Here is a 115,343-nt window from a genome sequence, read left to right on the forward strand (position 1 = left end):
CGACCCCGACCTTGGCAAGGTCGTGCTCTACCAACTGAGCTATTCCCGCGAGGGTGACCCATATATAGAAATAAAATTTGTAGTTATAAAGGGGTGCGGCCCGAAAAAAGTGAAATTTTTTTGAGAGCCACGAAAGAATTTGGTCGCGCCCTCTTCTCTGGTTCTCGTCTAATTCTGTGTATAAAACAAAAGAGCCTAGCTTGACGCTAGGCTCTTTTTTTTTAGAGCGGGAAAAGGGACTCGGACCCTCGACCCCGACCTTGGCAAGGTCGTGCTCTACCAACTGAGCTATTCCCGCGAGGTGACCCAATTATAGAAATAAAAGTTCCAATTGTAAAGGGGATAAGGTGAAAAAAGTTATATTTTTGCGGTAAAAGTTCGTTTATCGTAGTTTTATGTTCGGTATTTATATTCACGTTCCGTTTTGCGCAAAAATTTGCGATTATTGCGACTTCCGCGTGATGCCTGCGAATGCTCGGCTTTTCGAGGAATATGCAGGCTTGTTGGAGCGTGAAATCCGTGCTTTTACGGCGGCGCATCCTGTATCGCATTCGGCATCATCCCAAAACGTTCTTTCGCAAGCGCGAACGCTTTATCTCGGTGGCGGGACGCCTTCGATTTTGCCAAGCGCATGCCTGGAACGGATTTTTGCGGTGCTTGCGTCGTGTGGCGTTCGCGTAGATGCGCTTGACGAAGTTTCGATGGAATTCAACCCGGAATCGTGTACCGAAGAATCTGTGCAAACGGCGCTCTCGTGCGGCGTGCGCCGCTTTAGCCTTGGACTTCAAACGTTTTCGCAAACGCTCTTGGACCGCATTGGCCGCAGGCACACGGTAGAACGCGGCTTTGAAGCTTTGCGTTTGTTAACTTCGCTTCCGCAGGCGAAAGTCTCGGCAGATCTGATGTTTGATTTGCCGGGGCAATCGGTCGATTCTTTCTTAAGTGATGTGGACTGCTTGTCGGATTTTCCGCTTGGGCACTTGAGCTTTTATGGATTGAATGTGGGCGAGAGGACGCTTTTGGGCGGTCGCGTGTCTCGTGGCGAAGAAAAAATTGACGAGAGTTTGTACGAGCCGATGTATCTCGGGAGCGTCGAAATTCTTGAGAAAAAGGGCTTCGCGCGTTATGAGGTCTCGAATTTTGCAAAGCCTGGCGACGAAAGCTTGCATAACATGAACTACTGGAATCGCGGTGAGTACATTGGCTTTGGGCCGGGAGCGCATAGCTATTTTGGCGGTCGCCGTTTCTGCGCTCCGGAAATGTATCCGCGATGGCGCGATTACGTGAATGCGGGTTGCCCTGATGCATCGCTGACTTACGACGATCTTGATAAAGATGACATCCTGACGGAGCGCGTATGGCTCTCACTGCGCCAACGCTCTGGTCTCGACCTGAATGCGCTTGCTGCTGACGGAATTTCTGTTTCGCCGGAAGGCTATGAACAATGGGTCAAGAAAGGTTTCGCAACGCTCGATGGCGGAATCTTAAAACTTGTCGGCCGTGGCTGGATTTTCATGGACAGCGTTGTGACTGATGTGCTGAACGCCTGCCGATAGCGTTTTCCCCATAAAAAGGAGATGCCCCGTCGGAGCGGGGCATGACAAGTTTAATTTTGGCTTTTAACTACTTGTTGATAGCGGCCAAGAATGCGTCCTTCTTTTCTTGCAAGAAGTCCTTACTGTTGTACTTGCGGATGCGGCGGAGAGCCTGGTCGCGCAACTGACGCACACGTTCGTGGGAGATGTTCATGGATTCGCCCACTTCGCGGAGAGTCTGCGGTGCTTCCTGGTTGATGCCGAAAATGCCGGTGATGACTCGGGCTTCACGTTCCGGGAGCTGTTCCATGAGGTCGCGGGCCAAAGCTTCGACGCTCTGGATTTCGGAATCGGCTTCCGGGTTCGATGCGCCACTGTCCGGGAGAACTTCGGCGTAAGTAGCCTTGGAGTCTGCCTTGAGCGGGCTGTCGAACGAAACGCCGCGCTGACCGATCTGAATCAATTCACGGATTTCTTCGTTGATTTCCTTACCGCGGGATTGTTCGTGCAAAGCCTTACGCACGCGGAGGTGCTGGTTTGCCGGCAAGCGGATGAGGTTGCCCTGTTCGTTAATAGCGCGAGTAATGTATGCCTTGATCCACCAAACGCCGTAACTGATGAATTTAAGACCACGGGTATGTTCGAACGATTCAATAGCGCGTACGAGGCCCATTGCGCCTTCACTGACCAAGTCCGGAAGCGGAATCGGGCAGCCACGGTACTGAATGGCGACCTTCAAAACAAAGCGCATGTTTGCGGAAATCAGCTTTTTACGGGCGATTTTGTCGCCTTCTTTAGCTTTCTGGAATAGAATCTGTTCTTCTTCGCGGGAGAGAGGTGCAGTGCGACGAATATCTTCTAGGTATCTTTTGAGAGTAGTATCGGTAGAATCAATATGCATTTTAAAAACCTTGCTCCTATAATATCGCTTTTTTAAAGCAAGTTGCGTGCCAATTGTGTAAAATTTTCCAAATTTTTTACAAAAAGTCCATTAAATGTCGGTTTCGCGGTTTTCGTGGCTCCGAAAGGCCGATATTTCTGTCGTGATTTTGTAAAATTGTCGTAAAAATATAACAAATTTTTCAAAACGTGACAAGTTGGGCGCGGTGATTGGCTCTATCCGAATAAAAAATGTAAAGCCCAATGTTTCATTTTGGAATACGCTTTCCGCATATCTCATATCTGAAACTTTACTGGATCCCCTACGCTTCGCTTCGAGGATGACGAGTGGTTTTCTAGTAACTAGTAACTAGTAACTAATAACTCTACAATCAAATTTTCATATATTATCCCCGTTATGTCTATTAAAGAGCCCGATCAATCCGTATGGAACCGTTTTTGGCAGCGCAAGAACGACATGGACAAGGTCTATCCGTCTTCGCCGTCTATTATAGAAGCTATTAAGAAGAATTTTAAGCTCGAGGGCCTGAAGGTGCTTGAGGTCGGTGCAGGTACCGGCCGCGATAGTGCCGAACTCGCTCGTTTGGGTGCCGATGTCTATGTGCTCGATTTTGCCGACAATAGCTTGAAAATTGTCAATTCGCTCCGCGAGAGTGAAGGTCTCAAGAATTTGCACTTGGTTCGTGGCGATGCTTTCAAGTCCCCGTTCCCGGACAACACTTTTGACTTGGTGTTCCATCAGGGCTTGGCCGAACATTTCAAGGATTCGCTCCCGCTCTTGCAAGAGAACTTCCGCATCGTCAAGCGTGGCGGTTGCTGCCTTTGCGATGTGCCGCAGACTGTCCACCCGTATACGATTATCAAGCATATCTTGATTGCGCTCGACAAGTGGTTTGCCGGTTGGGAAAAGCAGTTCACGATGGGTCAGCTCAAGACGCTTATGCGTGACGCTGGTTTTGAATGTGTTTATGCTTATGGCGACTGGATGCGCCCGAATCTTTACTACCGCATTCTGCGTGAACTCTGCTTTAAGTTCGGTATTGAACTCCCGAAGTATCCGCTCGATGGAACTGCTTACCAGAAGATTAAGGACAAGATTTTGGATAGCCTCCAGTCCGTGCCGGTGATGCACTACACGCAGCTCTGCATCGGCGTGATCGGTCGTAAGCCTTAGGTGATTGCTTGAAAATCCTCGTCGTAAATTACCGGGATCGCATGCATCCGGCTGCCGGCGGCGCCGAAAAGCATTTGCATCGCATTTTCGGAAAGATTGTAGAAATGGGCCACACGGTGGTCCTGTTTACGACGACATTTCCGGGAGCCAAAGAACGCGAAGTTGTCGATGGAATTCAGGTCATCCGCAAGGGTGGCGATTTGATGTTCCAGCTCACGGTGGCGCTGAATCTGAAAAAGCTTGACCGCGAATTCAACTTTGACGTTGTTGTTGAAGATTTGAACAAGTTACCGGTCTTTGCCCACTGGTTCGTCCGCAAGCCGCTCCTGGTGCAGATGCATCACTTGTGGCGGAAGTCGATTTTTGCTGAAGCGATTTTCCCGATTGCGTTTATGGTCTGGTTCTTTGAGCGGATTATTCCGTTCTTTTACCGCACGCAGAATTTTGTAGTGGTGAGTCCGAGTACCAAGAAAGAACTTGCCGAAATTGGCGTGGACGAAAGCCGAATTTCCGTGATTTATAACGGGTCGGAAATGCCTCCGGTTGCCGCGCAGTTCCGTGGCGGTTCTTGCGAATCAAACGAAAATGTGCCGATGCAGGACAATGCGTTGAAAAACGCGCGGGCTCCGTATTTCATCTGGCTTTCGCGTGTGCATCGTTACAAGGGAATTTGGACGGCGCTTGAGGCGTTTGAAATTTTTTCGAAGTCGCATCCCGAAGTCCAGTTGAAAATTGTGGGCGGTGGTCCGCTTTTGAAAAAGCTTCCGGCCTGGATTAAATCGCATGGCCTAGATGGCAAGGTGGAACTGACGGGTTTTGTGCCTGCCGCTCGCAAGTACGAACTGCTTTCGTCTTCGCTTGCGTTGTTGCAGACGAGCTACAAGGAAGGCTGGGGCCTCACGGTGATGGAAGCGGCGCAGCTCTGCAAGACGACGATTGCGTCGGATGTGCCGGGACTCTGCGATAGCGTCCGTGACGGCGAGACGGGGATTTTGTTCCCGTCGGGAGATGCGGCCGCGTGTGCATTGGCAATGGAAAAAATTTATGGCGATGCAGGATTGCGCGCGGCTCTTGGTCAGAATGCAAAACGTTATGCGCTTACGTTCAGCTGGGAAAATTCTGCTCGCGAAACGTTGGAACTGTTGGAACGTACGATCGAAAGGAGCGTACGAAAATGAAGTTGAATCCGAAGCTCAAGTCGGTCATTGTTTTTTGCTTAAAGCTGGTGGTGACGCTCGTTCCCGCTTACTTTGTCTATCGTAACATTGTGAGCGACCCGGAATGGGATGTTGGCGACCTCTATAACTTGTTCAAGAAAAACAGCGTTTTCCCGCTTGTGCTTGCACTCCTTTGTCTCGCGGTTTCGAACTTTACCGCTTGCCTCCAGTGGAAGCTCTTGCTCGAAAAGCAGGGCGTTCGCCTCAAGTACGGTAGGCTCCTCAAACTTTATCACGTGGGACTGTTCTTCAACAACTTCATGCCGGGTAACGTCGGCGGTGACGTCAAGAAGGTTTACGATATCCGCATGCAGGGCGGACAAGATACGGTTGGCGCGGGCTTTACGGCGACGGTGTTTGACCGCTTGTTTGGACTTTTCTTTATCACATTGTTTGCTCTTGGCGTGGGCGCCTTGTTCTTTATTCACGATCCAGAACAGCGTGCGTTCATGTGGCCGTCCGTCTGGATTTTCCTCGGCTTCTGTGTGATGTTTGCAGGGCTTTTGAGCCGTCGCATTGGCCGCTTCTTTTGCCGCATGGCGGGGAAGGTATTGCCCGAGAAATTTGAAACGCGACTCCTCCGCATGTTTGACCGTTTCCAAAAATTCCGCTCCAAGAAACTCTGGATCAACATCATTTGCCTTTCGATGGTCACTCAGTCGCTCCGCATCTTTGTGCATTTTTTCTGTGGCATTGCAGTGGGTGTGAACCTATCGATGTCGTGGTACTTCTATTACATTCCGCTAGTCGCCATTGTGAGTGCGCTCCCGATTTCGATTGGCGGTTTTGGTCCACGTGAATTTTTGGCACAGTCGCTTTTTGCGCGTGCAGGCGTGCCTGGACTTGAATCGGTTGTGATTCAGTTGCTCGCTTATTTTGTAAGTTTGATTTTGAGCTTGTTTGGTGCGGTCGCCTTTTTGGTGGGGCAGAAGCCTGTACCGGCAGAACCCGCAAAGAACGCTCAATAGTTTGCTATATCCGTTTTCTATATCGTTTGCTATATGAATAGGCACTAAAAGGAGTGCCAACACTGAAAGGAGATGCCCGGTCGGTGCCGGGCATGACAATGCGCTTTTACGGGCATGACAAATTTCAGTATGTATTATTATGGATGTAGAAAGTCTTTTGGTCGGACTGAACTCCGACCAACGTGCGGCAGTGCTGCATGATCATGAAAAGAATGGACAACTTTTAATCTTAGCTGGGGCAGGTTCGGGAAAGACTTCGGTCTTGACCAAGCGAATCCAGTACCGGATTATGTCGGGTGTTGAGCCGGAGAAAATCTTGGCGCTCACGTTCACGGCGAAGGCGGCTGCTGAAATGCGGGAACGTGTGCAAAAACTCTTCCCGAATGCGGGGGTGCGGCTCTGCACGTTCCACTCGCTCGCACTGTTTATCCTCAAGTCGAAAGTTCCTGCGGCGTCTTGCCCTGCGTACGAGCTTGTCGGTTTCAAGAAAATGCCGGTCCCAACGGAATCGGCGGACAAGACTTTTATGCAGGAACTCGCGAAAGTCGGCGGTCGAAAATTCCGCTTTTCGCGCGAAGAGCTGTTCTCGGATGCGCATCCCGCGAAGCTCCTCAAAAAACTTGAACCATTGCGTAATCGCATCTTGGAATCGGGTCAAGTCGTTTTTGAAGACCTTATCTATCAGGCGATAAACTTGCTCGAAAATCACGAGTCGGCGCGTGCCTATTTCCAAAATCAATGGACCGAAATACTTGTCGATGAATATCAGGATATCAACCCATCGCAGTATCGGCTTGTCAAAGCGCTGCTGGGTGAGCGCAAGTCACTCTTTGTTGTGGGCGATGATGACCAAGCTATTTACGGATTCCGTGGGGCCGATATCGGGAATATCAACCGTTTCCGCGACGACTTCAAGGAGAGCTCGCTTATCCGCTTGGAATGGAATTATCGCTCAGTCGCGAACATTTTACATTTTTCGAATAGGATTTTTGAAAATAAGCCTATCCACTTGCGGAAGGTCTTGCGGGCTGGCAACATGAATGGCTCGGGCGGCTCGCCGATTTTCAAGGAAAACCGTGAACCCGAAATCTGGGTGAGCGAAGACCCCGTCGAGGAAATGCAGAAAATTATCACGAGTATCAAGTTGCTCCGAGAAAGCTATGACCTCCAATGGAAAAACTTTGCAATCCTCGTGCGCTATAATAGGCAACGCCTATACTACGAAGAAGCGCTTCGCGATGCGCATCTCCCGATTGCGGGAATGGTCGTATCGGAGGCGGGTGAGAGGGAGGGCGAAGTCCTTGAAGACGGAATCCATGTCGAGACGGTCCATGCGTCCAAGGGGCTTCAGTATGCGGTGGTCTATTATGCGGGGATGTCCGAGGGGCTTACGCCGGGTTCGTGCTTGGGCTCACGTAAACAGCGCCAAAAACAGCTCGATGAGGAACGTCGATTGTTTTACGTCGGGGTCACACGGGCTGAATCTTTTTTGGTTTTGCTATATTGCAAACGTAGATATTGGAAAGGGCGCCTGACGAAACTCAAGCGGTCTCGTTTTTTGCCCAGGGAAAATTCAAAAACAGAGTGTAATATGCCAGTGATGTTATTTAGAATATTTGGAGCGGCAAGAATTTTTGCGTTTATGCTCGAATATATTTTCAAGATTGCATTCATGTACATTTTCCGTCGTAAAGACCTAGATCCATGGCTTGAAGAAAAGGTGCAGGTATTTTCCCGCTTCTGCATGAAGGTCTTGCGCGTGGATTTGACGATTGAAGACCAGGCGCAACTTGCGAAAGTGGACTGGACGCGCCCGGTGTTCGTGATGGGTAACCATCGTTCGTACTTGGATATCCCGCTTGCGTTCCTCGCTTTGCAGCGTACTGTTGGCTTTATCGCCAAGACGCAGTTGCAGCGCATCCCGATTCTGAACTTCTGGATGCATAAGCTCGGTTGTGTCTTTATCGACCGTGAAAAGGGCGGTGGCGCCGCGATTATCCAGAAGGCGCTCCAGACGGGCAAAATGCCGAGACTCTTCGTTTTCCCGGAAGGCACCCGCAGCAAGCGCGATGGCATGGTCGCTTTTAAGAGCGGTTGCTTTAGACTTGCCGTCGAGGCGAACGCTATTATATTGCCGATGGTCACAAGAGGTTCTGATCTGCTTTGGGAACACCGCAAGGATTCCAAGTACCACCCAGTCAATATCAAGATTCTCGAACCGATAGATACGGTCGAATTCAAGAAGACTCACGGCGGCGATGATATGGACCCGCGCCATGAACTGCTCCCGTATGTCCGCAGCAAGATGGAAGAAGCTTATGATCGGCGTCTTTGATTCTGGTTTTGGCGGGCTCACGATCTTGCAGAAGCTCCGCCACACGCTCCCGCAGTACGATTACCTGTATCTGGGGGATAATGCCCGTGCGCCGTATGGCTCCCGCAGTTTCGAGACGATTTACCGCTATACGCTCCAGTCCGTGCGCGAACTTTTCCACCGCGGATGTCCGCTGGTGATTCTCGCGTGCAACACGGCATCGGCAAAGGCGCTCCGCAGCATCCAGCAGCAGGTGCTCCCGGTCGAATTCCCGGACCGTCGCGTTTTGGGCATTGTCCGCCCGACCGCCGAAGAGATCGGTAACTTCTCGAAGACGGGGCATATTGGCATTTTTGCTACCGCAGGGACGGTCTCTTCGAACAGCTACGTTCTTGAAATCAGCCACTTTTTCCCGAACTTGAAGGTGACTCAGCACGCCTGCCCGATGTGGGTGCCGCTTGTGGAATACGGCGAACGCGGAACCGAGGGCGCCCGATTCTTCGTGAAAAAGGACGTGGACCAGCTGCTTGCGGCTGACCCTGAAATCGATACAGTTTTACTGGCATGCACGCATTACCCGCTCCTCGAATCTGAAATTCGGGCCGCACTTCCACCGCATGTCCGCTTGGTGGTCCAGGGCGATATCGTCGCTGACAAGACTTTGGACTACCTCAGGCGCCATGTGGACATGGAAAATCGGCTTTCGAAGGGTGGCTCTGTGCATTATTTGACGACCGATACCGCAGAATTCTTCAAAAAAGGCGCTTTTCGCTTTGGAATGGAGAATATTTCGGCGGAGTCGTTGACTTTTTAATAAGTAAATTGTATTTTGATAATTGTTACTGACGAACCGTACTCGGTCCGCTTGTATTCGTTTTAATTTTCGAACTTTAAACTATTTGAGTGGATTTATAAAATGCCTAAAACACAGATCAATCTCGAAGGTTGGCAAGACTACCGTGGCAACATGGCAGGTAGCCTGCTTTATGTCGAAACTAGCCATCAGTCCGAAATGCCTGTCCGCGACCAGCTGAATGAAAATGAAAAGGGTTTTCTTTATGAACCGAACTATGAAACCAGCACCTATGGTCTGATGAGCTGCTACAATGTGAAGGCAATCAACACGATTGTGAAGAGCAAGAGCCGTTACATTTTGTTTGGCACCCGCTACGAAGGCTTGAGCGATTCTGAAATGCGCAACAAGTACCTCATCATGGGTTATATGCGTATCGACAAGATTAAGGACGTGCGCACCCGTCACGTGCAGCGCTACATGGCAAACCCGGAAATGGAAGAACCGGAATGCATGCAGATGGAACACAACTGGGCAGTCTACGGTCCGATGCGTTTTGTCTCTCTCGACGATTCTTTCGTTGTGACCGATGAAATCCTCAAGGAATGGGGCTACAAGGGCCATGCATCCCGCCAGCTCAAGACCGTGTTCTCCAAGGAACACCTCGAAAAGATTCTCGCTCACCTGGATTCCAAGCAGGATATGATTGACGAGTATATCGCTACCGTCGATGAATACAAGGAAGCTCTCGCTGAAGAATAATTCTTCGAAAGCGAAGTCTAAAGGTCCCCGCCTCGGCGGGGCTTTTTTATTTCTTTCTAGCGAGGAGCACGACCGCCCCTTGCGTGACCTGGAACAGCAGCGGAATGTAACCCAAAATAGATGCCGCCAGAACCGTATCTGCAGGAATTCCGAGGAGCCCGGTAAAGAGGCTGACGTTCACGCCTTCGCGTACGCCGATTCCGTTGATGGAAATGGGGAGCATGGTGATGGTGACGGTGATGGTCGTAAATACGGTTACGACATCCAGGCCGATATCGATCCCGACCGCCTTCAAGAATGCAAAATGCATGATGATGGATAGGACCTGCAGCCAAATGGAATCGACAATGGAAAGCATAAAGGCTTTTTTGTGGGAACGGTAAATGCTGAAGGCGTTCTGTAGCTTTTCAAGGAAGGGGTATCGCTGTGCAATTCCTTGTGGTAACTTGATCTTGTCGAGGAAAAGTCCACCGACGATTATAACGATGGAGGCAAGCGCAAATAGACAGACGGCGCCTGTGTATATGAGCGGAATCTCATAGCGGGAGGCCACGAACGGGAGGGCGACAAAGAAGCAGAGAAACATCGCCAAAAGTCCCATCAGTCGTGAAATGACGATGGCTGCAACCGAGTTTGCCATGTTTCCGAATCGCTTGCCGAAGGCGACCGTCTTGACTGCATCGCCGCCGAATCCGCCCGGGAGCAGGTTGTTGAAGAAATAGCCGAGTGCGATGTAGGCGTAGAACGAGCGAAACTTGATTTTTTTCCCTTCGTCGAGCAGGAGTCCGCGCCAGCGGTTTGCCTGGATGCACATGCTCAAAAATGTGGTCACGAGAGTGACGAGTATCCACGGCAAAGCTTCGTGCGTCCAGTGTTGACTCACTTCGTGGAACGGAATGTTCATGAAGATATAGGTAAGACCGCCACAGCTGACAGAAACCTTTAGGAGGTTCCAGAGGTAACGAGAAAGTTTTGAGGGCGACTTGTTCATGATATCTTCGGTTTCGTTAAATGAGGCTCTCGTAAATGGCACGTTGTTCGTTCGCTATCGATTCCCAATGGAATTTGGAGGCGTGTTTCTTGGCATTTTGCGATAGCGCCTGAATCCTGTCGGGGTTACTCAGCAGGTCTTTGATGGCGTTTGCGAGATTTTGCGGGTTGCTTTCGATTAAAACGCCTGTTTCGTTGTCTTGGACCGCTTCTCTTAGGCCTTCAATGTCGGATGCTATCACGGGGATGCCCTCGGCGGCAGCCTCGATAGCGGTGATACCCCAGCCTTCGAAGCGGCTTGGCATACAGACAATGCGGCATTCGCTGAGTCGCGCAAATCGTTTTTCGTCGAGCCTTCCCGTGATTTCGATAGAATCTTCAAGTTCGAGCTTTGCAATCAACTTATTGAGAGTTTGTTCGTCCTTCCCGCCACCGATTAATAGCGCCTTGAATGGGAAATTTTCGCTTTTGAGAATCGAAAGCGCCTGAACCAGTGTATCAAGTCCTTTTTGGTTGATTTCGATTCTTCCGATGAACCCGATTTTTTCGGCTTTAGGCTGTGTTTCGTAAGAAAAGACGGATTCATCGATGCCGTTGTAGATGACGGTGACGTTTGCGGTCGGGTTCAGCTCCAGAATGTGCTTTTTTAGCGCTTCGCTCACGACGATGAAGTTCTTTCGGTGCTTGAGGTAGTGACGTTCCATCAAGAAGGGGATAATTCCAAAAATTCCCAATTTCTTGAAGCTTTGACGGCCTAGGTAATTATGCACTAGCGATACCATTGGGCCTTTCCAGAACAACCTCGGAAAGATGATATTGAAGATGGATATGTCTTCGACGAGCAAATCAATCTTGTTTGTTTTCTTAAGCTTGCGGACGATAAAGCCTGCTTTGAGTGAAAACAAAAGTCTGCTGAACAGATAACGTTTGCTACAGGATGTGTAATGGTATTGGATCTGGTCCTCTCCACTGTTTTGGTTACAGTTGGGGAATCCTCCCGACACATAGTGAATCGAGTCCCCTTTTTTAGCGAAAAAAGAATAAACGGCTTTCGCTCTTAGTGCCGCGCCGCCGCCTAACCAGGGATTCTGTGGATGGTCGTAGATGAGGTGTATCAGTTCCATTTGTAGATAAAGAATAAAAAAATTACACGGTATTCAATGGGGGCAAAACGAATGTTTTTGCAGGGCAATCGTATCACGTATGTATCATCAATTGGGATATTGTATCATAATGTATCAAAAAGGCTTTTGTAAACGAAAATATACAAACTTTCGTGTATGAAAAAAATGCCAACAAATGAATTATTTGATATCTTCATTTATGTAAACATTCTTGTTCTTTTTTGCAGGAGTTATCATGAGTAACAAAATGGTCAAATGGATTTCTGGTTCCCTGGTAGCCATGGGTGCCTTGATTGCTGGCTGTTCTGAATCGAATACGTCAGAACCTCTTTCTGTTGAGTCTGATGGAACCTATTTGAAAAATGATAGCAAGCAGATTTGGGCTCGAATTAATGCAACTGGTAGCATCGCAACTTACTTCGATTCCCTTTCAAAGGAGGGGGGAGTCCCGACTATTGGTGTTTCTTCACGCTCTAGTGTTCGTTGCGATGCTCCCGCTCTTAAAATGGATGAAAACACACGTTACCTTGATGAACTGGAATCACTTTTTGACGAGGGGGAACAAGTCGAAGGTGTTTGCGGTAAAGCTCTCAAGCTGAAAGCTGGTCAGGTAGCTCCGCTCGGCGTGAATTTGATTGATTCTTTGAGTGTTGGAACGGTCGAATTCTGGTTCCGTCCGAATGAGGACTTCTTTGACAAGAATGCGAGAACGCTTCTTGGTAACGATGGCGCTAGAATCCATTTCTTCTACAAGGATGGAAACCTTTATTTCCAGAAAAACCATCATGACCAGCACTTCTATGCTTATGGCGAGGCTCAACTTAAGCGCGATGACTGGAACCTGATTGCAGGCCAGTGGGGCGATGGTTACATGAGCCTTTGGTTGAATGGTAAATTGGTTGCAAAGATCAAGCACGATAAGGGGTATGTGCCTGCTTTGCGTGGTGTTCCGTTCGAAAACCTGGTTGTAATCGGTTACAAGTCCAGCTGCTGCATGGAAGGCCCAGGACAGTATGAATCTTTGATGACTTCCGGTTCTTATGACCAGGTGAAGATTTCTAATATTCCGCGTTACCAGATTAGCGATACCGCTGAGGTGAAGCAGGATTCTTTGGCTGCCGATACGGTTCCTGAAATCGAGCCCTTTGTCCCTAACACGAAGTGGATTGTTGATTATGAATTTAACAATCCGAAGAATGTTGGTCAGGACTTTTCTGGGAACGGCTATCATGCCATTGTCGATGAAGGTAGCGTTTCCTCGGATTCGGGTTTAGCCTATTTCAACGGAAAGTCCGGACTTACGCTTGCTGAAGGCAAGGATATTAAGCTTGGCGATTTTGTAGTCGAAGCTCGTGTTTACCCGGAATCTGTTTCTGGATATAGAAATATCATTGTAACTGAACCTCCAGGACATGGTCCTGATGGCTGGATTCTCCGCATTGAAAACGGAAGCCTGAAGTTCTTTGTTCGCGATGCTGACTGGTTAAAAGTGAATCGGAACGCTGATTGGCAGGAAGTGAGTGTTGGTGGTATCAAAGCCAATCAGTGGCTCAATATCCGAGTGGAATGCACTTCTAAGTCTGTAGCCCTCTTCTTGAACGATACTCTCAAGTTGGAAAAGGAAATTGCCGGAAATTATGATGGCTTGCTTTACCCGTGGGGCATTGGTTACGATGCTGTGGAACAGAGCTACCATAGTAGGTACTTCTTGGGTGCCATCGACTATATCCGCGTGGGTAGAATCCTGGGCGAGGATGTTCCGGTTGATACCATTGTTCCGGTTGACACAATTGCACCTGTAGATACTACCATTGTTCCGGTTGATACAATTGCACCTGTAGATACTACCATTGTTCCAGTTGATACAATTGTGATTATAGATACGGTTGCTCAGGATTTGAATCGCAAGTGCTCTGAAAATGCACTTGTCAAGGACGACAAGACCCTTTACTTTGATGAATTCGAATCGGAATACAAAGAAGGCACTTTGGTTGATGGCGTCTGCGGCAAGGCTATTTCCTTGACGGATGGCGAAGACATCAAGACTGAAATTGAACTCTCTACAAAAATTCCGGTAGGTACGGCTGAATTCTGGTTCCGTCCGGGTGAGAATTTCGACATGGAAACGCCCCGTACGCTTCTTGGCAATGATGGTTCCAGACTCCATTTCTTTGTGAAGGATGGCGAGCTTATTTTCCAGAAGAATCTTCCGGATGTACATCATTTTGTCAAGGCTGCTGTAACGCTCAAGAACGATTGGAACTTGATTGCCGGTCAGTGGGGGGATGGCTATATAAGCCTTTGGCTGAATGGCGAAAAGGTCGCAAGCGTGAAGCACTCCGCAGGCTATGTACCGTCCACTCGTCCGATTGTAGACGAAAATCTCGTGGTGGTTGGTTACAAGTCCAGCTGCTGCATGGAAGGTGCCGGTCAGAGAAAGAGCATGACGACTGATGGAGCTTTTGACCAGCTCAGAATCTCTTCTGTGTTGCGTTACGGTGTTGATCAGGAATCGGCTGATGCGGAGAAATAAGATTTAAAAGTTCGCTTTTAAAAACAGAAGGAGATAGACGCAACGGAATTAATAATTTCGTTGCGTTTTTTATTTTGACGAATAAGTATATTTGCAGTCATGGCGTTCGTTCATTTACAGACTCATTCCGAATTTTCGATTTTGCAGGCTTCGGCCCGACTTGATGATATTTTGGCGGCTGCCGCAGCAGAAAACGCACCTGCTGTTGCTTTGACGGACCATGGTGCCATGTTTGGTATTCTTGAAATCCAGACGCGTGGCAAGGAACTGAACAAAAAGCGCAAGGAGCAGGGGCTCCCGCCAGTCAAGACGGTTTATGGCTGCCACATTTACGTGGACACACCGAGTGCTAGCCAGAAAGATCCGACTACATTTGAACGATTGACGCTCCTCGTCGAGAACGAAAAGGGCTATTACAATCTGCTCCGCATTGTGAGTTACCGCTACGAAGACGGGGAGCGCTGGGCAGAAATTCCGTCCGTGCCGCTCGAGACGATTAACGAATTTAAGGAAGGCATTATCGCCATTGCTGGCGATTATTTTAGCCGTTACGGCCAGAATGTGGCTTCGGGCAGGGATTCTCTTGCGCTCGAGTACATGGACCGCCTGAACGAGATTTTTGACCACGACCACCTGTACATCTCGGTTTGCGATAACGGGATTCCGCAGCAAAAGCACGTGAACGAATTCAACGTGGAGCTTGCGAAAAAGTACGGTCGTGAAGTCGTTGCTGTGGGCGATGTTCATTACATCAAGCCCGAAGACGCTACATCGCACAAGATTCTGCGCTGCATCTCGCTCAAGGTCACGCTGAACGGTTTTGAAGACAAGCGCTTCCCGACGGAAAAGTTCTATTTCCGTACCGAAAAGGAAATGGTGGAGCTGTTTGGGCATATCCCGGGCGCTATCGAGAATACGGTCAAAATTGCCGAGCGCTGTAACTTTACCGTGAAAACCGGTATCGGTGATGAGTTCTGGCCGCGATTCAAGATTCCTGATGAATTCCTCGCTTCTGAGGAATACCAGAACATCAAGGCCATCATGAAGGCGGAATACGATGCGGAATATCCGGTCGTCCGTGAACGTGAACTCAAGGGCGTTATCAAGGACCGCAAAAAGAAGGTCAAGGCAAATTACTGTGCCGAAAAAGGCATTGCCGAAGATGCGTTGACCGATGCGGACAATGCTGAAATCGACCGCCTCTCGCAGCCGGAATTCTTTGATGCAGACGACAACAAGGCGTGGGAAAAGAACATCCACCGTTGGTGCAAACCGGGGGGCGATGCCGATATCTACATCACGCATCTTTGCAATGAACGCTTAAAGTGGCGATTCCCTGACGAAGATTTTAAGTTCCCGGCTCACGAGACGAACGTGGGCAAGCGCATGTACAAGGAGCTTAACTGTATCCGCAACATGAACGTCGCAGGCTACTTGCTCATTGTGTGGGACTTCATTAACTGGTCTCGTGAACATGGCATTCCCGTGGGCCCGGGGCGTGGATCTGCTGCTGGTTCCCTGGTCACTTACATCATCGGTATTACCGACATTGACCCCTTGACGTTCGACCTCCTTTTTGAACGATTCCTGAACCCGGAACGTGTGTCCATGCCGGATATCGATACGGACTTTGCTGACCGTGACCGCGGCCGCGTGATCCAGTACGTGACGGACAAATACGGCAAGGAGTGCGTGGGCCAGATTATTACCTACGGTATGCTCAAGTCGAAGGCGGTGATTACGGACGTCGCGCGCGTGCTCGGAATTCCGCCTGCCGAAGCGAAGTCCATTACTAAACTCTTCCCGCAGCGTACGTTGAACTTTAGCCTAAAGCAGGCCTGGACGGGTAAGGACAAGAAGGGTAACAACCTCGAAGATGGTTACAGCCCGGAACCGTTGCAGGCGATGATTGGCAGCCGCGCGAGCTACCAGAACCTTTGGGATGTCGCGAAGCGACTTGAAGATTTGCCGCGCCAGACGGGCGTGCATGCTTGCGGCGTGGTGATTACGCCGACTCCGATTTACAACCTTGCTCCTCTGTACCGAGCCGCTCCGGAAGATACGCCGGTGGTGATGTACGATAAGCACTACGCCGAAGACATCGGACTTTTGAAGATGGACTTCCTTGGGCTTATCAACTTGTCCATCATTCAGGATACGGTGAAGATGGTCGAACAGAACCGCAACATCAAGCTTGTGATGAACAAGATTCCGATTGATGACAAGGCGACGTTCGAACTTTTGGGCAAGGGCCTTACGACGACGGTGTTCCAGTTTGAATCTCCGGGTATGCAGAAGTACCTGCGCGAACTGAAGCCGACCCGAATCTTTGACCTTATCGCTATGAACGCCCTGTACCGACCGGGGCCGATTGACCAGATTCCGCACTTCATTGCCCGTAAGAACGGCAAGGAAGAGATTGACTGTTACCATCCGGACTTGGAACAGGTGCTTGGCGAAACGTACGGCGTTATCGTGTATCAGGAACAGGTGATGAAGCTCGCCCAGATTCTGGGTGGCTACTCGCTGGGTGGCGCTGACAACATCCGCCGTATCATGGCTAAGAAGATGCCGGAAAAGATGGCGAAGCTCGAACCGGAATTCTTCCAGAAGTGCTTGGATAAGGGTTACGACAAGGCCATGATCCAGAAGGTCTGGGACGCCGTGCTTCCGTTCTGCGGATACGCATTTAACAAGAGCCATGCTGCTGCTTATGCTTACGTGGCTTACCAGACGGCGTACCTCAAGACGCATTACGGCCCGGAATACATGGCGGCTTCCATGACTTCCAAGATGGGTAAGACCGAAGATACGGTGACCATCATTTTGGAATGCAAACGCCTTGGAATCCCGGTCTTGTCGCCGAACATCAACACGTCTTTGGGAGTGTTCTCGGCGAACACGAAGGGCCAGATTCTTTACGGTCTAGCGGGTATCCGCAACGTGGGTATTGCTGTTGTCGAAGACGTGGTCGCGGAACGCGAACGTCGCGGCATCTACAAGGACATCTTTGACTTCTGCAAGCGCGTGACGGAATACCAGGCGGCCCAGCCTGAAAAACGCCCGCCGCTCAATAAGAAGGTCTTGGAATGCTTGATTATGGCGGGCGCCTTGGACGATTTACCGGGTAGTCGTGCCGTGCAGGTGGCTACCGTGGACCGCGCTTTGGAAGTTGCTATGCGCAGCCAGGAAGACAAGGCCAAGGGCCAGGTTTCGCTGTTTGACTTGGGTGGCCCTGCTGCCATGCCGAACACTGCTGAAGTCTTGGAAGAAGCTGAAGAATGGACGGCGATGGAAATGCTCAACAAGGAACGCAGCGTGCTTGGCTTGTTCCTCTCTGGGCATCCGCTTGATGAATTCCGCCCGGAATTACAGGGCTTTACGAGCTGCTCGCTCTCGGAAGACGAAATCACCCGCTATGTGGGCGATACGGTCGTTGTGGGCGGCGTCGTTATCCGCATGCGCTCTATCGAAACAAAGCGTGGCGATACGATTGGCTCTGGCGCTATTCAGGATTTCCAGGGTGAAATCGAAATGTTCTTCAAGAAGGATGTCTGGGAACGTTTGCGCGATACGGTTTCTGTTGATGACCGCGTGCTTGTGAAGGGCGTCTTGGAACAGCAGCGCGACCGCGATGGCTACCAGATTATTGTCGAAGAAGTGATTCAGCTCGACCGCGTGCGTTGCGATATGGTGGATTACATTCATGCGAATTTCACCGTTGGCATGCTTACAGACGAGTTCTTGGACAAGCTTGAAGTCGAAATGAAGGCCAATTTGGCCGATGAATATTGCCATGGGTGCCAAATGGTGTTCCATTTGGAGGCAGATTCCGGATTTGAACATGTCGTTGTTCTAAAAAAATATAAAGTTGTATATACTCAGGAATTGTTGCAGTGGCTTAAAACAGATTTAGGCGCTCTGAAGGTTTGGGTATCGAATCGTGCAAAACGTTAACGAAGAAAATTCTCCTTATATCCTCTTCTGTGCAGGAGAGGATTCCGGCGACATGATTGGCGCCGAGATGGTATCGACTGCCGTGCAGCAGGGCTTTAAGGTTATTGGCCTTGGCGGTCCGTTGATGCAGGAGAAAGGGCTCCAGCCCTTGTGGGACTACAACGAACTCCCGGTTTCGGGTGTGGGCGATGTGGTGCCGAAGTATTTCTCGTTAAAGAACGTTTTTGAAGTCTTGAGCGATGCCGCAGAATCTAGGAAATGCCTTGGCATTGTGGCAATTGACTATCCTGGGTTTAATATGAAGCTTGCACGCCTTGCGAAAAAGTGGGGCAAGCCCATGCTTTATGTGGCGCCTCCGCAGGTCTGGGCGTGGAAATCCAAGCGGGCAAGCCTCTTTAAGCAAGCTAACAATATCCGTTTGGCGGTGTTCTTTGATATCGAAGCGAAGGCCTACCAGCAGATGGGGGTCGAAACGGTTCGTATCAAGCATCCGATTGCAGGCTGGGTTTATGACCAGGTTGAACCGCGGTCTGATATGTTGCTTTTGCCGGGAAGCCGCCGTGATAGCGCCTTACGCAATTTGCCGTCTTTTGTAAAGGTCGCCGAAAGGTATCGCAACACGTGGGCAGAACGCAATTCGGGACCGCTCCCGGATGTGATTGTCGTTGCTTCGCGTGAACATTTGGAAGTGCCTCTTTTGGTCGCGCTCGAAAAGCTTTATGATGGGCATTTGCCGAGCTGGCTGAAGGTTGTTGTCGCGCCAAAGGTTATTAGCGAACGCTTGAATTTCTATTCGGCATATTCGGCTGCGCTCACGTCGTTTGGAACGAGTACGCTTGAAATGGCCTGTGTCGGGATTCCGTTTGCGGCTTGTACGATGCCGGATTTCCTCACGTATGCAATGGGCAAGTTGATGGTCAAGTCCGAATTTCTGTCGCTTCCGAATGCGATTTTTGGCTGCGGCGTGACTCCGGAATTTATCATTCGCCATAAGCTGAACGACCGCATGGCCGATGCTATTGTCGATGCACTTTTCCAGCAAGATATTGGATCTGCAGACGAAATAGCCTTGCGTCTCCGCAAGGCTCTGGATGTCGGTAAGACTTCTAGCGAACTAGTGTCTGAATTTCTTGCTCAGTTCCTCAAGCGTTAAGCGCATGAGCGTCGGGCTCCCGAACGGGGACTTGAGCGGATCCTGCGTAATCATCAACTGGCCGACGAGTGCCGTGATTTCTTCGGGCTTGAGCTTGTCGCCTGCCTGGTAAGCATTTGTCTTTGCCCAGGATTTCGCAATCGCTTCCTGGAACTTGACCATGTCATTCTTGGTGTCGTTTTCGTCGACATCGTTCAAGAAGTCGTGAACCGCTTTGGCGGCACGCGAAAGCGGGAGTGCGCTTGGAATCGAGCGGATCTGGTAAGTATCTCCGCCAAACGGCTCGACAAAGAATCCGAGCTTGCGCAATTGCTCATCGACGTTTCGGAAGATTTCTTTCTCTTGCTTGGAAAGGTCGATGAGTTCCGGGAACAAGAGCTCCTGGCTATCTTGCATGATGTTGTTCTGCAGCGATTCCATGGCCTGTTCAAAGAGCACTCGCGTGTGGGCGGCGTGCTGGTCGATAATCAAGAGACCGTTGGAATCTTCACCTGCTATATACGTGTTTGCAATCTGGAAGAACGAGGGCGGCGCCCACGGCGTCTCGGGAGGCGGTGCGGGCTTGCTGTGATCGGGTTCTAGCGAAATAATCTTGCCGTATTCAGGGAGCGAAAAGAGATCCTGAACATCGTCGCTTACGTCGTATTTGGACTTCTTGTCCGAAAGCGTGTTTGCTGGTTTTGCCGGTTGAGCGAATGGCTTGCTTGCAAAACTTGGCTGCTGGGTTTGCGCCGCGTATGGCTTTGCCTGCTGGAACGGATTTTCCCATGGCAAGTCGTTTTGCTGCTGTGCCGGCATCTCGAAAGTTCCCGGCATCTCGGACTTTACGGCCGGAGCTGCTGCAGGTGCCGGGCCTCCCATAAATTCATCGCTCAAGTCGATGATGGGGGAGTGCGCTTCCAAATCCTTAGTAAATGTATCGCGGATAGCGTGTGTGACGACGAGGAACACCAGGTTCCCGTTCGCGAAACGGACTTCACGCTTGGCCGGGTGCACGTTGATGTCGAATTCCATGTCCGGCATGTCCAAGAACAGTACCGTTACGGGCTTGCACTGTGCTCCATACGGCTCGTACGCTTGCGAAACAGCCTTGCTTACCATCTTGTTTTCGATGGGGCGGTTCCTCATGAAAAGGAACTGGTGGTTGCGCTTGCCGTTCGTTTCGGTCGTGGGCGAGATATAGCCTGTCACATGGACGCCTGCTTCGGTGTAATCAACGGGGAGCAGACCCTTGGCGACCTTGGAGCCGATGGCTTCGGCGATGCGGCTGCGGAGTTCTCCGGGAACGCCAGTGAAGACCGTCCTATCGCCAACTTTATAGTCAAAACGGATTTCCGGGTGCGAAATGGCGGTCTTTAATACGATGTCTAAAATGCGGGAGCACTCAGACGTTTCACTGCCGAGGAACGTGCGGCGCACGGGCGTGTTGTAGAACAAATCTTCAACGAGAAACGTGGTGCCACGGCTTGCCTGGATATCTTCTTTTTCGATAACTTCGCCTCCCTTCACGACGATACGGCCACTTTCGCCTTCTTGCGTGGCACTCGTGATGGTCAGCTTCGAAACGGCTGCGATGGAGGCGACTGCTTCACCGCGGAAACCATTTGTATGGAGGTGGAATAAGTCGTCTGCGTTTGTTAGTTTGGATGTAGTATGACGGAGGTAGCACAGATCCAAATCGGCGGCTCCCATGCCCTTACCGTTGTCTGTGACCTGGATTTTTTTCTTTCCACCTTGTTCAATCTGGACTTGAATTCGGGTTGCTCCGGCGTCGATTGCGTTCTCTATAAGTTCCTTGACAGCCGATGCAGGGCGCTCAATGACCTCGCCAGCAGCAATTTTATTGATGATTTCATCGGATAAAAGGTGAATTTCAGCCATTTTCGCTTTTATATGTAGCTCTTTGTATATACTTTTTAATATTTGATTGCTATATTATAAATATAGCTAATGAATTTTTATGAACAAGTGAGGTGAGTGAAATGGTTTCAAATCTATTCCTTCAGCTAGCACACATTGAATTACTGATGTCTTACCCGGTCAAGGACATTTTGACCTTGGTCAAACGAGATTCACGATTCAACGTGAAACTCCTAAATGATTTGTACTTCGAAGACTCGTACGTAGATGAAAGCGCTTACCGTTTCATAATGGACAACATCGTCGCGTGGTTGTACGAACGCGGTGAAAATCCTGATGAATTCATCGAACGCATCGTGAAGCGTTGCGCTGCTTTTGAAGCAGTTCCTGCTCGTAGCGTTCTCCGCTCCTACTTGCCGTTCGTCTCTTCGTTCTACTCTGCTGAAGATGCTCGCGAACTCTGCTTGGAAATCATTCCGAAACGTTACCCGTTCCTTACGAAGGCAAGCATCCTCCGTAACGACGTTATTGATGGCAACCGCAGGGTGGACTTCACGTTCCAGTTCGAGACTCCGGGGGTGCTCGCCGCGAACCCGATGCGCTGGATCCGTAGCATGATCAACATCGGACCGCTTCTCTTGAACACGCCTGCATACGAACACATTAGCTACCTCGCCACGCAGACCTCGTTTATTGAAGCTCTTGAAAATAGAGTCCCTGCCGAAATGAAGGAAGACGGCGGCATCTATATCAAGGGTGAACTCGTTGGCCGTCATGCCACGTTTGAAGACTGCATCAAGGAACACAACCTCGAATGGAAGAACGACGTCGAAAAGAGCATTGGCTGCGTCCGTTCTCTGACCAACATCCGCGACCCGAAGACCGGCGCGCTCCTCATCGAAAAGGATTGCTACTACGGTGCTCCGGCTTACATTCTCGAGTTTAATTTCAAGGCTAACGTGAACGCTTCCGAACCGTTCCTCAAGCTCATGAGCTCTGTCGTGAAGCAGGAATTCGAAGCATGGGCTCCGATCCAGAAGGCTCACGAACAGCTCCTCGATGCCATGAACGATTCTGTCACGATCGTGTACTACAAGAGCGATGACTCGATCTCCGTGAACAGCAAACACCTCATGCGTAACGTTCCGGCTCGAATCCTGCGCAACTTGCTCCGCGAATACACTGTGACCGGCCGTGAAGAATACGAGAACCGCGAATTCAAGCGCGATCCGGCTATTTGCATGGACCCGCTTCGCCCGAACTTCGAGAGCAGGTTGAACCGCGTCATTGCCCATATCAATGGCTCTGACGATCCGGAACATCCGAGTGAAGGTGTGAAGAAGTACTTCGAAATCGAACGTCACCGCCGTGGTGGTTTCCGCTTTGTTCCGAAGTGCAAAATCATCTTCAGGGAAGAGTAAAATTACTTTGTTCTTGCCGTTTTGCAGGTGATTGTAAAGCGAAATTTATGATTGGTAGTAAAAGGTAAGAACGGTAAATTTTATTAAGTGAAGAAATAAGAAAAACGGAAGAATCGGACCCTTATCAATTTGGTATATTTAGAGTGTTGAGAATGGTTGGAAAGGTAAATCCTGAAACGACTTTATCATTGCTCCCCTCCTGATAGGTTCAAGGTTCTGGAAACCGCTCAATATTTTCTCCTTCTTAGGAAAGGGCTCTTTTAGAGCCCTTTCTCTTTTTTTTGCACTTTCATCCTGGCGCAAGCGCCAACCTTACGGCTCAGCCATGACCATACAAGTATGGTCGCGGCACTCGCCTTTTAAGGTTGTGGCCGACGCTCTATTCTCACAACGTAAGACCTTTAAATTATTGGTTTGATATCTTTCTCGCTATTTATGGATTAAAGCTGTTGTGAATTTTATGAAATAAAAAAGACGATGTAAATACATCGTCTTTTTGAATCTTTTGCAGATTTGTATTAGCAACGGCTTAAGGCCATTGGCTAATGTTTGCACATTAGCGGCGTCTTGCAGCCATTTCCTTCGTGAGGATGTCCATGACGGCACCGATTTCGGCAGGGGCCTTGAACACCGGGTTTGCGTACTTGCTGGCGATGTTTTCGAGCTTCTGTTCGTGGTAGCCGACCTTGAATTCCGTGAACTTGAGGCCGTGTGCCGTGCTGATGACGACGACGTTTTCGTCCTTTGCGATCTTGCCTGCGGCGACGAGCTTTTCGAGAGCGCCGAGAGCGACACCCGTGTGCGGGCAGCAGTAGAGACCGATGCGGTCGCCGCGGTGTGCTGCGTTGGCGAGTTCTTCTTCAGAGACGCTTACGACCATGCCGTTGGTCTTCTGGATGGCGCGAACGGCCTTCGGATAGCTGACCGGGTTACCGATCTGGATGGCAGATGCGAGTGTCTTCTTGGCCTGAACCGGCACGAGCTTGTCGAAGCCGCGTTCGTATGCCTGGTAGAACGGGTTTGCGTTTTCGGCCTGAGCGACGATGATGCGCGGGATGCGGTCGATGAGGCCCATAGCCTTGCAGTCTTCGAAGCCCTTGGCAAGAGCGCTCACGTTACCGAGGTTACCGCCCGGGATAATCACGGTGTCAGGCACCGTCCAGCCGAGTTCCTGGCAGATTTCCGGAGAAATCGTCTTCTGGCCTTCGACGCGGAGGCTGTTCATGGAGTTGGCGAGGTAAATGCGGTTGTCCTTCGTGACTTCCTGAACGATCTTCATGCAACCGTCAAAGTCGGTGTCGAGAGCGAGCACGATGCTGCCGTTAGAAATCGGCTGGATGAGCTGTGCGGTGCTGGTTTTGCCGGCCGGGAGGAACACGATGGAAGGAATGCCAGCCTTAGCGCAGTAGGCGCTGAGGGCTGCAGAAGTATCACCGGTAGAAGCGCAAGCGACGGCGTCAATCGGGTGAATGCCCTTCTTGATGATGTGATTCACCTGGCTTACGAGAACGGTCATGCCGAGGTCCTTGAAAGAACCCGTGTGGGAGTTACCGCAAAGCTTCACCTTGAGGCTTCCGATGCCGAGTTCCTTGGCGAGCGGGGCTGCGTCAAAAAGCGGGCTCCAGCCTTCGCGCATGGTGACGATGTCTTCAACCGGAATATCCGGGAGCACCATTTCGCGCTTGCTCCAAATACCACTCATGTCTTCGGGCTTAAAGCTCATGCGGCGTTCGGCAAAGAGCTTCTTCCATTCTTCCGGGCTGCGGCTGGCGAGTGCTGCGCGGTCGTGTTCGACTTCGAGCAGGCTACCGTCCACCTTGCTGCGGTAAATGACGTCGGTCAGCGGGTAGGTATCGTCGCCGTTGATGTTTCTAAAATGAGCGTTAAACTGAGACATAATTTCCTCTTGAATTTTACGAGGCAAATATAGCAATTTAAAATTTAGTGACTCGTTGCATCAAGACTTAACTAGATTCTTCACGGCTAACGCCGTTCAGAATGACGGTGCTAAGCTCAGTCGCTGTTCAGAATGACGGTGCTAAGCTCAGTCGCCGTTCAGAATGACGGTACTAAGCTCAGTCGCTGTTCAGAATGACATCGCTAAGCTCAGCCTACGTCTGGTTGCTTTCTACATCCGCCACCATCTAATTTGCTATATTATGGGCGATTTTGTTACAAGTAAAAAAACTCGGAGTCCTGAGTGAACAAGAAAAAATTTATTCTGTTGCCGTTTTTGGCGCTTTTTCTGTCGTCGTGCCTGTTTGATACGGATGACGATGGCCTGTCTAGCTGGCTTTCTGACCAGGGAATGCCCGGCAGTTATAAGGTTCAGACGGTATCAATCAATGACTTGAACCCTATTTCGGCCGATGTTTTTATGGACACTCTTCCGAAGAACGCCCGGTCTCGTGGTATTCTTGGGGCAACTTCAGGCTTGTCGCACGATGTCGTTTTGGATTTTGGGCTGGATAGCGTATTCTTGGCCAGATTGAGTTCTGCAAAGTCGCCGAAGTCCTATTTGAAGCTCCAGCTTGTGGATTCGTACTATATGTCGGACTACCTGCCGTCTGACATTTTACCGATTGAAGAAGATGTGAAGTTTGATGTAAGCTGGATAATTTCTGAAAAGCTCAGTTCCAGCAATCTCAATAAAATCACTTCGATTACGGATTCTGCCTGGTTCCATGATCTTGAAACCTGGCGCCCGCAGAAGTCGGCCGAAACGACATATTCTGTTTCCATCGGCAAGAAGGATACGGTCGTAAAAGGGAAGACGCAGACTGTTCTGGTGGACTCCATTCTGAAGATTGAAATGCCGAAGGCTCTTGTGGAAGATCTCCGCAAGAATTCTGGCAACCGTCGTTTGCAGTTGCGCCTTTCTGCTCCGAATGCAGAACACATCTACCGATTCTACGGTCCGGGAAACGATTTGGTCTATCCGCGTTTCCGTATGGAACTTAATAACGAAAATGGGGATTACGTAGAGTATAAGTCGGTTCACGCGTCCTCAATTTCCTCGAATCGCGAAGATTGCTCGGACTGCCTTATTCTGCATAGCGGCATCTACGATTCTCTAGTCGTGGAGTTCCCGTCTAAGCCTATCATGAAGGCCTTGTCTGAATTTTATGGCGATGAATTCCCCTACAGCGATGAAGATGTCCGCCAGGCGGTAATCATGGCTCAGGTGACGTTCTACAAGGATGATTCTAAGGGCTCTCAGGAATTGAACTATCCGATTATTGTGGCTACGGCTTCGTTTGAGGATAGCGCCGATGTCTCTGTCCGCCGTGTAGAAAGCTACAAGTTGGATAAAGATCGCATTGCAAAAAGTGGCCACCCGAACACGGTGTTTGATGGTCGTGACTCCATCTCGTTGCAGGTGACAAGCGGCATGCGCGATTTCTTGAACCGCGCTCATGACGGTCGTACGTTTAAAATGATGATGCGCCTTGATCATTCGATCTTGCTGGATAAGGATACGCTTTTTTATGATCGATCCAGCACCGATGGCGATACGCTTAAACTTTCTAATGGCGAAACGGTCAAGATTTCTAAAGGCGGGTCTATTTACGTGACGTTCCCGTATTTTGACTATGCCCGTTATGATTTTACCTCTATCAAGGATAAGCCTGCTACGCTTAAGTTGTGGCTTGCTTCCAAGCGTGGGGAGGAATAATGAAAAAGTTAATTAGTGCTTTGCTTTGTGCTTCGAGTTTTTCCTTTGCATCGATGATCGGTCTTGAAGCTTTGGGCCAGGAACAGATTGCTGGCGGTTCTGCTGCCATGGCTGGTCGCGGTTTTGCGGGTAATGCAAAGACGGGCGATGCCGAAGGTATTTCTTTGGTGAACCCGGCTCGTCAGGCTTTTGATACGAAGGTCTCTTTGAATATCAACTTCTTGCTTGATATTTCTACTGCAGATCGCTCTAATTCGCATTTCACAAAGTCCAACGTTTCGATTCCTTCGATGAATTTGTCATTCCCGATGGGTGACTTTGGAACGTTCGGTGTTTCTCTGTGGCAGCATTATTCTGCAACGATGCGTGAAGACGTCGAAAACGAAGAAGAACAGGTGAAGGCTGAAATTGAGTACCAGAGCAGTATCTACGAACTGGTGCCGACTTATGCGATTAGGCTTCCGTTCTTCCGTGCGATTTCTTTGGGCGCCTCTGCTCATTTTGTAATGGGCAGTTTTACTCGTAACCTTACGCTTGGTCCGGATAACAGCGCTATTAGTTCGGAAGACTCCTGGGCTACAACGAGCTCTGATGTTTCGGATTATGTGAAGGGCGACTGGGAAATCAAGAACCACCCGGCATATTATTCTATTGCGGCTCAATACCGCGGTCGTATGGCTTCGTATTTCTTCTCGTTTACGACTCCCTATACGCTGTCGAATGAGCTTGTGTACAATACGCAGTTTAGCGAACTGGACACGCTTGCTCCGACTAAGCACACTCGCGAAATCAAGGTGCCTGCAATGCTTGCGACAGGTGTCAATTACCGCTTTAACAAGCGCCACAATGTGATGGCTGATATTGCTTGGCGCGCATGGAATAAGGACATCGAAAATGCAGCAGGTAGCTGGGATTTGTCCAAGGTGACCAAGACGCAGAACGATTTTAATATTTCTGTCGGTTACCAGCGCGATGGTAGTGATATTTTCTACGATTCGTACTGGAAACGCATTACTTATAGAGCCGGTGCTTGGTTCAAGAACTGGTATGTTCAAGATGTTTCTGAAATTGGTGGATCCATCGGTGCTGGTTTCCCGCTTGGTAGAAAGGGAACTATGCTGGATTTGGCCATTCAGGGGGGCGTTCGCCTGACGGACGATGACCGCAACTGGAGTGAATCCTATATTGGTATACGTCTCGGTTTGCTCGGTGTCGGAAGTTGGGGTAAAACCCGTGGTCAATAAGATTCAACAGAAGGAGATCGAAATGGCTACTAAGAAGAATGAAGAGAAAGTAAAGAAGACCGCCGCTAAGAAGACGGCTTCGACAAAAGTTTCTGAAAAGAAGACTGTAGCCAAGAAGGCTACAGCAGAAAAGACGCAGGCTGCTACAAAGAAAGCTCCTGCCGAAAAGAAGGTTGTCGCCAAGAAGCCTAGCGCAACGATTGAAAAGGTTGCTGCTAAGGCTGCTCCGGCAAAGAAGACTGTGAAGGCGAAGGCTGAAAAGGCCGAAAAACCGGCTGCAAAGACTGCAACGAAGACCGCAAAGGTTTCTGCAAAGACGGAAAAGTCTGTTGCCGCTGCTAAGAAGGTCGTGAAGGCTGCAACGAAGGCCAAGAAGGTCGAAGTTGAAGTTGTAGAAACTCCGAAGGCTAAGGTTGCAAAATCTGCTGCTCCGGAAGCTTTGCCGCAATCCTTTGATGCCGAATACCTCGTGCTCATGCAAAAGGATCCGAACTGGATGCAAGCCTTCTGGGAAGTTTCCGAAGAACGCATCAAGGCTGCCAAGAAGGGCAAGGGCAAGCTTGTGCTTCGTCTGTTCGACATCTCGAACGACTTGACCGTGAAGCGCAACAAGAAGCTCAAGTTCCACGATATCGAAGTTCCGGCAGACGCCCGTAGCTGGTATGTGGAAAACAGGGCTACTCAGAACTGCGCTGCAGCTCTTGGCGTTGTTGCCGCAGGCGAGTTTGAACCGCTCGTCGAAGCTGGCCCGATGCAGACGTTCACGCTCGAAGGTTCCGAAGTGAATACGGACAACGTATTTGTCCGCGCTTCCCTCGGCGGGGCAACTCTCGGTGGCTTTGGCAGCTCGGGACTTTCTTCGATGTCTGCAAAGAACTGGCTTGAATCGCTTTCGAGCTCTTCGGGCTCCATGTTCTCTGGCGCACTTTCTAGTGCCGCTCTCAAGAGCAACAAGCTTGAACTCCCGAAGGATTCCGTGAACTACGGCAAGGACTTCTTCTTGTGGGTGAAGACCCGCTTGATTGTCTACGGTGGCACGCGTCCGGATGCGCACTTGCAGGTGCGTGGCGAACCGTTCCCGCTCAACCCGGATGGCACCTTCAGCTTTGAAGAAGACCTCCCGGACGTGACGAAGATTATCCCTGTCTTTGCGACCGATAAGGATGGCGATTTCCCGACGACAATCGTCCCGATCGTGGTGAAGCGCACGGAATAATGGCGAAGCCTGGTCGTGTACATCTTTTGCTTCACGCACATTTACCTTTTGTGCGTGAACCCTCTTTTGACCGGTTCTTGGAAGAGAACTGGTTTTTTGAGGCTATGGCGGAGACGTATTTGCCCATCATCCAGATGCTCAACCGTCTGGAAGAAAAGGGCGTGCCAGGCACTCTCAATTTTAGCGTTTCATCGGTGCTTTTAGCGATGCTAACGGATAAGCTTTTGCTTACCCGTTTTTCGGCGCATTTGCACAAACAGCTTGAACTGATTGAACGCGAAAAAGTCCGCTTCCAGGGCAATTCCGAGCTTATGGAAGTGGTGGATTTTTATTACCGCAGGCAGCTTGCGCTCATCAATACCTGGGAGCGCGATTGCGGTTGTGAAATTGTACCTGCGTTAAAGCGCTTGGAGCAGATTGGAAAAATCAACTTGCTCACGTGCGTGGGGACGCACCCGTTTTTGCCTGCGTACCAGAACGATGTCGAAGCGATCCGCTTGCAGCTGAAGATTACAGTCCGTGCATTCGAAGATGCTTTTGGCAAAAAGCCTCGTGGATTGTGGCTTCCGGAATGTGGCTATTTTGAAGGCTTGGATGCGATTCTTGCAGAATATGGATTCAAGTATTTCTTCCTGGAAACGCATGGCGTGCTCTTGGCAAAGCCTGCGCCAAAGTATGGCGTGTTCTCGCCGGTCAAGACTCCGGCAGGGCTTTATTGCATGGGCCGAGAACAGAGCAGTTCCATGGAAGTCTGGAGCCGCAAAACGGGTTACCCGGGGCATCCGGAATATCGCGAGTTCTTTAAGGACATTGCTCACGAACGCGAAAGCGAATATCTAGGCGATTACTTCTTGGCGGCGGGCGCACATATCGAAACGGGCCTCAAGTATTACCGCATCACGGGAAGCGAAGACAAGAAGATTTATCGCCCGTGGAATGCGCTACGTCTTGTGGAAGACCACGCGCGACTTTTTGTCGCCAATCGCGAAGCGACTGTGTCGAGCTTGCTTCCGAACATGGATGGCAATAAGGTCTCGATCCTTTGTCCGTACGATGCGGAACTTTTTGGACACTGGTGGTTCGAAGGTCCGCTGTTCATCGAGAAAATGTTTGAACGCGCGGCAAGCTCGAGCGTGGTCGAGATGGCTTCTCTTGAAGATTCGATTCGCGAGCCTGCGGATAAAGACGTTCACAAGCCGATATTCTCGTCTTGGGGCGAGGGCGGCTTTGGTGAAGTCTGGATGAACGATGAAGTCGCTTTCCAGTACCCGATGTTCTTTAGAATGCGTAAGATGATGGACGATTTGAAGTTGCGCATTTCTAAAGTAGCAGGGAAGGCTTCTGGAAGTGCTGTTGGGAATGCGTGCGGTTCAAAGGCTGCGATGGCGAAGCGCTTTTTGGCACAGATGGCGCGCGAACTCGTGTTGTTCCAGGCTTCGGACTGGGCGTTCATGATTCATAACAATTCAGCGGCGGATTACGCACGCATCCGTTTGAACGGACATTATGAAAATGTCTGTGCGCTTTATAAAGAAGCGGTGAAGGCTAATCCCGACACGAAATTGCTCAAAAAGCTAGAACAAAAGAATAATTTGTTCCCATTCATAGGTGAATGCCTATAATAATTCTAACGTTTGCTTAAAAACAAGAAATAACTGGGTCCTTCGTCGCTTTGCTCCTCAGGATGACTGGCTGAGGATGACTTCTTCCTCCTTCCTACCGTCTACTGTCTACTTCCTACTAGTAAATCACCATAAAGCTGGTGGTTTTGCCTTTATTCCCGACGCGGAAACGATAAATACCCGGAGCCATCATCGATTTGACTTGGTCTTCTTGCATGCAGAATGATGTTCCGTCGTATTTTTGTTGAGTGATTAAATCACCGCGCCTGTTGCGGATTTCAATGAATTTTTTGTCGCGGGGGAGTGGTGCAAAGCAGAGCGAACCTTCGCGCCACGGAACAGGGAATGCATGTGGCGATGCGTCTTTGCTTGTAATGGGGATGTTTTCGGAAACACCGAAACGGCTGAAAACCCAAATCGTAGAATCGCTTGTCGACAAGATTGAAACAAGGCTGTCGAGTGACTTGGTGCTTTTAATGGTGTGAACGGTCGCTTCGCCTTTGCTAAATGAGATAATGGATGCTTTGCCGAGATAATCTGTAAAGTTGGGCTCTGTGTAATTGTTGGGTGAACGGTAAAATTTAAATGCAAGGCTTTCAATTTCTGGCGTGATGGAATCTTCGCTAAGTACGTTTGCACTGGGCCAAAGCTCTTGATCGCTTGTTATCCAGTCTTTTTTGGGGATAAACTGGCTGCGTTCTCCAGAAAAAGAAAGATCAACAGAATAATCGTGGAATATGCTGTCTGCATTTAACTTGATTTTTTGCAGTGAAGATTCTAGTTGTGCTTCAAAAGGCTTGTCTGGATTTCTGGAGAAATTTTCCCAAATGGACTTGTCGATATTCTTAGAAACTTTGTTGTAAAGATAAAGGAAAAATGTAGAAACGCCATATATCTTGTGATTGTTGATTTGGTTTATCTGGGACAGGGGAACGCCCATGTCGTTGAAGAATGATGGCAGGTATGAGAAATAATCGTCAACTTCTGGATTGGTTACTTCTTCGTAGCCTGTAGCGGATGCTTCGAACCAGAATATGTTATTTGAAGAAACTGTATTGAGGTATTGTAACTGTACGGCGTGATAGAATTCATGGAATGATGTTAGACGGATTCCTTTAGCCCATTCATCGGTATAGGAGTAGTTATGGGTTTTGTTAAGAAGAGGAATGGTGCTTTTGGCGTAGTAGCAAGTGTCGCCGTCGGCAATTATTTTTTCACTATTGGTTCCATGTGACGATCCGTAATAGAAGTCATTTTCCATGAAAATCTGAGTTGCTGTATTCTCTTCTTGTTGAATGGTTAAACCATAGCAAGATGCACAGGAATACTCGCCATAGGGATCTCGAACTTGTTCGATATCAATGATTTCAATGGGGTATAGACCGTCTTTAACTTCTTGTTGAAAATGGTGCGTTGTGCTTGGTCCTTTGGGGGCGCACATTTGTAGCTTGCTTACATAAAATTCCCATGCGGCTTCCATGCTTTCGGCTGTAGTTTCGGCAAAAGCTTTAGTTGTTGCATGAGGACCAGACAACACGTAGAATACTTGAATATGAGGTGTTTTGATGGTATAGACCGAGTCGTAGTATTGCTCGTAGCTGCATCTTCCACTGTTGTAGTTCGACAGGGAATAAACCTTTTGTTTGTGCTTGGTGCGGTTCTTAAGGATGTTCCATGTCCCGCATGTGCCATTGTAGGCGTGCGCAAAACAAATTGAAGCGATGATAACAAAAGTCAAGAGGCGCATTTTATAAAACTCCTGCGTCTTTGAGAATTCTTTTTGCCTTTTCGGTAATCTCGGTTGGAATCGTCAGCGGCTTTTGATGCTGCGGCTTGACGCGTGCATCGATAAGCAAGGGCGCCTTGCATTTCCAGTGCTTGTTCTCGACAACTTCATCGAGACCGTAAATATCTTGGGCGGGGTCAGAACGCGTAAACGTGAGCCAGAGGAAATCGCTCAAGATGTTGGTTGCGTTTGCGCCGTTGCCGGCATTTCGGGCGCCTTCGTCGATGATGGAAATCCAGGGATAATTCTCACGGAATTCCCAGTGGGCGAGGGCCTCTTTGAGCTCGCGGAATGTCTCGTTGCCGTTCTCGAGATGCGCCGGGCCTTCGATGAATGTTGGGCCTTCGATCATGAGCACGCCGGGCATCACGATGGTTGCGTTCTTGAATCCTTGCGGGAGTGCAAGCGCTTTTAAATCATTCGGATCGTTGCGGAGTTCGCGAATCTTTGTGCCGGCAGCGGCAATCACGACTTTGGAACCGTGGTTGAGGCTTGTGCCAGTGTAGTCGAGCGTGTCGATGGTCGTCGCGGTCTGGAAATGCAAATCGCGGTCGAAGTGGACACGTTCGAGAACGTGTCCGAAGAACGCAGGGACGTTGTTTACATCGAGGCCCGCGGCTGTTTCATTTGCGATGGCATTCGCGTCAGTAGAAATGCCCGCGGCGTCTTCTTTTGCTGCGATAAGTAAATACTTTGTTAAACTTGCCTGGTTGAATCCGAGCAGCGCATTTGCCGTCTTTAAAAGTTCCATCGGCTCGCGTTCTTCGGGGCTCACGTATGGCCGGAATGCTTCTGAACCGAGCGCTAGGCAAAGCGGGTGTACGCCTGCATCATCGACCGCGTGAATCCCGTAAACGCCCGGGAGCGAAGCGGGGACCATCGGCTTTGTGATTTCATGAATGAACTTGCCAAAGAGCGTATCTTCTTGGGGCGGGCGGCCGACGACCGTGAACGGGAAAATCGCATTCTTTTTGCAAAGCACTTTTTGGACTCTCATACAAGGAAAATCGTGTTTGCCGGAATAATAACCGATGTGGTCCCCAAATGGGCCTTCGGGCTTTAAACCGGGTTCGAGTTCTCCTAAAATACAAAAGTCGGCATCGCTAGAGACAAGGTAACCGTCATGTTCAAAGTAACGGAAACGATGGTTGCCGAGCATGCCTGCGAACAAGAGTTCCGAGAGGTTCTCGGGCATGGGCATCACGGCGGCAAATGTGTGCGATGGAGGCCCGCCAATGAAAATGCTCACCTTGAGCGGGCGACCTTCTTCGAGAGCTTTTTGGTGGTGCCTTGCGATGTCGCGCTTGATCTGGTAATGCAATCCGCATTCTTCGTTCGGAATGTATTCATTTCCCGAAATCTGGATGCGGTACATGCCTACGTTCGTCTGCATGATGCTTGCATTTTCACTCGGGCGTGTGGCGACTTGCGGGAGCGTGATGAACGCTCCGCCGTCTAGCGGCCAGCTGACCAGCTGAGGCAAGTCGCTGAGGCTGCATTCTTCGAAGTCCTTGATGCTACCGGAGCGTTTGGGCAGGGATCTTATCCCGGCGCGCATGGCGCGCAGCAGTTTAGCAGGCGTGGCATGCTTGAAAAATTCGACCGGATTTGCCTTGAAGTTTACAGCTGTTTTCGTCTGCTCAAAGCCTTCACGGAACAGAAAATTGAATCTTTCGTCACTTCCGAAAATGTTACAGGCGGCGCGGAACTTGCTTCCCTTGACATGTTCAAAAAGGAGCGCTGGGCCACCCTGCCTAAAATTTTCCCTCGCGATTTCGGCCATTTCCAAATGCGGATCGACTTCGGCGTGAATACGTTTGAGCATTCCCGCTTTTTCCAAATCCAGCAGGGCCTGTTCGAGGGACTTGTACATGATGTTATCCGGCGGTTGCGGACTGATCCAACGCTTCGAAAGCCTGCGTCTTCTTCTTTGCTTCTACAATAGCGATTTGTTCGCGAGCCATTTCTCTAGCCTTCATGGCGTAAACCAAGCTAGCGCTGTTCATGACAATCGCGAATGTGTCTTCTGCAAAATCCTTGCATCCCTGGAAGGTGAGGTTATCAAAGCAGGTCGTCATGCCTTTAACGGAATCAAACGTGTGTGTTGCCGTAAAGCCACGGAAAGGACCTTCGCCAAGGCGCACGGCGATTTCAACAACGTTGCTCGTCTTGCCCGGCGTGACCGCTCCAATGATGCCAGTCCAACTTAATTTTCTGAAACCCGCCATAATGGTGTAGCGGATAAACTCGCCAGATTCAATAGTCTTGGGCAATGTGTAGTAAAGTACGGCGTTCGTTCCGATGGGGAGAGACATCGGCGCATAGCGCAAGATATCGAGCGTCTCCGAAAGTGTGCCGTATTGCCAAGAAGTTTGACTGAATTGAACCATATGTCCGATAATTTAGAAAAAAGAAATCAAAATTGGGTGCAAATTTCTAAATTTCAGTTGATTTTTTGATATGTGAAGGAGTGTTCTATGGTGAAGTTCCTGTATATTCTGGTGAGCAAAGAGAGTGATATCTATTACGAACAAACGCTTGTCTCTATCTTGTCGCTTCGCCATTACAATCCTGATGCGTTCGTAACACTCCTTGTCGATGATAAGACTGATGCTAATTTGATGGGCTTTAGGGCCGAAATCAAGACCCTGGTCAACGAATATAAAGTTGTCTCCTTTGACGATAAAATTTCGGGACTTGCGCGTTCGAGGCTTCTCAAGACGAACATGCGCAACCTGCTTGAAGGGGATTTCCTTTATATTGACGGCGATACGGCTATTGCCGATAAGCTTGATTTGAAGGTCGATGATAATTGCGATGTCGGAGCTATTGCCGACTTGCATGCCCGTGAAAACGACAAGTACCACGTCAAGCACAAGAAAAACAACAAGAATAAAAATATTCTTGGCTTTACGCTCAACTTGGGCGACCTGTTTTTTAACGGCGGGATTATTTTTGCCCGCGATAACGATAATGCCAAGAGGTTCTTTGACAAGTGGCATGAACTTTACCAGTATTGCAACACCAAGGGCATTTTTACCGACCAGATTTCGTTTAACGAGACGAACCGTCTGCTTGGATTCCCGATGAAGGAACTCCCTGGTGAATGGAACTGCCAGGTGCGCGAGGCTTACAACCATCTATATCGCGTCAAGATTATTTACCCGATGCTCTGTAATGCAAAGATCATCCATTTCTTTGGTTCGGGTATTGACGGCAAAAAGGAACCGCACCCGCTTATGAAAAAGGACTTCTTCGAAAAAATCAAGGCGGAACAGAAGGTTTCTGAAGAATCGTTGCAGATTATCTACAATGCAAAGACGGCTTTCTTTGGGGCGCCATCGGTGCTGAATCCGGAAATCCGATTCCCGCTGTTTTTCATCTATAGGCAATTCCCGTTGATTTGCAAGTTGCTTAAATTGGTTCATATCTTCTAGAGTGGTTTATCGATGGATTCTATTCAGAATGACCAGAAGTTTTTGCTGAAAAGTACGGCGTTTAACCTTATTGGAACTTGTCTCAAAGTGGTGGGGCCGGTGCTTACGATTGTGGTGGCGCGCGTATTTGGCAAGGAAATTTTCGGTATTTATGTTTCGACCCAGTTGTTTATTTTGACGCTTTGCCGCATTGCTGTTCTTGGACTTGACAAGGGTTTGCATCGCCATCTGCCGCAAAACAAAGTTCACAACCGTGCGCCTTACGAAGGAATTGCCGAATCTCTGTGGGTGACCGTTTCGATTGCTCTTGGCTTTTCGCTTGTTATCTGGATCGGGTCGTTTTTCAACTTGCAGCGGGTTTCGTCTGGGCTTGCGATGCTTTCGTCGCTTGAGATTTCGCTTTTTGCGATGTCCATCATTCCTTACACCATGATTTCCCTTTTTGCAGGGGCATCTGAAGGGAATCGCCATCCGCAGTACAAGATTTTTATCAATGACTTTGCCATTACGGCGCTTGCTCCGGTGATTGCCTTGCTTTTGCATTACACGGGCGTTACAGACAAGTATGCGCTCCCGATTGGCTTCTTTATCTCGAATATGCTTGGCATGTCGACTTATCTGGTTCTCATGAATAAGCAGTTCCCGACAATCCAGTGGTTTATTCGCAAAAAAATTCCTGCGGAACTTTTGAATTTCTCCTTGCCGCTCGGATTTTCTGAAGTGGTGGCGGCGTTCTTGATTCGCGTGGACTTGTGGATGGTTCTTGCGCTGATTGGCCCTGAAGCGGCTGGCGTCTATGCGGTGATGGTGACGATTTCGAATGGACTAAAGACGATCCGTCAGAGCTATGGACCGATTTTGCAGCCCGTGGTTGCAGGGATGTCTACCGACAGGCTCGATACAGACTTGAAGCCGGTATTTTCGTATTGCGTTTCGATGACGACGTTGATCCAGCTTGGCATTGGATTTTTTATAGTGCTGTTCCCGGAGCAGACGATGATGATTGCTGGCAAATCGTTTGTGTCTAAGGAAAATCCGGCGGCGGTTCTTGGCATCCTCATTATCGGTAACTTGCTCGATGGTTTCTGGGGCTTGTCCGGTTCTGTTATCAATGGCCTTGGGAAAAGCAAGTTCATGCTGATGATGAATATTGTTTCTTTGGCGTTGTCGCTCTTGCTGAACAGAATCTGCATCCCGATTTTTGGAATTGCCGGTGCTGCAATCTCTACGGTGGCATACCAGATTATGCAGTGCATCTGGATGAACCTTTACCTGAAAAAGATGGGCTATTGGCCGTATCGAAAGGATTTGTGGATTCAGGGCATCTGGATTGTATCGCTAATTACTTGCGATTACATCTTGAATTTTGTCTATGATCCGCCTATGGTGACAAAGATTATTGCTGCTGTCATTATTGCAGGGCTTATTCTTCTCACGTTCTGGAAGCAGGGCCTCGCCGGACAGAAGTACGGCAAAAAGTCGAAGTAGTGAGCCTACTTCGAGTAGGCCTCGGCGAATTCTCGGAGCGTTGTCCCGGTGTACCCGAGTGAATGGGCGCGTGCAAAAACGGCTTCGATGACTTCGTAGAGCTTTTCGATGGACGCTTCGTCCTTGAAGCTTGGGCTTCCGCCGGGCATCATTTCCGATGAGTGCAGCATGAACATCAGGTACTGATTTTCGTGCGAAACCCTGTCGATAAGCTTGAACAGAGGCTTCTTTTGTAAATGGCAGTCTGGGCGCAGCCACTGCTTGCGTCCCAAGAAGAATTTCTTGATTTCGCGACCGACAGAAGGCTTTGCAAATGAGGGTTCGCAAGTGAAAGTCCTCATCGGACGGATGGTCATGGGAACTTCTAGGATGTCCTCGAAAATGTAATAGGGCTTTTGGGGGCATTGGGAATAGTCGTTCCCCATTTTGCCGGTTGATCCTGGTTTGTGCGACCAGTCAATGTGCGGCGTGACGGAACAGTCGACTTTGTAGCCGAATTTGTGCAAAAGCCTAAAGTAGTCCTCGTTCGTCGTCCAGCGTCCACTGCGGTGCGATACTGGTGCGCGTCCGAAATTCTTTTCGAGAGTTTCGGTCATGGTGGCAATTTTTTTCTCCATGACATCGACCGGGTATTCAATGAGGTAATCGCGTTCGCGCACGCTGCGGTTGAGTGGGCTTTCAGGGGGCGTGTTCCAGGCGTGCAGATGCATCCCGATTTCGCAAAGTCCCTTGTCTTGCTTTTCGCGCATGTATTCTACAAAATGCGGATCTTCGGCCATCTCGTAGTTGGTGAGCCAAACAGGCTTAAATCCGTATTTTTCGCTGAGCTCTTGAAAGCGGGGGAGAAACTTGATGTTCTCCGTTTTGATCGGGGCGTCGTAATCCCACTGGTTGTCCGCTTCGGTATCAATCGTGATGATAAAGGCTTTGTTCAAGTTCATTTTGCAATCCTTTCGAGAGCCGAATTTTGGTACAGCGCTTCAAGATCCTTAACGATTTTCTTCATGTTCCAGTTCTCGATGCCGTGATACTCGGGCGTCAATTGCGGTGCGGAATGAATGGCTTTTGCCCATGCAGCTGCATCTGCGTCGGGAGGCATTCGCAAAACGAGATTCGAGAATACGGTATCTGCAGGGACATTGCTTGAGGCAATGGAGTAAATGCCCATGGTTTGGGATTCTACGAGGACGATGCCGAGGCCTTCCCACAGGGAGGGGAGCAAGAACACGTCCATCGCTTTTAAAATTCTCGGAATGTCGTTTCGCGGATCGAGAATGGTGACGTTTTCCTTAAGACCGTATTCTTCGATTTTCTTTTCGATGGCGGGGCGAAGCGGCCCTTGTCCGACCAGGAGCAAGTGCGCATTGTCTCTGAGCTCGCTTAACTTTTTGAAACTTTCGATAATCAGGTCGTGGTTCTTGACGGGGACAAAACGCCCGACATGCCCGACAACGAATTTTGAATTTGGAATACCGAGACTGTTGCGGATGCTTTCCTTGGTTTCGCTAATTTTGAACTTGTCGAAATTAACGCCATTGTTGAAAACGAGCGTGTCGTTGACGTGGAATAGCTCGTTCAGTTCTTGACGCATCCCGTCGTGCAAGGCGATTAATTGCATATGCTTTTTTTCGACCAAGTATGTGCAGGCCTTAAAATCGTTTTGCGCGATTGCGGTCTTGTTGTTCCAATAGGCCGATGGCTGCGAATGTACGGTGTGCAGTATTTTGCAGTCTGTCCCGTCCACTGCAAATTTGATAATCTCGTTGCAGCGCAAGTGCGTGTGGATGATATCTGGCTTTTCTTTGTGGAATATGTGACGGAGAATGTACTTGTCTAAACCGCTCTTATGGAAATACCGGCGGACAATGTAATGCTTGCAGAGCTTTTTTAGGTGCAGGTAATCGCTCATGTAAATGACGCGAACACCTGCAGAAGAGAGTATGGCTTCGTACGGAGTTCCTTTTCGATCGTGGCAGACAATCGTCATGTCGATTTGTTGCCTGTCAATCAAGAGGGCGTAGTTCATGACGATTGTTTCTGCTCCGCCCGGATCAAGACTGTCGATGTAATGAAGTACTTTTGTCTTTTTCATAAAAAGGAAATCTGTTTTAAGCCAATGTCTCCTATCTTTCTAAATCTACATATTGTTTGGTGCGTTCCATCAGTTTTGTATTGATAAATTCTTCTGGAAAGCGTTCGCAGAGTGTTTTCCCCTGACTGAAAAGGTTTGTTCCGAAGCCAAGGCGGTCATCTTTGATGGTGCAGCCGATGGATGCAAGAATTGTCGGGAACATGTCCATGGACGAAAAAGCCCTGTTCTTGATTCGGTTCGAATAATCGTTGTTGACCGGCTTTGCGTTTATAAAGACATCAAGCCAACGGCGCGGATTCCCGGAAATGTTGGTGAGGTCGGTCTTTTTTTCTTTGAGGGCGAGGTATTCGTTGCTGCCGAAAAAGTTTGTCTTTTCGGTTGCCATAAAGAGGTGGTCGCCCATGATTGCTACTGTCGTTTCTTCGAACCAAGGTTGCTGTTTCATCCAGTCGATAAAGTCCATCAAAAGGATGTCGGCGCAGTTGATGGATTGCTTCATCGGATATTGGTCCGGCTTTCCGCAGTTGTCGTATTGAAGCCCGGTTGGCATGTGCGTGTCGATGGTCAGCATGCCGAACATGAACGGCTGGGAACCTTTGCCCAGACTGTCAAGTTCCATCTTGGCAAGGCGGTAGAGTTCAAGGTCTTCTAAGCCCCAGAACTTGAAGTAATCTTCTGGAATATAGTTGTTTTGCTTGTACCATGCAATATCATGGATCTCTACATTCCCGTGCGTTTCGAGGAGCAAGTCGCGCCCGGCAAATTTTTTATCGCTACCAAAAACGTAAAGTTGCTTGTATCCGTTTGCTGCAAGGATGTCGGTCAATGTGACTGCTTTCGGCAAGAATGTGGTGCGGCGGGAATGGTTTTCGTCACCAATCAAGTTGAATGGTAAACCGGCAAACTTAGCCGTCATCGCGGCGATGGTCCAGCTAGTACCCGAAAGGTCTAATCCTCCGCCCAACTTGTCTGTGTTCGAAAAGTTGATGTTCTCTTCACCAAGTCGGGTCAGGTTGGGGATCAGGTTGTTGTCGAAAAGTCCGCCTTTTTCTTTGTCGGCAAAAGAGCTTTCCATGGATTCAAGCAAGATGATGACTAAATTCCGCTTTTTCTCCGGAAATACAATTTTGCTTGTGTCGGGGGCAATGTATTCGGTACGGTAAAATTCAGAATCGATAGGATCAGCGTAAAGCTTTTTGATGGCCTTGCTGTAGTCGTAAATGTGAAGGTCGTGGTATGTATCAGAAAGCGAACTGATGAGGATTATCAATCCGAAAACGAGGAAAAAGCGGTTGGAATGAACCCTGAACGGAAGTCTAGAGACAACGTAAAAGTGTTTTGTCTTTTTTTGATACAGGAGAACAAGAAAGAAAAATACTAGTGTTAGCCCGAGTGCATAGGCGAGGGCTGCAAAAATGTCGTAATAGATACCTCTGTCGATGGCTCCGTTGATATTCGTGAGGCCTGCAATAACCATTTCAGGATCATCAATGGGGAAACGCTCCAGGGAAAATCTTTTGAGGAATAGAATGGCGAGGCCGATGAAATAGAGTGATGTGCCTGCAAGAAGAGAACCGAATTTTCGATCGCTTTTAGATGCTGCAGCGACAGGGAGAGACCTCAAAGCACCAAGGAGGAACAGCGCGACAAGTAAACCGACAAGCAGGTAGATGGACTGATTGATAAAGTACTTGGCACAAAGGAAAAGAACTATTCCAGAAAATAGTAGAACTATGATGGAGTGGAATAGAAAGAAATGGTGCTTTTTGCGCATGATGAAAACGTATTTTGGGTTATTTATCCGGTAATATAGCTATTTTTTGGTATATTTTACCTATGACCAAATATCTTTTTGTGTTGACAAGTTCCCCGAAGGACTTTTTCTGCGAGCAGACGCTCGTGGCAATTGCTTCGTTGCGTGTCCATAATCCGAATGCGTTCGTGACGCTTTTGACGGATGATAAAACTGCTGAAACTTTGACGGGATCGCGTGCGGTCTTGAAGGACGCTGTCGATGAACTCAAGGTACTCACGCTTGATGAAAAGTTCACGCCGATGTTGCGCTCCCGTTACCTCAAGACGGTGATGCGCAATGTGGTCGATGGCGACTTCTTGTACATGGATTCGGACATCGCGATTGTTGATGATTTGACGATTCCGGACGAATGGCGCGGTGGCATTTATGCCGTGCTCGATTTCCATACGAACTTGTCAAAGGCGATTAACCGCAAGAAAATTTTGAACAACGCAAAGATGATGGGCTTTTCGCCGATTCTGAACGACGAAATTTTTAACGGGGGCGTGATGTTTGCCGCCGATACGCCGGAAGCCCGCGAGTTCTTCAAAACTTGGCACGAACTTTGGCTTTACTGCGTTTCCAAGAACTTCCCGTACGATATGGCAAGCCTTGCTGAAACCAATTACAAGTTCGGTTATATCACGAAAAAGATGGATGGCGGCTGGAACTGCCAGCTTGCTTATGGCAACCGCTTCTTGCCGACGGCGAAAGTGTTGCACTTCTTTGGCTCGCGCATTATCGATACGCGAGGCCGCAAGGTGCCGGAATCGATGAACATCTTTTTGCCGAAGATTTTGCGCAAGGACTTTTATACGAACTTGAAGAACCTCCCCGTGACGGTGAATGCGGACAAGTCCATTCACATCAACGAGTATTACGATGATGTGATTGCGCATGCGAAGGATGAATTCATGTACCAGACGAACAAGGTGGGTGCTGCGGGTGCTTACATCATCCGCTCTTACGCGTTTGCAAAATCGCTCGCTTGGCTGTACAAGAAAATGCCATTCCTTGTGAAGCCTTTGGAAATCCTGGGCAAGCTTTTCTAGGGGGCGTTTTATGAATTTGCTTTTTAATCTCGTGGCTGTGCAGCCGATTCACAGTGCAAAGTTTCACGGTGGCGGCAGCTATGGCGAAGTGATTTTCTGGGCGCTTGTGAAACGTAGCGCAAAGTTCAGTTGCGTTTACGATAGCCGCAAATACTTGTCGCCGGATATTCTCGAAGCATGCGAAAAGTGCAATATTCCGCTCTTTGACATTGCCGAAAAGATGCCGCAGCAGATTATCGACGAAAATGCGATTGATGCGTTCTACACGCCGCTTTATTCGCTCGAAGGCAAATGGCAAATTCAGGTGAAGCGTTTTGTGTTCACGTGGCATGGCGTGCGCGCTCTTGAAATGCAGTACAGCTGGCAAGGCGTTGGCTTTGCAAAAAAGCTTGCACAAAAGCTCGAAGCGCTTGTGCGTTACCGCGACTGTTGGAAAAAGTATTTCTATGCGCCCAAGTACCGCGATTTGGCGGCCCGCATTGCCGACGGCCGTGCCGAATGCATTACCGTGAGCGAACATAGCCGAGCTTCTATCAAGTCCTTCTTCCCGGAGCTTTTGGACAAGGAAATCCCGGTTTTCTATAGCCCGATGCTGGATTACGAACCGGAAGGATTCTTGCCGCCGGGTGTGAAATCGAAAAAGTTCTTTTTGCTCACGAGCGGTGCCCGCTGGGAAAAGAACAATCTGCGTGCGGTCAAGGCGTTCGATGAACTCGTGACGATGATGCGCTCGACAAATCACTTGTTCGACATGAAGCTCGTGATTACGGGTGCAACGAACGTAAAGGTTTACCGCAAGCACATTCGCAACAAGGATGCGTTTGTGTTTCTCGGTTACGTGGAATCTAAGGAACTCGAATTCTTGCACAAGAACGCGTATGCGTTTATTTTCCCGAGCTTGAACGAAGGCTTTGGCTATCCACCGGTGCAGTCGATGCGTTATGGCGTGCCTGTGGCGGCAAGCGGTACGACGTCTGTGCCCGAAGTCTGCGAAAATGCATCACTTTATTTTGACCCGTATTCCGTCAGCGAAATCAAGAATCGCATGATTCAATTGCTGGATCCGGATATCTATGCGATGTATGCTTCTCGTGCTTTGAAACGTTATGCTGAAGTGCATAAACGCCAGCAAGAAGACCTCGAAAAAGCAGTTTCGTTTGTCCTTGGTGAATGATTAATGGGGCGTAAACCCTTACGCTTGTCACCCCGGATTTATTCTCTTTGACCACTTAGAGCTTTAGCTCTTACGTGGTCATGATCCGCGAATGGGGACGGGGTCGGCATATCTTTTGTGTGAACACTCTTGTTTGAACAGTTTCTTTTTTTATAATTTGTAATTATGATAAAGAAAATCTGTTTCTTGGTTGTTGCGTTTGCGTGTGCAGCTTGTGCAATCATTATCAAACTTCCTGATCGTACTTGTATCGAGGGTGGCACGGATCATTTCTATATCAATGGCGAACAATGCCGTATTTTAACTCATCCGCTAAATGAATATATAGCCAAGCATTATTCAACGTGGCCATTTAGGCCATCGATTCGGGATTGGAATTCTGCTCCGATATATACGTATTTCAATCCTGAAGAAGGCGGTGGCTATTCGGCATATTGGAGTCTTCATGATTCTTTGCTTTACTTGGATAGTGTACAAATAAAATCGTATTCACGTTCAATAGCTCTTCCTGATAAATTTTTCAAAGGAAAAGAATTGGACCCTAGAATTGTTTCGGTAAGTATTCCTCCGCAAGAAATTGTTCTGAATACGTCAGCTGAAAAACGAACTTTTAAAAAACAGAAGAGTGAACCGTTGCTTGCTGATTTTGTCAGTGATACTATAGGTTTTGAATGTGAAAAAAGCTTTTATGAATTTGTAGTCAAAAATGGACGAACTCTATCGTTGCCCAAGGTTCGTCTTTCCAAGGATGGTTTGTATAAACTAAATAAACGGGGTGGTTTAAAATTTTGTACGATTCCCCATTCTTATGTAGAAGAACGGTATGAAAAAAATCCTGAGATTTACAAAGAAACAACTTCTCCCTTTAGCGCTTATTACAAGGTTCTAGATAGCCTTCGCCAAGTGCTAGATGATAAAGGCTGTGAAAAAATTTTAAAAACATTCCGTGAAGACTCAAGATTTAAACGCTTTGAGGACTTCTTTGATATCAAAGCTGTAGCCGGTCGAACTCATTCTGAAGATGATGTTGAATATTCCGTTTATGTATCGCTGAAAGGGGAAACCCCTTTTAATGAACTTGTCTTAAAACTTCTCAAGTATGAAGATTTTTATGAGGACCCGATTGAATCGGTCAAGCTTTTTTTTGAAAACTTTGATTGCCGTTCGTAAAAATCCGTTGTTTGAAAAATGGTTGCGTTATAAAAATTCTCTGATGAATTACACAGAGGTGACTTTGACTTATCGAGATTCATTGGGCCTATTCTATCATGTTCCAAGAGACTCTGCTTGGAAAGATGTGGGAATGAGGGGAGAATATGTTGGATCGCTGCAATATGGAGATCTTTATTATGAATTTGCATTGAGCGATAGCGGTGATGTTCTAGTGACTACGGCTTGGGTGGCTGATGGCGATAATTTGCTTAATATCGAAGATGATAGACCCTATTTTAGAGGCTACAAACGACAAGCTGAAATTATACCACGTTATATGCCGGATTCGACACATTTCTATGATTATATCATCATCCATCACGACGGTACAATCGAATACGGCCCGAAATCAGGGGATTTGTAAAAAAGGAGATGCCCGCTCGGTGGCGGGCATGACAAGTGTAAAGTGGCCGGGATGACAAGTGTAGAGTGGCGGGCATGACGCTTTATATGTTGCGGGCGTGTCGCTTTTGAGTTGCAGTTGAAACGCGGAACTTTCTACAGTTTCATCACGCGCTTCATCTCGAGATTCTCGTAGCCTTCGGGGCAATGCGTCGAAAGGTAAACGGTCGGGTTGTTGGCGATAAATTCGCGGACACGGTCGAGCGTTTCGCGGGCGGCTGCAATGTCTTCAAAGACGATGCTTAACTTGTTCGCCTTGAGGGCTGCATCGCAGTAGGTTACGTCGCCATGCATCATGTAGAAGAGTCCGTCGTTTTCGGCGATGATGATGCTGTTGCCTTTGGTGTGTCCCTTCGCTTCAATGAAATAGATTCCGTCTGCGATTTTTTCGCATTTCGGGAAGTTGTGGTAAGGCCCGTCCTTGTATGTACAACGCACGATGTGCGGACCTTCGAGTTTCATGGCGTCGGCATCTTCGGGCGAGACGAACACCATCGCGTTTTTGAAGTACTGGATGGCGGCAGAATGGTCTGGGTGCTTGTGCGTGATGAGAATTTTAGTGACCTGGTCGGGCCTGTAGCCGAGTTCCGCAAAGGCTTTGGTGTAGTCCTTTAGCTTTTCACCCATGTAAAGCGGTGCGCCGAGTTTCTTTTCGGGCGCTTCAAAATCGTTGACGAACCCTGTATCGACGAGGATGACTTCGCTCCCGGTGTCGATGAGAAAGTTTTGCAGACTGCTGCGGTAGATGATCTGTTCGTCGAATTTGTCCTTGCCTTCTTCACCGCCAAAGGCAAACGCCTGGTTCATGAAACCATGGTCAAACATGCGTACGGCTTTAATTTCCATATGCTTCCCCTTCTGAAAATGTATGCTTTTATACCAATATATACTCAAAAGGTCCCAAATCAAAATAAGGCGTTATTCCAATTTGGGGCGTAAGCAAAAAATATGGCTATTTGCGGGGGCTGCCCGGCGGTTGAAATAAAAATTTTTCAGGTTTAGTCTTTGCAGATGGCTCAAGATTTCTATTTTTGTGCGTGGAAAATCCTTTTCTATCCAGGAGTCTTATATGGGCGGCTTTTGTGGTGTTATTTCCAAAGAAGATTGCGTTTGCGATCTCTTTTACGGAACCGACTACCATTCTCACCTTGGCACTCACCGCGGCGGTATGGCTGTTTTGAAATCGGATGGTGTTTTCCATCGCTCGATTCACAACATCCAGAACACTCCGTTCCGCAGTAAGTTTGAACACGATTTAACACATTTTTCCGGCAAGGTTGGCTTAGGCGTCATCTCTGACACGGACCCGCAGCCGCTCGTCATGACCTCCAAGCTGGGAACGTTCGCAATTGTGACTGTTGGTCTCATCACGAACATTGAAGATATTAAGAACGAACTTTTCCGCAACAACTGCATGCAGCTCCAGTTCTCGACAACGAGTGGCATGGTCGGTCCGACCGAAGTTGTTTCAGCGCTTATCGCTACGCAGGATTCAATTATTGACGGTCTCAAGTATGTTCAGGACAAGGTGAAGGGAAGTTGCTCCGTGCTGATTATGGATAGTGCGGGGCGTTTTTATGCGTGCCGTGACAAGTGGGGCCGTACGGCTGTAATCCTTGGTAAGAAGGATGGCGCCATGATTGCCTTGCAAGAAAGCTGTGCACTCCCGAACCTCGGTTACGAATACGTCCGTGATCTTGGTCCGGGTGAAGTGGTCGAGCTCACGCCGGATGGCGAAACGGTGCTCGTTCCGCCGCGCAAGAAGATGGCAATTTGTTCGTTCCTCTGGGTGTATTACGGTTACCCGGCCTCCAGCTACGAAGGTCGTAACGTTGAAATGACCCGTTACCGTTGCGGTTCCGCTCTTGCGAAGCGCACCCCGACCGAAGCCGATGCCGCTTGCGGTATTCCGGACTCCGGTACGTCTCACGCTTTGGGCTATGCTCACGAAGCCGGCATCAAGTTTGCACGCCCGTTCGTGAAGTACACGCCGACTTGGGCACGTTCGTTTATGCCGCAGGACCAGCGCCAGCGTGAACATGTCGCCTCGATGAAGCTCATCCCGATTCCGGGTCTCATCAAGGACCGTCGCCTCGTTTTCTGCGATGACTCTATCGTTCGCGGAACACAGCTCGGTAAGCAAGCCCAGAAACTTTATTCGATGGGTTGCAAGGAAACGCACATGCGTATCGCTTGCCCGCCGCTCGTTTATCCGTGCAAGTTCATTAATTTCTCCCGCTCCAAGAATGAATACGACCTCATCACGCGCCGTTACATTCGCGACCAGGAAGGTGAAAACGCCGATCTCGACAAGTACACCGATCCGAATGGCCAGCCGTACAAGGACATGGTCGAATACATCCGCAAGAAGCTGAACCTCACGTCGCTTGCGTTCCAGCGTATTGACGACTTGATCCAGGCAATCGGCCTCCCGGAAGAAGACCTTTGCACTTACTGCTGGACTGGCAAGGACTACGCTGAAACGGGTGACTGCTATCATTGCCCGTGCCATTGCCACGATAAGGAAAAGGAAGAAGATAAGTAGTGTCATTCTCGTCATCCTGACGCCGAAGGCGGAAGACAACTCAGAAGGCGAGTGTTGCAAAAATGAGCTTGCTCATTTTTATAACCGAGCCAAAGAGTTGGGACTATAGCCCCATCCAGTGACATTATTACATCAGAACTTAACTGGATTCTTCAAGGCTTCGCCTTTCAGAATGACGCTAGAAATTGAAAAATCCGACCTCATGCGAGGCCGGATTTTTTATATCAGGAGATGTCTATGGGACTTTTTAGTGACGTTTCTTGTTGATGGTGACAGAGGGTGCGCCACTGCAAGTGCCGTCATACGGGCCGATTGCCTGGATGTTGAATCTGTATGAGCCCGGATGAGCTTGCATTTTGAATTTCAGTGCTGCAAGCGTCTTTGCTGCCTGTTCACCGGTGAATTTTACGTCACCTTTATACCAGGAGGGCTGCTTGAAGCTGGACCATGGAATGAACTTCGTTGTGCCTGCAGAGCTTTTCGGAAGCATAGCTGCTGGGTAAGCGAAGCCGATGTCAACGTCATTTTTTTCGCCAAGGCTCATTTCAAGAGACGGGGCTACTTCAGAAGTGTACGTGATGCATACGCCGCCCATGCCGCTTGCATTGACAGTTTCGAGTTCGCCTCCGTCAATTGTTTCACCGGCAAGGGCGAAACCGACTCCTACGAACGGATGGTAGGTTAAAGATCCGGCATCCAAAATAGCTGTTCCGCACAGACCGTTGCATTCGGCTATAATCGGGTCCATGGCGTCGGGGCTGTAGTCGTTGCCTGGGGTAACAGGCCATCTAATTGTTGATGCTCCACCGTCTGCGTCATCGCTGTAGCTAAACCAGTAGCCGGAAGTTTCTGTTCCGTTATCATAACCGGTGTTAATTTGTGCTTCACCAGTGTATCCAAACCATGTCTCAAAATTATTTGAAGTCAATGTGGGCGGATCGATGGGAATAATCGTGTCCACTGGATTCGGGTTTCCCATTTCAGGCAAATAGACTGGGAGCTGAGAGGCTTGGCAACCATCATAAGGGCCTACTGCAGTGATGTTAAATCTGCCGAGAGTCCCATTTGCACCTTGGAACTTGAAATTGAGAGATACAAGCTGCTGGGCTGCTTTATCGCCAGACATCTTGACGAAGCCCTTGTACCAGGATGGCTGCTTGAATTCAGACCAGGAGATGTATTTTGTTGTGCCATACGGGCTCTTGGGGAGATTCACGTACGGAACGGCGTAACCGATTTCCGCTTCTGCAGCTTCGGTGAGTCCCATTTCGAGTGATAATGCCATTTCAGATGCGTACGTGACGCAGACGCCGCCCATACTGGTTGCATCTGCCGCTTCTGGGGTTAGGTCACTGTCGCTTCGTTCTCCGACCAAGTTAAAACCGACTCCAACAAACGGGTTGTATGTCAAGGTGCCCTTTTTGAGTAAGTATGCACCGCAAAGGCCACCACAGTACTCGATAATCGGGTCCATCGCTACATCGCTGTATTCGTTGCCCATAGGAACAGGCCAAATGATTTCGGAGCGTCCGCCTTCGTCGTGGTCGTCTCTAGGGTACCAATAGCCGTTTGTTTCTGTAAAGTTGCCGAATCCGGTTTGAATTTGCGGCTCGCCATTGTAACCGTACCAAGTTTCAAATAAATCGTGTGGGCCAGCAAATGAAGAAGATGATGGTACGTGATTGCTAGATGAGCTTGCCTGTATCGGATGGTCATCTGCTGGATCGTGCGGATTTAATACATCGTCGAGACAGCCGCATCCGGTGAAAAGCATAGATGCCGCAGTTGCTGCAAATATGGCTTTTTTAGAGATATTTTTTTTCTTTGTCTTATTCATCAGAATTTCCTCCTGTTTTTATTCTGTTAGACTTTGTAAACATAAATAAATTAAAATGAAAAAGATGAACTTATTTTTAGCTGAATTTTGTGTAAAGTAATTTATATGATTTTTGTATTCTTGTATAATACATATAAATTTTGTATATGATACGGATAAGTTGCTTGTTTTGTATGGAGTTTTATGCTGGATGATACAACGAAATCGCTGTTTACAATACGCGTTGAAATATCAAAAAGGTAGATTGTAAATTATTACTTTACAAAGACGGTGCAGGAGTATGCAAAAAAAGCAGGCATCCCGTGTGGAATGCCTGCCTTGAATGTTTAAAAGGAGATTCCCGCTTACTTCGACTGCGCTCAGCACAGGCTCTGGCGAGAATGACGATTCGCGAGCCCGCTATTAGCGGAGTTCTTCGAGCGCCTTCGTGCTCTTCGCAATAATGGGCACTTTCGCTTCGCTCAAGTGCCAAATGCTGGCCTCGGTCATGTGCAAATGAATTTGCACGCGACTCTCGGCCTACGCATTTGCACTTCGTGCAACACCCTTCGGCTCGGATATACGAAAATAAATTTTCGTGCATCTCTCGCCTTGTGGGTGTTTGTCGTTAGAGTTACTTCAGCTCTTTAAGTGCTGCTTCGTTTTTGGCAATGATATCTTGCTGTGTAGCGAGCTTGGTGCGTTCGGCGTTCACGACTGCTTCCGGAGCACCGTTGACGAATTTTTCATTCGACAACTTGCGTTCGATAGAAGCGGCGAATGATTTGGCCTTTTCGATTTCCTTTTCGAGGCGTGCGATTTCTGCAGCCGGGTCAAGGATACCTTCCAGCGGGATGTAGAGTTCGCCACCCGGCACCACGGAGCTTGCGCTGAACTTCGGCTTTGCGGCCTTCACGGCTACAGAGAACGATTCAAGTCCACCGAGTTCGGTGATGATTGCCTGGCAATCCTTCACGCTTGCTTCTGTTTCGGCGGTATCGACGCTCACGACAGCCTTGAGCTTGGTAGCCGGGCTTACGTTGTAGCGACCGCGCACGCCACGCACGCTTTCCACGACGGCGAATGCCTGGTTGAAAGCGGCTTCGATCTTGGCGTCGATGAGGCTTGCGTCGGCCTTCGGCCATGCGCTGTTGATCACGCGTTCAGAACCCGGGAAGAGCGTTGCGTTCAGTTCTTCCGTGATGAACGGCATCACCGGATGCAACAGGTCAATCACGCCGCGTAGCACGTGGCTGAGGATTGCCATAGCGTTCTTCTTTTCGGCGGTGAGCGTTTCGCTGTTGATCACGGCCTTCTTGATTTCCAAATAGCTAGAGCAGACATCGTCCCACACAAAGCGGTAGAGGAAGCCGGCGAGTTCAGCAAAGTGGAACTCTTCGAGCATCTTCGTTGCGTCCTGGATGGTGGAGTTCAAGCGAGAGAGAATCCAGCGGTCTTCGAGAGCGAAGATCGAAGAATCCATCGGGAGCATGTCCTTGGAAAGTGCGCCAGCCTGTTCCAAGTGCGGGAACAAGAAGCGGCAAGCGTTCCAGAGCTTGTTCGAGAAATTACGACCAATTTCGAACTTTTCGCTCGTGTTGATGACGGAACCGTCTTCCTGCTTTTCCTTCTTCACCGGGAGTCTAACGTCCTGGTTGTCGGTGCAGAGGCTTGCCATCACGAAGCGGAGTGCGTCCGTGCCGTACTTCTTTTCGATATCCATCGGGTCCACGCCATTGCCCTTGGACTTGCTCATGGTCATGCCATTGCCGTCCAAAATCTTCGGGTGGATGTACACCGTGTGGAACGGAACCGTACCCATGTTTTCCTGGCTGAAGAGCACCATGCGGGCGACCCAGAGCGTAATGATGTCGCGGCTCGTCACAAGCACGGAAGTCGGGTAGTACTTCTTGAGCGTGTCCGTCTGTTCCGGCCAGCCCATCGTGGAGTGCGGCCAGAGACCACTGGAGAACCACGTGTCGAGCACGTCTTCTTCCTGCACAATCTTGTGACCGGCAACAGCGTCTTCGGAGAGGTTTTCTTCTTCGGAGCAGATGAGCCAGATGCCGTTCTGTGCCTTGTAATAGTAAATGTCGTTACGGCCTGCGAATGCCTTGTTCAAGTCCTCTTCGGTCGTCGTTTCGTCGGCGTGCCAAATAGGAATGCGGTGGCCCCACCAGAGCTGACGGCTGATGCACCAATCGCGCTTTTCCTTGAGCCAGTCGAGGTACTTGTTTGCATAGCGTTCCGGAATGATCTTGATTTCGCCGCTCGTGACTGCCTTCATGGCGTTGTCAGCGAGCACATCCATCTTCACGAACCACTGGTCGCTCAAGTACGGTTCAATCACAGTCTTGGAACGGTCGGAGTGACCCACCTGCATTTCGTGGTCTTCGACCTTGATGAGGAGGCCCAAGTCTTCGAGACCCTTCACCACGGCGTCGCGTGCGGCCTGACCCTTCATGCCCTGGAACGGACCGGCGTTCTCGTTGAGGCTGCCGTCGTCGTTCATGATGTTGATCATCGGGAGCTTGTGGCGGAGGCCCGTAGCGTAGTCGTTCGGGTCATGAGCCGGAGTCACCTTCACGGAACCCGTACCGAATTCCATATCGACGAGGATTGCGTCTGCAATCACCGGAATTTCGCGGTTCACGAACGGAACCTTGAGCATCTTGCCGATGAACTGCTTGTAGCGTTCGTCGTTCGGGTGCACAGCGAGAGCCGTATCGCCCATGATCGTTTCCGGACGAGTCGTCGAAACCGGGATAAAGCCCGAACCGTCGGCGAGAGGATACTTGAATGTCCAGAAGTGACCCTTCACAGTTTCGTAATAAATTTCATCGTCTGCCACAGCCGTCTGGAGCTTGGTGTCCCAGTTCACGAGACGCTTGCCGCGGTAGATAAGACCCTTCTTGAAAAGGTTGAAGAAAGCGTGGCGGACAGCCTTTGCGCAAACCGGGTCGAGCGTGAATCGCTGACGGCTCCAGTCGCAGCTAACGCCGAGGCTCTTGAGCTGCTTCGTGATGCGGGCTTCGTATTCGTCCTTCCACTTCCAAATGCGTTCCACGAGGGCGTCGCGGCCAATGTCGTGGCGAGTCTTGTGTTCGTCCTGGAAAAGTCTCTTTTCGACGACAGCCTGCGTGGCAATGCCGGCGTGGTCCGTGCCCGGAATCCAGAGCGTGTCGCGGCCAGTCTTACGGCGATAGCGGACGAGAATGTCCTGCAGCGTGTCGTTCAGAGCGTGGCCGAGGTGCAGAGCACCCGTAACGTTCGGAGGCGGAATGACGACGGAGAACGGTTCGCCCTTTCCGCTCGGGGCAAAATCATTATTCTTGTTCCATTGGTCGTGCCAACGGTCTTCTACAATTTTCGGATTATAACGAGTTTCCATTTCCATAATGCGCCAAATTTAGTAAATAGTGTGCAAGGCGAGTAAAGCGCGAAATTCAATTTCGCATTTTTGAGCCGTAGCCACGGACGCCGAAGGCGTCAAAGGCGAGCGTCGCGACAATCGTGCTTGCACGAATTGTCATGACCGAGCCGTACTAAATCGCCCGAAGGGCGCCAATTTAGTAAAAGTAGGAAGTAGGAAGTGAAATGCAGCGGGAAATGCGCTAATTGCGTCATCCTGAGCGTAGGCGCAATGCGCCGAAGTCGATATATGAAACTAGGCTCTTTAGAGCCTTAGTTGAATTAGGTTCGTAGGAGCAGGATCTAGTAAAGTCTTGGAAAATAGGGTAGGAGGGGAAAGCCTTCCCCTCGCTTCAGCCGAATGTCATTCCCGGCTTGACCGGGAATCTCCTTTCGGCTTCCGCTACCCCTTCGAGCGGGCCCTCATTCGCCGGCCCGCAACGCCCCGGCTAAAAAAGCTGCTGCAAAAATGCAACAGCTCTAAAAGTTAATTTGCTTGAATTACTCCGCCAGATAATTATTCCGCCCAGACGATGCGGCCTTCCTTGCGGGGGTGTGCTGCGGGCTGTTCGCAGTCGGCATAACCCAAAGCGCAGTGAGCGATACCAACCCATTCGTCAGCGTTCAGGCCTAGTGATTTGAGAATTTCCTTGCCCTCGTCGCTTTCGACTTCTTCCTTGGCGCGGTGAATCCAGATGCTGCCGAGCCCGAGGCTGTAAGCGGCGTTCATGAGGTTGCCCATGGTGAGGGCTCCATCGTACAGGTAGGTCGGAATTTCCTTTTTGGCAAGAACGAGGAGAATTACGGGTGCTCCGTAGAACGGGTCGAAACCCTCGTCCCAACCGCCGATCTTGCGGTTCATTTCGGAGATGCGGTCGCGTAGTCCTTTGTTCGTGATGGCGATGACGGCGGTGGATTGCTTGCCCATGCCGCTTGCGGCGTAGATGCCCGCTTCGGCGACTTGTGCGATGAGCTCCTTGCTCACGGCGTCAGATTTGAATTTGCGGATGCTTCTACGGTTGAGCAAAGTCTTGATTGTTTCATTCATAAAGTTTCCGGGAAATGGGGTGATAAATTTAAATCTATAAAAAATGTAGGGAAGTGGCGTTGTAATCCGTGACTTGACCGGGGATTTCCTTCTTAAGCCTTGTATGTTCTTCGTTTTTCGGCTACGGCGCATGGCATGGGACCTCGCTTACGCCTGAATTTGGCTTTGGGAACTAGGCGCATTTGAATGCCCATGGCGGCAAGGACTTTGAATACCGTTTCAAATCGCGGATGAGCTTTTTCATCAAGTGCCTTATAGAGACTCTCTCGTCCGAGACCGGACGTTTCCGCAATTTTCGCCATACCCTTGCTACGAGCTATATGACCGATAGACCTCAGTAACAGGGCTGGGTCGTTTTCTTGGCAAATGAGATTGAGATACTCAGCGACAATTTCTTCGCTGTCAAGATATTCTGCAATATCCAATTGAGTGATTTTATTTTCTTTCATTTTTGATTCCTTGCCAAATATTCTTTGCCCTTGCGATGTCTTGATCTTGTGTGGATTTATCGCCGCCAATTAAAAGAATTACGATTGTTTTGCCATCTTTTGCAAAATAAAGTCTGTAACCTGGTCCATAATTGATGCGTATTTCTAGAACGCCGTTCCCGACTGATTTAAAGTCGCCGAGATTTCCTCCTTCAACTTGGGTCAATCGCAAAAGAATATGCGCCTTTGCTCGAATATCTCGTAATTTCAGCATCCATTTTCTAAAATCGGGTGTTTGATTTACGACCATTCTGTTCCTCCAAATGTATCTAATCGGATACAAAATGTCAAGAGGCGAATAAGAAAACTCATAAGTTCCAAAAGGGAACGTGAGGTTATTCTGCCATGTCTTTGAAAAGCGTGGATTTTTTATAATAGAAACCAGAATGTATGAGAAATATGCAAAATTTGCATATTACATCTAGGTCCTTTTCTTTTTCATCTTTCTCTCCGGCCCTCAAACACGCTTGAAATTGCGGGTCTTTTCTTCTGATTTGCGATTATTTCAACAGCTTGTTTTCGCCAACGGATTCTAGCACCGTCATCTGCGAGATTGCAATCTGGTTCAATTTCAATAGACGTTCCGATTGAGGAACCCCGTCATTTATCAGTACGGAATTTAAAGATTCCATATTCGAAAGGCAAATCAGCTGGTTGACCGTAGCGTAGTCGCGGACATTTCCCTGCAAATCCGGGTGTGCGTCTCGCCAGTCCTTTGCCGTAAAGCCAAACAGTGCCATGTTCAGAACATCAGCTTCGTTTGCATAGACAATGCTTATTTGCTGTTTCGTGAGTGCCGCGGGAATCAAGTTCTGCTTGATGGCATCCGTATGGATGTGATAGTTGATTTTGGAGAGTTCGCGACGCACCGACCAGCCTAATTGAGCTTGCTCTGCGGCCTTGAGACGCTGATATTCGTGCGTAATGTACAGTTCAAATTCAACGGAAATCCAGTTGGCGAAATGGAATGCAATGTCTTTATGTGCGTAAGTTCCCCCATAGCGTCCAGATTTGCAAACAAGTCCGATTGCTTTGGTTGCGGAAATCCATTTTTGCGGTGATAGAGTGAATGCGTGCAGCCCTGCCTCTTTCTTAAACCCCTCGAATTCGAGGGGTTTAAAATCGGGATTGTATAGTTGCTCCCATAGCCCTAGATATTCGAGAACGTTGCGGTTTCTTAGCCAGTTGGCGATAACCGCATTTGCATCGGGATTTTTCCATTTCGCAATGTCAGTAAGACAAATGAAGTCCTCTACCGCACCCGTTATGATGCGAACTTCCTTATCTTTAACAACGATTGTCTTTGATGTCATCTTTACCTCCATCTGCCTACATGCAAAAAAGACAGAAAATAAGTTATATTTTGTTCATTTGAACATTTGTGCACTAAATATAATTTCAAAAATGACGGCTGTCAATAGGCCGGGGAGAATTTTCTGAAATTTGCCTTTATCACCTTAATTCCGTATATTGCGCACTCCATTTTTGATATATATTTGCAAACAAGGTTTCCCATGGAAGTGAATAAGAAAGACCTCTCCGAACGTGACATTGTCAGCAAGTTCATTTTGCCCAGCATTATCAATGCCGGGTGGAGTCTTGATACGCAAATTCGCGAAGAGGTTTCGTTCACAGATGGTCGAATTTTTGTGAAGGGCAAGACCGTCGTGCGCGGGCAAAAGAAGCGTGCGGATATCATTCTCTATTACAAGCCGAATATGCCGATTGCTGTGGTAGAGGCGAAGGACAACAAGCATTACGTTAGCGATGGCATTCAACAGGCTCTTTCTTATGCGCAGACTCTGGATATTCCCGTAGCGATTAGCAGTAATGGCGATGCGTTCTCGATTCGCTATCGTGAAAACTGCGGCCCGAAAGATTGTCAAGGAAACCCTATCACAGTTGAAGAACGCGACCTGGACCATTTCCCGACGAGCGAAGAAATTTGGGCTTGCTACAAACGGTACAAAGGTATCGATTCTCCAGAAGCGGAATCCACGGCGACACAAGATTATTATGTCGATAGTTCAGGTTACAATCTGCGTTATTACCAGCAGATTGCCGTCAACCGCACAGTAGAGGCGATTGCAAAAGGTAAAGATAGAATCCTTTTGGTAATGGCTACCGGTACCGGAAAAACGCTTACTGCATTCCATATCATTTGGCGTTTGTGGAAAAGCGGCTGGACAAAGAACAAGGTTCCGGGCAAGACCCCGCGAATTCTTTTCCTTGCTGACCGTGATAACCTGATTACGCAAACCAAGCGCGGAGACTTCAAGCCTTTCAAGGACAAGATGACGATTGTCCGCCATAAGCAGATTGATAAGGCTTATGAAATCTATTTGGCCTTGTATCAGGGGCTTACAAATTACGATGAAGATGCCGACGCATACAGGGAATTCTCACCCGACTTTTTCGATTTGGTAGTTGTTGACGAATGTCACCGCGGGAGTGCTGCCGAAGATAGCGCTTGGCGAAAGATTCTGGATTACTTCAAGAGTGCAACTCACATAGGTTTGACTGCAACACCGAAAGAAACAAAAGACATATCGTCTTCGGAATACTTCGGCGACCCGATTTACACTTATTCCTTGAAGCAGGGGATTGATGACGGATTCCTTGCTCCTTATACAGTTTTGCGTATTGGCATCAATGTTGACCTGGAAGGCTGGCGACCTGAAAAAGGTAAACGCGACAAGAACGGAAACATCGTTGAAGACCGCATTTACAATACGAAAGATTTTGACCGCAACTTGGTGCTAGATGACCGCACGCCGATTGTTGCCCGCAGGATTGTAGAATTCCTGAAGCAGAACGACCCCATGGCAAAGACCATCGTATTCTGCATTGACCAGGAGCATGCTAGCCGCATGCGTGATGAACTTTGGAAAGCCGCTCCGCCCGAATGGCATGAAAGGTCTGACGAGTACATCATGCGCATCACCAGCGATGACAAAGAAGGTCGGCTAAAGCTTGATGATTTCAAGAATCCCGAAAAGCCTTACCCCGTTATTGCCGTTACTTCAAAGCTATTGAGTACAGGTGCTGATACAAAGACTTGCAAACTCATCGTACTGGAATCGAATATCGGCTCTATGACCGAATTCAAGCAGATTATCGGCCGTGGAACAAGAGTTTATGAAGAATATGATAAACTCTACTTCACGATAATGGATTTCCGTAACGTAACGAACCTATTCTCTGATCCGACATTCGATGGTGAGGCCATTCGCATCAAGGAAGTCAAACCGAATGACCCGATTCCTGCGGACAGTTCAACGGCTGGTGATGCTCCCGAAGACCTGATTGATCCGGTTACGGGCAGTGAAGTTGTATTCCCAGAAAAACCGCCGTATCCTACACCTAATCCTCCTGGTGGAGAAGTTGCGGACAAGCCTTCAAAGGTCTATGTAGCGGGAGTTCCGATATCAATATTAAATGAGCGTAAGGAGTTCCTCGACCCCTCGGGCAAACTCATTACAACTACGCTCCGCGAATTTACCCGTCAAGGCATTTTAGGCCGTTACCGCGATTTGCAAACCTTCTTGCAAGAATGGAACAGTGCCGAAAAGAAAAAAGCGATTATCGAGGAACTTGAAAAACAGGGTATCATTGCCGAGAACCTGCAAGAAGAAATAAAAAAGGACTTGGATATTTTCGACCTGATTTGCCATATCGCATACGACGCTCCGGCGCTCACACGCAAGGAACGAGCCGAAAACGTCCGCAAACGCAATTACTTTACCAAGTATGGCGACAAGGCGCGAGCCGTTCTGGAAGCCCTTTTGGACAAGTATGCTGAAGAGGGTATCGGAAATATCGAAGATACTGCAGTCCTAAAAGTGGACCCCATTACTAAATTTGGGACCCCGAAAGAAATTGTTGAACTGTTCGGCACCAAGCAGGATTACCTGAAAGCTGTGCGCGAACTGGAAGATGAAATTTATAGAGGAGTAGCCTAATGGCCGACATCGGTGGAATTATCAAGACCCTGCAAAACATCATGAGAAAAGACCAGGGTGTTTCTGGCGATGCGCAGCGCATTGAACAGCTGGGCTGGATGATTACGCTCAAGATTATCGATGACAAGGATTCCGAAATGGAACTCCTGGATGATGACTACAAGTCGGTAATTCCCGAAAAACTGCAGTGGCGCAACTGGGCCGCCGATAGCGAAGGCATGACGGGCGACGCCTTGCAGGAATTCGTTGACAACAAGTTGATTCCTGGCCTGAAAAAGATTGACGTTTCTACAGGCAACAAGCGTGCCATCCTTATTCGCGACATTTTCGACGGCATCAACAACTACATGAAAAACGGCACCATCATCCGTCAGGTGGTGAACAAGTTGAACGAAATCGATTTCAACGTATCCGAAGACCGCCACCTATTCGGCGACATCTACGAAACATTGCTGCGAGACTTGCAGAGTGCAGGCAACTACGGTGAATTCTACACCCCGCGAGCCATCACCGAAATCATGACGGAAATCGTGAACCCGCGACTTGGTGAAAAGGTGCTAGACCCCGCTTGCGGTACAGGCGGTTTCTTGACCTGCGCTATCGAGAATATCCGCAAGCAAGATGTTCATTCCGTAGAAGACTTGAAAACGCTCAACGCGACCATTCGCGGGCAGGAATTCAAGCCGCTCCCGTTCATGCTCTGCGTGACGAATCTGATTTTGCACGATATCGAAGTGCCGAACATCCTTTACACTGACAGCCTGAACCGTGAATACACGAGCATCGGCGCTAAAGACCGCGTGGATGTCATCTTGGCAAACCCGCCTTTCGGCGCTTCCGTCAGCGATGGCGTAGAGACGAACTATCCCGCATCTTTCCGCACCACAGAAAGTGCAGACCTTTTCTTACTCCTGATGATGCGTTACCTCAAGGACGGTGGTCGCGCAGCAATCGTGTTGCCCGATGGCTCGCTTACCGGTGACGGCGTGAAGGAACGCATCCGCAAGGAATTCTTGACACAGTGCAATGTACACACCATCGTGCGACTGCCCAATTCCGTTTTCCAGCCCTACGCAAGCGTCGCGACCAACCTGCTCTTCTTTACCAAGGGCGAAAAGACCAAGGATGTCTGGTATTACGAGCACAAGGTGCCCGAAGGAATGAAGGCGTATTCCAAGACCAAGCCCATCCAGAAATCGGAATTCGAACCGCTCAAAAAATGGTGGAACAAACGCAAGAAATCCGATGTCGCCTGGAAAGTCTCGATAAAGGAACTCGAAGAGAACGGCTATAATCTCGACATCAAGAACCCCACCGTCCCCGAAGAAGAAACCGTATATACCACCGCCGAACTCATGCAGAAACTCCACGAATCCTTCAAGGCAAGCGAAGAACTCCTTGCCAGTTTGAAAAAAGGCTTGAAGTAAGGAATAGAGGGTTGGATGGAATTTTCTGAATACTATGTAGCCTACTTTGATGTTTTGGGGTATAAGGAAGCCTTAAAAAAGTCAGAGAATGATGCTGTAAAGCTGATTGAGTCTATTGAGTCTTCAATTGATTTAATGAAAAAGATTGTACAGGCCGTTAATGACGCTTTTGGCGATTTGACCGAAAAGTTACTTGAAGTAGAATACAAAATTTTTTCAGACAATGTCCTGGTCTGCAATAAGGGAAAAAAAGACCCTTTATCGGCTTTGTCTTTAGTGTACTTCTTGCGATTGGTGGCTACTATACAACGAGTTTTCTTTGAAGGCTCACAATTGATTGTTCGTGGGGGAATAACCAAAGGTCTTTTATACTTGACAGGTGATTTTGTAGGTGGCAAAGCTTTGGTTGATGTCGTCGGGATCGAAGAATCCGCTGTTCACCCAAGGATAGTTGTTGATGATTGTATTCTTAATGAATTGAATACATTTAAAATGCAAAACGACCTTTTTAAAAGCATGGTTGATGCGTCTTGCCAGGATTTGTTAGTGAAAGATGTTGATGATAAGACATTTTTAAATTACATCATGTCTTATGACGCATGGATACCGTTTCCCAAAAACGGTTCACAAATAGAACCCGTAGGGAGTTATGAAGAATTGGAAAAAAATCTTAGAGAAGGGCACCAACGCAAACCGATATACAAACCTGAATGTCGAAATGATGTTTTCGTGATATTGAAAAAGCACAAAGATTTTGTAGAGAATAAGGTAATTGAATTTAGTCAATCATCAAATGATGAAACCGAAGAAGCGAAAAGGCTGAAAATCCTGAAAAAATATCTGTGGTTGGTCTCTTTCCATAATAAGATTTGTGATCATGAATTATACAGGATGTCTGAATTAAAGATTAATTTAAAATCGGAATTTAATGAACAGACTCTGGCTTTTGATGTGAGTGTAGGTTGATATGAACGAATGGAAGAAAGTAAAGATTGGTGAGTTTCTTAAACAGTATCGAAATACTATTTATGTAGATGATGCGCAACAATACCGTCAAGTAACCATTTCATCAAAAGATGGTGTTAAATATCGCTGTACAAAAATTGGGAAAGAAATCGGTCGAAAACGGCAATTCTTGATTGATTTGAAAAAATATCCAAATACAGTTATTTTCACTCGTCAAGGTTTGCATGAAGGTTCAATAGGGCTTGCCCCTGAAGAAGTTGATAGTTGTATCGCGACAGAAAATATGCCAATGTTTTCTGTTGATGATACCGTGATTGACACGCAATATTTGAAAAATCTTCTTCGGTCTCCCATTTTTGCCAATCTAGTTTCTACACTAACTCCGACAGGATCGGCGCAAAAATCTATTCATGAAAGAGATTTACTACCTCTTGAAATATCGATCCCTGATTTACAGACACAGAAAAAGATTGTCAAAGACATTTCATCTCAATTAGAAAAAACAGAACAACTCTCGTTTGAAATCGCAGAACAAAAATCCTACGCAAAACAACTCCGTCAGAACATCCTCCAAGAGGCCATAGAAGGAAAACTAACCACAGATTGGCGTAAACAACACCCCGTCCAAAAAGGCAACCCCGACTATGACGCCGAAGCATTATTTGAACAGATTCAAAATGAAAAATATCACACGGATTTGTTCGCACCTGACGGTGCTCACGCAAAAAAAGCGAAGAGCGTTAGCTCTGAGCCAATCCGTGTGACAAAGAAAGAAAAATCACTGCCACCGATTACAGAAGACGAAATCCCCTTTGGAATTCCAACCGGCTGGAAATGGGTAAGACTCGGAGAAATTATACAAGAGCCACCAAGAAATGGTTATTCACCTAAAGCTGTTGACTTTGAAACGCCAATAAAGACACTAAAATTGGGTGCAGTAACTTATGGAGTCTTTGATCCAAGTGAATTCAAATACATAAATGAAAAAATTCCTGAAGACGCTTATTGTTGGCTAAAAAATGGCGATTTTCTAATTGAACGAAGTAATTCCTTCGAATATGTTGGTATTTGTGCGATTTATACAGGAAAAGATAATGAATTTATGTATCCCGACTTACTTATGAGATTCCGAACGGCAGAAATCTTATTAAAAGAGTATATTCATTCTGCTTTAGTTTCTCCATTCAATAGAGAATACTTTATGGCAAATGCAAAGGGGGCTCAGAAAACGATGCCCAAAATTAATCAAGAATGTGTCGTAAACACACTGATTCCGCTCCCTCCATTAGCGGAACAAAAAGAAATCGTCACCCGAGTAGAACAACACCTACAAACCATCACCCAACTCGAAACCCAAATCGCCACCCGCGAAACCACCACCAAACAACTCATGCAAAGCATCCTAAAAGACGCCTTTGAGGAGTAAAATGAAATGGCTCTTAAAATTAAAGTACATGCAGAAAGTGAATTAGAAGCAGATGTATTTGTAAAATTAAATCCAATCCTTAAGAGATTTGGTTTTCGTATAACTCACGGCCATCTAATTTCTTTAAAAGAGGGTAGATCATTTATTCCTGACTGGTGCATTTTTACAAAAAATAATTCCTTTTATGCTATTATAGAAGTATCACAGCTGCCCTATGAATCATCTTTTTTTAAGAGAAAAATTGAAAGCTTATTTGCTATCACCAAATCTACAGAAGCAAGATACTTAATATTAACTAATGGGAAAAGGTATGAATTACATGATGTTACAAAAAATTTAAATGACTATCAAACTTTTTCTTCAACTACAGAATTGGTTCAGGAATTAACCAAATCTTTACAAGATAAAGAAAATTCGTTATCTTTAGAATTATATGAGATTTTAATGGGTTTAATAAATCATTCAAAGGAAAAGAACATAAAAGAATTGGGAAAAGATATACAGAGGGATTGTTTTGATTTTAAAGAGGGAATTTATTTTTTTAAACCACATATAGAAGAACTAATTGTAAAAAAGTTACTACTCAATTTCTCCCATGTGCCGCAAAAAGTCTGTCGTTACACAACGTTAAATACTTTGTTTAATATGATAGATTCTGGTAAACTTCGTATGTTTGGTGTTGCTGGAATGAATGATACGACAGAAGTAAATTATGTAGAACAATGTATTTATAACGACAAAGACATCTTGCCTAGTGAATCAATAAACCAATATTTTATTACCTCTTGTTGCAACGCTAAATATGAAGATGATTTAACCTTTTTTAGATTGTATGGCGATGACGCAAAGGGCGTTTGCTTAGTTTTCAGCATAGAAGAAAAAAATAATTTTAACATTCATGAAGTTGTATATAAAAATAAAAAGGATTCAATATTTGAGTTTCTAAGTACATTTGTCGCAGAGTGTGAAAAAAAAGTACGTTCGTTTAAATTTAAAAACTTGCATGAATGGGCCCATTTTATAAAGTCCGATGAGTATTCTGATGAAAAAGAAATAAGACTTGTGTATTGTAGATCTTCGGAACAAGAAGAAACAGGTTGGGTTCTTGCACAACCATTCAACATTCTAAATCCCTATATGGAATTAGATTTTGACGATATTCCGCTAAAATTGGAAAAAATTATTTTAGGACCTAAATGTCCTGATTCGAAAATAAACAGATTTCAAATAGATTATCTTTTGGAAAAAAAGGGCTTTAATAAAAATGGTAAAATTGATGTTGAAGAATCAAAAATAACAAGTTATAGATAATGTAGTTTATTTATATATCGTGATGAATGAATTAGAGGGCAAATCTTGCATATCAACGAACATATCAAAATAATAGATGATGCTATTTGTCAAAATTTAGCATTGATTAGTGAAGAAAATCGTGGCTTTATATCGCAAAATATTCTTGCTCAATTAAGAAATTTTGTTGAATTTACATATATCAAGATTATGAAGCCTGATGAAGATATACAGATAAGTCGGGACACTATACCAGAAGCAGAAAAATATGTAAAAGGTTATGGCCGCTATATGTGGCTACGAAATTTTCATGATTGCCTTCAACCATCCTCATCTCATTATACAAGAAGCAAGGATGTTTCAGAACGATTGATGTTGAAATATTATGAATATTTAATTCGGATTCGTGATTTTTATAGGGAAAATTATAAAATAGAAGTTCTTTCAAATATTCATAAATTCCCCTTAAATCAAGATAAAAGTCTTCAAGAATTTTATGAATTGATTGTTCCTCAAATGGAATCATCTATACATTCAGAAATAAAACTTTCCAGATATAGATATAGTATAGTTAAAAAGAAACCCTTTTTTGTTAACGATACCATTTATTATGAGGTTACACTTACCAATATAAGGTCTAAAAAAGGAAAATACGATAGAGTCGTTGCATTTACAAGATGTGATATTTTAGAAAATTATGATATAAAAATTAGTCTAATAAATGGAAGAATAAACTTTTTAAACCACATGATGCCTATTCAAATCATAAATGGATGGCAAGTGGCTATTCGTCCATGCACGTTATCTAACTTAGCAAGAGTGTTTAACCCAAATTATGGAAATTTGCCTTTAAATGCAGAAAATTTTGCATGGATGAATTTTCTGACACAACGACACCTTAATTTATTAGATGTTTTAGAATTGAATGATAATGAGTATGAAAAAGTAAAAGCGAATATATTTGACGCTGCTGGGAAAAAAGATAAAGCCATATCGAATTTATTGGATAGATGTAGGCCTTTTATAAAAAATCAATACGCAGGTTCGAATATTTTGCGTTACCTTCTTTATACAATGGATAACGACACAATAAGAAGTCAATTGAGTTGGAAAGGGGAAAAATGTGATTTGCTGAGTTCCTTGTATCTTGATTTTAGATGCATCCCTTTTGATCAAATGCCTTTTTGTACTTCTCCCGTAAAACATAACCCAGCCATTTTTGATCTGATTGCCTGTATTGATTCCGAAAATAGAACGCACGAGCTCTTTGACAGAGCGTTAAAAAATAATATTGAAAATGAGGGTATTCTCTTTACGAAAGACGATGAGTTAGAAGAATTTGAAAACAAGCAAGATCTTCTAGCAATTTTTAATCATAACTTATACAACGATGAAAATAAAAAACAAGTACAATCTCGCCGAAGAATATGGCTCAATGACGGCTATTATACGATTCGATCATATGTTGAAGATATAGAATATATATTGAATAGGCTTGAAACATATACCAAAGGTGGCATTAACGGTTACAAAGATTCGTACAATGCATGGATTTATGATAAATCAGAAAGTGATGTATGTGCCGAAAAGCGGATGATTCTCAGCAACTTGTTTACAACTTGTAATATTGCTTTGATATATGGTCCTGCAGGCACGGGAAAAACGAAAATGATTGAGTTTATTTCTCAAATTTTTTCAAATGTTCCAAAATTGTATCTTGCACATACAAATCCAGCTGTTGAAAATTTGAAACGAAAAATATCGTGCAACAACACAACTTTTTCAACAATATCAAAATATTTAAACGACCGAAATACATTACATTATGGAATCCTTTTTATTGATGAATGTAGTACTGTTAATAATTCTGATATGAAAGGTATCCTTCAAAAAGAGAATTTTGATGCAATCGTTTTAGTTGGAGATGTATATCAAATTGAATCTATACAATTTGGAAATTGGTTCGCGCTTGCAAAAAAATTTATTCCAAAAAAATGCTGGTTTGAATTGGAAACTCCTTATAGAACGCAGAATGAAGGCTTACTGAGTGTATGGTCTAAAATACGCAATCTTGAAAATGATGCCGAAGAGTATTTGACAAATTTTGATTACTCCGCAAAACTTGATGAGTCTATATTTACACCTATACAAAATAATGAAATTATTCTGTGTCTAAATTATGGTGGATTATACGGAATTAACAATATTAATCGATTTATGCAGAGTAATAATCCGAATAGGAGTGTTCGTTTAGGCATACATTTGTTTAAGGAACAAGATCCCATCTTGTTTAATGAATCTGAAAGATTTGCACCAATTTTATATAATAACTTAAAAGGTCGAATTGAAAACATTGAAACAGAACCGAATCAAGTTTGGTTTACTGTTTCTGTAGAAAAAATTGTAAATTCACTAGAAGCAGAAAATGCAGGTTTGGAATGGATTGGAGTAAAAGACGGACGAACGCTTTTAAAATTTTCAGTGGAAGGTGCAGAAAATGATGACGACGAATATGTCGATTTGAAAACTATAGTTCCCTTTCAAGTTTCCTATGCAGTTTCAATACACAAAGCCCAGGGCTTGGAATATGATTCTGTAAAAGTGGTGATTTCTAGCGATGTAGGAGAACAAATAACGCATAACATTTTCTATACCGCAATTACCCGTGCACGAAAAAATCTTAAAATATATTGGACTCCAGAAACAGAAAAGAAGGTATTCGAAAATATGAAAATCAGAAATTTTGAACGTGATGCAGGGATATTAAAGAATAGGATGATGTCAAAAAGATAATGGAATATTAAAAGGTTTTCTGCAATTATACGTTTTCAATCAAATATTTGTTATAGGAATAAAGTGATGTCTATATTAAATGATTTGTTTAAAAAACAACGAGAACTGAGAATTTTATATAAGCGATTGATTAATCCGCAAAAAGATAATCATGAAACCTGTTTGTTTTATGAATGCAAAGATAATTGTATAAAATCGCATTCAATATCACGTAATGTTTTAAAAGACATTTCAGACAATAATGAGGTCGTCGTGCCAATTATTGACCCTTGTAATATGGGTAAAGATATTTTTGATCTTGAAAATTCAGACAGTCCAAATATAAAATTTGAACGGCAAAATATAGCTTCTTCAGGTGTATATAGGGGGTTCTGTAAAGAACATGATAACAGTGTTTTTAAATCATTAGATGACCATGGAATCGTAACGCAAAGAGATATTTTCCTTCAACTTTATAGAACTGTTTGTAAGTATTTTTTTTCTTGTAAGTGTGTTGAAAAAAGCGAATGGTCTATTTTTAAGCAATACTATTATTTAAATCCAGAATATGAAAGGAAAATTTTTTTATCCATTGATGGATTGAAAAATTTCTTAGAAGATATGCTTACAGATTTTCCTGAACTTGACAACCCTATTCCAAATACGGATAAATCCATTATTATTGAACCATGGTCAAAAACCTCTGATGTAAAATGTAAAATATTGTACAGAAAACTTCCAAAAGAATATAATTTTGCGGTTGAGAATGATTTGATTCTAAAAATCAACCATACGATTTCACATTTTATTTTTGTTTTATTGCCAGGGAAGGATTATACAAGTCTGTTAGCGATTTCATCATCTGATTTAATACTTTCACTGCATCGCCGTCTTTGTTCTGAGATTCAAATTTTAAATACAATTGAGTCCATAATGATGCTTGATTCGCAATTCTATTTACCGCCATATATTGTAGAAAATTGGTTGTATGAGAAAAAACGAGCAATTATTGATGATTTCTTCTTTTTTACTGAACGGAAATTTCTTCAGGAGTATGAGATTTCAATATTCGATGATCTAAGAAAAAAAATAATCGAGAAAGAGAGTGAAGAAATAAAAAAGCATGAACTAAGAAAAATTAAAGTTCTCCCTAAGCGTTTGGATTTTAAAGAACGATTTAAGATTTACGAATATAAAACAATAAAAGACAGGCAGGATAAAATACGGTTTACGGGAAATGAAGACGGAAAAAACTATCCAATCGGAGCTCTTATTGTTGAATAAGATTTAGAGAAACGTTGGGGAGGTGGCAAGAATGGTTTGCCGGACGCTTTGAATTAAATTTGAAACTATGAAAGGTTTAGACTTTTTCACAGTAAGGAGGCCTTATGGCAGAATCGTTGAATTTTGATTGGGTTCCTTTTTATCGGGAAATCGCACAGAAGCTGTTGTCTTATAAGGACAACAGGGCTACTCTTGTTGCGGAGATAAAGGAAGTCTTCGCCTCTATCGGTCTCGCTCTTTCTAAACTGAACAAATGAAATGATGCGACGGATATTGATCCGTTTACCTTAAAGCGAGTTGGTAGTAAAAAGACTGGCCATTAGAAAATCGTCAAAGAAGATTAATAACGTGAAGAACAGATATTCTTCCAATAATCTTGTTCTAAATCTTTATTCTAATCTTCTTCTGCTTGTAGATGGATTGTCCGCCGTTGCAAATGTAGGCTACGGTGCAGACGATGAAGAATGCGGGGAGGCAATTGAATCCGAAAATTTCGCCGGCGATGAGGATCGGTGCCCAGAGCGTGTTGCTTGCACTTGCGAAAACTGCGGCGAAGCCGAGTGCTGCGGCGAGGGCGGCAGGCATTCCGAACATTCCCGCAACGAATACGCCAAACGTAGCGCCGATGGCGAAAAGCGGGGTGACGACACCGCCGATGAATCCGGCGGAGAGTGTAAGAATTGTGAGAGCGAATTTCAGAATCCAGTCGTACCCGGCGACGTTCCCAATCAAGTCGGCGGTTTCGGCGGCACTCCCCGTAGCATTCCCGGCGATTCCAAAGCACATGTCCAACAAATTTGTTCCAAGTCCTGCATAACGGCCCTGGAAAAATACGAGCAGCAAAGCGCTTATTCCAACACCCATAATTGCAATTCGCTTAATGCTGTTCGGAAACTTCTTGGCGAAGAAGTCCTGCGAGAGTCCAAGCAACTTTGCAAATCCGCCACCGACAATTCCGAAGAGCACGCCCATCAGCGCAAGCTTCACGAGGAACTTGCCGTCAAGCGCGCCTTCGTTAGTGAATACGCTTGCCGAGAATCCGCTTGCGTCGAGAACGCTGTTCAAATCCACGCTGAACTTGTGGAATCCGAGCATGCTTGAAACCTTGCAGGCAGTGAAAGCCGCTGCGGCGGCAGGGAGCAATGCGCCAAGTTCCAAATGGCCAACGAGCAAGACTTCCAATGCGAATGCTGTGGCCGCCATCGGGGCCTGGAAAATTCCGGCAAATCCTGCGGCAAGGCCTGTCACGAGCATAACATGCGCTGCGTTTTCAAATGGCAACTTCTTGCTTATGTTGTACGAAAGTGCGGAGCCTATTTGCATAGCAGCACCTTCACGACCTGCGCTTCCGCCGAAGAGTTGCGTAAGCCAAGTGCTCACTGCTGCCATCGGGATAGAGACGAGCGGGAAATCGGATTCCTTGTTGAGTCCTACGGCGAAGACCTGGTCCATGCCGCGTTCTGTCCAGCGTCCCCATTTCTTATAAGCGAATACGATAGCAGCACCGCCGATGGCGAGGGCGGGGATAAAGTACAATGGGTTTGCATCGCGGATAGCAGAAAGTCTGTCGCTGATGTCGCCGAAGCATGCGGTGAGCGCACCGATAACTGCTCCGAGAACAATTCCGAGCAGCACAAATGTCGGTGTTGCAAACCACTTGAGTAATTTTTCCTTTACGCGGGCTTTTGCCATCTTCATCATCTGTTCTTTCATCTCGGGGCTGAACTGATTGAACTGTTGGCTCGCCTTGCTGAAGTCGCTGAAATTCATGTAAAATCCTGCTTTTGTTAAAATTTTTTCACGACAAAAATAGTAAAACGGAACGCCTTGTTCCGCTTTTTTGCGTGTTGTCAAATGCTCAATCCTTTTACAACGTGAAATTAAAAAAAGAGGCTTTTGCAACGCGCCTAAATATATACTTAACTCAAGGATTGGATTGGTGTGGCGCTCAAAATGTATCGCTCAATTCTAAGGGATCAGACATGAAAAAAATCTTTTCTGGTGTAGCGTTATTTGGGATTAGTTTTGGTTTGGTTTTATCCGCTTGCGGTGATTCTAACGATTCTTCGTTTAGTCCTGCAGCTCCGGGAATTGGTGAAATTAGCTCCGATTCCAATGAAGGTCAATTGGGCGGTTGGTCCAGTTCGTCTTTTGCTCCGGGACTTTCTTCAGCTGGCATTCCGGGAGGTTCCTCCGCGGGTGTTCCGGGAATGTCGTCTCCTGTTGCGCAATCATCTTCTTCTGCGTTAAATCCCACTTCTAGTGCTCAGGTTCCGCCGGCTTCGAGCGCCGTTACTGTTATTCCGCATTTCGAAGGGAATAGCCCGGTGTTCTTCTCGGAAGTTTCTCCGACAAATGCAAATCTCAAGGACAATGACGGTAACGATCCGGGATGGGTTGAATTTTACAACTCGTCAGACGCTCCGGTGAGTTTGAAGGGCTATTCGCTTACGGATGATTTGTCTAATCCTAGTCGTTGGGTTTTTGGTAACGCAACAATTCCAGCCAAGAGCTACATGATCGTTTTCCTTTCGGGCAAGAATTATCCTGACTATGTCTTGCCTTCTGATTCGCTTAATATGATGAGCTCAGATTGCAGTTCTGAATCTGCTGCGGGTGGCATGGGCGGCTTCAACTTTGGCGATTTCGGTGGCGGAATGGGCGACTGGGGTGGCGGCGTTGGCGGCGGCTGGGGCGGCAACATGGGCGGTATGGGTGGCAATACCGGTGCTGCTTCATCTGGCAACAATGTCGAAAATTTGCAAGGTAAGTCTTCGCTCTGCTTTAGCGAAAATGGCTCTGTCCAGATTGGGTCTGTGATGAAGGTTGCCCAGGGTGGGGATTACTCTCGCGTGGTTGTCAAGACCAATAATGCGTCTAGCCTTAGCAAGGTCAACCAGCTTGTTGTCCGTGGCTTTATCACCAAAAATCACAAAATTCGTGTGAACTTTAAGGAAGGCGATTCGCTCAGCAGTTGGAGCGGCAAGAATCTCCGCGGTACGGGGGATTTGTCATCGGTGTTCTATGTCCGCTTAGATGATAATGCGAAGGACCTCAAGCGCAACAATGTAACGGCAACAACTTTTGCAACTGAAACTCAGGGAAGTGAATCGACAACCATTCAGATTACGTCGTACATTGCTCGCAATCGCGGCCATGAACCGCACGCTTCGTTCAAGGTGGACAAGGATGGCGGTGCATTGTACTTTGTAAATGCCGAAGGCGCTTTGCTGGACTCTGTTCGTTTTGGTGCTGTTCCAACGACCGCTTCTTGGTCTCGTGATGGTGCTGGCAAGTGGGGCTTTGCAACTCCGTCGCCTTATGGCAATACGGCGGGCGAGGTTTTTGCCGAACAAGTTCAAGTTGCCGAAGTGAACATTCCGCCTTCTGGTTTCTACACGTCTGCGGTGACGGCTACATTCCCGGCGGGCACTCGTTGTGAACAGGGCGGTGCCGAACCGACTACAAATTCTCCGGTAGTGCAGACTACGGTGACGATTAGCGCTACGACGGTTTTGCGTTGCCGTGCGTATGTCGGCGGTTCTTACCCGAGTGAAGAAATTATCCGTACTTACGTTTTCGAAAAGCAGCCCACGCTTGCCGCGCTCTTTGTGACGACTGATCCGCTTTCGATGTTCAGCCCCGATTCCGGCCTTTACATGACGGGCAATAATGCTTCGATGATGGATCCGAAAAAAGGTGCAAACTTCTGGAGCAACCGAGAACTCCCGGTTTATGTGGAAATGTTTGAACCTGGCAAGCCGCAGGCCCCGGCGTTTGGCGTGATGGGTGACTACAAGATTTCTGGCCAGTACAGCCGCGCAAAAGAAAAGAAGTCCTTTGCGGTGACGTTGCGCGAAGAGTATGGCGAAAAGCGCCTGAAATACACGCTGTTCCCGGATTATCCGGAACTCAAGAAGTTTAAGGCGTTCTCGCTCAGAAACTTTGGTAACAATTCCGGCGACGATTACGTGCGCGACCGTGTGGGCACTTCGATGACGGAAGGCTTGGGCGTCGATTACCAGCGTGGCCGTTATGTTATCGTGTATTACAATGGCAAGTATTACGGTATCCACGATTTGCGCGAACGCAACAACGAATACTATTACGAAACCAAGTACGGCTATGACCCGAACGATATTGACCTTCTTGCAACAACATCTAGCGGTACAGATGAAGCGAGTGTAGGTTCTTCTGCGGATTACAAATCTATGTTGGATTGGCTGCAGAACAACGATTTGAAATCGGATGCAAACTACAAGAAGATTGCAGACCAGGTTGATGTCGACAACTACATGAATTACATGCAAGCCGAAATGTTCTTGAACAATAGCGACTGGCCGCACAACAATATGAAGAAGTGGCGTGTCGCAAGTCAGAAGACGAAGTGGAAATGGTTCATGTACGATACGGACTTTGGCTTCGGCGTGTCTTACAATACCCAGACCGGAAACGTGTTCAGCTATGTGACGAATGCTAGCGGCACAAGTGGCATGGGTATGGGAATGGGCTTCGGCATGGGTGGCATGGGCGGTGGCCAGCAGCAGGTGACGAACGGCTCTATTTCTCCGCACACGATTCTCATGATTCGTTTGCTCAGTAACGAGGGCTTCAAGAATGCGTTTATCAACCGCTTTAGCGTGCTCCTTTCGATGAACTTCTCGGCGGATAGGCTCCTCAAGCGCATCAACGATTTGCAGTCGCAGGTGGAACCTGAAGTGGCTCGTGATCAGGAATTCTGGGGCTATAATGCATCTAGCATGAGCAACGCTTTGGAAACGATAAAGAGCTTTGCCCAGACGCGTCAGGCTAAGGTCCGTGAACAGATGGAATCGTACTTTACGCTTTCTTCTCCGGTTGAAATGACGTTTACGGCGCAGGGTTCCGGCACGATTCTCGTGGATGGCCTTGCTCTGGATAAGTCTTCGATGACGGTCTCGCTTTACAGGGATGTGCCGGTTACGCTTACAGCTCAGGCAAATTCTGGCAGCACGTTCACGGGCTGGAGCGATGGTGTCACGGATATGACCCGCAAGGTGAATCCGGGTGAAGTCACGTCTGTTACCGCTGTGTTCAGGTAGTTTCACTCAACAGAAATCCATAATAAAACAGCTAAACGGGAAGCCGTTTAGCTGTTTTTGTTTGCAATAGCGTGCGTAGTTTAGTCTGCGCATTCGCGCATCTCGTCTGCGCGTTTAACTTGCACAGACTGCGCAACTCGCGATTTTAGCCCAGCATTTCTGTGGTGCTGAGAGTCTTGAAGTTCTTTTCTTCCAAGACCTTGAGCGCCTTTTCGGTATCGCTGAAGCGAAGAATCATGACGTTCGTTGCCGTCGAGCATTCGGACGGGTAGGCGTACATGTAGTCAATCTGCAAGTCGCCGAGAACGTCGAGAAGGTCTGCAAGACCGCCAACCTTGTCTGCAACAGGGCATGCGACAACGTCGGTAACGGTTGCGCTGAGGCCAGCCTTGGCAAGGACATTGACTGCCTTTTCAGAATCGTTCACGATCAGGCGGATAAGGCCGAATTCGCCGGAATCGGCGAGCGTGAGCGAGAGAAGGTTGATGCCTGCATCAGCGAGCGAGCGGCAAACTGCCTGGAGACGGCCCGGGCGGTTCGACACGAAAACTGAAACCTGTGGAATTTTCATTTTTTTTCTCCTTCTTAAATCTTCTTTCTGTTGTCGATGACGCGCTTGGCCTTGCCTTCGCTACGCGGCAGAGAATCCGGTTCGCAGAGCGTGACAATCACGGAGATGCCAAGGATCTGTTCGATGGAGTGCTTGAACTTCTTGGAGAGCTGTTCCATATCGCTCATGGAGTCGCTCACCATGTCGCGAGAAACTTCGACCTTGACTTCGAGCGTATCCATGTTGTTCTTGGTATCGAGCACAATCTGGTAATGCGGCAATGCCTTTTCGGCGCGGAGGAGGGCCGTTTCGATCTGGCTCGGGAACACGTTCACGCCACGCATGATGATCATGTCGTCGCTGCGGCGGCCAATGCGGCGGATACGGCGGATGGTACGGCCGCACTTGCACTTGGTCTTTTCAATAGCAGTGATGTCGCGGGTGCGGTAGCGGAGGATCGGCATAGCGCGCTTGCTGAGCGTACTGATGACGAGTTCGCCTTCTTCGCCGTCCGGAAGTGGTTCGAGCGTTTCCGGGTCCACGATTTCGGGGTAGAAGTGGTCTTCGAAAATGTGGATGCCGTCGCGGCATTCGCATTCGCAACCCACGCCCGGGCCGACAATTTCAGAAAGTCCGTAAATGTCGTAAGCCTTGATGCCCGTCTTTTCTTCGATGTAGTCGCGCATGCCATCGCTCCACGGTTCTGCACCGAAGATGCCGCGCTTCACGTTCAACTTGGAAATGTCGACGCCCATCTTTTCGGCAACGTCGATAATGCGGACAAAGTAGCTCGGGGTGCCACCGACTGCGGTCACGCCGAAGTCCTTCATGAGCATCACCTGGCGTTCGGTATTGCCTCCGCTAATCGGCACGACTGTGGCGCCGAGGGCTTCGAAACCGCCGTGAATGCCAAGACCGCCTGTAAAGAGGCCGTAGCCGTAGAAGTTCTGCACGATGTCCGTGCTGCGGAAACCGCAGGCAAGGAGGCCGCGCTTGACGACCTGTGCCCAGACTTCCATGTCTTCCTTGGTGTAACCGACAACGATCGGCTTACCGGTAGTGCCGGAGCTTGCGTGCAGACGCACGACTTCGCTCATGTCCACAGCAAAGAGACCGTACGGATAAGTGTCGCGCAAGTCCTTCTTCATGGAGAACGGAATCTTTACGATGTCCTTCAAAGTCTTGATGTCATCGGGCGTAACGCCCTTTTCGACCATGCGGTCGTGGAACAGCGGGACCTTCTCATAGGCGAGCTTCACGGTTGCACGCAAACGCTGCAACTGCAATTCGCGCAATTTTTCTTCGGGCATAAAGTCAAGAGCCATTTCGGGCAGGACTTTGTTTTCTTCGTCGTTCCAGGCTGTAGATCGCATAGTATCCTTCAATAGAGGGTTAGGTTAAAATTTTTCGCCTTAAATATATATAATGCGCTTGCGTTGCGTTTAATTTAGGAGCGTTTCTTTTTCTTTGCGAAAATGCTCGGCTTGCCTTTATCCATATATATGGGGCCCCCTTTGCGCATAGCGTAACGCTTTCAAAAAGTGTAAAAAACGGGACGATATAACCCTTATTCCTTTATTACTGTTTATTCATCGGCGGATTGGGCTTTTTTAAAAAACTCGTGTGGGCGGGGGAATGTAATTTTTGTATTTTTGGGCAGAAAATTTAAATAAACTGCTTTTATAGGTAGGTCTATTCTGCGTTCTCGTTCGCTTTTATTTGTTCTTGCTTTGGTCGGTATGTCGAATGCCCAGTTGTTGGACATGTCGCAGATTTCCGACAAGTATATGGTTGAGAATAAGATCAACAAGATTCGTGTCGAAGGTACCCATCATATGGATGAACGTTCGGTCCTCGGACGTATCGGCATCCGTACCGGTCAGAGCTATTCTCCGACGTCGCTTTCTGAAAAAGTCCAGAATTCCGTGAGCTCGCTTTATGCTTCGGGCCTGTTTGACGATGTGACCGCCTGGGTGGATTACACTGATGATGAAGGTTCTTATGTAGACCTGGTGTTCAAAGTGAAGGAACTCCCGGCTCTTGATACCGCTATTTTGGACGGCTGTGACGAAGTATCTGAAGATGACCTCCGTTTGAAAATTCACATGATTTCTGGTCAGGTCTATAGCAAGGCTCAATTGGAACGCACGCGCCAGGCCATGCTTGACCATTATCGTTCCGAAGGCTTCTTGCTTGCTGAAATTGGAATACGCGAAGAATCGGTGGACGAATACCAGAACAAGGTGACCTTTGTGATCCGTGAAGGTTCCAAGGTCCGTATCCGCGGTTTCGATGTGAAAGGCAATGACCATGTGCCGGTCGAAGAAATCACGGACCACATGCTTTCGAAAGAAAACCAGTGGTGGGGTGGTGGTGAATTCAAGGAAAATGTCTTTGAAGCCGACCGCGATACCGTGCTGAACGTCTTCCGCCATTTCGGTTACCTGGATGCAGAACTGAACGACTACCATGCCGAATACCTTCCGGATTCCAGCTGCCTGTTCTATCTTGGACGCATGGTGCCGGTTGGAGAACGCCTGGCTCCGCTTTACACTCAGCTGAACGACGCCATTGCCGATACATCTAACCCGCTCTACAAGATGGCGGGTAAGCCGACAATGGAAGTGACTCACTATTATAGGAACATGCGCAAGGCCGGGGATAAGAACCCGCTTACAAGACGCCTGCCGCAAGTCAAGGACGAAGAAAGCGCATGGAAATTCCTGAACGACATTATCCGCTACGAAACCGCCCGAAATGAATGGCTTGGCTTGGTGGCTGACCGCAAGTGGAATAATCCGAAGATTGATTCCCTCCTCAAGATCAAGAAGCGCTCCGCTTATGAAAGCAAGCTCCTCGTGCGCTACATGATTGAAGACTTGGTTCCGGCTCTTTACAAGTACGATAACATCAAGACTTCTAGCGATATTATTGTCCATATCGACGTGACCGAAGGTCGCCGTTACTACATGGGTGGACTCCACTTTACGGGTAACGAAGTCCAGAGCGACGCCATGCTGGGTTATGTGTTCCGTCTCGATAGCGGCGCCGTGTTTGACCAGTATGTCTACGAAGCATCCCGTAAGGCTTTGCTCGATTCTTACCGTGAAGACGGTTACCTCTTTGCTCAGTTTGACGAAGAGCGCACCTTCGAAAACGATTCTGTCGTGAACCTCACTTACAAGATGAACGAAGGCTTGCCTGCCCAGATCCACAAGGTCCATGTGCGTGGCAACACCAAGACGAACGAAAAGGTGATCCGTCGTGAAGTTCGCCTGTATCCGGGCGATACGTACCGCCAGTCCGCTTTGGAACGTAGCTTCCGTGACATTATGCAGCTCAACTACTTCGACATGGTCGTGCCCGATATCAAGGTCGTGGGCGAACAGGAAGTGGACCTCGACTTTGCCGTGCAAGAAAAGCAGGCCGGTACTGGTCAGTTCAGTTTGGGCGTTTCTTATAGCGAAAGCGATGGCTTTGTCGGTACGGCTAGCATCTCCATCCCGAACTGCTGTATGGGCGATGGCCAGCAGGCTGCCTTGAACCTCGAATACGGTGCCGACAAGAAGAGCGCAACGATCAGCTTTACGGAACCGTGGTTCCTCGACAAACCGATTACGCTTGGCGCAAGCCTCAGCTACTCTTGGTGGAACATGGAAGATTACGGTGACCCGGATATCACGCGTTACGGTGGAAGCATTTTTGCCGGTAAGCGCCTCAAGTGGCCGGATGACTACTTCTATGGTCAGATCGGTTATAGCTGGCTCATGAACGACCAGGGCCCGAACATCGCGAACAGCTATGTGGTCTACACGGGTATTGAATCGGCGTTCAACTTCCGCATCCAGCGTGATGATAAGAATTTGCCGCAGTTCCCGACCGACGGATCCCGCTACGTGCTCGACGTGCAGTGGGCAAACGCCGCCTTTGGTAGTGACTTCGAATTTGTGAAGGCGGACCTCTCCATCAAGTGGTGGTTCCCGCTCTTCCGCGACCGTCTCTCGATTGCCCTTACAAACGAATACGGCGTAATCTTTGGCGACAAGTTGCAGCACCGCACTCTGTATAGAATGGGTGGTGTGCTTGGCTACGACGGCATGCTCCGTGGTTATGGTTCTGGCTCTATTGGTAACAGCCGCCTTGGCCGCAGCTACCAGTACATTGGTGCAGAACTCCAGTTGGGACTTGTACCGCAGACGTTCTACCTCTTGCCGTTCTTCTTTGATGCCGGTAACGTGTTTGGCGAACGTATCGATACGAATAACCGAATCGACAAGCCTAAGAAGAACCCGCTCAGTGAATGGGATCCGACGACACTCAAGAAGGATATCGGATTTGGTTTCCGCGTCGTAGTCCCGATGCTTGGCATTATCGGCTTCGACTTTGCTTGGCCGCTTGACCCGGGTGAAGCCTACAATGGTACGAAGTACTCTAAGGTCGGCGATATGGAATTCAACTTTGTCATTGGCCAGGCTTTCTAACCTGGTTGGAGGAGCTCTATGATTCGCAAGTTGATAGTTTTACTTTCGGTTGTCTTTGCATGCGTGAGCTTTGCTGAAGACGGTCTTCGCATTGCCCATGTGGATTCAAAGATTATCTTTGACGGATACAAGGGCACCAGGAAGGCTCAGGAAGAATATGACCGTCAAGTGGCTAAGTGGGAACAGCAGGCAAACCTCTTGCAGAAGGAACTTGCTGCCATTAAGGAAAAGCTTGATAAGCAGGTCCTGATGCTCTCTGACGAAAAGAAGCGCGAACTTGAAGCCGAATACAACAAGAAGGATACGGAACTCAAGTCGTTCATTGACCGCGTCTATGGCCGTAACGGGGAACTTATCACCGAAAACGAAAAGGTGAGTGCCCCGATTATCCAGCTCATCCGCAAGGCTGTGAACGAAATTGCGCTCCAGGAAGGTTATGACATGGTCATTGACCGTGCCACCGGCGCTGTGCTCTTTTGGAAAAAGGAAAACGACCTTACGAACAAGGTGCTGAATTATCTGAATAATAGATAGTTTCCGCCCTCGTCATCCTGAACGAAAGCATGATGCACCGTCATCCTGAGGGCGAAAGCCTGAAGGATCCAGTTAAATCTTGAAAAAGAACATCCCGCAGTTTAGAGCGCTGCGGGATTTTTTTATTGCCTCATGTAATCGCAGATGGCGTCTACGAATTGCTGCCCGAATTTCCGGATTTTCATTTCGCCAAAGCCGAATACATCTTGCAGCTCGTTTATGGAAAGAGGCGCCTTGTAGGCGAGGTCCTTTAGCGTGCGGTCAGAAAGTACGACGTAGGCGGGCCAATTGTTTTCGTCGGCGATTTGCCTGCGGACTTTTCGCAGAGCTTCGAATAGGGTATTGTCTTCGTCGGAGTCTGAATAGTGCGCGTAGGTTGTGCGTGTACTGCCGGCAGAAGTACGCGAAAATGCGCCGTGACCGCTTCTCGGCTTTGCGTCTTCTTTGGCTTCTATTTTTGCGGCGATGGCTAGTTCTGCTGTTTTCTTCCCGAAGAGGACTTCGTTACCGCTCTCGGTGATTTTAAGGTGGTTGTTCTCGTTGTAGGCAATTTCGATGTAACCGAGTTGCAGCATTTGCAAAAGGTAATCGTGCCAATGCTTGAGCGTTGTCTTGCTGCCGACACCGAATGTCTTGAGTTTATCGTAACCCTTTTGGACGATTTCGTCGCTGAGCGTTCCCTTGAGGATGTCGGCGGTCATTGAAAAGCCGATATGCTCACCAGTTCGTTTGATGGCCGAGAGCGCCTTTTGCACGAGAATTGTGCCGTTGAAACGCTGTGGCGGGTGCTTGCAGATGTCGCAATTCCCGCAGTTGCTATTGTTGTTTTCGCCAAAGTAATTGAGCAGAATGCGACGACGGCAAACTTGCGATTCGGCATATTCCTGCATGCGGTCGAGCTTCTCGGAGTTGATGTCTCGCTGGCCGCTCTCGTTTACAAATTTGCGGAGCGTGATGATGTCCTGGAAGTTGTAGAACAGCACGGTTTCGGAGGGGAGACCGTCGCGGCCCGCGCGCCCAATCTCTTGATAAAAACTCTCGATGCTCTTGGGGAGATTGTAATGGATGACATAACGGACATTGCTCTTGTCGATGCCCATGCCGAATGCGATTGTCGCACACACGACATCGATATTGTCGTTGATGAAATCCTCTTGCACATTGTTGCGTTCTTCGGCGGTTAGCCCCGCATGGTATGCCTTCGCGTAAACGCCAGCGTTGATGAGTTCTTCGGCGACTTTTTCGGTGCTCTTGCGCGAAAGGCAATAGATGATTCCCGATTCGTGCTTGTGCTTCGAAATGATGGACAAAATCGCCTTCAGCTTTTCAGAGGCGGAATAACCGCGCCGCACATCGAGACTCAAATTCGGACGGTCGAACGAACTCACGAAAAGTCTAAAATCTCGCAAGTTCAGCTGCCTGACAATATCTTCTTTTGTGAGCTTGTCTGCCGTTGCCGTCAGCGCCATGATTGTTGCACTCGGGAACGCTTGGTGTAATCCGCCGAGCTGCGTGTATTCTGGACGGAAGTCGTGCCCCCATTGTGAAATGCAATGCGCCTCGTCAATAGCGAACAGCGAAACGCTCAAGTGCTGTTGCATCCACGGAATTTCACGCTGTAAGCGCTCCGGCGAAATGTAGAGAATCTTGGTTTGGCCCGTTTTGCAGCGCTCCCGGATGGCCGCGTTTTCGCCTTCTTCGTTGTTGCTGTTCAGTGCATCTGCGCCAATGCCGTTTGCATTTAGCGCGTCCACCTGGTCTTTCATCAGTGAAATCAACGGTGAAATAACGACCGTGATGCCCTTGAACATCAAGGCTGGAATTTGGTAGCAAATGGACTTTCCGCCGCCAGTCGGCATCAGCACAAGCGCATCTTTACGCGATACGACATGCTCGATGATTTCTTCTTGCATGGGGCGGAATGCATCATAGCCAAAGACGGATTTTAAAATTTCGTGAGCGGTGGGCATTATTTTGAAATGGGTCTATGAAATGTTTTATCCAAGCAATACATTTTTCATTTTTTCATAATGGTCCTGAATTTCATTTACTCCGTTTTTGTCCATTAGCAGTTTGCCTTCGTCCCATTCAGTATAAGCCATCATGATTCTTTGCTTGATGCTGTCAAGATTTTCGCTTTGCTCATAATGTTCTTTTTTGGCGAGAGGCATATAATTGCTCAATCGAGAATTCTTTGAGTTGCTGATTAGGCAAAGGTTGCCAAAGCAATCAAGATTCTCTTTACTGATTTTATAATCAGGGCCTTCAATGGGGTTTTGTGGATAATAGTGTTCCACAGAACTTCTGAATGTGAATTCAAATGACGCTATTCTTGAATCATTTCTTAATTTTTCATTGTCACCGATAACGTCAAATGCTGATTTTGTGGTTCTGAAATTTTGCCAAAGCAAATAATCCAGATAGTTGAAAATGAAGTTTTCTACAGCGGTTCCTGCGTTTAATGCATCTATGTATAATTGATTCTTGTCAGTGTTTAGAACATTGCAGGAATTTTTATAAATAATTTCAAAGTAATCCAGTGGTGATTTGGACAGGAAACGATCTCGTAAGAACGCTTCTGCCATCTTTTCCAAATATTCTTTGTAGGTTTTTGCTGTAATCGGTTCTGACTGTTCAAAACACCATTTTAAAGCGCCGTTTAGCCAGTGCTTATACACAAGCGTTGGCGTTGATACGTGGAACATCGAAAGTAACATTATGATTTCGCGATTTTCTTCGCTTTCAATATCGGGATTTGATGTATCGCTAAATGTTCCGACATATGAATAAGAACGTTTTTTACCTTCGTAAATACGAACTCGCTTTAAACTCCATCGATCACTTCCACCGACAAATTCACGTTTGATAATGTATTTGTCATATAGGAATTTCATTTTCAGAAGGTTGTAGCCAAACTCTTTGACAAACTGTCGATTTGCTTCTGGTTTGTCTGATTTTACGTAGGGCTTAAACAAATCGAGCAAACGCTTGTCGTCAAGAGGAATATCTGTTTTTGTTTGAATACGTAAAACATGAAGCAGAAAATTTGAGAAGTTGATGACGGTGTTAAAACGGATGTTTGTATCTTCGTTATCTTCTTCTTTTACGCTGATATTGGTGTCATTTTTTGCAATGGCTTCGAGACTTTCTTCGCTTTCACTTTCTTCATTTGAGTTGTGAAGATTCTCGTAAACATGCTCAGGGTTGTTGTCAAGAACATCCCATAGGTTTCCGTCTTTTTCATTGCCTCCGAAAATAGCGTTGCGCTCGTTTTTAGAAAAGCCATATTGAATATAGCGTTCCATATTGGCCGCTGCTTCCCAAATTTTATTGAAGGACACGCGGTCTTTCACATCGAGGCATTTTAAGCATTGAGCCTTGAGAACTTCGTGCTTTTCAAGCTGTTCTCCACGGCTGTTCATGATTTCAAAATAATGGTTCAAGTCAGTATCGCGTGGAACTGGAACTCGTAAAATGTAGACTTGATTTGCTAAGTATTTAACAAAGTCCTTTTCTTCAAGATTCTTTTCTTTTAGAATTTGCGTTAAGGCTTTTTCTGCATCACGATAACCTTGTATGATGTTCATGTTTGGGTTATCGTATGATTGCTTATCCAAATTAGAAAGAAGCTTTAGCGATTCTGTGGATCTTGGGCGACTAGCAAAAGACAATATATTCCCGCGGAACCAACCTAATTCATTATGGAACCAATCTAATTCTTTATTTTTATTGTATAAGAGATTTAGAATGATGCTTAATGTGGTTAGTCTTTGCTGGCCGTCTATTGTTTCATAAATGGTTTCGTAATCGTCCTTACGTTCGTAGACAATTAGTGTTCCGATGTAATAATTGCAATTACTTTTATCTTTTGCATAGTCCGCAATGTCTAAAATTAGCTGACGGATTTGAGGCTCTGTCCAAGCATAGTCTCGTTGATAAATTGGAATCTCGTAACGGATTTTTTCTTCTTCAAAAAGGGTCTTGATTGACAATGGTGTGAGATTGTTAGCCATTATAATAACCTAATGTTTTAAATTTCGCAATAATTTTTTCTTCTTTGGTTGCTTTGGTATCAGAAAGAGTGCCCAATTCTACATTTAAAATATCCTGTGGCTTATTTGCGTCTCGGATTATTTTAAACATCGCAATCTGTGAATGTCCCAAATTTAATGCGTAGTTGTCCATTGATTCAATGTCGACACTATGCAACTTTAATCGTAGTGTATAAGCCCAAATAAACAGTTTCTCTACAATGCGATCGATGTTTTTTTGACCGAATTTATCGATATAGTCAATTAGGGCGCAATAGAATAGATTGCGTACATAACGGTCTCCAGTCCTGTTATATCCATCATAATTATGTATAATGTCTAGAATTTCATGTGATCTGTTGCTTTCTATTTCTTCACGCATTTGGGCGTAATGGGATACATATTCGAAGAAACGTTTCCCATTGATGATTACCTGATCAATCTGAAATGGAAAATCGAATGATTCATGCAAAATTTTGGAATGGCAAGATGAATTGAATTCGTCAACGTAATAATGGGCAATACGATAAAGTTTTGTGTATGGGAAGTCTTCTTCAAGATTTGGGCTGATACCTTTGAATGTGTCTACATCGTCTTTCGTAAAGTACCGCGCCGATAGATCGCGACCCCAGTTTTTGATGCGATAAAGGTATTGTGAGAATAAACTGGACAACTCGTTGGGCTCCATATTTTCCCATTTCTTTACCGCGTTTAGACGTTCTTGCTCTGTAGAGGAATTGTTCATTTCACGAAGGTGATACGCTTTCAACAAATCGTGCGGTTCCAAGTCCTTGCCGCGAGCGTTTTGAGAATCGAAAAACTGGAATGCTTCTGAAACGTCGTCAATTACAATTTTCACGAATTGGCATTGATTAAAGAAGAATTTTAAGAAATCTGCTTTTTCTAAATCAGATTTTCTACGTTCCATAGCCTTGAAATTCTTCTGGACATTTTGCTTGGTAATAACGTTGGAAAACTTGAGTGTTGATTGAGGCTTGAAACTATTGATGGAATCGCCTCGTAAGAAAACGTGTCTTTGTAGGTCGTTATTTTCTTCGATAAGAGGAAGAATTTTAATAGCAAGAAGAAATAATGTTATTGTTCGTTGCTGCCCATCGACAATATCAAGTTTTCCTTCTTCCTTGTTATTGTGGATGACGAGTGTTCCGATGCGGTAGGCTGATTTGTCAAGGTTGTCGCGAATGTCGTCAATAAGTTGATTGACATTTTTTTCCGTCCATTTGTACGGACGCTGGTATTCAGGAATTCGCAAATTTGGAATGGCTAGTAATTGCTTGACTGAAATAATTTCTGGTTTTAAAATAGTTTCACTCATCGGGCGCCTGTATAAAAATCAGTTTTTCGTGTATTTTTCCCAAATATACATCATGTTGATGTCATAAAATTTTAAAATGCAAAAAATCTTCTATAGCTTCAGTTTCTTTTCAATATCAACCATTAAATCAATACGAAATACGCTGAAACCTGCAAAATATTGCGGTTTTTATATTAAAATGTATGACCTGATATGATTTGTCAATGAAAATCTGCAATATGTTGCGGATTCTTTTGTTTTTGAGGTCATGGAGAATCAAAAGCTCTTTTTCGCTATATTGGGTAGTGATTGGGTAGGATTGGGTAGGATTGGGTAGTTTCTTGATCCTCAAAATCAGTTTTAAATTTTTGCTTATATTTGTTAATAGAGGTCCCTATGCCAAATACACTCCCTGATCCGATGACGGTCCACCCGATTGCGGGCTACGACAAGGAAATTTACGTGAAGCCGATGCTCAAAAATCCGCAGATTGTCGTGGGCAATTTCACCTACATCGCTGATAGCGATTTCGAGAGCCACGTGACGCATCTGTATCCGTGGAATGGTGATAAGTTGATTATCGGAAAGTTTTGCCAAATTGCTGCGGGAGTGGAGTTCGTGATGAATGGGGCGAACCACCAGATGAATGCGGTTTCGACGTTCCCGTTCTACACTTTGCAGGGGTGGAATATGGCGCCTCCTGCCAAAGAAAATTTGCCGCTCAAGGGCGATACGGTGGTTGGAAACGATGTGTGGATTGGGCAGAACGCAGTGATTTTGCCGGGCGTGCATATTGGCGATGGGGCAATCATCGGCGCAAATGCGGTTGTTGGGAGCGATGTGGAACCTTACACGATCGTGGTGGGGAATCCGGCACAGTTTATACGCAATCGTTTCGATGAGGAATTGACGGCGCTTATGCTCGAGTGGAAATGGTGGGATAAGCCTGTCGAAGAGATCAATGCGTTGATTCCGATTCTCACGAATCCGGACTTGGCTTTTGTCAAGGGGAAAATCAAGGAATACCTTGCGAAACCTTGATGCATAAGGCTTGCGCCGTAACGGATGGCGAATTGTGCCTAAAAAATATTTCTATATTCAGATCGACGAAGATAAGGAAAAATAACTGGATCCTTCACATTCGTTCAGGATGACTTCGTCCTGAGAAAAACTTTTAACCTCATACCTCAATGGACCGAAGGTCCGCGCATTCTTGAAGCGAAGAGAGTAAAATATGGCCGAACAAAACAAAGCAGAAAAATTCGTTTTCTACATGTACAAAATGACCAAGTCCTATCCGCCTAACAAAGAGGTGCTGAAGGACATTTCCCTTAGCTTCTATTATGGTGCTAAGATTGGTATTATCGGCCAGAATGGTGCTGGTAAGTCGACGCTCCTCCGCATTATGGCGGGTATCGACAAGGAATTCCAGGGCGAAGCTTGGATTGAACCGGGCCGCACTGCAGGCTACTTGCCGCAGGAACCGCAGCTTGACCCGAACTTGACTGTCAAGGAAAACGTGATGCAGGCCGTTGCGAAAAAGCAGGCCGTGCTCGACCGCTTCAACGAAATTTCCATGAAGTTTGCTGAACCGATGGAAGACGACGAGATGAACAAGCTCCTCGACGAACAGGCTAAGCTTCAGGATATCATCGATGCTCAGGACTTGTGGAGCCTCGATCGCAACATTGAAATTGCAATGGACGCTCTCCGCTGCCCGCCGGGTGACTGGCCGGTCACAAACCTTTCCGGCGGTGAAAAGCGCCGTGTGGCTCTCTGCCGCTTGCTCCTTGAAGAACCGGATTTGCTGCTCCTTGACGAACCGACGAACCACTTGGATGCCGAAACGGTTGCATGGCTCGAACGCCACCTCCGTGAATACAAGGGCTCCGTGATTCTCGTGACGCATGACCGTTACTTCCTTGACAACGTAACGAACTGGATTTTGGAAATTGACCGCGGTCGCGGCATTCCTTGGGAAGGCAATTACGCCCAGTGGCTGGACCAGAAGCTTGAACGCATGAAGAACGAAGAAAAGGGTGAATCTGACCGTCAGAAGCGCCTCGCTCGTGAACAGGAATGGGTCAAGCAGAGTCCGAAGGCTCGCCAGGCAAAGAGCAAGGCTCGTCTCAAGGCATACGAAGAACTCTTGGCCGAAGATTCCAAGGAACAGATCAAGGTTGCTCAAATCCACATTGCAAACGGCAAGCGCTTGGGCGATGTCGTCATTCAGGCGGAACATTTGCAGAAGGCCTTTGGCGAAAAGGTGCTGTTCGACGATTTGAACTTCAGCTTGCCGCGCTCGGGTATCGTGGGCATTATCGGTCCGAACGGTGCTGGTAAGACGACTTTGTTCAAGATGATTATGGGCCAGGAAAAGCCGGATGGCGGTACGCTCAAGATTGGCGAAACTGTCGAAATCATCAGTATGGAACAGGGCCGCGAAAGCTTGGACGATTCCAAGACGGTTTGGGAATCCATCACGGGTGGCAATGACGAAATTTTGGTGGGCGACCGCAAGATGAATGGCCGTGCTTACTGCGGTCTCTTCAACTTCACTGGTGCAGCTCAGCAGAAGAAGCTTTCGCAGCTCTCTGGTGGTGAACGCAACCGCGTGCTCATGGCAAAGAACTTGCAGAAGCCGGGCAACCTCTTGTTCCTTGACGAACCGACGAACGACTTGGACATCGAAACGTTGCAGGCTCTTGAACAGGCAATCCTCAAGTTTGCAGGCTGTGCTGTGATCATCTCGCATGACCGCTGGTTCCTCGACCGTATCGCAACGCACATCCTCGCTTACGAAGGTGATTCGAAGGTCGTGTGGTTCGAAGGCAACTGGAGCGAATACGAAGCTGATCGTCGCAAGCGCCTCGGTGAAGACGCCGACAACCCGAAGCCAATCAAGTACAAGACTCTCACGAGACAGTAATTACAAAAGGCGGCCTTCGGCCGCCATCTTTGTATCATAGTCACTTTGGATTAGCTTGTGGTTTGATGGTTTAATCCATTTCGTATCTTATGATGGCTCCGCAGTTTGCACAACGAAAATCCTGGGCTATTTTGCCAGGTGTGTGTTTGACTTGTGTGGTAGAATCACAGACGTCGCAATAAACATGTTCTGAATTGCAAAACGAACAATATCCTACACGTGATTCTGTTATAGGAAAATCGCTGTTTTCTACGGCGTTCTCGTAACTTTGATATACGTCATAAACGTATCCTCCTATTTTACGAGCAGCTCCGAAACCTGAGCCTATTGCAGTAACGGCGTTTGACAGAAGTTTTACGGCATCTTTTCCTTGTTTAAATAAATTTCCTTTAAAGAATTTTACGGTCCTTTCGCAATGTTGGCATTTTCCGATGAATACGGAAGTTGGTATGCACCAGCAAGCTCCCCAACAGGAATAACTATTGCTCTTGGTGACCCATTTAATGATCGGTTTCCCGTTTTGATAAGTTTCTGGTTTTCCGTCAATATAGAATAAACGTTGTATGTGAGTTTCCGAGCCTCCGCCTTCTTTTCCGCATTTAGGACATTTAGAAAGAAATGTTATATTGTGTTTTTGTTTGAAATATTTAAGCTCGACTTTATGATTTTGGGGGTTGACTATATTTGTAACTTCTCTAGAAACTTCTTTAGCAGCATCTTTTATAAAGTTTAGAAACGACATATTTTATATGGTCTTATTTGGGGTTGTAAAAGGATGATGATGATTCTTTTGAAATATATATATTTATTGGGCTATATCGTAATTTAAAAGAATAAATCTAAAAATTATGCTGCTGAAAATGGCAAAATGCAAATTTAGTAGCATGAGAAAACGCTTTTTATTCGAAAAATTTGCAGACAAAAGAAACTTTATGCTACAAAAACGGCAGAAATTCAAAATTAGTAGCATAAAATGGCCAAAATCGTACTTCGCGTGCTTTTAAATCGCCCTTGCTGTCGCTCTTTTTGCTAAGTTCTAGGTTAGATATATGCTCCACGTTTTTAGACACGAACTTCGTTTGATCTTTAGGGATCCGCGTTTTTGGATTCCGTTCATCATCCCGCCGGTGATACTCGCCGCGAGTCAGGCGATTGCCGTGTCGCGTTACGGTGGCGAGATTATGCAGGGCATGGAAAGCTACATGATGCTTTTGCTCGGCTGTCTGATGGCTCCGATGGGAGCGCCCTTGGCGGGTGACAGTTTTGCGGGCGAGCGCGAACGCAATTCGCTGGAGCTTTTGCAGCTTTCTCCGATTGCGCCTGCGAAGCTCTTTTGGGGCAAGCTGTTTGCGATTCTCCCGTTTCCGTTAGTGTTTGCGCTTTTGGCTCAACTGGGCTACTGGTTCTCGCATTCCGAAATTACGGTGACGGCGGCGGTGGCGTCAATGCTCGGAGCGCTTTCGGCGGTACTTTTGACAACTGCGTTTTCTCTGATGGTTTCGCTTCGCGTAAAAACAGTCCGTGCGGCGACCCACATGACGCTCTTTTTCATTATCCCGCTTCTGTTGCTTGTACAGCTTGGCCACGAAGTTTTTTTGAGTAATTTGTTTGTGCCTCTGGTGACGTTAGTCGTGTCGGTTCTCGTAAGCTTGGCGGTCACTTTTGCGGGTATGAAGAAATTTGTTAGTTTGTAGTCTTCAAGGATGTTCTGATGCATTATTTAATTGTCCCTGGTTATAGCAATTCTGGTCCTGAACATTGGCAGACTTATTGGGAGCATAGCCTCCCTAATGCAACTCGCGTTCAGCAACGCAATTGGGAACATCCTACCAAGGCGGAATGGGTCGATGCTCTCGACAAGACGGTAGCCTCCCTCAAGTCCGATACGATTCTGATCGCGCATAGCCTTGGTGTTGCGACGACTGTATTTTGTTTGTTGAAAAACGTTGCAGAGGGAAGGTTACCTGCGAATGTAAAGGGCGCTTTCCTTGTGGCTCCAGCCGATATTGACGCAATTGACATTGTGGATGACTTTGCTCCGATGCCATTGCAAAAATTGCCTGTTCCTACATGTGTTGTGGCTAGCCGAAATGATGAATATGTGACTTTTGAACGTGCGAATTTATTTGCAAAGTCCTGGGGCTCGAAGCTTTTTGACGTAGGATGCTGCGGTCACATTAACGCGCTTTCTAATCTCGGCGCGTGGGACGAAGGCCGAAAATTGTTGGCTGAATTTGAGAAAGATTTGTAAATGTGTAAGAGAATTATAAGAAAGGAGAAAAAATGAAAAAGCGTTTGCTTGCACTTGGAATACTTACAATGTTTGCATTTACCGCTTGCGATGATTCCGCATCGAGCGGTGACAGTAATGGTTCTGGCTCAAATTCAACGAGCGAAGTAAAGGGAAGTTTCCCGCCGAATGGGGATGAAGGTTTCTATTGTGTCGTTACGGATGGTACAAATGAAGATGGTTCGTATTGGAAACAGATTAAGGTGAATATTCCGAAATACAAGGGACATGTGGAAAAGTTTACGTTTGACGAAAACGGTACTGGAACGCAGTACTATGAAGATTCCCATTTTTATATAACGCCTCATGAAAAGGCGGCCCTGTGCTTGGAATTCGAAGATGGAATAAAAGAAAGTTCTCATAAGAGAAATTATACAGAAACCTATTGCAAAAACGGAGTTTCCTACTTTGTTATTAGTTTCCAAAACATGAGTTTGGGATCGCTTAATTCGGCAATTGTAGAATACGAAGAGGACTGCGAGGATTACAAACGAAAATGGAAAGATGGAGATTATGATGAAGTCATCAAAAGAAGGACTTCGAGATAATTTATAAGGAGAAGGCTTCCGTTTGTCGCGGAAGCCTTCAAAGTCGAGTAGTTATAAGCCGGGTTCTGTACTCCTTGCGGAGCGATGACCATCTCTCTGGACGAATCGTTACCGACCGCCTCAAGCGACCTACCCGGATATCCAGCTGGCACGGGCCGCACCAGGTTCTTTCGAACGGAATCCTGCTTGGTCTTGCACCGGATGAGGTTTACCATGCCACTCCTGTCACCAGTCGTGCGGTGAGCTCTTACCTCGCCGTTTCACCCTTACTCGCATTGCTGCGGGCGGTCTATTCTCTGCTGCACTTTCTGTCGCGTTACCGCGCCTGGACGTTATCCAGCATCTTGCCCTGCGGTGCCCGGACTTTCCTCCAGCCTTGATTGCTCGCAGCCGGCGGCCATCCGCCACTCGTTGTGAAATGTAGAAAAAGCAACGGGAAAGTGCAAGTATAGAATTCGGCGAAATCTCTCGTCTCTAGTCTCTCGTCTAGCGTCTAAAATTGTATATTCTTCCCGTGAAAAAATTGATATTTTGTTTGTTGAGTTTTATCGCTGCATCCTTTGCCGATGCGGTTGATTCTAGTGCCGTTTTTCGTGTCGATGAAATTCGCTATAAAATTGGCGATGCCTTTGACGATTCCAAAGCGCATACGAAGTACGACCGGTGGGCGTATGACATTTTGAACTGGGTTCATATTGAAACTCGCGAAGCCACGGTTCGAAAACTTTTGCTCTTTGATAAAGGGGACTTGGTCAACTTGAACTTGCTCCTTGAATCGGAACGTTTTTTGCGTGACCAGAAATTCCTTTCGGATGCAAATATTTCTGCAACGGGGGAGGACGGCAAGAATATCGTTACGGTCCAGACGAGCGATAACTGGACGCTTACCATTCCTGTGACGTTTGGCTTTTCGGGAAGCGAATGGTCTTATGACAACTTGGTCTGGGGACTCGGCATTCAGGAAAGCAATTTCCTTGGGCTTGGGCAAAAGCTCGGGTTTTACTACGGTCATGACGAGTTCCGCAACATGTTGCAGGTGGAATATGGCGACCCGCATTTCCTTTTCCGCTACAACCACTTGGATTTCTTGTATAGCTACAACACGGATGGATACCTTGCAAGCTGGAAAATGTATGTGCCGTTCCTCAGCCGTAGCGTGAACCAATGGGCGTACACACTTGAAGGCTTGAAAAACAAACGAATCGCGTACATTTATGGAAATGGCGATTTACCGCATGGCGCGGTTGAAGTCAAACCGAAAAAGAGTCTGGATTCGTTGCAGCAGTTCAATGGGAAAAAGTCTGTTAAGTTGATTCAACTTGAAGATTTCATTACTGATTCATTGAGTTTTCGCTTGAGCCGTTCTTTTGGCGGGACGCAACGTAAGCTTTACTTGGGTGCAACGTATGATTACTTGCGTGAAACTGCTGATGAAGGTCGTGTATGGCGTTATCAGTTTGCCGATGGTGAAAAGGCTTACGCCATTGATTCTGCGGTCACGGCAGAAGACTGGGTGCCGGAGCGCAAGGATTCGCGCCTTGGCTTTTATGTCATGTACTCTAATTTGCGTTATGAAAAGCTCAAGAATTTCCACAACGTGAGATGGACTGAAGATGTAGATAAAGGCTTTTCTGTAAAGGCTCAAATTTCAAAAAATTACGAACAACTTGGTTCCGATAATAATGATATCCGTTTAGATTTTTGGACGGACCTTTATCTTGGTCGTGATAATCATCATTTGACGCTTAAGTCTTATATGAAGTTTTATCTGGACCATGGTAAACGTCATGACTTTTATGGCCGTGTGAATGGTGAATATATTTTCCATCCGAGTACTCGATTCTCGACGGCTTTGTCGGGCCAGCTGGATATGTATGATGATGCCAAGCTCGGCTACCAGTTGACCTTAGGTGGCTCTGATGGCTTTGTCGGGTTCCCGACGGGGTACTATTCTGGACAAGCTCGCGTTTACGGAAATTTGGAACAGCGCTGGTTCCCGGATTTTGAAATTTTGACACTTGCTCCTGTCATTGTTGCTTTTGGAAGCGTTGGCGAAACGGCGGCACGCGTGATGGATATCAATCGCAAGGATTTGATTTATGTGGCTGGCTTTGGAATCCGTTTGGCACAGACAAAGTCTATTAGTCGCTTGATCAACAAGATTGATGTGAGCTTCCCGCTGAATGGTAAACGCAAGGGCGATGCGCATTACTCTGTGACGACATCGTATACATTGTAATTTTGTAGATGAACTTTTTAAAGGTTGTTGAACATGGCGATGGACGAAGAAAAACAACAAGACGAGACGGCTCGCGAGAATCGTCGAAAAAGAGCCCGTGAAGTCAAGCGCATTTTTATGCGTGTCGAAATTATCATCGGCATTATCGCCATGATTGCGGGTGCATGGCTTACCGTTCTCGTGTGGAGCGAAGGCTATTTCCCGGGAGCCTTGATGCTTGTGATGACGGGCGGTATCAATGTGTTTTTGGCTGCGAAGGAACTCATCAATCCGACCGACCACATTTTCCATTGGCAGTCTATTTTCTTTTTGATTGTGCGCCGAGCCATGTTCTTCTTGAACGTGGTCTTGATAGCCCTTGTCTTGGGCACGATGACGCGCTTGCTCTAATTTTTAATGGACGCCGTCCTCGTTTGCCGAGGGCTTCTCGTTGTACCAGGTCTGGATTTTTTCTTTGGCGGTTTCGTTGAATGCGGAACCGTCTTTTAATATGTGCTCCGCACGTTCGAGCGTTTGCGAAATGAGCTCCTGGTCGTGAATCCAGTCGAACCAGCGGAATACCCAGGCGCCGCTTTGTTCGTTGCCTTCGAGGTTTCCGGCGCCGCGTGTTTTCAAGTCTAGCTCTGCGATTTCAAAGCCGTCTTCGGTGGCGGCGAATTGCGAGAGGCGTTCCATGCTTGTTTCGGCGGCTTCGCCTTCGGGCGTCATCAAGAAGCACCAGGCTTCTTGATTGCCGCGGCCTACGCGGCCGCGCAGCTGGTGAAGCTGCGCCAGACCAAATCGGTCTGGCTGGTCGATGACCATGAGATTTGCGGCGGGGACGTTCACGCCGACTTCGATAACGGTTGTGGCTACGAGAATCTGGATTTCGCCTGCGGCAAACTGCTTGATGATTTCGTCTCTCTGCGTATCGTCCATTTGACCGTGGACGCCTGCGACTTTGAGCTTGGCGATGTTCACATCGGTGTGGCCGAAGGCGGCGATAAAGGCTCGCATTTCGTTCACGATGTCGTCGACACTGCGTGCGTTTCCGTCGCTTGCTGCTGAATCTGCTGACGATAAGGTCGCTGAGCTAGCCGAAGCGTCGGCGTTCACGCGGCTTGCAATCCAGTAGCATAGATTTCCGCCGGCGGCTTCCTTGCAAATAAACTGCTTCATCGATTCGCGCTTTGCGGCGTTCACGAGACGAGTCTTGATGGGCTTACGGCCTGCGGGCTTTTCCTTGATGCTGATGACTTTCAAATCGCCATATAGCGTCATTGCGAGGCTTCGCGGAATCGGCGTGGCGCTCATGACGAGCATGTCGGGGTAGTCGCCTTTGGCGAGCAGCGCTTCGCGCTGGCTCACGCCGAAACGGTGTTGTTCGTCGATAATCACGAGCCCGAGTTTTGCAAAGAAAACGTCTTTGCTAAAGAGCGCGTGCGTTCCAATGACAACGTTGCAAAGCCCCATCTGGAGTTCACCGAGAATCACTTTCTTTTCGGCGGCGGGAGTTGCCCCGACAAGCAGATGCACGCGAATGCCTGCTGCATCAAAGAACGGCTTGAGTGACTTGAAATGCTGACGTGCGAGAATATCTGTCGGGACCATCAACGCGCACTGTTCGCCTGCTCCGCAGACGGCCATAATGGCGAGCATGGCGACGACGGTCTTTCCGCAGCCCACGTCGCCCTGCAACAGTGCGTGGAACTGCTTTTTGCCATTGAGACCGTCAATGATTGTATTCAGCGCCGCGTCCTGACCTGTGGTCAGTTGGAACGGGAGGCGCGCTTTCGCGGCCATCACGTTCCCCAAATCAATCTGGCGTTCATGTCCGCGAATTTTTTGATTTTCGCGGCGCTTCACCATGCGCAGGCAAAACGGCAAAAGTTCCAAAATCTTGAGCTCGCGCTTCGCTCTATAAATGGAATCAAAGTCTTTGGGCATGTGGAGCGCACGGAGGTTGTCCATCACAGGCGCAAAATGCAAATAGTCCGTGAGCTCGCGCGGGCACGCGTTCGGGAGTGTGAGTCCCGGAAAGTTGAAAATCGTTTTGTACAAATTGCGGAAGAACCGCTGTTCCATCTTGGCTTCGCGGCATATTTCGCTTATCGGGTAGACGGGGAGAATTTGTCCGTTAAACGCTTCGCCTTCGTCGAACGGCTGCATGTCCGGATGCACCAGTTGCAGCCCGCGGTACGAACCGACTGTCCCCGAAACAAGCCAACGCGTCCCTGGTTTTACACGGTTTGCGATGAATCGCGTGCCTCGGAAAAATAAAAGCGAAATCTCGGCGGTGCCATCGGTGAGGACTGCCATAAAGCGCGACATGCGTCCTTTGACAATCCCTGCGCGCGTGATAATCCCAATCACGACAGCGCGTTCGCCATCGTGCAAGTCCGCAATCTTTGTAACCTTTGTCTGGTCAAGATAGGTACGCGGAATGTTGTATAAAAGATCGGCAATGGTGCTTAATCCGGACTTGTTCAGCTTTTCAAGTCTCTTGGGACCAAGTCCGGGCAGGCTTGATAAATCCATTTAGTTGCCTGCTTTCTTTTGTTCTTGTTGAGCCTTGGCTTCTTCCATTCGCTTGCGCGCCTTATCGCGAGCGTTGTCGCCGATGATGTTCATGTTTTTCCATGTAATCAGCTTGATCGGCTTGCCGTCTTTATCCTTGAACCCAAGATTCTTTGTATCAATTGCAGCGACGGCTTTGTTGAGTCCGTCTATGATGTTGTTGATATTCTCGATGAGTTCCTTGGACTGCAAAAGCGTTTCGGAATCAATTCCTTTTTCAATGCTCGTGATGACGTCGTTTGTCTTCTTTGCGTTTTGTGTCAGCGAGATGACAACGGAGTCTACAAGCGAGAGCTTTTCGTTCACAGTCGCCGTGGCGGTCTTGATGGCGGTATCTGCCTGGAGGGCCGTCTTGGTCAGCGCCTTGCTCGAAGAATTCATTTGCTTGAAGAGCTTGTTCATCTTGGGACCGAGCGTTCCGACCGTCTTTTCGGTGTGGGCGAAAATGTCCTCGATGGAATGCATGGCTTCTTCGTAGATTTCCGGAGCGGACTTGTGTGAGGAATCTCCCTGGGCGAGCAATAGAATTGTCTTTTGCACGGCTTCAAGTTGTTCGTTTACGTTCTCGATGAGGCGCAGCGTTTCTGCAATGCCCGGTTCAAAATGTCCTTGGAATACGTGGTTTTCCGGCATGAGTTCGCCTGTCTTTGACGGAATGATTTCGAGACGGCGTTGCCCCATGAGCGCATAGTTCACGTTGTTGAATTGAGTCCCTTCGCGGATCTTGAGCGGTTCGGTAAAGTGGATGACGACTCGGGAACGATCCTTGAGCCAGGTGACGCTTCCGATGGTGCCGACGCGGTAGCCGCGTAACACTACGGGGTCTTCGGGTTGCAAAGAACCGAGTTCATTAAAATCGACAATCGCCGTTTGGCGCACGTTCTGGTGGGCAGCCCACATGCCAAATGAGATACCGCCGAAAATGCAGGCAAATACAATGAAAGAAATGTAACCGAGCGCTCTGTCCGAAAGTTTCATGTTTTTGAAAATAGAAAAAATAGAGTTCAATGCTTTGGGAAAGCTGCTGTTGTTGTAAGTAAAATAGGGATGCTTTTTTAATAAAAATTTTTCGTCCCTCTGTTCTCTCGTCTCGTGTCTATTCTATATTTACAACGTCTAAAATTTTCCATAAGGACATTCAAAATGGCTAAAACAGAATCCAAGAAGAAAGTCGTCCTCGCTTACAGCGGTGGACTTGACACCTCCATCATCATTCCTTGGCTCAAGGAAACCTACGACGTCGAAGTGATTGCATTCGCAGCCGACCTCGGCCAGAATGACTTCCCGAACGCAAAGGCTCTCGAAGAAAAGGCTCTCAAGACCGGTGCTTCCAAGTGCTACGTTCTCGACCTCAAGAAGGAATTCCTTGAAGAATACGTTTGGCCGACCGTTCGCGCCGGTGCAAAGTACGAAGGCACTTACCTCCTCGGTACGTCCTTTGCTCGTCCGCTCATCGCTAAGTACCAGGTCAAGATCGCCGAAAAGGAAGGCGCTTACGCTGTTGCTCACGGTGCTACCGGTAAGGGTAACGACCAGGTCCGTTTCGAACTCACCTACGCTGCCTTGAACCCGAAGCTCGAAGTCATCGCTCCGTGGAAGGACCCGCGTTGGACATTCCACAGCCGCGAAGATGCTATCGACTACGCCGCTGCACACAAGATTCCGCTCAACGGCATCAGCAAGAAGAAGATCTACTCCGAAGACGGCAACCTCTGGCACCTCTCTCACGAAGGTGGCGTCTTGGAATTCCCGGAACAGGAACACAAGTACGAATTCCTCAAGCACACCAACACGTATGAAAAGGCTCCGAACAAGGCTGATCACGTGACGATTTCCTTCGAAAAGGGCAATCCGGTCGCTATCAACGGCAAGAAGATGGGCGCTGTTGAACTTCTCGAATTCTTGAACGAAATCGGTGGCAAGAACGCTTGCGGTCTTTTGGACATCGTTGAAAACCGCCTTGTCGGCCTCAAGAGCCGCGGTGTTTATGAAACTCCGGGTGGCACGCTCCTTTACAAGGCTCACGAATGCTTGCAGCAGCTCGTGCTCGACAAGGAAACTTTGTTCGAAGCCCAGAAGATGTCTATGACATACGCAAACCTTGTCTACAATGGCCAGTGGTTCACTCCGCTCCGCCAGGCTATGGACGCCTTCTTCAATGAAGTGAACAAGGTTGTTACCGGTGACGTTACCCTCAAGCTTTACAAGGGCAACATCATCCCGGCCGGCATCAAGAGCCCGTACAGCTTGTACGACATGGGCCTCGGTGGCTTCACGGACGTTGACATGTACGACCAGAAGGACGCTACTGGCTTCATCCGCTGCTACGGCCTCCCGCTCAAGACTCGCGCTCTCTTGCTCGGCAAGAAGACGAACGTCGACTTCGGTGGCGTTCCGAGCCTCAAGAAGTAATTAGTACTTCTAAAAGCATTCAAAAATCCCGACTCATCCGAGCCGGGATTTTTTGTATATTCGTAGTATGAATAAATTTGTTTTTTGTGCTTCTGTTTGTATTTCGCTTTTCCTTGCCGCCTGCGGCGATGATAGTAGTCCCGCAAAACCATCTTTGAATGAATCCTCGTCAAGCATTGTTAAGTCGTCATCATCGACTACGACTAAGAAATCGTCTAGTAGCAGTTCTGTAAAAAGCAGCAGTTCTGCAAAATCAAGTTCTAGCTCAAAAACATCGTCATCTAGTAAAAAAGTCGAACAATCATCTTCTTCTGTCATCAAAAGTTCGTCTAGTGTCAAGCCGAACATTGTTGACCCATCGACTGTAGTAATCGGATCCTTGACGGATTCTCGCGATGGTCAGACCTACAAGACCGTAACCATCGGTACTCAGACTTGGATGGCGGAAAACCTGAATTATGCCTATTTGCTGTCTACTGAGGAATTAGATTCCTGCAGTTACTGTTATTGGAATAAAACGAGTAATTGCGAAAAATATGGTCGCCTTTACATGTGGTCGGCTGCCATGGACAGCGCGGGAATATTCTCTACGAATGGCAAAGGGTGTGGTTTCGAAACGACGTGCTCGCCGACATATCCAGTACGTGGCGTTTGTCCTTCTGGTTGGCATTTGCCGACGACAGCTGAGTTTGACTCTTTATTGGTTGCTGTTGGCGGTGAACGTGATGCTGACTCAAAGCTCCAATCGACAAGTGGCTGGGACGACTATGATGGAAAAAAACGCAATGGAACGGATGATTACTCGTTTTCTGCGTTGCCGGCTGGCTACTCGCTCTACGGTGGCTCTTTTGAAGATTATCATGGTGAAAATACAGATGCTGTCTTTTGGGGGGCTACGGAGTACGGCGGCGTTCTCGCGTCTCGCTTGAAATTAAATCACGTCAATGGTGTGTCCTTGTACAGCTACGTCAAGGTTGATGCGTACTCAGTCCGTTGCGTCAAAGACTTGTAGCCGCTCGCGGCGTTCTCTGGTCTAACTAAAATTTATACGCATACCCGACTTGCCAGAGCACCGTCGGTTCGTCATGTTTCATAAAGTAATGGACAGGAATCCCAATTTGCGTAAACGCCCCGTAGATGCTTGCGCGCACTTCGACAGAAATATCAAGTGATTCCTTGTAGTTGTACGAACGGACCATCCTCTCGTCGTTGGCCTTGTTTAAAGCCTTGAGGTATCCGTTGGGAGCCTTTGCAAAAGCGTATCCGCCCCCAATGCCGAGGTCTAGCGTAAACGGTAATTCACGGAAAAATTCCCAGGCGAATCCGCCGCGGTATCCGACCCAGAAATCATCGGTGCCGAAGTACATTCCGCCGCCCATGGCCCTGAAAAAGATGTTATTGTAGCCGACCCCCGCATTGACCATAATCGGGGTGGGGCGCCCAGCTGAAATGCCGGCTTCAAAAGTCCATGGCGATTTCTTGGAAACGTCCTTTGCGAGAACGTTTTCGGTGCAGAAAATCAGGAATAAAGCTATGACTAGGCGCTTGAGTAACATGTTTGTAATAATAGTAATCGAAAAATGCATTGAATCTGTTTTTCTCTTAAAAAAATGTTATCTTTAAGTCAAACAAAAAGGTCTATGGGAAAGAAGGACCATAAACAAGGAAGGAATATGAAAAAATCATTATTCGCACTCGGTTGTGCAGCTCTCATTTCTGCATCGACGGCATTCGCTGAGGGGGGCATGTTTGAAGGCTATCTCCCTGAAAATATGACTGCCGACGTGGTCGCTGCCGTTAAGTTCACTCGCATGCAGTTTAACAACTGGAAGTTCGAAGACGGTACATCTTCTTACACATGGCTTTTCAGCTATGATGCCGACCTTAAGAATCACTGGGAAGTCGTTGACTGGCGCAACAAGCTGAACCTCGCCCTTGGTTACACTTGGACGGATGGTCTCGGCAAGCGCAAGTCTGCTGACAAGATCTTCTACGAAACCATGGCCGACTTTAACGCCTCTGAAAAGATTAAGCCGTACCTTGGCGCCCGCTTTGAATCCCAGTTTATTAGGGGTTACGCTTATAGCGAAGATGAAAACGGCGACGAAATCAGAACGACCGTTTCTCACTTTATGGCTCCGGGTTATGTCACGCAGATGGCCGGTGTGGGCTTTTTCCCGACCGAAAACTTCTCTACGCGCCTTGCTTTTGCAAACCGCATGACCATTTCGACGGACTATGCCTTTGCAGACGATCCCGATACGAAGAAGATTGAAAAGTTCAAGGATGAACCGGGTCTCGAAAGCATCACGGAATACAAGTATGCATTCTCTGATCTCGTGACGTTCAAGAGCCGTCTGTGGGCATTTGTGAACTTCAAGGGTGTTGATGAAATCGACGGCAGGTGGGAAAACCTCCTTGCAATTACGCTTTCTCCGCTACTTGAATTCCAGGTCAGCTATGACATCGCTTACGATAAGGACTTGGACAAGGATTCTCAGCACAAGAACGTGATTCTCGTCGGTGTGACCTGGCGCTGGTTCTAATCTAGAATCAAATCAAACTATTTAAGGGAACCGCTTCGGCGGTTCTTTTTTCTATCTTTGTACGTGTAAAAGTTAATGAGGTTTTTATGGCTATTACTGTTGTGGATTACAATGCTGGCAACTTGACATCGGTGATGAATGCGCTTAAGTTCATTGGCGCAGACGCCAAGGTGAGTCGTGATCCCGATGAAATTGCAAAAGCTACGCGCTTGATTTTCCCGGGCGTGGGCGCTGCTGCTTCGGCCATGGAAACTTTGACTAAAACTGGAATCGGCGAAGCCATCAAGGCTGTTGTAAAAGCAGGTAACCCAGTGCTTGGCATCTGCATCGGCTGCCAGATCATTCTTGAAGAAAGCGAAGAAGACGGTGGCGTCAAGACGCTTGGACTCATTCCTGGCCGCGCGGTGCGCTTTAAGGATGAACCTGGCCTCAAGATCCCGCACATGGGCTGGAACCAGGTGAACTTCACGCGCGAACACCCGATCATGAAGGGCATCCGCAGCGGTTGCGATTTTTACTACGTGCATTCCTACTACCCGCAGGTCCCGGCGGAATATTCCTTTGCCGAAACGACTTATGGTTCGCAGACCTTTACAGGGCTTTTGGGCAAGGATAACTTAATTGCAAGCCAGTTCCATCAGGAGAAAAGTGGCGAAGTTGGCCTCGCCATGCTCAAGAACTTCTGCGACTGGAATATTTAGTAGGCTTTAGAAAATAGGCTATGAAGGTGCGGGCTTTTTGCCCGCTTTTTTTGTGTTTATTTACTTTAGTATCATAGGAATTGATTTTTGTAAAAATTTGCTAAAAATTACTTAATTTTGTTCGAAAAACAAAAGCTAGTATCATGAAATGTTGCTTGGAATGATGAAATAATGTATATTTTTGATTATGAAGTCCGTCACGGAATATGAAGACTACCGCATTTATATGCAGGATTACTACAACGAGAAAAAGAGACTCTCGTCGTTTTCGTGGCGTGAATTTGCTCGTGCTTCGGGCTTTACGTCCCCAACTTACTTAAAATTAGTGTGTGAAGGCAAGACCCGCCTTTCGCCTCAAGGGGCCGAAAAGGTCGGCAATGCAATGGAACTGGCCGGGTTTGAACTTGAGTACTTCAAGTCAATGGTAACGTATTGCCATTCCAAAAATGACCAGGAACGCAAAATCGCTTATGAAGCCATGCTGGAATTGGCCGCAAACAACAAGGTCAAAATTATCGATGGCGATGCGTTTAAATATTTTCAGTCTTGGGTACACCCCGTTGTTAGAGAGCTTGCTCCGGTAATGCCGGGGGCTACTCCGGGTGATATCGCAAGGCGCTGCTGCGAAGGCGTTTCTGCCGGTGAAGTTCGCGATTCGCTCGATTTTATGGTGCGAGTGGGGCTGTTGAAAAAGAATGGCGATACCTATGAACAGGCGGACAAGCATCTAAAAGGCCAGTCATCGGCGGTGTCGCTTGCTTTGCGCTATATGCATCGCGAAATGGCCCATTTTGCAGAAGAATCTATCAATCGATTTGCGCCCTCGGAAAGAAACTTTACTGGGCTTACCATGGGGATTTCTGCCGAAGACTATAAGAAGATTTTGCAGGAACTTGATGTTTGCCGAAAGAAAGTGGCCCAAATTGCTTTGAATAGTCGTGGTACAGAAAGAGTTTATAGGTTGAATTTACAGTTGTTTCCGTTGACATGGAAAGAGGATAAGTCCGATGCTCGGTAGAATTCTTAACTTATCTATATTTGCCGTTCTGATTGGTGCAGTCGCATGCTCCAAGGATTCAAATTTTACGGGAATTACAGAAGAGGGCAATTCTGTGGCCTATGACCTGTGGAATGGCGAAAGCGGCATGGCCCGTGTCAATATTAACGGTAATTCCGGTTATTGGTTCAGTGTGAACGACGAAGATGAAGAGAGCACGTCGTTGATTAAGTTCCCGACTATTGAGGGCGATAGCCTTACTTCGGACAACATTGAATCTTTGGTCTCTCATTGTGGCGGCCTTTGCGGTACCGTGGAACTTGGTGATGAAGCGGTCCCGAGTGCGGGCGTGGGCATTGCCCTGACCGAAAAGGATACGACCGTCGATATTTCAAAATGGGACGGCATTTGCGTTTCTTACGAATCGGAACTCTCGATGGAAGGTGTGATTGGCTATAAGGAATCAGCTGGATCCTCGAACGAAATGCCTTCAGTCAATTTTGACAAGACGGAAAAGGGAGCCGTGGCTGCTCGCTGTGCTAAGTGGGCTGATTTCAAACGGACGTTCTCTGATTCTAACACTGGTATTGAAGCGTCGAAAAATGCAAAGTCGATTATTTTCAAGTTTGTTGGTGAAGCTAAACAAAAGGGCTATTTCAATATTAAAGGCGTGAGCTCTTATAAGCACGGCGTTGCCAATCTGGATTCTGTTGAAGCTGTTGAACCTGCGAAGGATGAAGCTTGCCTTTGGAATGGAACCTCCAGCGTGCCGAGCAACTTTGCCTGGGAAGATACGTCGGGAATAAAAGGCGGATTGTGGTATTCCTATAATGACCGTGGAGAGAACGGTAACTCGTTGTTGTACTGGTCTGCAGAAGCTCCAAGTTACAAAAACGTTATCGAATGGTTGACGGATAAAGATTTGTTTGAAGGCGGACTTTCGGCAAGCGTCACTTTGGATAAGGGCAACTCTACACGTGCATATGCAGGCATTGGCTTCAAAATGACCGTTAAGGATGATGTCGGCGATACGACTTTGGTTACTGCAGATATTAGCGACTGGGGTGGTCTTTGCGTGTACTACATGGCCGAAAGGAATATGCGCATCGTACTGGCGGCAGATTCTCTCGAAGCTGAAAATGTTTTGGAGGCTACTACGGTTCCTACTGAAAAATGCTTTACTTGGAACGACTTCTCTGATTCTGGATTGGAAAAGAACGCCACAGACGTCAAGTTCGAAGTGAGCTCGGACGAGAATTTGTACAACCAGATAAAAATCAATATTATCGCTGTTGGCAAATACTTGGTTGATGGCTCCTGTACCGTAAACACCTCGAAATTGTCTTCATTCTAATTATCGCCTGGAATTGATTTTTCTTGAGCCCGCTCGTCCGAGTGGGTCACTTTTTTACGCTTCTGTATCATGAATATAAAATGTATTTTTAGAATTTTTTATAAAAATGCTTTAAATTGATAAAATTTCGATAAATAGTATCATGAAATATTGCCTTTTTGAAAAGGATAGTGTATATTTGTTATTATGAAGCCGATTACGGAGTATCAGGATTATCGCTGCTACATGCAGGACTATTACGATGAGCGGAAACGTGTATCATCGTTTTCGTGGCGTGAATTTGCCCGTTCTGCAGGATTTACATCGCCGACGTACTTGAAACTTGTTTGTGAAAAGAAAACGCGCCTTTCGTCTGTTGGGGCCGAAAAGGTCGGTGCCGCAATGCGTTTGGTAGGTTATGAGCTGGACTATTTTAAGCTCATGGTAGAATGTTGCCATGCCAAAACGGATGATGAACGCAAGGCCATTTTTGAGTCCATGCTGAAGATTGCAAAAGACAATGCCGTGAAGGTTGTCGATGGCGATGCTTACAGGTATTTTGAAACTTGGATCCATCCAGTGGTAAGGGAGCTTGCGCCGGTGATGCCTGGAGCGACTCCGGGTGAAATTGCTAGGCGTTGTTGTTTGGATGCCTCCGCGGGGGAGGTCCGCGAGTCGCTCGATTTTATGGTAAATGCGGGACTCCTAAAGAAAAATGGCGATGCCTACGAACAGGTCGATAGGCATCTCACGGGTTCTCCAGAAATCATGTCGGTGGCGATGCGCTCTTTGCATCATGAAATGATCCATTTTGCGGATGAGGCTCTTGAAAAATTTTCTTCGACGGAACGTAATTATTCTGGGCTTACCATGGGAATTTCGGACGAAGATTACGAGCAAATTGTGCAAGAAATTGATGCTTGCCGTAAGCGCATCGCTCAAATCGCTTTGAAAGGCCGTGGCGTCGGTCGTGTCTACAGATTGAATTTACAGTTGTTCCCGCTGACGTGGGAGGAGGGAAAAAATCATGCTTAAGAATTTTCTTAACATATCGGCATGCGTTTCTGCATGTGCGTTTGCGTTCGGCTTTGTGGCGTGCTCGGACGACAATACAGCGGGAGTCACGGAAGATGGCAATCCGATTGCCTATGGCGAAAGCAGTTCGTCTATTTATGACGAAAGCTGTTCGTCTGTTGTGGGCGGCTCTTCTGCTATCGAAAGCTCTTCTGCCGTCCAGTCCTCTAGCAGTGTAGTGGCTGTTCCTAAGTTTGACGTGTGGAATGGCAAAACGGACAACAAGATCAATACCGGTAATGAAAATACGGGATATTGGTTCAGCTTTAGCGATGATGCGGAAGGGGGCCGGTCAACCATCACTTGGCCAGTGCCGATGGGCAATGAATATACTGAAAATGCATTGGATCCTGTTTTTAAATATTGTGAAGGCGTATGCGGAAGCGTTGAGTTACAAAGCTCGGAATCAAAGCCTTGGGTGGCTCTTGGTTTTACGCTTGCCGAAGAAAATTCGACGGTGGATATCTCTGCGTGGGGCGGTATCTGTGTGACGTATGCCTCTGAATACCCGATGAGTGTCTATCTCAATGTGAATGTTGGTGGTTTAGATACGATTGATTATGTGTATCCGGGTATAGCTTATCCGGGCATTACGCTTCCGAATACTTTAACGAATACTCCAACGCTTATGAATATGCTTGGCCCAAATGAGGCTATTACGCGTTGTGCCAAATGGAGCGACTTTAAGGTGTCTAGCTGGGCGGAATACAATAAGGCAAAATTGAGCAAGATCTATTCAGGCGAAGAGGCTGCTAAAGAAGTCAAGGCAATCAACTTTGTATTTATGAGTAATTCCGATGGCTCGGGAGAATTCAATATCTTTGGTATCAGTACTTACGATGAAAATCTTCCGCAGTGGAATCGCGATGACGGTACGAATGAACCGGATTTAGGCCTGGTTACTACAAACGACGATTCCTTGACCTGCCTGTGGAAGGGCTTGAATAGGTCTGGCATTGTAAATACGGGCTATAATGATCGGGATGAATTTGTCGGAATGTTGTTTGATTTCGATGTTTCTCCCGAGGGGGCGTATACAAGAATAGAATTCCCTACGTATAGGGGGATGGAATATGAACCCTATATGTATAATCCTATTATCTATGTATGTAAAGGCTTTTGTGGAACGATGGAGTTTACTTTGGAAAAAGCCGATTATGCCGCATCTGCTGTAGTGTTCTATATTGCTGAAGATTCATTGACTTCTTGTGAAGGAAACACTTGCTATGGAACGCCTAAATTTGCCGATATCAAGGATTGGGGTGGCATTTGCATCACTTACTATTCCGAAAAGGATGCTTACTTAAATGTTGTTGTAAAAGATGTCCCGTACGAAAATTCTCCGAAAGCCTCTCTCCCTGCATCGGGAGGGCTTATCGAAAAGTGTGTTGCCTGGGATGATTTTCAACCGAGTGTCCCGAATCTGGGAACGGCTGTGAGTACGGTGCTGTTTGTTGTAAAGAGCTATGAAAACGGCGATAGGAACCAGTTTAATATAGCGGGTATTGGAAAATATTCTGCTAATGGGGCTTGCTCCATCCCCAAAACCTCTTACACGCCGATAAGTTCTTCGAGCCGAACCCCGCGCAGTTCTAGCAGTAGCAAGGTGTATAAAGATGAGTGCTCTTTCAAAAATCTTAGTCCGGTTTGGTATGGTCCGGATGGTTATTTGAGTGTGAAAACTGGGTATTCGACGGTGACAAGTGATGGTGGCCATTGGTATGCATTCAAGGATAACGATGAAGTCAATGAGACTTATCCTGTACAAGTGAATAGCGAGTTAGGTCAGGATTCGTTGCAACCTGTTCTAAACCGCTGTCAGGGACTTTGTGTCATACATAAAGGTGCTGGAAATGCTGGCTTCGGATTTAACATTGCTGATAAAGATGAAAATGGCAAGTTGCAGGCGAAAAGTCTCAAATATTGGGGAGGCATGTGCATTGTTTATGCTTCAGAGAATGATTTACATATTGCAATAAATGATGCTGAACAAAATGATTTTGCAAACGTATCTAAATTGCCGGGCGTGACGTTGCCACAGACTGATGGTTATGCCAAGATTGAATGTAAATCTTGGAATGAATTTGTTGACAGCGAAACAAGGGCACCTATCGATCCTTCCAAGATATCGTCGATTTTATTCTATGATTATGCCAAGAATAATGCCAGCAGTTCGTTCAATATCTTGGGAATTGCCCCGTATCAAGAACTGGATGGCACATCCTATTTAAAATGCCAAGAACCAGCCGTTCTTTAAATAGAGTATAAACAAAATAAAGGAGTGTTGTATGTTCAGGAGAATTCTTTGGGGGATAATCCCGACCTTGTTGTTAGGCATTGTCGCCTGCTCCGATGATACTTCTTCGGATTCGTTTACGGCTTCGCCTGTATATGGCGAAAGCTGTTCCTCCGTTATTGGTGAAAGCAGTTCGTCTGTTGCGGAGTCGAGCAGCGTTGTAGGCGAGTCTTCAAGCAGCATAATCGCGAATTCCTCAAGTAGCGCAAAAACGCCGAAGAATACTGCCGCCTGCATGTGGCGGGGCTTTGATAAAAAGACATACGTGAATACGGGTTTTGTTAATGAGGATATCGATAATTACGCCGGACTTTGGTATAATTTTGGCGATGATCCTGATGGCGGAATGTCTACAGTTGTTTTTCCTGATGTCTGCGCGTTTGAAACTCCTGAGTATGAATGCATGGAAAGCTTGCTTGAGTATTATGGGGGATATAGTGGAACGATTGTCTTGAAAAAAGGCATCTTAAATGAAGCGTTAGCGGGTGTTGGATTTAATGTCGCCGGGGTTGAAAATCCTGAAGAATATTATACGGAACATATCCAGCGGTATGGTGATATCAGTGGCTGGGGCGGTGTTTGCGTGACGTATGCAGCCGACAGGAATATGTTCTTGCAGCTTGGCGCGGATTCTGTTACTTTCTATGAAGCCAAGCTAGATAAGTCTGCTGAATTTGTAGAAAAGTGCGTTCCTTGGAGCGAATTTGTTGGCGCGACAGCAGCAGCGACATCGACGGCTGCTGAGGCGGCTAAACATGCACATTCCATTAGAATTGTGATGAAAAGCACCGAGGAAACGAGAGGACATTTCAATATCGCTGCAATCGGTAAATTTGATGTGACTGGAGCGTGCGAAGTAGATGGTTTCGCGGAGGTTGTTACTAAAACCAATGGAGCTGAAATTGGGACGATTATATTGCGTAGCTCAAGCAGCTCAGGCAACGGGAGCAGTTCGTCTTTAGCTCCTTCTGGCGATTGCGTCTCGCCTGAGTCCGTTAGCGAAATGTGGTATGTCCCGAGGGCTGTCGATAATAATGATTATCATGTAGAAACAGGGCTTGACAACGGATCCGAAACTTCTGGATATTGGTTCAGCTTCGGAGATGATATGTCCGGTGTTGGTTTTGTAAATTTGCCGCAACCGCTTGGGATTGAATATACGACGGGCGATGAAATTTATGATTACTGTATGGGCGCTTGTGGTGAATTGCAATTTGCAAAAGAAGGTTATTTGGGTGTGGGTTTCCATGTCGCAGGCATAATTGATCCGCTTGATGGTAATTCACCGGCTGCTAAGGCTAATATCTCAAGTTGGGGAGGCTTGTGTGTAACGTATGCTTCGGAATCGGATTTAGATGTTGTTTTGGTTTATGCACAAAATGATGGTTTTGGAAATCTTTCTAGAATGCCTAAGGTTACATTGCCAAAGTCCATTGAGTTAAGGACGGTATGTGCCGATTGGGATAATTTTATGACGGTGTTTAGTGAAGTCAGTACGACATTTATGACATCGATTCTCTTTGCAGTACAGGGCGAAGCGAATACCAAAAGCCGAATTAATATAAGAGGGCTTGGCAAGTATTCCGAAAAAACGAATTTTTGTTCGACGGGCGAAGACCCGTTCGTCTCTGGGAAAAAGGGCCTCGTTATCAAATAATATGAAGCCCGTCGCAATCGCGGCGGGTGTTCACTGGACATTTGTCTTACTTTGTCACCCCGGACTTGTTCCGGGGCGGAATCCCTTCTTCGTCATCTTGAGCGAAGCGAAAGATCCAGTTAAGTCTTGTCGATAACTACGGCAATTCGCCGCCAATCAATTCCATCTGCTTCTTGTAGATTTCCTTGCAGGCGTTCTCGCCGAGGTCGAGGAGTTTGTTGAGCATGTTGCGGTCAAAACTCGCGTGTTCGCCCGTGCCTTGCACTTCGATGAAGTTCTTGGCGTCCTGCATCACGACGTTCATATCGACGTCGGCGGCGGAATCTTCGACATAGCAGAGGTCGCAAAGCGGATTACCGCTCACGACGCCCACAGAAATGGCGGTGATGCCATGCTTCAAGATTTGCTGCGTGATGCCGAGGCGTTCCTTGATTTTCTTCACTGCAATCGCGAGTGCGACAAAGCCACCGATGATGCTAGCCGTTCGCGTGCCGCCATCGGCTTCAATCACATCGCAGTCCACGACGATGGCGTTCTCGCCGAGTGCGGCGAGATCGGCTGCGCCGCGCAGCGAACGGCCCACCAAGCGCTGGATTTCCTGCGTGCGACCGCTCGCGCCCTTGCGCTCGCGTTCTACGCGCTTGCCCGTGCTCTGCGGAAGCAAGCTGTATTCAGCCGTGATCCAGCCTGTGCCGCGACCGGCAAGCCAGTCCGGAACTTTCGGGAGGAGCGTTGCGTTGCAGATGACGCGTGTGTGTCCCATTTCAATGAGTACGGAACCATCGGCGCTAGAGATAAAGCCCGTGGTCATCTTGAGATTGCGAAATTCTTCAGGTTTTCTATCAGTACGTGTGTAGGACATATATTCTCCTTGCTTTGTCACCCCGGCCTGTCATCCCGGATTTATTCCGGGATGACAGGCCGGGGTGACAATAGTGCTTAATAACTCAACTTTTCCGTTGTTCCTTCGCGGAAGCTTCCGAGGCGGTAGATGAAGTCGGTGTACTGCTGCAATTCTTTGAGCGCTTCAACGACATTCGGGTCCTTCGGATTGCCTTCGAACGAAAGGTGGAAAATGTATTCCCACGGGCGGTCCGGATGCGGACGGCTCTCGATGCGCGTGAGGTTCAGCTTGCGCTTGGCAAAGCAACCGAGCGCTTCGTACAAAGCGCCAGACTTGCTGGAATCGCTCAACATCAAAAGGAGCGTCGTCTTGATAGGCGGCTTGCCAGTTTCGTTTGCCTTGAAGTCCGGCAGCTCAATTGCGGTCTTTTGGATGGCATAAAAACGCGTGAAGTTCACGCCCGGCAGATTCTCGAGTCCTTGCTTTAGAATGTCAAGACCGTAGAACTTGGCTGCATAAGCGCTTGCAATTGCACCGATGTGCTTGTCGCCGCGCTTCGCGATTTCTTCGGCGCTGCCTGCGGTGTCGTAGAATGCGGTGCTCTTGATGTTCGGGTGCTGTCCGAAAAAGCGGCTGCATTGCGCGAGCCCCTGCGGGTGGCTCAACACTTCGGTAAGGTCTTCGAGCTTTGTGCCCGGCAATGCGCAGAGCGTATGTTCAATCTGCAACTTGACTTCGGCGACAATCGGATGGCGCCACTTGTAAAGCAAGTCGTAGTTGTCGTAAATGGAACCTGCGGTCGAGTTTTCTATAGGGATGGCGCCACCGTCAACGACACCTGTTTCAATGCCCTGGAATATTTGTTCGAACGTGTCCATCGGCACGACTTCGATATCGTTTCCGAACAGGTGGTAGGCGGCACTTTCGCTATAGGCCCCGCGACGGCCCTGGAATGCTATCTTTTTCATGTGGAAAAAGATAGTAATTACTTAAATCGTCTTGCGCCCTTGTATTTGGATGACCAATAGTTATCGTCCATGGAGGTAATCACCACGCCCTTACTCGTACTGGCGTGAATGAATCGGTTGCCCTTCAAGTAAATACCGACGTGGCTGATTTTCCAGAAGTTCCCGAAAAACACGAGATCGCCTTCTTGCAATTTTGAGCGCCTGATAGAATAGCCGCGTCCATCGTCATAAATATGTTGTGCGCTATGATCGAGTGATATCCCGTAAAAGCCTTTATAGACTTGCATCACGTAGCCGGAGCAGTCTGTCTTCTTTTTGCTCGCAGCGCCATAAACGTACTTGGCGCCAAGCCATTCCTTGGCGTATTTCTCAAGATTTGTGGGCTTTGAGGCGGATTTTGTTTGTTTTTTTGTTTTTGAAGCTACTTCAGCTTTTTTGGCGGGTTGCTTTTTGACAGAATCCTTTTTCGTGGTATCAACTTTTGCTGTTGTGTCTTTTCGAACTACTGTCGTGTCAGGCTTGCTTTTTAAATTTGATGTATGAGATGCGGAGTCCGACGAGTTTGTTTTTTCTTTAACGGCGGGAGCAATCGAGTCTGTACTTGTTGTTGATGCGACTGCAAGTTTTTCTTCTTGCACCAGTTCTTCTTGTGGGTCTACTGCAGTGGTATCGATGGGCTCTGGAGCCGTAGTGGCTACTCTGTATCGCTTGTAGGTACCGCTCTTTCTGTCGTATCCTGGGCGTACGGGAAAAGCGCAGTTGGCAAGTAACACCAAACTGCATACCACTAGAATTCCCGTAAAAATGCGACTTTTGAAAGCCATCGATGGAAATTTAATTAATTACACCTTTCAAGAACAGATTTTAAAGGTGTTTTGACGGAATGTGTAATAAATATCATAGTCTAGGATAACATTTGTGCGCGCGTTCCCTTCAATAATCTGGTATTTATTGTTATAGCTATATCTTATAGCTACCTATGATAAAATAGTATATCTCTATGCCTTGACATTGCAGAAGGTATATTCTAATTTTATAACACACAAGAACGATAGGGAATTGAAAAGTCTTTCACTTCACCTTGGCTTTCGAAGGAGCATATATGTGTAGCGACTGTCGAATGCCGGAAGGCATTCTGAAAATAAACTAACCAGAAGCCAATTATCCTTTGGGCTTCAACGGTTATAGAAAAGAAGTCAAAGGAATCACAACAAATCAGGATAACATGTGTCAAGGTTTCGAATGAAACCGCTTTTACCGGTGTATCCGTAAAAATCAAAAAGGAATTTCAGAATGAGTGAAAAGAAAGTTATCGTTATTACAGGTGCCGCACAGGGAATTGGCCTTGCCGCTGTCAAGAAGTATGTCAAGGAAGGTTGGGCTGTTGCCGCAACGGATATCAAAAAAGAACAGCTCGATGGCGAAGTTGCGAAGCTCACCGCTCAAGGTGCCGATGTGACCGCTTACGAGCTGGATGTCGCTAATTACAAACAAGGTCAAGAAGTCGTTGCTCAAGTCGTTAAGAAGTACGGACGAATTGATGCCTTGTTCAATGACGCAGGCATTGTTGGCCATCGCAAAAACGTGCTTAGCTTTGACCCGGAAGAAATCAAACAGGCCGAAAATGTGAACCTCTGGGGGAGCCTTTATTTGATTCAGCATGTAGGTCGTGTCTTTATTGAAAAGGGCATCAAGGGCGCTATTGTGAACGTTTCTTCGTTTGTCGCCTCCTTTGCAGAATGGACTCCGTTTGCTTATGGCATTTCAAAGACCGCGGTCGATGGGCTTACACGTGCTGCAGCGTTCCATCTAGGGCGCTATGGCATTCGCGTGAACTCTGTAGCTCCGGGCTTTACCAAGACCGAGATGGCTATCAAACATGACTATTCGGATCCGAAACTCCGTAAGGCCGCTGAAGACCGTAGCATTTTAAACCGTTGGATTGAACCTGAAGAAATTGCAAATGCGGTATTTTTCCTCACGAGCGATCAGGCTTCTGCAATTACAGGCATCAAGCTCCCTGTAGATGCTGGTTATACCGCCACCAAGGAAGACAACAAGGTCAATATTTACGGTGATGCTGAATAAAATAATCTAATCCATTAACAAATTAAAATTTTAACAAAAAAGGATTCTCAAATATGTCTAAAATTCATAAGTCTATTGCTGAACTCGTTGGTAACACTCCCCTTGTTGAACTGACTAATTACGAATCTAAGTACGGCCTCAAAGCGCACATTATCGGTAAACTCGAATTCTTGAATCCGACTGGCTCTGTGAAAGACCGCCTTGCTCTAGCCCTTATCCGTGATGGCGAAAAGAAGGGCGCTATCAAGAAAGGTGATACGTTGATTGACGTGACGAGTGGAAATACAGGTATTGCGCTTGCGGGTATTGGTCACGCTCTTGGTTACGAATATGTCCCTTATCTTGAACCCGGTACGACGATTGAACGTGTTCAGATTTTTGAAGGCTACGGTCTCGATTTGCAATCTTTCTATGACATTAAGGAAGTGGCCGACTTTGAAAAGAAGGGCCTTGTGCTCGATGATCTGATTGCGGGTATGGAACGCCTCGCCAAGGAAAAGGGCCAGTATTACACGGGCCAGACTCTGAACAACGCCAACCAGGAATATCATTACCAGACAACAGGTCCTGAAATCTGGAATGATACGGATGGCCATGTGGATTACTTTGTTGCCATGGGCGGCACTGCAGGTACTATCGTAGGTACGGGCCGCTACCTTCGCGAAAAGAATCCCAACGTGAAAATCATTGGCGTGCAGGCCGCTCCGACTTCTCGACCGGACAATCCTGATTTTACGGGCCACATCGTCGATGGTACGCTCCCGCTTGGCCGTGTCGATGAATCCTTGGTGCCGACGATTATCAAGGATAACCGCAATAACGGTTTTGAATTTGATGAAATCATTGACATCAAGGCCGAAGAAGCTTACGAAACGGCTCAGGAAACCGCAAAGACTGATGGTCTCTTCCTTGGAACTTCGGCGGCTGCAGCTCTTACGGCAGCAATCCAGATTGCAAAACGCCCCGAAGCGGCTGGCAAGAACATTGTGGTGATTTACGCCGATAATGGTTACAAGTATCTCTCCACGGATTTGTACAAGAGAAAAAAGAAAAGTGAGGCTGTGTAATGAAATTAAACTTTGTTCAAAATCTAGATTTTAGCGCCTCCAAAAATGGAAACTATCTCGAAGCGGTCTTGCAGATTGTCAAGTATCTCAAGACAAACGAGGTCGTCACGCCGCATGGCAAGTACTGGAAAGCAAGCCCGGAACCGGGAAACGAGTACAAGGGCGATTTGATGATTACGCCCAAGGGCCTTTATGCCGGCTCGGCTGGCATTGGCCAATTCTTCTTGCAACTTTACGATGTCACTCAGGACGAAGTGTATTTGCAAGAGGCAAAGGATGCCGCAGAATACATCCTCAACACGTACGAAGGCAAACAGTTCTTTGATAATGTGTTGAACGGAAACGACGGCGGTGTCTGGCCGGTCAAGGGCTGGGGAACGAGTGTCTATGCGTCACCGGCGGGGCAGGCTATTTTCGTGGAACAGCTTTACGAACATACGGGCGATCCACGTTATCGTGAATTCCTGATCCGCACGGCTGACGATTCCATCGCTGCAGGCGTTGATGACGGTAACACGCTCCACTGGAGTACCGAAGCCGACCTGATGGCCGATGGATCTTACGCGTTTTTCTTCCTTTACGTCTATCGTAAGACTAAAGACAAGAAGTATCTAGAAGCGGCCAAAAAAGTTGTCGCTTTTACAGACACGAGAATTGTCCATGCCAAGGAAGGCGGCATTTACTACAAGAACGTGGACTTGACGCTTGTTGGCTGGAAATCCAAGGAATCTGTGTTCCCTAACTTTAGCCATGGTGCTGCTGGATCCGCTTTCTTGAATGTTCTCTTGTACGAAGAAACCAAGGAAAAAGCTTATCTCGACAAGGCGAATGAAGTTGTCAAGTTTCTCTCGGCAATCGTTGAAGGCGATGAAAATGGAGCTTTGATTCCGTATCTCTACAATCCGGAAAAGGGGCGTTTCCATGACTTCTATTACCTTTCGACTTGCCATGGTCCCGTGGGTACAACACTTTTGTTCCGCAAACTTTTCGATGTGACTCAGAACAAAGAAAACTTGGAATGGGTGGACTTGCTCACTAAGGGAATCCTCAAGACCGGCGCTCCACTCAAGCATACTCCGGGTTATTGGAATAGTTATTGCCTTTGCTGCGGAGCCCCTGGCGTTCTCGCTCATTTCGTGAAGACGGCAGAAGTACTGAATGATGAATCCTACATCGAACAGGCGAAGCTCACTGCAGACAAGCTTCTCGGTGATTCTTGGAACGATGACAAGGGACGTCGCTGGTTTGCGGCTTGGACTCGCAAATTGCCGGGTTTCGTAGAAACCTACACGGGGCTTTACGATGGCGCGGCTGGTGTCGGTACAGCATTGCTTTATCTCTACGCTCACGAAAAGGGCTTAAAGATAAAAACGGAAACGGTAGAATATCTCTTCTTGAATCCGGTAAAAGCTGTTTAGAATTTAAAACATAGAATCCGGAAGCGTTTTTGCAGAAAAGGGAATCTGCGAAAACGCTTTTTTATTTTTAGCCGATAAATCCGTGCGGCTTGAATCCGAGACCTTTCACAAGTTCGAAGTCCTTGCAACTGTTTACGCCGGCGGTGGTGAGCATGTCGTCCGTGATGGCCGCATTTGCGCCGCTCTTGAAAGCTCGCTTGCCGTCGTCGCCGAGTACGCCGCGACCGCCCGCAAGACGGATGAACGCCTTCGGGTTGATGAATCGGTAAATCGCCACAATGCGGCAGAATTCGTCGTTCGTGAGCTTCGGGAGCTTTTCGTACGGCGTTCCGGGAATCGCGTTCAGCACGTTCACCGGAGTGGACTTCACGCCGAGCTTGCGCAAATCCAGGCACATGTCGATGCGGTCTTCCATCGTTTCGCCAAGGCCCATGATGCCGCCACTGCAAATTTCGAGGCCAGCCGCAAGAGCGTTCTGGAGAGCGCCAATCTTATCGTCGTAAGTGTGTGTCGTGCAGACATCCGGGAAGTGACGGCGGTACGTTTCCAGGTTGTTGTGGAAGCGGGTGAGGCCTGCTTCCTTGAGCTTGTCGAACTGTTCCCTGTTCAGGAGGCCTGCCGAAAGGCAAATCGAAAGCTTCGTCTCTTTTTTCAGGCGGCGGAGCGCTTCGCTAATCTGCTCCACGTCGCGGTTCGAAAGCGTACGGCCCGAAGTCACGATGGAGTAACGCGGGATACCTGCCGCTTCTTTCTTCTTGGCGTCGGCGACAATTTCGTCGGCGCTGAGCAACTTGTATTCGGGGGCGCCGGTGTGGTAGTAGCTGCTCTGGGCGCAGTACTTGCAGTTTTCGGAGCAGCGACCGCTGCGGGCGTTCACGATGGAACAAAAATCAAAGTCGTCGCCGTGGAATTTTTCGCGGATTTCGTCAGCGGCTTTCGTGAGTTCGTCGAGGTCTTCGCTTAAAAGCTGAATTGCCTCATCACGCGTGATTTCGTAACCGCCTAAAACTTTTTCTTTAAGGTCTTGAACAAAGGACATTTGATGTCTCCTCATTTCAAAATTTTAGCCAAATATAGAAAAAAGATATGTTATATTTTCGTTATTGTTTTATAAACAAAAAAGGGGGCGGTATGCTCAAAAAAATTCTTTTATTGTCGACAGTGACTGCACTTATGTTTTGGGGGTGCGGCTCTGAAAATACGACATCGCCAGTGCTTGAAAATCAGCCTAAATCAAATCAATCTGATCCAGATTCGTTGAAAAATAACGCTAACGACAAAAAAGATAGCACGAAAAACTCGACGGGTAATAATGTGGCGTGTACGTATGAAGTCCTTTCTGATACGTCCATCGTCAGTGTTCTCAAGCAAGTTGGCGTGACAACGAAAGTGACTGTCACAATCAAGGGCGCCGTGCAAGAAATAGAATATTATAGCACCTATGCGGATACGGTTTCTTCGGCCTACATTCAATCCGTGTGTGAAGAGAATAAGGAAACTGCAGCGGCCGAACATAGAAATGCGACGGTGACGTGTGATGAACGTACAATGACGATTAAGGAAACTGTTCCTTCGGTCTCGATTGAATTCCTTGAACAAAACGCAAAGAGTGAATGCGAAAAATTTAATGGTAAATTTGCAAATTCTGACGCAACGCCGGACCGGGCGAATTGCACGTTGCGTTCTACTGAAACGGCTTTGAAAATGGAAATTTCGGTTCCGGATTCAATGAATCTCGTGTATGATGCGCAGTACAAAGACGGCGTTTTTACGACGACTTCTGAAGTCACTTTTGCGCAGAATGTTTCGAAAAGTGATGTGCAGGATTTTTGTGATCAAGCCAAGGTTAATTCGATAGAATATTCTACCAATGGTGAAACGCGTCAGACGACTTGTAAAGACCGCCATATAGTGACTGTTGAAACTAAAAAATCTTCTGTAAATCCTCTTGAAGAGTTAACTCCGCAATTTGAATCGTTCTGTAACAAAGTTGTCGAAACGGGAACGTATTAGAATTAATTGAAATTTTTTTCACATAAATAAAAAGCCCGGCGGT

86 protein-coding genes, 1 tRNA gene and 1 other RNA gene are annotated in these 115,343 nt (G+C 47.3%); 53 read left to right on the plus strand and 35 right to left on the minus strand.

The window, feature by feature from the left end; genetic code table 11:
• Positions 1-225: 225 nt before the first annotated feature.
• A tRNA-Gly gene (locus B7991_RS04360) sits at positions 226-298 on the minus strand.
• A gap of 97 nt (positions 299-395) precedes the next feature.
• Between B7991_RS04360 and B7991_RS04365 the strand changes: the two genes are divergently transcribed.
• Positions 396-1,556: a coproporphyrinogen-III oxidase family protein gene (locus B7991_RS04365; RefSeq protein WP_088629768.1), complete on the plus strand. Its 1,161-nt coding sequence runs from the start codon at positions 396-398 to the stop codon at positions 1,554-1,556.
• Between the two features lie 67 nt (positions 1,557-1,623).
• On the opposite strand, the gene B7991_RS04370 is transcribed toward B7991_RS04365, so the two are convergent.
• Entirely contained in the window at positions 1,624-2,436 is an 813-nt protein-coding gene (locus B7991_RS04370; protein ID WP_014545470.1) for an RNA polymerase sigma factor RpoD/SigA, read from the minus strand.
• A gap of 396 nt (positions 2,437-2,832) precedes the next feature.
• Here B7991_RS04370 and B7991_RS04375 point away from each other — a divergent pair, with 396 nt between their 5' ends.
• From B7991_RS04375 to B7991_RS04400, 6 genes are all read left to right on the plus strand, one after another.
• Positions 2,833-3,609, plus strand: a complete 777-nt coding sequence (locus tag B7991_RS04375) for a class I SAM-dependent methyltransferase (RefSeq protein WP_088629769.1) — start codon at positions 2,833-2,835, stop codon at positions 3,607-3,609.
• 8 nt (positions 3,610-3,617) lie between these two features.
• Positions 3,618-4,787, plus strand: a complete 1,170-nt coding sequence (locus B7991_RS04380; protein WP_088629770.1) for a glycosyltransferase family 4 protein — start codon at positions 3,618-3,620, stop codon at positions 4,785-4,787.
• Complete coding sequence (locus B7991_RS04385) at positions 4,784-5,794, plus strand: lysylphosphatidylglycerol synthase transmembrane domain-containing protein (protein WP_088629771.1); 1,011 nt, start codon at positions 4,784-4,786, stop codon at positions 5,792-5,794. Before B7991_RS04380 ends, B7991_RS04385 begins: the two co-directional genes overlap by 4 nt.
• A 139-nt stretch (positions 5,795-5,933) precedes the next feature.
• The gene (locus B7991_RS04390; protein WP_088629772.1) at positions 5,934-8,129 is read left to right on the plus strand and encodes a UvrD-helicase domain-containing protein; all 2,196 of its coding nucleotides are present in this window, start codon (positions 5,934-5,936) and stop codon (positions 8,127-8,129) included.
• Positions 8,113-8,922: a glutamate racemase gene (murI, locus tag B7991_RS04395; protein ID WP_088629773.1), complete on the plus strand. Its 810-nt coding sequence runs from the start codon at positions 8,113-8,115 to the stop codon at positions 8,920-8,922. The genes B7991_RS04390 and murI overlap by 17 nt, the downstream gene beginning before the upstream one ends.
• A 102-nt stretch (positions 8,923-9,024) precedes the next feature.
• A complete protein-coding gene (locus B7991_RS04400) occupies positions 9,025-9,663 on the plus strand; it encodes a hypothetical protein (RefSeq protein WP_073423419.1) in 639 nt (212 codons plus the stop codon).
• A 46-nt stretch (positions 9,664-9,709) separates the two neighbouring features.
• Here the strand turns inward: B7991_RS04400 and B7991_RS04405 are convergent, their stop codons facing one another.
• Positions 9,710-10,654 (minus strand): lysylphosphatidylglycerol synthase transmembrane domain-containing protein, encoded by a 945-nt coding sequence (locus B7991_RS04405; RefSeq protein WP_088629774.1) that lies wholly within the window; start codon positions 10,652-10,654, stop codon positions 9,710-9,712.
• A 16-nt stretch (positions 10,655-10,670) separates the two neighbouring features.
• A complete protein-coding gene (locus B7991_RS04410; RefSeq protein ID WP_088629775.1) occupies positions 10,671-11,777 on the minus strand; it encodes a glycosyltransferase family 4 protein in 1,107 nt (368 codons plus the stop codon).
• 235 nt (positions 11,778-12,012) lie between these two features.
• On the opposite strand from B7991_RS04410, the gene B7991_RS04415 reads away from it, so the two are divergent.
• The 3 genes from B7991_RS04415 to B7991_RS04425 all read left to right on the plus strand — a co-directional run bounded on the left by B7991_RS04415 (position 12,013) and on the right by B7991_RS04425 (position 19,420).
• Positions 12,013-14,310: a LamG-like jellyroll fold domain-containing protein gene (locus tag B7991_RS04415; RefSeq protein WP_088629776.1), complete on the plus strand. Its 2,298-nt coding sequence runs from the start codon at positions 12,013-12,015 to the stop codon at positions 14,308-14,310.
• Positions 14,311-14,409: 99 nt separating this feature from the next.
• Positions 14,410-18,267: a DNA polymerase III subunit alpha gene (locus B7991_RS04420; RefSeq protein WP_088629777.1), complete on the plus strand. Its 3,858-nt coding sequence runs from the start codon at positions 14,410-14,412 to the stop codon at positions 18,265-18,267.
• Positions 18,254-19,420 carry a lipid-A-disaccharide synthase gene (locus B7991_RS04425; protein WP_088629778.1) on the plus strand — a complete coding sequence of 389 codons (1,167 nt, stop codon included), beginning with the start codon at positions 18,254-18,256 and terminating at the stop codon, positions 19,418-19,420. Before B7991_RS04420 ends, B7991_RS04425 begins: the two co-directional genes overlap by 14 nt.
• On the opposite strand, the gene mutL is transcribed toward B7991_RS04425, so the two are convergent.
• Positions 19,382-21,301, minus strand: coding sequence for a DNA mismatch repair endonuclease MutL (mutL, locus tag B7991_RS04430; RefSeq protein ID WP_088629779.1), 1,920 nt, complete (start codon positions 21,299-21,301; stop codon positions 19,382-19,384). The genes B7991_RS04425 and mutL overlap by 39 nt on opposite strands.
• 101 nt (positions 21,302-21,402) lie before the next feature.
• Here mutL and B7991_RS04435 point away from each other — a divergent pair, with 101 nt between their 5' ends.
• Positions 21,403-22,701, plus strand: coding sequence for a hypothetical protein (locus tag B7991_RS04435; protein ID WP_088629780.1), 1,299 nt, complete (start codon positions 21,403-21,405; stop codon positions 22,699-22,701).
• A 556-nt stretch (positions 22,702-23,257) separates the two neighbouring features.
• Here B7991_RS04435 and thrC read toward each other — a convergent pair.
• The gene (thrC, locus tag B7991_RS04440) at positions 23,258-24,598 is read right to left on the minus strand and encodes a threonine synthase (protein ID WP_073423410.1); all 1,341 of its coding nucleotides are present in this window, start codon (positions 24,596-24,598) and stop codon (positions 23,258-23,260) included.
• Between the two features lie 303 nt (positions 24,599-24,901).
• Here thrC and B7991_RS04445 point away from each other — a divergent pair, with 303 nt between their 5' ends.
• The 4 genes from B7991_RS04445 to B7991_RS04460 are packed head-to-tail and all read left to right on the plus strand — an operon-like array spanning position 24,902 to position 30,459.
• Positions 24,902-26,377 carry a hypothetical protein gene (locus B7991_RS04445; RefSeq protein WP_088629781.1) on the plus strand — a complete coding sequence of 492 codons (1,476 nt, stop codon included), beginning with the start codon at positions 24,902-24,904 and terminating at the stop codon, positions 26,375-26,377.
• On the plus strand, positions 26,377-27,621 hold the full coding sequence (locus tag B7991_RS04450) for a hypothetical protein (RefSeq protein ID WP_088629782.1): 1,245 nt from the start codon (positions 26,377-26,379) through the stop codon (positions 27,619-27,621). The genes B7991_RS04445 and B7991_RS04450 overlap by 1 nt, the downstream gene beginning before the upstream one ends.
• Before the next feature lie 22 nt (positions 27,622-27,643).
• Complete coding sequence (locus B7991_RS04455; protein WP_088629982.1) at positions 27,644-28,837, plus strand: DUF4912 domain-containing protein; 1,194 nt, start codon at positions 27,644-27,646, stop codon at positions 28,835-28,837.
• The gene (locus tag B7991_RS04460; protein WP_088629783.1) at positions 28,837-30,459 is read left to right on the plus strand and encodes a glycoside hydrolase family 57 protein; all 1,623 of its coding nucleotides are present in this window, start codon (positions 28,837-28,839) and stop codon (positions 30,457-30,459) included. Before B7991_RS04455 ends, B7991_RS04460 begins: the two co-directional genes overlap by 1 nt.
• A gap of 118 nt (positions 30,460-30,577) precedes the next feature.
• On the opposite strand, the gene B7991_RS04465 is transcribed toward B7991_RS04460, so the two are convergent.
• From B7991_RS04465 to B7991_RS04475, 3 genes are read right to left on the minus strand one after another with little or no spacing between them, the layout of a single operon-like run.
• Positions 30,578-32,206 (minus strand): hypothetical protein, encoded by a 1,629-nt coding sequence (locus B7991_RS04465; RefSeq protein ID WP_088629784.1) that lies wholly within the window; start codon positions 32,204-32,206, stop codon positions 30,578-30,580.
• A 1-nt stretch (position 32,207) separates the two neighbouring features.
• A complete protein-coding gene (locus B7991_RS04470) occupies positions 32,208-34,118 on the minus strand; it encodes a UbiD family decarboxylase (RefSeq protein ID WP_088629785.1) in 1,911 nt (636 codons plus the stop codon).
• A 4-nt stretch (positions 34,119-34,122) separates the two neighbouring features.
• On the minus strand, positions 34,123-34,635 hold the full coding sequence (locus B7991_RS04475) for a hypothetical protein (RefSeq protein ID WP_041260035.1): 513 nt from the start codon (positions 34,633-34,635) through the stop codon (positions 34,123-34,125).
• Between the two features lie 87 nt (positions 34,636-34,722).
• On the opposite strand from B7991_RS04475, the gene B7991_RS04480 reads away from it, so the two are divergent.
• Together B7991_RS04480 and B7991_RS04485 are read left to right on the plus strand one after the other, a co-directional pair.
• On the plus strand, positions 34,723-35,682 hold the full coding sequence (locus B7991_RS04480) for a hypothetical protein (protein WP_088629787.1): 960 nt from the start codon (positions 34,723-34,725) through the stop codon (positions 35,680-35,682).
• Positions 35,683-35,694: 12 nt separating this feature from the next.
• A complete protein-coding gene (locus B7991_RS04485; protein ID WP_088629788.1) occupies positions 35,695-37,170 on the plus strand; it encodes a polysaccharide biosynthesis C-terminal domain-containing protein in 1,476 nt (491 codons plus the stop codon).
• A gap of 5 nt (positions 37,171-37,175) precedes the next feature.
• Here the strand turns inward: B7991_RS04485 and B7991_RS04490 are convergent, their stop codons facing one another.
• Genes B7991_RS04490 through B7991_RS04500 form a run of 3 tightly spaced genes read right to left on the minus strand, consistent with a single transcriptional unit; the run spans position 37,176 to position 41,036 of the window.
• Positions 37,176-38,111 carry a deacetylase gene (locus B7991_RS04490; RefSeq protein ID WP_088629789.1) on the minus strand — a complete coding sequence of 312 codons (936 nt, stop codon included), beginning with the start codon at positions 38,109-38,111 and terminating at the stop codon, positions 37,176-37,178.
• Positions 38,108-39,262: a glycosyltransferase gene (locus tag B7991_RS04495; RefSeq protein WP_088629790.1), complete on the minus strand. Its 1,155-nt coding sequence runs from the start codon at positions 39,260-39,262 to the stop codon at positions 38,108-38,110. Before B7991_RS04495 ends, B7991_RS04490 begins: the two co-directional genes overlap by 4 nt.
• Positions 39,263-39,293: 31 nt before the next feature.
• Entirely contained in the window at positions 39,294-41,036 is a 1,743-nt protein-coding gene (locus B7991_RS04500; protein ID WP_088629791.1) for a sulfatase-like hydrolase/transferase, read from the minus strand.
• A gap of 62 nt (positions 41,037-41,098) precedes the next feature.
• On the opposite strand from B7991_RS04500, the gene B7991_RS04505 reads away from it, so the two are divergent.
• The 4 genes from B7991_RS04505 (at position 41,099) to B7991_RS04520 (ending at position 44,859) form a co-directional block, all read left to right on the plus strand.
• A complete protein-coding gene (locus B7991_RS04505) occupies positions 41,099-42,109 on the plus strand; it encodes a hypothetical protein (RefSeq protein ID WP_088629792.1) in 1,011 nt (336 codons plus the stop codon).
• Positions 42,110-42,119: 10 nt separating this feature from the next.
• Positions 42,120-43,283, plus strand: coding sequence for a glycosyltransferase (locus tag B7991_RS04510; protein ID WP_088629793.1), 1,164 nt, complete (start codon positions 42,120-42,122; stop codon positions 43,281-43,283).
• A gap of 165 nt (positions 43,284-43,448) precedes the next feature.
• Entirely contained in the window at positions 43,449-44,453 is a 1,005-nt protein-coding gene (locus B7991_RS04515; RefSeq protein ID WP_088629794.1) for a hypothetical protein, read from the plus strand.
• Positions 44,428-44,859 carry a hypothetical protein gene (locus B7991_RS04520; protein ID WP_141099837.1) on the plus strand — a complete coding sequence of 144 codons (432 nt, stop codon included), beginning with the start codon at positions 44,428-44,430 and terminating at the stop codon, positions 44,857-44,859. Before B7991_RS04515 ends, B7991_RS04520 begins: the two co-directional genes overlap by 26 nt.
• A 134-nt stretch (positions 44,860-44,993) precedes the next feature.
• Here the strand turns inward: B7991_RS04520 and B7991_RS04525 are convergent, their stop codons facing one another.
• The gene (locus tag B7991_RS04525) at positions 44,994-45,743 is read right to left on the minus strand and encodes an MBL fold metallo-hydrolase (RefSeq protein WP_088629796.1); all 750 of its coding nucleotides are present in this window, start codon (positions 45,741-45,743) and stop codon (positions 44,994-44,996) included.
• A gap of 223 nt (positions 45,744-45,966) precedes the next feature.
• Between B7991_RS04525 and B7991_RS04530 the strand changes: the two genes are divergently transcribed.
• On the plus strand, positions 45,967-47,442 hold the full coding sequence (locus B7991_RS04530; RefSeq protein ID WP_088629797.1) for an amidophosphoribosyltransferase: 1,476 nt from the start codon (positions 45,967-45,969) through the stop codon (positions 47,440-47,442).
• A gap of 247 nt (positions 47,443-47,689) precedes the next feature.
• Here B7991_RS04530 and B7991_RS04535 read toward each other — a convergent pair whose 3' ends face one another.
• The 6 genes from B7991_RS04535 to B7991_RS04560 all read right to left on the minus strand — a co-directional run bounded on the left by B7991_RS04535 (position 47,690) and on the right by B7991_RS04560 (position 55,518).
• Entirely contained in the window at positions 47,690-49,279 is a 1,590-nt protein-coding gene (locus B7991_RS04535; protein WP_088629798.1) for a hypothetical protein, read from the minus strand.
• Positions 49,280-49,892: 613 nt separating this feature from the next.
• Entirely contained in the window at positions 49,893-52,655 is a 2,763-nt protein-coding gene (locus B7991_RS04540; RefSeq protein ID WP_088629799.1) for a valine--tRNA ligase, read from the minus strand.
• 531 nt (positions 52,656-53,186) lie between these two features.
• On the minus strand, positions 53,187-53,717 hold the full coding sequence (locus B7991_RS04545) for a nitroreductase (protein ID WP_088629800.1): 531 nt from the start codon (positions 53,715-53,717) through the stop codon (positions 53,187-53,189).
• A gap of 92 nt (positions 53,718-53,809) precedes the next feature.
• The gene (locus tag B7991_RS04550; RefSeq protein WP_088629801.1) at positions 53,810-54,166 is read right to left on the minus strand and encodes an addiction module antidote protein; all 357 of its coding nucleotides are present in this window, start codon (positions 54,164-54,166) and stop codon (positions 53,810-53,812) included.
• A complete protein-coding gene (locus tag B7991_RS04555) occupies positions 54,153-54,455 on the minus strand; it encodes a type II toxin-antitoxin system RelE/ParE family toxin (RefSeq protein ID WP_088629802.1) in 303 nt (100 codons plus the stop codon). The genes B7991_RS04550 and B7991_RS04555 overlap by 14 nt, the downstream gene beginning before the upstream one ends.
• A gap of 250 nt (positions 54,456-54,705) precedes the next feature.
• Positions 54,706-55,518, minus strand: coding sequence for a KilA-N domain-containing protein (locus B7991_RS04560; RefSeq protein ID WP_088629803.1), 813 nt, complete (start codon positions 55,516-55,518; stop codon positions 54,706-54,708).
• Between the two features lie 201 nt (positions 55,519-55,719).
• Here B7991_RS04560 and hsdR point away from each other — a divergent pair, with 201 nt between their 5' ends.
• The 8 genes from hsdR to B7991_RS14790 all read left to right on the plus strand — a co-directional run bounded on the left by hsdR (position 55,720) and on the right by B7991_RS14790 (position 67,589).
• Positions 55,720-58,167 (plus strand): EcoAI/FtnUII family type I restriction enzme subunit R, encoded by a 2,448-nt coding sequence (gene hsdR, locus B7991_RS04565; protein ID WP_088629804.1) that lies wholly within the window; start codon positions 55,720-55,722, stop codon positions 58,165-58,167.
• Positions 58,167-59,594, plus strand: coding sequence for an N-6 DNA methylase (locus tag B7991_RS04570; RefSeq protein ID WP_088629805.1), 1,428 nt, complete (start codon positions 58,167-58,169; stop codon positions 59,592-59,594). The genes hsdR and B7991_RS04570 overlap by 1 nt, the downstream gene beginning before the upstream one ends.
• A 15-nt stretch (positions 59,595-59,609) precedes the next feature.
• Complete coding sequence (locus B7991_RS04575; RefSeq protein WP_088629806.1) at positions 59,610-60,560, plus strand: hypothetical protein; 951 nt, start codon at positions 59,610-59,612, stop codon at positions 60,558-60,560.
• Between the two features lies 1 nt (position 60,561).
• Positions 60,562-61,986, plus strand: coding sequence for a restriction endonuclease subunit S (locus B7991_RS04580; protein ID WP_088629807.1), 1,425 nt, complete (start codon positions 60,562-60,564; stop codon positions 61,984-61,986).
• 6 nt (positions 61,987-61,992) lie between these two features.
• Positions 61,993-63,297: a DUF2971 domain-containing protein gene (locus tag B7991_RS04585; RefSeq protein WP_088629808.1), complete on the plus strand. Its 1,305-nt coding sequence runs from the start codon at positions 61,993-61,995 to the stop codon at positions 63,295-63,297.
• Between the two features lie 45 nt (positions 63,298-63,342).
• A complete protein-coding gene (locus B7991_RS04590) occupies positions 63,343-66,069 on the plus strand; it encodes an ATP-dependent RecD-like DNA helicase (RefSeq protein WP_088629809.1) in 2,727 nt (908 codons plus the stop codon).
• Positions 66,070-66,135: 66 nt separating this feature from the next.
• The gene (locus tag B7991_RS04595; RefSeq protein WP_088629810.1) at positions 66,136-67,332 is read left to right on the plus strand and encodes a hypothetical protein; all 1,197 of its coding nucleotides are present in this window, start codon (positions 66,136-66,138) and stop codon (positions 67,330-67,332) included.
• A gap of 104 nt (positions 67,333-67,436) precedes the next feature.
• Positions 67,437-67,589: a hypothetical protein gene (locus tag B7991_RS14790; RefSeq protein ID WP_176421757.1), complete on the plus strand. Its 153-nt coding sequence runs from the start codon at positions 67,437-67,439 to the stop codon at positions 67,587-67,589.
• 124 nt (positions 67,590-67,713) lie between these two features.
• On the opposite strand, the gene B7991_RS04600 is transcribed toward B7991_RS14790, so the two are convergent.
• Positions 67,714-69,102, minus strand: a complete 1,389-nt coding sequence (locus B7991_RS04600) for a chloride channel protein (RefSeq protein ID WP_217898040.1) — start codon at positions 69,100-69,102, stop codon at positions 67,714-67,716.
• Positions 69,103-69,314: 212 nt separating this feature from the next.
• Here B7991_RS04600 and B7991_RS04605 point away from each other — a divergent pair, with 212 nt between their 5' ends.
• Positions 69,315-72,413 (plus strand): CotH kinase family protein, encoded by a 3,099-nt coding sequence (locus B7991_RS04605; RefSeq protein WP_254917841.1) that lies wholly within the window; start codon positions 69,315-69,317, stop codon positions 72,411-72,413.
• Positions 72,414-72,558: 145 nt separating this feature from the next.
• Here the strand turns inward: B7991_RS04605 and B7991_RS04610 are convergent, their stop codons facing one another.
• Together B7991_RS04610 and B7991_RS04615 are read right to left on the minus strand one after the other, a co-directional pair.
• Positions 72,559-72,984: an ACT domain-containing protein gene (locus B7991_RS04610; RefSeq protein WP_015732209.1), complete on the minus strand. Its 426-nt coding sequence runs from the start codon at positions 72,982-72,984 to the stop codon at positions 72,559-72,561.
• Between the two features lie 14 nt (positions 72,985-72,998).
• Entirely contained in the window at positions 72,999-74,336 is a 1,338-nt protein-coding gene (locus B7991_RS04615; RefSeq protein WP_088629811.1) for a phenylacetate--CoA ligase family protein, read from the minus strand.
• Between the two features lie 366 nt (positions 74,337-74,702).
• Here B7991_RS04615 and B7991_RS04620 point away from each other — a divergent pair, with 366 nt between their 5' ends.
• Both B7991_RS04620 and B7991_RS04625 read left to right on the plus strand, forming a co-directional pair.
• Complete coding sequence (locus tag B7991_RS04620; RefSeq protein ID WP_088629812.1) at positions 74,703-77,444, plus strand: outer membrane protein assembly factor; 2,742 nt, start codon at positions 74,703-74,705, stop codon at positions 77,442-77,444.
• Between the two features lie 18 nt (positions 77,445-77,462).
• Positions 77,463-77,978 (plus strand): OmpH family outer membrane protein, encoded by a 516-nt coding sequence (locus tag B7991_RS04625; RefSeq protein WP_088629813.1) that lies wholly within the window; start codon positions 77,463-77,465, stop codon positions 77,976-77,978.
• Between the two features lie 122 nt (positions 77,979-78,100).
• On the opposite strand, the gene recQ is transcribed toward B7991_RS04625, so the two are convergent.
• Genes recQ through B7991_RS04640 form a run of 3 tightly spaced genes read right to left on the minus strand, consistent with a single transcriptional unit; the run spans position 78,101 to position 83,345 of the window.
• Positions 78,101-79,948 carry a DNA helicase RecQ gene (recQ, locus tag B7991_RS04630; protein ID WP_088629814.1) on the minus strand — a complete coding sequence of 616 codons (1,848 nt, stop codon included), beginning with the start codon at positions 79,946-79,948 and terminating at the stop codon, positions 78,101-78,103.
• Positions 79,949-79,975: 27 nt separating this feature from the next.
• The gene (locus B7991_RS04635; RefSeq protein ID WP_088629815.1) at positions 79,976-81,991 is read right to left on the minus strand and encodes a DUF262 domain-containing protein; all 2,016 of its coding nucleotides are present in this window, start codon (positions 81,989-81,991) and stop codon (positions 79,976-79,978) included.
• Positions 81,984-83,345: a DUF262 domain-containing protein gene (locus B7991_RS04640; RefSeq protein WP_088629816.1), complete on the minus strand. Its 1,362-nt coding sequence runs from the start codon at positions 83,343-83,345 to the stop codon at positions 81,984-81,986. Before B7991_RS04640 ends, B7991_RS04635 begins: the two co-directional genes overlap by 8 nt.
• Positions 83,346-83,720: 375 nt before the next feature.
• Between B7991_RS04640 and B7991_RS04645 the strand changes: the two genes are divergently transcribed.
• The gene (locus B7991_RS04645) at positions 83,721-84,365 is read left to right on the plus strand and encodes a CatB-related O-acetyltransferase (protein WP_088629817.1); all 645 of its coding nucleotides are present in this window, start codon (positions 83,721-83,723) and stop codon (positions 84,363-84,365) included.
• 193 nt (positions 84,366-84,558) lie between these two features.
• Positions 84,559-86,253, plus strand: coding sequence for an energy-dependent translational throttle protein EttA (ettA, locus tag B7991_RS04650; protein WP_072827579.1), 1,695 nt, complete (start codon positions 84,559-84,561; stop codon positions 86,251-86,253).
• Between the two features lie 70 nt (positions 86,254-86,323).
• Here the strand turns inward: ettA and B7991_RS04655 are convergent, their stop codons facing one another.
• Positions 86,324-86,995 carry a hypothetical protein gene (locus tag B7991_RS04655; protein ID WP_088629818.1) on the minus strand — a complete coding sequence of 224 codons (672 nt, stop codon included), beginning with the start codon at positions 86,993-86,995 and terminating at the stop codon, positions 86,324-86,326.
• 307 nt (positions 86,996-87,302) lie between these two features.
• Between B7991_RS04655 and B7991_RS04660 the strand changes: the two genes are divergently transcribed.
• The 3 genes from B7991_RS04660 to B7991_RS04670 are packed head-to-tail and all read left to right on the plus strand — an operon-like array spanning position 87,303 to position 89,091.
• Positions 87,303-87,947: an ABC transporter permease gene (locus B7991_RS04660; RefSeq protein ID WP_088629819.1), complete on the plus strand. Its 645-nt coding sequence runs from the start codon at positions 87,303-87,305 to the stop codon at positions 87,945-87,947.
• 17 nt (positions 87,948-87,964) lie between these two features.
• Positions 87,965-88,504: an alpha/beta hydrolase gene (locus tag B7991_RS04665; protein ID WP_088629820.1), complete on the plus strand. Its 540-nt coding sequence runs from the start codon at positions 87,965-87,967 to the stop codon at positions 88,502-88,504.
• A 32-nt stretch (positions 88,505-88,536) separates the two neighbouring features.
• A complete protein-coding gene (locus B7991_RS04670; RefSeq protein ID WP_088629821.1) occupies positions 88,537-89,091 on the plus strand; it encodes a hypothetical protein in 555 nt (184 codons plus the stop codon).
• A 40-nt stretch (positions 89,092-89,131) separates the two neighbouring features.
• Here the strand turns inward: B7991_RS04670 and rnpB are convergent.
• Positions 89,132-89,502: RNase P RNA component class A (gene rnpB, locus B7991_RS04675), an RNA gene on the minus strand.
• Between the two features lie 124 nt (positions 89,503-89,626).
• On the opposite strand from rnpB, the gene B7991_RS04680 reads away from it, so the two are divergent.
• Entirely contained in the window at positions 89,627-91,330 is a 1,704-nt protein-coding gene (locus B7991_RS04680; protein WP_254917842.1) for a hypothetical protein, read from the plus strand.
• Between the two features lie 39 nt (positions 91,331-91,369).
• Positions 91,370-91,720, plus strand: coding sequence for a hypothetical protein (locus B7991_RS04685; protein WP_254917843.1), 351 nt, complete (start codon positions 91,370-91,372; stop codon positions 91,718-91,720).
• A 3-nt stretch (positions 91,721-91,723) separates the two neighbouring features.
• On the opposite strand, the gene B7991_RS04690 is transcribed toward B7991_RS04685, so the two are convergent.
• Together B7991_RS04690 and B7991_RS04695 are read right to left on the minus strand one after the other, a co-directional pair.
• Entirely contained in the window at positions 91,724-93,847 is a 2,124-nt protein-coding gene (locus B7991_RS04690; RefSeq protein WP_088629824.1) for an ATP-dependent DNA helicase RecG, read from the minus strand.
• Positions 93,848-94,864 carry an MlaD family protein gene (locus B7991_RS04695; RefSeq protein WP_088629985.1) on the minus strand — a complete coding sequence of 339 codons (1,017 nt, stop codon included), beginning with the start codon at positions 94,862-94,864 and terminating at the stop codon, positions 93,848-93,850.
• A 165-nt stretch (positions 94,865-95,029) separates the two neighbouring features.
• Between B7991_RS04695 and B7991_RS04700 the strand changes: the two genes are divergently transcribed.
• Positions 95,030-96,298 (plus strand): argininosuccinate synthase, encoded by a 1,269-nt coding sequence (locus B7991_RS04700; RefSeq protein ID WP_072827569.1) that lies wholly within the window; start codon positions 95,030-95,032, stop codon positions 96,296-96,298.
• 67 nt (positions 96,299-96,365) lie between these two features.
• Entirely contained in the window at positions 96,366-97,310 is a 945-nt protein-coding gene (locus tag B7991_RS04705) for a fibrobacter succinogenes major paralogous domain-containing protein (RefSeq protein WP_088629825.1), read from the plus strand.
• A gap of 25 nt (positions 97,311-97,335) precedes the next feature.
• On the opposite strand, the gene B7991_RS04710 is transcribed toward B7991_RS04705, so the two are convergent.
• Entirely contained in the window at positions 97,336-97,884 is a 549-nt protein-coding gene (locus B7991_RS04710; RefSeq protein ID WP_254917844.1) for a hypothetical protein, read from the minus strand.
• An 87-nt stretch (positions 97,885-97,971) separates the two neighbouring features.
• Between B7991_RS04710 and B7991_RS04715 the strand changes: the two genes are divergently transcribed.
• From B7991_RS04715 to B7991_RS04740, 6 genes are all read left to right on the plus strand, one after another.
• Complete coding sequence (locus B7991_RS04715) at positions 97,972-98,844, plus strand: DUF3078 domain-containing protein (protein ID WP_235002848.1); 873 nt, start codon at positions 97,972-97,974, stop codon at positions 98,842-98,844.
• 86 nt (positions 98,845-98,930) lie between these two features.
• Entirely contained in the window at positions 98,931-99,545 is a 615-nt protein-coding gene (gene hisH / locus B7991_RS04720; RefSeq protein ID WP_088629827.1) for an imidazole glycerol phosphate synthase subunit HisH, read from the plus strand.
• 187 nt (positions 99,546-99,732) lie between these two features.
• Entirely contained in the window at positions 99,733-100,563 is an 831-nt protein-coding gene (locus B7991_RS04725; RefSeq protein WP_088629828.1) for a TIGR02147 family protein, read from the plus strand.
• Positions 100,553-101,896 (plus strand): hypothetical protein, encoded by a 1,344-nt coding sequence (locus tag B7991_RS04730; RefSeq protein ID WP_088629829.1) that lies wholly within the window; start codon positions 100,553-100,555, stop codon positions 101,894-101,896. Before B7991_RS04725 ends, B7991_RS04730 begins: the two co-directional genes overlap by 11 nt.
• Positions 101,897-102,082: 186 nt before the next feature.
• Positions 102,083-102,910, plus strand: coding sequence for a TIGR02147 family protein (locus B7991_RS04735; protein ID WP_088629830.1), 828 nt, complete (start codon positions 102,083-102,085; stop codon positions 102,908-102,910).
• Entirely contained in the window at positions 102,903-105,206 is a 2,304-nt protein-coding gene (locus B7991_RS04740) for a hypothetical protein (protein WP_088629831.1), read from the plus strand. Before B7991_RS04735 ends, B7991_RS04740 begins: the two co-directional genes overlap by 8 nt.
• Here the strand turns inward: B7991_RS04740 and B7991_RS15075 are convergent.
• Positions 105,177-105,482, minus strand: a complete 306-nt coding sequence (locus B7991_RS15075; protein WP_254917845.1) for a hypothetical protein — start codon at positions 105,480-105,482, stop codon at positions 105,177-105,179. The genes B7991_RS04740 and B7991_RS15075 overlap by 30 nt on opposite strands.
• Before the next feature lie 28 nt (positions 105,483-105,510).
• On the opposite strand from B7991_RS15075, the gene B7991_RS04745 reads away from it, so the two are divergent.
• On the plus strand, positions 105,511-106,902 hold the full coding sequence (locus B7991_RS04745) for a hypothetical protein (protein WP_254917846.1): 1,392 nt from the start codon (positions 105,511-105,513) through the stop codon (positions 106,900-106,902).
• A 136-nt stretch (positions 106,903-107,038) separates the two neighbouring features.
• On the opposite strand, the gene rph is transcribed toward B7991_RS04745, so the two are convergent.
• The 3 genes from rph to B7991_RS04760 all read right to left on the minus strand — a co-directional run bounded on the left by rph (position 107,039) and on the right by B7991_RS04760 (position 109,487).
• Positions 107,039-107,764 (minus strand): ribonuclease PH, encoded by a 726-nt coding sequence (rph, locus tag B7991_RS04750; protein ID WP_088629833.1) that lies wholly within the window; start codon positions 107,762-107,764, stop codon positions 107,039-107,041.
• A gap of 77 nt (positions 107,765-107,841) precedes the next feature.
• Positions 107,842-108,714, minus strand: coding sequence for a prephenate dehydratase (locus B7991_RS04755; RefSeq protein WP_073425143.1), 873 nt, complete (start codon positions 108,712-108,714; stop codon positions 107,842-107,844).
• A 17-nt stretch (positions 108,715-108,731) separates the two neighbouring features.
• Positions 108,732-109,487 (minus strand): C40 family peptidase, encoded by a 756-nt coding sequence (locus B7991_RS04760; protein WP_254917861.1) that lies wholly within the window; start codon positions 109,485-109,487, stop codon positions 108,732-108,734.
• Positions 109,488-110,007: 520 nt separating this feature from the next.
• Between B7991_RS04760 and B7991_RS04765 the strand changes: the two genes are divergently transcribed.
• The 3 genes from B7991_RS04765 to B7991_RS04775 are packed head-to-tail and all read left to right on the plus strand — an operon-like array spanning position 110,008 to position 113,287.
• A complete protein-coding gene (locus B7991_RS04765; protein WP_085491967.1) occupies positions 110,008-110,802 on the plus strand; it encodes an SDR family NAD(P)-dependent oxidoreductase in 795 nt (264 codons plus the stop codon).
• Between the two features lie 53 nt (positions 110,803-110,855).
• The gene (locus B7991_RS04770; protein ID WP_014545402.1) at positions 110,856-111,869 is read left to right on the plus strand and encodes a PLP-dependent cysteine synthase family protein; all 1,014 of its coding nucleotides are present in this window, start codon (positions 110,856-110,858) and stop codon (positions 111,867-111,869) included.
• Positions 111,869-113,287 carry a lanthionine synthetase LanC family protein gene (locus tag B7991_RS04775; RefSeq protein WP_088629835.1) on the plus strand — a complete coding sequence of 473 codons (1,419 nt, stop codon included), beginning with the start codon at positions 111,869-111,871 and terminating at the stop codon, positions 113,285-113,287. Before B7991_RS04770 ends, B7991_RS04775 begins: the two co-directional genes overlap by 1 nt.
• A gap of 67 nt (positions 113,288-113,354) precedes the next feature.
• On the opposite strand, the gene bioB is transcribed toward B7991_RS04775, so the two are convergent.
• Complete coding sequence (gene bioB / locus B7991_RS04780) at positions 113,355-114,326, minus strand: biotin synthase BioB (protein ID WP_088629836.1); 972 nt, start codon at positions 114,324-114,326, stop codon at positions 113,355-113,357.
• 92 nt (positions 114,327-114,418) lie between these two features.
• Here bioB and B7991_RS04785 point away from each other — a divergent pair, with 92 nt between their 5' ends.
• A complete protein-coding gene (locus B7991_RS04785) occupies positions 114,419-115,300 on the plus strand; it encodes a hypothetical protein (protein WP_088629837.1) in 882 nt (293 codons plus the stop codon).
• The last annotated feature ends 43 nt before the right edge of the window (positions 115,301-115,343 follow it).

The organism is Fibrobacter sp. UWB3 (genome assembly GCF_002210405.1).
Lineage (GTDB): Bacteria > Fibrobacterota > Fibrobacteria > Fibrobacterales > Fibrobacteraceae > Fibrobacter.

Bases quoted from the DNA above. Each gene is read 5' to 3' on its own strand.
- B7991_RS04475 (WP_041260035.1), bottom strand. From the start codon at position 34,635: ATGGTTCAATTCAGTCAAACTTCTTGGCAATACGGCACACTTTCGGAG.
- B7991_RS04700 (WP_072827569.1), top strand. From the start codon at position 95,030: ATGGCTAAAACAGAATCCAAGAAGAAAGTCGTCCTCGCTTACAGCGGT.
- hsdR (WP_088629804.1), top strand. From the start codon at position 55,720: ATGGAAGTGAATAAGAAAGACCTCTCCGAACGTGACATTGTCAGCAAG.
- B7991_RS04685 (WP_254917843.1), top strand. From the start codon at position 91,370: ATGGACGAAGAAAAACAACAAGACGAGACGGCTCGCGAGAATCGTCGA.
- B7991_RS04605 (WP_254917841.1), top strand. From the start codon at position 69,315: ATGAAAAAAATCTTTTCTGGTGTAGCGTTATTTGGGATTAGTTTTGGT.
- B7991_RS04550 (WP_088629801.1), bottom strand. From the start codon at position 54,166: ATGAAAGAAAATAAAATCACTCAATTGGATATTGCAGAATATCTTGAC.
- murI (WP_088629773.1), top strand. From the start codon at position 8,113: ATGATCGGCGTCTTTGATTCTGGTTTTGGCGGGCTCACGATCTTGCAG.
- B7991_RS04405 (WP_088629774.1), bottom strand. From the start codon at position 10,654: ATGAACAAGTCGCCCTCAAAACTTTCTCGTTACCTCTGGAACCTCCTA.
- B7991_RS04490 (WP_088629789.1), bottom strand. From the start codon at position 38,111: ATGAACTTGAACAAAGCCTTTATCATCACGATTGATACCGAAGCGGAC.
- B7991_RS04555 (WP_088629802.1), bottom strand. From the start codon at position 54,455: ATGGTCGTAAATCAAACACCCGATTTTAGAAAATGGATGCTGAAATTA.
- mutL (WP_088629779.1), bottom strand. From the start codon at position 21,301: ATGGCTGAAATTCACCTTTTATCCGATGAAATCATCAATAAAATTGCT.
- B7991_RS04620 (WP_088629812.1), top strand. From the start codon at position 74,703: ATGTCGAATGCCCAGTTGTTGGACATGTCGCAGATTTCCGACAAGTAT.
- B7991_RS04560 (WP_088629803.1), bottom strand. From the start codon at position 55,518: ATGACATCAAAGACAATCGTTGTTAAAGATAAGGAAGTTCGCATCATA.
- B7991_RS04755 (WP_073425143.1), bottom strand. From the start codon at position 108,714: ATGAAAAAGATAGCATTCCAGGGCCGTCGCGGGGCCTATAGCGAAAGT.
- recQ (WP_088629814.1), bottom strand. From the start codon at position 79,948: ATGCCCACCGCTCACGAAATTTTAAAATCCGTCTTTGGCTATGATGCA.
- B7991_RS04410 (WP_088629775.1), bottom strand. From the start codon at position 11,777: ATGGAACTGATACACCTCATCTACGACCATCCACAGAATCCCTGGTTA.
- B7991_RS04660 (WP_088629819.1), top strand. From the start codon at position 87,303: ATGCTCCACGTTTTTAGACACGAACTTCGTTTGATCTTTAGGGATCCG.
- B7991_RS04500 (WP_088629791.1), bottom strand. From the start codon at position 41,036: ATGCGCAAAAAGCACCATTTCTTTCTATTCCACTCCATCATAGTTCTA.
- B7991_RS04455 (WP_088629982.1), top strand. From the start codon at position 27,644: ATGGCTACTAAGAAGAATGAAGAGAAAGTAAAGAAGACCGCCGCTAAG.
- B7991_RS04575 (WP_088629806.1), top strand. From the start codon at position 59,610: ATGGAATTTTCTGAATACTATGTAGCCTACTTTGATGTTTTGGGGTAT.
- B7991_RS04480 (WP_088629787.1), top strand. From the start codon at position 34,723: ATGGTGAAGTTCCTGTATATTCTGGTGAGCAAAGAGAGTGATATCTAT.
- rph (WP_088629833.1), bottom strand. From the start codon at position 107,764: ATGTCCTACACACGTACTGATAGAAAACCTGAAGAATTTCGCAATCTC.
- B7991_RS04740 (WP_088629831.1), top strand. From the start codon at position 102,903: ATGCTTAAGAATTTTCTTAACATATCGGCATGCGTTTCTGCATGTGCG.
- B7991_RS04485 (WP_088629788.1), top strand. From the start codon at position 35,695: ATGGATTCTATTCAGAATGACCAGAAGTTTTTGCTGAAAAGTACGGCG.
- B7991_RS04600 (WP_217898040.1), bottom strand. From the start codon at position 69,102: ATGAATTTCAGCGACTTCAGCAAGGCGAGCCAACAGTTCAATCAGTTC.
- B7991_RS04695 (WP_088629985.1), bottom strand. From the start codon at position 94,864: ATGAAACTTTCGGACAGAGCGCTCGGTTACATTTCTTTCATTGTATTT.
- B7991_RS04705 (WP_088629825.1), top strand. From the start codon at position 96,366: ATGAATAAATTTGTTTTTTGTGCTTCTGTTTGTATTTCGCTTTTCCTT.
- B7991_RS04635 (WP_088629815.1), bottom strand. From the start codon at position 81,991: ATGGCTAACAATCTCACACCATTGTCAATCAAGACCCTTTTTGAAGAA.
- B7991_RS04435 (WP_088629780.1), top strand. From the start codon at position 21,403: ATGGTTTCAAATCTATTCCTTCAGCTAGCACACATTGAATTACTGATG.
- B7991_RS04495 (WP_088629790.1), bottom strand. From the start codon at position 39,262: ATGAAAAAGACAAAAGTACTTCATTACATCGACAGTCTTGATCCGGGC.
- thrC (WP_073423410.1), bottom strand. From the start codon at position 24,598: ATGTCTCAGTTTAACGCTCATTTTAGAAACATCAACGGCGACGATACC.
- B7991_RS04625 (WP_088629813.1), top strand. From the start codon at position 77,463: ATGATTCGCAAGTTGATAGTTTTACTTTCGGTTGTCTTTGCATGCGTG.
- ettA (WP_072827579.1), top strand. From the start codon at position 84,559: ATGGCCGAACAAAACAAAGCAGAAAAATTCGTTTTCTACATGTACAAA.
- B7991_RS04655 (WP_088629818.1), bottom strand. From the start codon at position 86,995: ATGTCGTTTCTAAACTTTATAAAAGATGCTGCTAAAGAAGTTTCTAGA.
- B7991_RS04725 (WP_088629828.1), top strand. From the start codon at position 99,733: ATGAAGTCCGTCACGGAATATGAAGACTACCGCATTTATATGCAGGAT.
- B7991_RS04670 (WP_088629821.1), top strand. From the start codon at position 88,537: ATGAAAAAGCGTTTGCTTGCACTTGGAATACTTACAATGTTTGCATTT.
- B7991_RS04765 (WP_085491967.1), top strand. From the start codon at position 110,008: ATGAGTGAAAAGAAAGTTATCGTTATTACAGGTGCCGCACAGGGAATT.
- B7991_RS04585 (WP_088629808.1), top strand. From the start codon at position 61,993: ATGGCTCTTAAAATTAAAGTACATGCAGAAAGTGAATTAGAAGCAGAT.
- B7991_RS04690 (WP_088629824.1), bottom strand. From the start codon at position 93,847: ATGGATTTATCAAGCCTGCCCGGACTTGGTCCCAAGAGACTTGAAAAG.
- B7991_RS04730 (WP_088629829.1), top strand. From the start codon at position 100,553: ATGCTCGGTAGAATTCTTAACTTATCTATATTTGCCGTTCTGATTGGT.
- B7991_RS15075 (WP_254917845.1), bottom strand. From the start codon at position 105,482: ATGCAGGCGGCAGTATTCTTCGGCGTTTTTGCGCTACTTGAGGAATTC.
- B7991_RS04665 (WP_088629820.1), top strand. From the start codon at position 87,965: ATGCATTATTTAATTGTCCCTGGTTATAGCAATTCTGGTCCTGAACAT.
- B7991_RS04525 (WP_088629796.1), bottom strand. From the start codon at position 45,743: ATGGAAATTAAAGCCGTACGCATGTTTGACCATGGTTTCATGAACCAG.
- B7991_RS04390 (WP_088629772.1), top strand. From the start codon at position 5,934: ATGGATGTAGAAAGTCTTTTGGTCGGACTGAACTCCGACCAACGTGCG.
- B7991_RS04535 (WP_088629798.1), bottom strand. From the start codon at position 49,279: ATGAATAAGACAAAGAAAAAAAATATCTCTAAAAAAGCCATATTTGCA.
- B7991_RS04610 (WP_015732209.1), bottom strand. From the start codon at position 72,984: ATGAAAATTCCACAGGTTTCAGTTTTCGTGTCGAACCGCCCGGGCCGT.
- B7991_RS04420 (WP_088629777.1), top strand. From the start codon at position 14,410: ATGGCGTTCGTTCATTTACAGACTCATTCCGAATTTTCGATTTTGCAG.
- B7991_RS04365 (WP_088629768.1), top strand. From the start codon at position 396: ATGTTCGGTATTTATATTCACGTTCCGTTTTGCGCAAAAATTTGCGAT.
- B7991_RS04710 (WP_254917844.1), bottom strand. From the start codon at position 97,884: ATGCATTTTTCGATTACTATTATTACAAACATGTTACTCAAGCGCCTA.
- B7991_RS04640 (WP_088629816.1), bottom strand. From the start codon at position 83,345: ATGAGTGAAACTATTTTAAAACCAGAAATTATTTCAGTCAAGCAATTA.
- B7991_RS04450 (WP_088629782.1), top strand. From the start codon at position 26,377: ATGAAAAAGTTAATTAGTGCTTTGCTTTGTGCTTCGAGTTTTTCCTTT.
- B7991_RS04645 (WP_088629817.1), top strand. From the start codon at position 83,721: ATGCCAAATACACTCCCTGATCCGATGACGGTCCACCCGATTGCGGGC.
- B7991_RS04470 (WP_088629785.1), bottom strand. From the start codon at position 34,118: ATGTACAAGTCCCTCGAACAGGCCCTGCTGGATTTGGAAAAAGCGGGA.
- B7991_RS04770 (WP_014545402.1), top strand. From the start codon at position 110,856: ATGTCTAAAATTCATAAGTCTATTGCTGAACTCGTTGGTAACACTCCC.
- B7991_RS04375 (WP_088629769.1), top strand. From the start codon at position 2,833: ATGTCTATTAAAGAGCCCGATCAATCCGTATGGAACCGTTTTTGGCAG.
- B7991_RS04510 (WP_088629793.1), top strand. From the start codon at position 42,120: ATGAATTTGCTTTTTAATCTCGTGGCTGTGCAGCCGATTCACAGTGCA.
- B7991_RS04595 (WP_088629810.1), top strand. From the start codon at position 66,136: ATGTCTATATTAAATGATTTGTTTAAAAAACAACGAGAACTGAGAATT.
- B7991_RS04415 (WP_088629776.1), top strand. From the start codon at position 12,013: ATGAGTAACAAAATGGTCAAATGGATTTCTGGTTCCCTGGTAGCCATG.
- B7991_RS04370 (WP_014545470.1), bottom strand. From the start codon at position 2,436: ATGCATATTGATTCTACCGATACTACTCTCAAAAGATACCTAGAAGAT.
- B7991_RS04530 (WP_088629797.1), top strand. From the start codon at position 45,967: ATGGGCGGCTTTTGTGGTGTTATTTCCAAAGAAGATTGCGTTTGCGAT.
- B7991_RS04400 (WP_073423419.1), top strand. From the start codon at position 9,025: ATGCCTAAAACACAGATCAATCTCGAAGGTTGGCAAGACTACCGTGGC.
- B7991_RS04580 (WP_088629807.1), top strand. From the start codon at position 60,562: ATGAACGAATGGAAGAAAGTAAAGATTGGTGAGTTTCTTAAACAGTAT.
- B7991_RS04570 (WP_088629805.1), top strand. From the start codon at position 58,167: ATGGCCGACATCGGTGGAATTATCAAGACCCTGCAAAACATCATGAGA.
- B7991_RS04775 (WP_088629835.1), top strand. From the start codon at position 111,869: ATGAAATTAAACTTTGTTCAAAATCTAGATTTTAGCGCCTCCAAAAAT.
- B7991_RS04735 (WP_088629830.1), top strand. From the start codon at position 102,083: ATGAAGCCGATTACGGAGTATCAGGATTATCGCTGCTACATGCAGGAC.
- B7991_RS04545 (WP_088629800.1), bottom strand. From the start codon at position 53,717: ATGAATGAAACAATCAAGACTTTGCTCAACCGTAGAAGCATCCGCAAA.
- B7991_RS04615 (WP_088629811.1), bottom strand. From the start codon at position 74,336: ATGCGATCTACAGCCTGGAACGACGAAGAAAACAAAGTCCTGCCCGAA.
- B7991_RS04460 (WP_088629783.1), top strand. From the start codon at position 28,837: ATGGCGAAGCCTGGTCGTGTACATCTTTTGCTTCACGCACATTTACCT.
- hisH (WP_088629827.1), top strand. From the start codon at position 98,931: ATGGCTATTACTGTTGTGGATTACAATGCTGGCAACTTGACATCGGTG.
- B7991_RS04505 (WP_088629792.1), top strand. From the start codon at position 41,099: ATGACCAAATATCTTTTTGTGTTGACAAGTTCCCCGAAGGACTTTTTC.
- B7991_RS04785 (WP_088629837.1), top strand. From the start codon at position 114,419: ATGCTCAAAAAAATTCTTTTATTGTCGACAGTGACTGCACTTATGTTT.
- B7991_RS04385 (WP_088629771.1), top strand. From the start codon at position 4,784: ATGAAGTTGAATCCGAAGCTCAAGTCGGTCATTGTTTTTTGCTTAAAG.
- B7991_RS04540 (WP_088629799.1), bottom strand. From the start codon at position 52,655: ATGGAAATGGAAACTCGTTATAATCCGAAAATTGTAGAAGACCGTTGG.
- B7991_RS14790 (WP_176421757.1), top strand. From the start codon at position 67,437: ATGGCAGAATCGTTGAATTTTGATTGGGTTCCTTTTTATCGGGAAATC.
- B7991_RS04465 (WP_088629784.1), bottom strand. From the start codon at position 32,206: ATGCGCCTCTTGACTTTTGTTATCATCGCTTCAATTTGTTTTGCGCAC.
- bioB (WP_088629836.1), bottom strand. From the start codon at position 114,326: ATGTCCTTTGTTCAAGACCTTAAAGAAAAAGTTTTAGGCGGTTACGAA.
- B7991_RS04515 (WP_088629794.1), top strand. From the start codon at position 43,449: ATGATAAAGAAAATCTGTTTCTTGGTTGTTGCGTTTGCGTGTGCAGCT.
- B7991_RS04715 (WP_235002848.1), top strand. From the start codon at position 97,972: ATGAAAAAATCATTATTCGCACTCGGTTGTGCAGCTCTCATTTCTGCA.